The organism is Streptomyces massasporeus, from assembly GCF_014648995.1.
Taxonomy (GTDB): domain Bacteria; phylum Actinomycetota; class Actinomycetes; order Streptomycetales; family Streptomycetaceae; genus Streptomyces; species Streptomyces massasporeus.
Genome location: NZ_BMSE01000001.1, coordinates 849,467 through 964,809, shown reverse-complemented (window position 1 = coordinate 964,809; position 115,343 = coordinate 849,467). Strand labels below are relative to the sequence as shown.

Here is a 115,343-nt window from a genome sequence, read left to right as displayed (position 1 = left end):
AGCCTGAGGGTCAGCAATTTTCTGAGTAGTTTTCCTCCAACTTCCCGTGCGGCGCTGCGGGGTGTCGAGCGATTCTTCGGCTTGGGCCCAAGTCTTTGCCCCGGCCAGGCGAGCGAGTGCGAGGGAGCAGAAATACCTGCCGATTACAGGTGTGGTCCCGGGGAGGTGAACGGCCATGACGTTGCGGTAGTCATCAGCGTCTATCAGATTCGGAATGTGCCGGAACTCCAGGGCAACGGATGATCCAGTGGGAACGGCGCCAGCGATTCGGTTCTGGTGGGGAACGATCGCCGTCATCATGCGATGCAGGCCCGCCGGGTGCGGGATGCCGCGCAGCGGGTTGCGGCCACTGTGCCTGGGTTGCCGTTCTGCGGCCAACCTGCGCACCCAGGGAGCAAGATGGCGTGCGCCAGTACTCCAGTCGGAGGCGTTCAGGATGGGTTCCGTGAGTGCAAGGGCGGCGGCAGCTTCGGACGCGGTGCGCGGCATCGTGCCGGACCCACCAGGTACCGCGCGAGGGTTCAGCGCGCGCTGTGTGCGGACGGCGGCGAGTGCGTCCGCGGCGAACCCGGGAAGTTCTGCGAGTTCGTCATCGTGGACGACCAGTCGCGCAGCAGCCGTCAGGTAGCGCAGAGCATCGAACCATTCGGCGCCGGAGACAGGCTCGCCTGCCAGCCGGGCCGTACCGCCGTCGGCAATGGCGAGTGCGCGCACTTGCAGATGAACCAACGCTTGTGGGACCGAGAGGGTGGGGATGTCTGTGATGCGCTGTCGGCATACTTCCGGCTGGCTCGCTGCCACCGGGTTCGGCGAGCGGTTGCCGCATTCCTGCGGGTCCCGTGCGTAATGGGTCCCTGTAGGTAGACCTCCAGGCTTCTTTTTCCCGCTTCCGCGTCGCAATCTGACGCCGCAGGCAGGGCATATGTCGACGAGAAGACGCCGATGGACGGGACAGACGGCTGCGATGCCCAGGCGCCACCACACCGGCCACACCGCACTCCCTGAAAGGCAATGTGGGCAGGCACGGCTGGCGTAGGGCAGGAACCACTGGTGGCGAGTCAGACGAGGCAGGGTTGTTACGTCGTTTAGGTCAAGACGCGAAAAATTGAGGGCAGTTCCGTCATATCGAGAAAGTTGCATCTGCCACAGTTTTTTGGTGGTCAGCCCGGTCGTCAGCTGCAGGCCAGCCAGGCTGGCCGGTGTGAGAGTGACGCCGAAGAACAGCGGTCGCCTCATTTTTCCTGCCGAGTTAAATTCAAGTCCCAGCGCCCGGGCTGCGAAACCCGGTGGCAAATCCAATTTGATCGCAGCGCGATCCACCCAGGAGTGGAACGCTTCGCCTTCCACAGGAGAGGGCACAACGGGAAGGCGGCGGAGCCGCGTTGCGTCAGCTGACAGCTGGGGGTGGACGACGCGCCGCCGTCGGGCAGCGGTGGGCTCCGCCAAGTGCTCATTGCTCATGTTTAACTTGCCGCCACCTTCGATCCTGCTGCGGCTTTCTGGCGGCGCTGCTGTACGACTTTCCGGTACGCGGCCTGGGCGTATTCGCTAATCTCGATGCGGTCCATGAGCTTGCGTGTGATCGCTTCCTCCCCGCTCATGACGGCTTCAATTGCGGATTCACGGAACAGATCGGTAAGGGCGCAGATGCTGCCATCGGTGCGGTCGTAGAAGTAGGAACAGAGCTTCACGAGTTGGCCGGGCCTATGCCTGTACAGCACGAGAGTGTCCTCCAGCGCTTTGACGGTCTCCGCCCATTCGAGCTTTTCCTGAGCAGTTTTGCATCCGAACTTGCGGACCGGGTAGCGAGTGTTTCGTCCTGAGGTTTGGGTGGCCCGCGAGGCCGCCTGGCCTTCGAGGAACAGTCCGGATTTCTCAAGGTCGACGCCAGTGTAGACGAACGTTGCCGCGGTTTCGTTAGCGATGTACTTCAAGTGATCGTTGACCACTCGTCCCTCTTTTGCGGACATGTCCAAGAAGTGCACATCATCAATGATCACGAGCTCCGTGCCGACGTCCGAAAGGACGGAGAGCACGTGGTTGGTGATGTCGGTCTGGGTATCCCGGCCGCGTTGCACCATGCCGAGGTAGTCGGCCAACAGTACCGAGAGGTCCTTGGGCGTGGCTCTGGCCGGAATACTGAGATAGACGACGGGTGTGTAGTCGATGACCATCCCTTTGGATTCATAGCCGTCCTGAAACCTCTCCGGGTGCTTGCGGCGCAGCCGCCTTTCATAGCGGGCGGCAAACAACTTGACGAGGGTGGACTTGCCGACAGTGGGAGGACCGTCGAAGACAAGGCCCGCTCTAGCCCCCGCAGCCCGCCGGGCGTTGGCCTTCATCCTGCGCTCCATCAGGTAGTGCAGACGCTTAACCTGGGAAGTGTCGATAATCGCGAGCGCACTGTGATAGTTGTCGCGATCCTCATTGAGGTCATCCTTGTCGTCATCCGACAGCTTCAAGTACTCCTTGTACGGCGGCATGACGGGCTGCTCGGGCGCGCGACTATCGCGGTAGCGCCGCCATTCCTCCTTGTTGCGGGGTTCGGCCAAGCCGGGGTGTCGGAACGTGGTCACACAGGCTCCTAGATCGCGTCGGGGTCCCAGACCTCTGCGGCCCTGACCTTGCTCAAGTCGAGGTCGCCCCATTCGCCGGGCTCTGTTTCCTCGTCCGAAGCGTCGGGCACGGCGGTCAGCGGAGGGTGGCTGTTGACTGGTACGTGGTCGCGCTGCATGTCACGGCTCTGCGCCGCACCTCGATGTTCGTCCCGCGTGTGACGCTTGCGGTCGGCAGCGGTCCAGGTCTCCGGCGCGTCTGTGCGGTTCTGTAGGTCGGTCAGAGCCTGAGCTACCGCTTCTTGGTCCTCGGGTGCACGGCCGCGCAGGGTGATGAGCCGTTTCGCCTCCCGCAGCGTGATGTCGGTGAACGGCTGGTGCTCTCCGAGCGCATGCGTCCAGCGCAGGACGTGCCACCGACCGTCGGAGGGATCAAGAAAGTAGGCGTGCAGCAGGTTCCGCGGGTCATAGCGGATGGGCCACAGTTCGTCGGGGTAGGGAGCCTTGGCCTTGCGGTAGCGGTACAGGATGTCGGCGTTGTACGTCAGGTGGTTCAGCTCGACGCCGTAGGGGTGGATTACGCGCTTGGCAATCGGCAGCAGCTCGAAGTACACGTTGGCTTCGCGCGGGCAGTCCACATAGCCGGCCGAGCCGAGCGCCATGGCGTACGCCTCGTTCGGGGACACCCGCAGATCCGGGAATCCGTGCAGAGTAAGACCGCGATGATGTTTGCGCTGGTAGACAGCGATGACGTACTCGGCGAAGAACTCGGTGAGTTCGTCGATGGTCCACCGGGCCTGCTCTTCGGCAGTGCGGCCGCGGTGTGCGACGTTGAAGCCCTTGTAGCCGGCGACGTGTTCGACGAATTGCTCGCGGATGGTCTTGAAGAGTCTTTCCACGTGCGGCTTGTCGGTGGGTTTGAGCTTGCGCGCGTCCTGAAGGTCGATCTTCCAGCGGGTGCAGGCGCGCCAGACTACGTCGGACTTGTAGGGCTTGCCGTGGTCGTAGAGCAGCGTCTCGGGGTAGATGACCGGCCGAGCGGCGGCCTGGGCCAGGCGCTCGTCCACGGTCAGCAGCCGCTCGTATGGGACGCGGAGCATTTGGTAGCGCAGGGCGTCAGACCAGCCGGGGCGCATCATTTCCGGCGTCATGACGTCGGCCAGCAACAGGCCGATGTCGATGGCCTTGGTCCCCTCGGGCGTGAGCCGCCAAGCCAGGAGGGAACGGGTGGCCACGTCGAGGGCGACGGTGAGTTCCACGCGGATCGTGCTCGTGGTGCCAGGATCGTAGGCGAGGACGTCGAGCGGGGTGGTGTCGAGCATGACCACTTCGCCGGGGCGGGTGGCGATGACGTTGCCGAAAGGCCGGTCGGGCTGGTTCGCGGCTGAGGCCCGCTGGTAGGCGGGGGCAGAGGGGCTGATGTCCAGCAAGTGGGCGACCGCCCGTCGGAAAATGTCCCGGCTCGGCAGCGTAACGGCATCGGCGCCGTGGTCGGCATCGAGACGGTTCTGGGTACGCCGGTAGAAGCGGTTGCCGATGGTCGCGGAGCTGTCGGCGCGTTCGGCGGCTGCCTGATCACGGATGGCCTGGATCACTCGTGGATCGAGGTTTCTCAAGGGGTTTGGCACGCGGGCCTTGCGTTTGTCCACGAGCCCCCACAGACCGTTCTCCGCGCGCCGTGCCCACAGCTTCCACATCCACCGTTCCGTCACGCCCAGCTCCTGTGCCTTGGCCTGAACACGGACGACTTGGGGGAGCGCAGGATCGTATTGCGGGCGAGGCTCGTCCGCGGCCGCGCTGAGCGGGTCGCCGGAGCTGTAGCCCGTCATGGCCTCCAGTAGATGGGCCTCTAGTTTCAGCGCAGCGTCCTTCACAGCTTTGTCCAGGCTTGCCAGGACGCCGGCTGGATCGGGGTGGGCATCGGCATCCATCAGTGCCGTGGGCGGCGGTTCGACCGCCGCACGGAAGCTGCTGTCGGCGAGCAGGACCGACAGCATGATGGTCTGCGTGCGGCCGTTCTCGGAGCGCAGGCGCACGGTGGCGCCGTCGAGCCCGGCGACCTGGTGCCGTTCCTCCTCGAACTCGATCCAGTCGGTGACGGCGAGCCGGTGGCTGCTCATGCGGGACTCCGGAGGTCTGCGGCTTGCACATGGGTGTGATCTCGCAGAGGACGGGTCTGGTCGAAGGCAAGCTGGTGGTGCCACATGAGGTGGTAAATCACGGACCGCGCGAGTTCGGGGACGGGCTGGAAGCTCACCAAGTCGCCAATGGGCACGGCTCGTTGGGCGAGCATTAGCAGGCGATCGACGAGAGTCTTCCCGGCTAAGAGGGGGCGGCGGTATCCGGCGAGCCATGAAGCGTTGGCCCAGCGCAGCGCATCGGGTTCGCCCACCATGGCGTAGTCCCAGCCGATCCGCTGGCAAAGCTCGGCTGTCCGACGGGCCTGGCGTATGACGGCGGGCACCGTCATACGCCTGTCTTCCTTCACGTCCAGCAGCAGCACCGAGCCATTGCGACGACGAGCGAAAAGATCTGGGGTGTGCCGCCAGGCGCCCTCGACATCGTGGCTGTCGATGGTGAAGGGCTGGGCACTGAATGAAATCACGTCAGGGTCGAAGTCGAGCAGCTTCATCCATTTCGACTCCAGGTACGACTCGTAGTCGATCACCCGGTCCGTCGTAGCCGACCAGTAGTGGCCGGGTGTGTGGTGCTGTCCTGCGTGAGAAGGGATTTCGCGGGCGGGGAGTGCGTTCTCGAAGGTGACTGCGGCAGCCTGGGAGGCAGGGATGAGGCGTCCCGTGCCGCAGGGATCGTAGTACTGGAGAAAAGTACGGTCGCGAGCGGCGCGCACTGGTCGAAGCGTGCGTGTTCGCGGTGGGCTCATGAGATCCCTTTCCCGGAAAGGTGGACAATCCCCCAGGCATCGAGAGCAGTCGCTGCTGGCGCGGGCAGACGGGTCTGGAAGCGCCACCAGCCCGCGCGTATTGATTCCGCCGTGGCGTTGCCCCACTCCTGCCTGTAGGCGGGCGCCTCGTGCGGATCTCCACTGGTGAAGCGCTGCCAGATCCAGGCCGCAGCGTGGCGCCGTCGCTGAGGAGTGACGGACATCCCAAGAGGGCGGAAGACGGGCGCGAGTGCGCAGTCAGGGAGCTCACATAGGTCGGCAAGACCAGCTCTGCGGGCGGCATAATCGACCAGCCCGCGTTCCTGCAGACGTTCCGCCACCAGCGTCACCCTCTCCCAGAACGCGTCCGCGTCGGAGATTCGCCGGACAACCTTGGTGGCGGCACGTATGGCCTTGCCGTCGTCCATGCCCAAAACCTCGGCGGCACGCGGCCAACTGGACGCGCCCGCCAGGCGGGCCAGGGCCAGGGCGGTGAACCGCCTTCCCCACAACGGACTGGTTCCGGGCAGATGCGCGGCAACGAGCTCACTGTAGTCCGCAGCATCAGCGAGATGAGGAACGTGACAGGGGCTGATGCCCACTGGTCTGACGGCTGCGAGGGCGCCGACAACACGTGAGGAACGAGGAGCAACGGCAGCCATCATTTCGTTGATGACAGCGGGGCGGCGCATCTTGCGAAGCCGGTCTCCGACTCCGGCGGCCCGTTGCAGGTCCGCCTGGCGCCGGGCCCAAGGAGCCAGTGTTTGTGCACCGCTCTCGAAGTTTGGGGCATCGAGGACCGCGGAAGCGAGCGCCAAATAGGCCATGGCGTGAGGGGCTGTTGCCGGCATTGCTCCGAGGTGACTCGCGCTACCGCTGCGGATGGTCTGACGCCGTCGACGGTCTTCTGCCACCGCTTGGGCCATGTAGCCCGGTAAGACGGAGACATCGGTCTCATCAGAGGCGAGACGGGCCATGGCTGTCAGCACTCGTAAGGAAGCAAACCATTCGCTTGAGGAGACAGACGTACCTGCCACGGACCCTTCGGCTCCGTCTGCGATGGCGAGTACCCGCAGTTGGAGAACAGCTAAGGAGTCGTCCACGGCTACTGTCGGCATGTCCTTGTATTGCTGCGGGCACAGCCCGCCGCGGCGGCCGCCACGGGCTGACGGCCCGCCAGGCGGACGATTGCCGCATTCACCAGGACCAGGCAGCGGAGGCCGCGAGAGCAGACCACGTTGGTTGCTGTGGTTGCCGCGCCTGAGCCGGATGCCGCACGTGGGGCAGAGATCGATCAACAGGCAACGGTGGACGGGGCACACCGCCGCGATCCCAAGGCGCCACCACAGCGGCCATACCGGTCTCTCCGCAAGGCAGTACGGGCAGGCCCGACTTGACGTGGTCAACATCCATTCACGAAGAGCGACAAGCCGCATCGACGTCCGGTCGCTCGGCTCCAGGCCCGCGAAGTCGAGTGCGGTTCCGTCATACCGGGCGAGCTGCATGGCCTGAAGCGTTCGGACTGGCAACCCTGTCGCATCGCGCAGGCCGCTGAGGCTCTGAGGAGTGAGAATGACCCCGAAAAACACGGGCCGAGTGATTGCCGCGCCTTCGGAACACTCCAACCCCAGTGCGTGGGCAGCCCGGCCGGGAGGAATGCTCAGCGTGCCCGCAACACGATCTACCCAGGAGGAGAAAGCCTCGCCGCCAACCGGCTTCGGGACGACAGGAAGCCGGCGGGCACGGGGTACGACAACAGGACTTTGCGCACGTACTTGTGTGTTCGTGCGTCTCCCAAGCACGGGCGTCGCCGCCAATGCCGCACCCCCACTTGCGCGTTCGTCCCAGGCTCTGTCGGCGGCCTCTCCTGGCGAACGCGTGAACTCCGGCCCCAGTAGGTCACTTGACGTTATTCATTCCCCGATGTTCACGACGAGACACCGGCAAGCGGTGCGGCGCGTATCCCGCCTCCGTTGCGGGAGACGGCCGCGTGGCTGGTGGCTCTGAACCCCACAGCCACCGAATGGTTGGCTCACGCCGACCCCGAGAGCCTTGCCGTGCACAGCGCACTGGTGCGCCCCGAGGAGGTACGCCGTCTGACCGTGACGAGGCTGCTCGATCGACCGTCTGCCGCGTCCTCCAACCGAGTTCAACGGCGGGAGCGTCGGGCTTCTCGGATGAGGTTGATGAGAGCAGCGTCCTTCTGGCACACGCACCCGGGGGTGGGAAGCCGGTGGTCGATCATCTGGTCGGGCCGGGGGCCGAAGCGGGTGTCGTACTCGATGCGTCGTGGAGGCCCGCTGACCAGGCCCGTGCTGCGTGCGATCCAGGCGCCGACGACTAGGCAGGCGGCCTGCTGGGCCACGAACGCGGCTGAGGGACGGAACCCGTCGTCCGTTCTACCGGTCAGCTCAGCTGAGTTGATCAGCCCGCACACCGGCCGTCCGAGGAACTGCCTGACGAGCTCTCGCTGTTGATTGTCCAGGCCTTCCAGGTCCCGTTCGGTCAGTGGCTCCTGCCCGCGGGCGATTCGGGGCAGCGGGAGCCCGGTCAGTTCATGCAGTCGTTGTTCCGCGCTCGTCCCGGTGTGGTTGGTCCTGAAGTAGCAGCGCAGGCAGGGGCCGGTGGGCAGTGCCTCGTGCAAGGCGACAGTGGTGCCGACCGGGCCGCCGGTGCTGCCGTCCAGGGTGAGATCGGCCTGCAGCCGCTGCAGGTCGTGCCGGGCCTCGACGCTGTCCAGTCCGCCGAGGACGATCCGGGGCCATGGCAGGGTGCCCGCATCGACGGCCTCGATGGACGCCTGGATCGTCCCGTGGAACGGGGTCACCTCGATCCGCCGTAGGCGTGCGTCGATCAACTGCACCTTCGGCAAGCCCGCAGTCGCGTCGGCCAGGGTGCCGATGCTGTACGAGGTGACGTTCGGTTTCTCGAAGACCTCTTTGTCCACCACCGTCAATTCGCCGGAGACCTGCAGCAGGTCCAGGACCAGGGCGATGCCGGTGCCGATCGCACCACCTCCGCCCAGCAGCACCTGCTCCAGCGCGGGCAGCGGGGTGACGGCGATCCCGGGTTGCTCACCGGGGAGGACAGGGCAGAAGTCCACCACCGGGGTCATCTGGAACTTCCCCTCCGGCAGCCCGGCGACGACCTTGAACGCCTCGCCGGCCAGCATCGCCGCGGTGAGGACCGCGCCCAGCCCGGTGCCGGGCGCGTTGAGCCGGGGGAAAGGATGACCGGTGTGCCGCAGACGGACCCCGTGCCCGTCCGGCGCACCGGCCACCGCAGTACCCAGCGGTGGTGCGGTTCCCACGTGCAGATGCAGCGGCGCCCTGCTCGGGGCCTCACCGATGCGAAGCGCCCGGTCCGGATCGATGCCGGTCGCTGCTTCCACCAGCCTGCGGATGAGTTCGTCGTCGAGTCGGCCCGGTCCGCGGCCGGGGTCCAGACTCAGCTGGACCGGCCACCGGCGCAGGTCCGCCACCAATACTTCGAGAGTCTCGGCAGCCGCAGGCAGGCGCCCGTCCGCCGTCAGGTGGATCAGGATGCCCTCCATCCGCTCCCGCAGGGTGGCTTCTTCCACGCCTGCGGCCAGGCCACCCAGGAGCAGGCTGCGGCTGTAGTCAGTACTCACGGACACCCTCCTCGTCGAACACCACCGTGCGCCCCGGGGCCGGGGGCAGCGCCGGGTCGACAATCGGAGCGGTGCAGGGCACCCAGTCCTGCTCGAAACGCCACCACCCCCACGACGCCGGGTCTGCGGGCGGCGTAGCGTAGGTCGGGACGACAGCGCTGACGAATCCCGGCACTCGCAACGAGTACGCGCGATCGGTCCGCGACAGGAAAGCCTCCTCGGGGTGCGAGTGGATCATCGCCCGCACCAGGTAGGACCGTTCCTCGGCGAAGGTGAACAGCCGGTCGTACGCAACCGCGCTCACCGTGAACAGACCCGGACCTCGCACGATCCCCGCCGTCCCGGCCACCGCCACGACCAGCACGTGCATGTCCGACTGCCCGGTCAGCAACAGCGCGCCGGTCTCCTGGTCGGCCAGCCCGTGGCGTTGAATCTCTTGGATTACCGGGTCGAGCGCGCTGGCCGGCAGCACGAGCTTCCTCGTGTCGGTAGTCATCCGGCCCGCCTTCCGTCAACGCGATCGATGTCGTCCTGTACGTTCTCCACCACGTACAGGAAGGGATTGCCGGTGCTCCGCCAGGAGTGCGGCCCGCTGCTCCACTCGGGGTGGAGCCCTTGGCCTTCGGCGGTGAACGGCTTGCACACGTCGTTGGAGCTGTAGCGGTAGCCGTTCGCTCCCGGCCAGGCACTGGGCGCTCCCGCTTCGAAGGCGCCGATCGCCTCGACGAAGACGAGGGAGGGCGGCCGGTCCGGGTAGACCGTCCACTCGATCCGGGCGATGAACGCTGCGCGCTCACCGTTGTTGGGTTGCACCTCGGCCCAGAACAGGCCGTCTGGGTCTTGGTGGCGGTTGTGGAGGCGGCCGGCGGTCGAGGAGAGGAACTCCTCGACCGCCGGTACGTCGCCCGCCAGCCGCAGACGGCTCTCGAGATCCACGACTGACTCCCGGGCTCTAGCCGTTAGTGGTCTCGGTGCGCAGCTTCAGGTGCAGGGCCTTGGCGTGCCCGGCCAGCTCGCCCACCGTTGTCTCGGGCGGGACCTCGTGCCCGGCGTGGAACAGGTAGTAGCGGGTGGTGCCGTCGCTGGCGAAGCCGAAGGAGGTGAGGGTGTCGGACAGGACGCTCGCGGAGGTCGCCTGCGGGTCGTAGTCGTGCTGGTACGGGTGCTCGGCGAGGGCGGAGGTCACCGTGATCTTGATCTCGTGGGGCTGGGGCATACCGATCTCCTAAGTCGTTCGAGGGTGGTACAGGAGCACCCTGCTGATTCAGCAAAGCGTCAGTGAGTCCAGTGTGATCACCCTGGGGCGATGCAGTCAAGCTTCATCGCCGTATTGCTGCGCGCTACGCTGCCGGTATGAGCCCCGACCGGAGCCAGCTCCCCCTCCCGGACCCCGAAACGACAGGACCGGACGCTGTCGAACAGTTCGACATCGCCGAACTCGGACGCCTCCTGAAGGAACACCGCGGCCCCCTCTCTCTCCGGCAGGCCGCCGCCGAAGCGGGCGTCAGCTTCAGCACCCTCACCCGGGTCGAAGCCGGCGCCCAGCCCGACCTCGCCACCTTCACCCGCCTCTGCGCCTGGCTCGGCGTCTCCCCGAGCCGCTTCTTCACCCCGACCGCCACCCGCCAGATTTCGCCCCTCGACCAGGCCATCACCCACCTTCACGCAGACCCTCGGCTCACCGACGATGCGGCGAACAAGATCAGCTCTGTTCTGCGCGACCTCTACGACGCCCTCGCGAAGGAGGCGGTCCCCGCCGTACCCGCCCTCGCCTGCCACCTCCGGGCTGCCTCGGTGCTGCGTCCTGGCGTTCCCCAGCGGCTCGCTGCCTTGCTCACCGACATGAACACCGAACTCGAACGACTCGTCGAAGCAGGCGAACTGTGACCCTCCCCCGAGGCTTCAAGGCCAACGCCGAACGAGAAGCCCTCCGACTGCGCCGCGAACTCGATCTCAGCGACACCGATGCCCTGAACGTCGACGATCTCGCCGACCACCTCAAGGTCAAGATCGTCAGCGCCGAGAAGCTCGTCAGCCGCGCCCGGCTCGAAGAACTCGAACGGGTCCAGGCGTACGCGTTCTCCGCCGCGACCTTCCAGGTCTCCGGCCGGAACATCGTCGTCACCAACCCGCTCCGAACCGCGGGGCGCAGGGCCAGCGACGTGGCCCACGAGCTCTCCCACCTCGTCCTGAAGCATGACCTCACCGAGATCCGCGAAGTCAATGGCATGCCCTTCAGGACCTGCCGCCCCGACGAGGAAGAACAAGCCACTGCCTTCGGCGGAACACTCATGCTTCCTCGCCCCCTGCTGCTCGGCGCAGTCCGCCGCCAGTGGGGGCCGGCGCAGATCGCCGAGCACTACGGAGTGACCGAGGAGATGGCCCGGTACCGGTACAACACCACTGGAGTGGCCAAACAGGTCCGAGGCCGCTGACGGTGCTGGAGGCAGGCGCTGTCAGTGTGCCTGCCTACCGCCGGGCGTGGCGCGGGAGCGGCAAGCACTTCGGTTAGCGGGTTCTGTGGCGGCATGCCGGGCTGCCGCCAGCGACGAAGTATGCGCGCGTACGAGCGGTCTGACGGTACGTCGATGCTCATGGGCTCGTCGAGGCAGTCCAGGCACAGCGCCTTGATGTTCCAGCTGCACATCGGCTTGCTGTGCGTGCGGTTCCAGTGCTTCAGGAGCCGGACCGTACGCGCGAAGACGACCTTCTCGATGGCCTTGAGTGCCATCCGCGTGTGGGCGATAGGGTCGGCCCGGTCCCACTGGTCCGCGATCTTCATGTTCGGGATGTACAGCCCGTGGCCCGAGGGGTGCGGGATCGCGGTCATCACGTCCGCGGTGAAGTCGGCGTGTCACGGGGTGACCGGGTCGCCGAAGCGTACGAATACGGCGCGGCGGCGCCCATCGATCAGACCGGTGTTCCGCCGCGGTGAGGGTCCCAGACGGTTTGGGTGATGGATCAGCCAGGCCCGGGCGTTCAGTTGGTGTCCTCGACTGCTGGTCGCGGATGCAGCCCTTTAGGGCCCAGCCTCCATGACACCTCTTCCGTGTCCAGTGCCGCTTGCCAGGTCATGAGAACCTTTGCCGCGACCAACTGCTCCAGTAGCGAGGGGAGAGCGGTAGCAGGTACCCCGCACTCTCGAGCCACCTGCTCTGCCTCCGAGACGCCGTGATCGCTTGTGTGAGCAGTCCGGACGACGAGAGACAGGGTGGCGAGGCGTAGCAGCGGGTTGGAGGTGCGAGCAGAGCAGGCGGCGCGCAACGCCCAGTCGGCGGCGCGGAGCCGGTCGGGCCGAGCCGGATACTGGGTGAGTAGACCAACATCGAGCATTTGAACTGCCATTGCGCGATGGTCGGAGTGGCGTGTGCGCAGCAGTCCTGTTTCGTTGAGTTCGCGCCAGGCGTCCGCAGCAGATTGGAGGCGAAGGCTGCGCAGCACGCCGTAAGGCAGCCTGACTTGCGCTGAGTCGTTCATACGTAGTGCGCACTGAAGGGCGAGCATGCGGGCGCCTGCTTCTGTCTCCACGGGAAGTGCCGTGGCGAGATAGTTGAGCATCTCGCGTACCCGAGTCTGGCTATCAGGCCCTCTCGGGCATCGTCTGCGTCGATCGCGCGCCCGTCTGGACGGTGTGGCCTCTACGGCCAGGGTCGTTTCGGGGACGACGGCGGCCTGAGTAGTGGCCGCCGCACACGCTGTACAGGCGTCGGAGAGGCGCCAGCGGCGTCCGCCGCGTTCACGGACGAGGAGGAGCCGGATCGGGCCGTTGCACCCGCGGTGGCGGGGATGCTGGCGGCAGCCTCGCTCGTGGCACCGGCAGATCCGTAGATGTGCAGGGAGAGGATCTTGGCGGGCGTGAGCGGCCAGGTGGGCCAAGAGCTCAGCTCGAGCGGCGGAGCCGACGAGCGGCCACCCACCGTGCGTGCACTGTCGGCACACGAGGACCGGCCCGCCGGGCTGCGGGCGCAGCTCAACCGTCCAGGTACGCCGGACTCCCGAACGTGCGAAGCAGAGCTTCATGGCGCGCGTCTTCCTCCCGTCGTTCACTGCGCCGGCCCTCTGCCGGACTGGAGTCGGGCGCACACGCTAGTGCAGACCTCTGCCCTTCGCCCCCGTCCTTGAAGGGTAAAAATAGGGCAGAGGTCTGCACTGACAGGGCAGGTGTCTGCACCTTCCGATGGGTGGGTGACGATCTTCCCGCCCGACCCGGACTTCGAGGCTCTGCATCTGGAGCTGGCCCGGCTGCGCGCGGAGCGGGGATGGACCTACGACGAGCTTGCCGCCCGCAGTGGCCTGGCCAGAAGGACCCTCATCGAGATCGAGCAGGGCCGCACGATCGGCACCCTCAAGTCATGGCACGCGCTCGCTCACGCACTGGGCACCCCGCTCGATGAACTCTTCGGCGCCCTGTGTCACGGGCATGAACCTCCGCAACCGATGAGCGGCTAACGAGCCGTCTGGGGTCTGTCGACTGTTCAGCCGATTGGGCATCCCAATGGGAACACCTGAGCGTTAATGCGAACGTGTGTCGCCCTTGATGGGGCTGTTCGGTGGACGTCTACGGCCCGGGCGTCGCTCTACGGCGTGTGGGCTGGCACCTTCGCGCCCATGCGCCCCTCACCCGTACCGTGCCGCCGGGACAGCAGGCCGGCCCCTGCCCACCCGCGACGCTCACTGTGCGTCGATCCCGACAGCCCCACCAAACTTCTGCGTTGTGCCCAACGCGACCGCTGCCGCGAATGCGGCAATCCCGTCGAGTGGTATCAGCGAGTCCGGTACCGCCCCGTCCGCCTGCACCCGCAGGAGTTGTCCGCGGCCGCGGTGCCCGCCGACCATCGCTGGCACGTCAGCTCCGGCCTTGCGTATCCTTCCGGAGACGGCAGCGCCTGGTGCCGACTGCCCCACGCCAGCGTCTGCCCGGCCCGCAACGCCGACACGGTTGCAGCCCCCGAACTGACGAGGCTCCGTCGGGCGTTGGCCGTGAACACACGTCGCCTGGTGGACGTTGGAAGCTTCACACCAGCGGCACCCGGGGACCCAGCGTCCCGGCAGTCGGAGGCCCCCTGCCGACCCGCCAGACCCGTCGTCCAGATCCTGTTCGTCCGATACGTCGCCGCACGCCCTCTGGGTGAGATCCAGTGCGTGGCCCAGACCCGACGACGTGACCGATGCACCCTCAGGCTGCTCGCCTCCGACGGCCCGGCGGGTGTCTGGAGACTGGTTCCCGCAACGGCCACCGAGGGACAGCTGGCTCTGCCCGGCGAGGTAATGGCCGTGTACGACCTGAGCTCTGTGCCGTACGCCGAACAGGTTCGCTGGCGAACGCAGCGCTGCCCTGAGCACGCGGCCACGCCCACAACTGCGGACTTGGCCCTGACGGACTGGGAACCCTTCGACCCGCTCGTCCACCACGCGTACGTACACCGAGGCCTCCCCACCCACAGCCGGCGGCCGCATCCTGGCGGCGGTGCCCAGAAAGCGGTCCGGCGATGAGAAGACAGCACGCCGTAGACTTCATCCTGACCAGGCCGGTCACCCCGGCAGAGCTGCACAGCGCCTGCCGAAGGGTTCCGCTGGCGACGAACACGGACCGCACCCGCCTGATGGCCGTGCACCGGGCCAAGTCACCGGGACGCGCGCTGCGATCCCTGCGCCACGAACTCGATCGGCTCCTGCCCATCGATGTCTTGACGACCCATTATCCCGACACCGCGGGCCAGGTCCTGCTCAACGTCGCGTTCACCCGCGCCATGCGCTCTGTACTCGACCAGGCCGCAGCAGCTCGGGGGCAGAGGCCCGCAGATTTCCTCGCCCGAGCCGTCGTGGAAGCAGTTGAACGGGAAGCACGGACTCGCACCCGGCAACTGACCGTGCAGCTGCAAAACCTCCTCGCCGAGCACACTCCCGAAGACGTCCTCGCCTGCGCGGCACGCGTCCTGCTCGACCACCGGCGCCCACCGTCGGGTCCCTCGTGTGCCGCTGACGACCAGCGCCCAAGCGCCGCGCACACGACCCCCTGACCCTTCTACACCGCGGAGCTCTTGTTGCACACGCCCACAGACGAGCAGGCCCATGCCGTCGATACCTTTCGGGACGGCCACCACTTGGTGCTGCAGGCCGGCGCCGGCACTGGCAAGACCAGCACGCTCGCGTTGCTGGCTGCGACTAGTGGACGCCGAGGCCGCTATCTGGCCTTCAACAAGGACATTGCCGACGCCGCCGCCAGCCGGTTCCCGCGCTCCGTGCAATGCAGGACGGCTCACGCCACGGCTTTCGCAGCTGTTGGCCACCGGTTCGCTCGTCGGCTCAGCAGCCCGCGCCAGCCCGCCTGGCGGATCGGACGGGCCCTGGGCGTCAGATCCCCCGTCCGCATTGGTGATCACGAGATCAGTCACCGGACCCTGTCCCACACGGTGTTGCGCACCGTCACCCGCTTCTGCCAGTCCGCTGACAGAGCCCCGGCTCCCCACCACGTTCCGGCTCTGCGCAGATTGGGCACGCCGACAGAGCGTGCCCAACTCGCCGAGGTCGTCATGCCGTTCGTCGTTAAGGCCTGGAAGGATCTACAGAATCCCGAAGACGGCGTAGTCCGCTTCGAGCACGATCACTACCTGAAGATGTGGGCACTTGCCGAGCCGAAGATCGACGCCGACTTCCTCCTCCTCGACGAGGCCCAGGACACCAACCCGGTCCTGGAGCGGGTCTTCGCCGCCCAACGCGAGCACGCCCAACTGGTCATGGTCGGCGACTCAGCCCAAGCCATCTACGGGTGGCGAGGAGCCCGGGACGTGATGACAGGCTTCGATGCCATTCACCTCACTTTGACCCGCTCCTTCCGCTTCGGCCCGCTCCTCGCCGAACAGGCCAACCGGTGGCTCGCGTTCACCGACGCGCCGATCCGGCTGACAGGTTCCGACACCATTCCAACGAAGGTCGGCCTGGTCACGAGCCCAGACGCGGTGCTGTGCCGCACCAACATCGGCGCCGTGACCGAGGTCATGAGACTGCTGGAGGCAGGCCGTCGGGTCGCACTCACCCGGGGCGGACAGACACTCATCGCATTGGCGCTCGCCGCCCGGGACCTCAAAGACGGCCGCCGCACATCCCATCCCGAACTGGTTCTCTTCGCCTCATGGGGTGAGTTGCAGGAGTACGCGGAATACGATCCCGCAGGCCGAGATCTCCAGCCGTTCGTCGAACTTGTCGACACCCACGGACCCGAAGCCATCATCGCCGCCGTCGACGCTCTGACCGACGAAGGCAAGGCCGAGGTCACGGTCTCAACCGCGCACAAGGCAAAAGGCCGTGAGTGGCTCGGGGTCAGAATCGCCGACGACTTTCCTCCGCCGCCGGACAGCGACCAAGTGGACGACAGCGGCTGCCCGATCCCGGAACCAGTGAGCGAAACGGACGCCCGTCTCGCCTACGTCGCCGTCACTCGCGCCCGGCACCAACTGGATCTCGGAGGGCTCGCATGGATCGAGAACCAACCAGCTCCTGCTGGTGGAGCCTGACATACCGACGCACTGGCAGACCAGTAATCCTGCTTCAGGACCCACGCGGTCGGCGTTGCCACGAGCAAGCAGAAGTCCATCCGCGTACAGAACTCGGCGCATAGCCTTACCGGATCGTCTTCATGTCCGGAAATGGCTGTGCGCGAGTCCCATCACATTGCCTGGCGTGCAGCGGCCATGGATCCTGAAAGGCTTGTCACGGTGGCAGGCGTTTGGGGGATGTGATGGCCCGCCCGGCAGTACGTGATGGCAGCGATCCCAAAGCCGTCCGCGACACTCGCGTATTGATCGACTGTCTGCAGGAGCTGGTGCGGGGTGCCATCTCCAAGACCATCCGGAACTGTGCCAAGTACCCGGAAACGGTGTGGCTCACGGATGCCCCCGACGGGACTGTCCGGAGTGCTGCGGACGCCGACCCTCGCATCATGGTCGTCAAGCACCGTCCGCCTAAGGAAGCACCGCGGCTGCCGGCGATATTGCATGGCAGGGTGTCCGCCGAGGCCGCCGCCATGGCTGATCCGCAGCCTCCCGGACTGATTGACGACACGTCGAATGACCCTCTACTGGCCGACGGCCTCCAGGCCAGTGGGGAGGAAGACCAGCTGGCGCTAGAGAGCGGCACCTCCGAGGAACGCAAGGCGTACGAGACCTGGGCTGCCAAGTGGATCCGGTGGTCGCGGGAAGAGCTGGCGGCCGAGCCGCAGCGGCGACTGCACCAGCAGCTGTACCGGATGGCCAAGAAGGTCGAGCAGGACAGTGACACATTCGAAGTGGTCCTGGCCGTAGGCCTGTTGCAACTCGGGGCCGATCGTCCCTCGGCCCGGGTCCGTCGGCACATCGTGACAACACCGGTGACTCTCACCGTGGAACCGGCATCGATCAACGTGACCGTTTCTCTGGTGCCGGAGCATCCCGGCCGTCTGGAAGACACCGACTTCCTCAGTGAGTCCGACGGCTACACGTCGGAGCTGCTGGGGGTCGTACGCTCCGCTGTCGAGGACGTCCCCTTCCACCCGCTGTCGGACCGGGCGGCGCAAGCCGTGCGTTCGTGGGCGCAGCGTGCTTTCGGAGTCGACCGAGTGCTCCCGTTCGACCCAACCGGGCAGCACCCCGATCTGACCGCCGAACCCCAGGTGCGGTCACTGCATTACGCGCCCGCACTCATCCTGCGCGAACACGGCCAGCGCTCCGTTCTCGGCTTCTACGAGAGCATCGCCCGAGCGCTGAAACGTCCTGGAGCACAAGCTCCTCTGGGGCTCGCGCAGTTGTTGTATGACCTCGAACCGGAGCACAGGACAGCCTGGGGTAGCAGGAGTGGCTCCGTGCCGCCGGCACTGGGACCGGATCCGCTGTTCCCGATGGTCACCAACGCCGCCCAGCGTGATGTCCTGGACCGACTGCAGCGCGACACCAGCGTCGTGGTCCAGGGCCCGCCGGGCACTGGAAAGACACACACCATCAGCAATCTGATCGCCGCGCTCCTCGCCGACGGCAAGCGAGTGCTGGTCACCAGCGCGAAGAGCCAGGCTCTGAAGGTGCTGCGCGACCAGTTGCCAGCCGGGCTGCGCAGCATGTGCGTGATCCAGAGCGATCAGTGGCAGGGCGGGAACTCCGATCTGAGCCAGTCACTGGGAGCCTTGGCTCACCTGAACGCGACCACGAACCTCGATCGCCTCCAGCAGCGCATTGACGACCAGCAGACCCAGCGGCACCAGCTCATGGCGGAGCAGGCCAAGCTCCGGGACCGCCTGCGGCAGGTACGTGAAGTCGAGTGGTATGTGCACTCCGAGATCGCGCCCGGATACCGGGGGCGGCTCGACGACATCGTGCAGGCAGCGGAGCAGGGCGCAGCCGAGTATCAGTGGCTGCCGCCCCTGGATGCCCAGGCCGCACAGGTTCCGCCTTTGACCACGGACGAAGCTCAGCGGCTGTGGCTGCTCGTCACCCACCACGGCCCCGGCATCCTCGACGCCCACATTCAGTACTGCCCCGACCCGGCTGCTCTGCCCGATCCGGCGGAGGTTTCCCGCCGCATCACGGAACTCCAGGCAGCTGAGGAGGCTCTCGGCCCCGAGCCGGTCACACCTCTGGCACAGGCCCTGGCGGACCATGGTGACGCGGGGCTCACGGCGTTGGAAGCGCTGCTCGACCGAGCCCAGCAGGCCCTGCAGAGAGTGGGGCTGTCCGCGGACCCCGCCTCCTGGCAGGCGGACACCTGGTCCACACGCGCCCTGCAGGACGGCATCGCCCAGCGATGGCAGCAACTGTGGGACAGCATCCGAAACGCCTCACACCGTGCGCGGCAGACCCATGACGAGATAGCCGCCGCCTCCTTCCTGGAGGTGGAGATCCCCCGCCTTTCCGAAAGCGAGGAGAAGGAGCTCCTGATCGCGGGCCGCAATCTGGAGCAGCACGTCCTGCGCACCGGAAAACTGAACACGCGATGGCCGCGGCCGGCTGTCGTCAAGCAAGCCCGCTTCCTCCTCGAACAGTGCCGGGTAGAAGGCATGGCGCCAGCCGGCCGAGAGCACATCACTGCGGTCGTACGGCATCTGGAAATGCGCGCCCACGCCCGCACCCTGCGCGGCCGGTGGACCGGAGTCGGATCGGCCGTCGGACAGGACACCTCCGAACTGCTGACGTCCGAACTCCTGGACAGGGCCGTCGTCCTGCAGGCCATCGACACCTGCGTGGAGGTCATCCGCCAGGTCCACGCAACACTTCTGGCCGACGGCATCCAGACACCGGTCACCACCGCCGAGCAGTGGCGCGACATCCGCCAGGCCACGGTCCAGGCTCGCCAACTCCTGCACATCAGGACAGCAGCACAGCGCTTCGAAGAGATCCTTAAAGGCCTTCCCCAACCCCACCCGCATGGTGTCGAAGAGCTCCAGCGCGCGGCGGATGCCGCAGCGGCCCGTGATGCGCAGGCCTACGCGCTGGCGGTGGATGCACCGGCGGCGGCATACCAGCGTGAGGCAGACCGGCGCGAGACCAGGAAACTCTTCCAGAGCCTTGCCGAGGCCCACCCCGATCTCGCCAAGGACTTCGCCGGCGATCCCCTCGCCTCGCACTGGCGCTCCCGGTTCGCCGTCCTGCCCCAGGCCTGGGCGTGGCGGCAGGCCCAGGAATTCCTAGACACCCACCTGCTCCAGGGACGCGAAGAGCACCTCGAAGGCGAACTGGCCCAGCTCGAAGCCCGACTGCACGACCTCGTGGAACAACTGGTTTGCGACCGCGCAGCACATCACTGCGTCAGCCGCATGACCACCAAACACAAACAAGCCCTGGCTGCCTACGCCAGCGCCGTAGCCAACGCAGGCCAGGGAACCACCGAGTACGGCAAACGCCACCAGCGCCACGCGCGCTCAGCCATGCAGACAGCGCAAGGGGCTGTACCGGCGTGGATCATGCCGCTGAACCGTGTAGCGGAAACGATCAGCCCCGAACCGGACTCCTTCGACGTCGTCATCGTCGATGAAGCAAGCCAAGTAGGGCTGGACGGCCTGCTGTTGCTCTGGCTTGCGCCGCGCATCATCGTCGTCGGAGACGACCGGCAGTGCGCCCCGTTCTACAGCGGCAGCAAGCACGATCGAATCACCCAGATCTTTGACGAACGCATGGCCGGCCTCGAACCCTGGCAGCGCGAAGGCTTCGACCCCAAGTCCAACCTGTACGAACTGCTGCAGTCCCGCTTCACCGAAGTGATCCGTCTCACCGAGCACTTCCGGTGCATGCCGGAGATCATCAAATGGTCCTCCATGCAGTTCTATCCCGACAATCAGCTCGTCCTGCTGCGTCAGCACGGCTCCGACCGCCTCCCGCCGCTGAAGGTCGTCCATGTGCCCGAAGGCCACTGCGAAGGACGCCGGGACAAACTCATCAACCGGCCGGAGGCAGAGGCCGTCGTCAACGAACTGCACCGCCTCACCCAGGAACCCGCCTACGCCGACCGCAGTATCGGCGTGATCATCCTGCGCCACGGCGACCAGACACGACTGGTAGAGAACCTCGTCGACCAGCGCATCGACGTGTCGGCTCGCGAACGCCACAGCATCCTGGTCGGCACACCCGAGCAGTTCCAGGGAGACCAGCGTGACGTCATTCTGCTGTCGATGGTCGTCGACGGCGCCAACGCCATCGCCGCGACTGGCCGGCACCACGAACGACGCTTCAACGTGGCCGCCAGCCGGGCCCGCGACCAGATGTGGCTCTTCCACTCCCTGACTGTCGACCAGCTCAGCAGCAAGGACCTGCGACGTTCCCTGCTCACCTACATGGTGAGCCCGCCGCCGCCCTACACACACCCCCACCAGCCCACCAACGTCAGCGCAGACCGACGCTGCGCGCCCTTCGACTCACTCTTCGAGCAGCGTGTCTTCTTGCGCATCAAGGAACGCGGCTACGACGTGGTGCCCCAGTGGGAAGTCAACGGAAAACGCATCGACCTCGTCGTCACGGGAGGCCACGGACGCCTCGCAGTGGAGTGCGACGGCAGCCCCTACCACTCCACCCCGCAGCAGATCCAAGACGACGCCGAGCGCGAGCGGGAGCTTCGGCGTGCTGGCTGGTCGTTCTGGCGCGTACGCAGCAGCGCCTTCGCCCTCTCACCCGAAGAGGCCCTGGAACCTCTGTGGGAACGCCTGACCGAGCTGGGCATCCACCCGCGCACTGTCCGAGAGACATCCGTGGACGATGCGCTGACAGACCTGACCTGGACTCCAGTCGGCCTAGCCGAGGCCGAGCCCGACGAAGACGCGGACCCCTACGACGGCGAGCCGGACGAAGACAGCGAGGGACACTGACATGGACAACTTCGACGACAGCACGCTCGAAGAACTCGCCGCCCTGATCTGCGGTGACGAGCCGGGCATGAAACGCCGAGCCGGCTGGGAACTCGCTCAATTCCTCCGCCGGGCCGGCTGGGAAGACGTCCCCGACCACGACGGCAGCCCGCGCCACCGCTGGGTCCACACCATCCTGCGCGAACGGCACGAAGACCAGGCAGGAGACACCGAGCGTGTCATCCTGCGCCTGGCCGACCGGCGGGAATACCAACAACAACCCGGCGACTACGACGCCGTCGTCCAACGCCTCCAGGAAGTCCTGGCACTTGAAGGCTGCCGCGTCGACTACCGCAAGGGCCAGCCCTTCCTCATCGAGTACGATCCCGATGAACCCCCTCGCCCCCAGCGCGTAGAGCTGAAGGTGGCCATCACCGACATCGTCTCCGACCCTGACCTGGCCCGCGCCGTTCAGCTACGCCTCGACGAAGCCCGTATCTGCCAAGAACACGGCGCCTACACCTCCGCAGTCATCATGCTCGGAAGCCTCCTCGAAGGCGTCCTCGTCCACGCGGCCGACGTCAGGTCCGCAACTGTGCCGTTGCCAAGGCCCGCCCGCGATACCCGGCTGCAGGACCTCATCCAGCACGCCCACACCAATCGGTGGATCGACCAGGACGCGAAAATGGCCTCGGACCTGCTGCGGACCTACCGCAACCTGGTTCATCCTCTCGCGGAGAAACGAGCCAAACACAGTGCAGACTTCGATACAGCCGACCTTTGTTGGTCCACGGTCAACGCTGTCCTCAACGATTTGGCGGCGTGCAGCCCCCATTAGATTCTCTCTGGAGGAGCCTCCGCCTCTGCACCGTGGGGAACTATCCATTCCCTCCTCCACCTACTACCGTTGGCGCCGAGCACGAGCCGTGCAAACACCGCCGCCGCGACGTCGAGCTGACCAGGCAGATCAGGCGGATCCACACCCATTCCGGCGGGATCTACGGCTTGCCGCGCGTCCACGCTATCCTCAAGCGCGAAGGAATCCGGGTCGGACGAAAGCGGGTCGAGCGACTGATGCGCGAGGCCGAACTGGCGGGCGTCAGCTCGCGCCGGGGCGGCTTTACACGCCGCGACCCGAAGGCCACGCTCGCTCCGGACCTGGTCGACCGGGACTTCACCGCACCGGCGCTGAACCTGCTGTGAATCACCGACCTGACGATGATCGCCACCGGTGAGAGGCCGTTGTGGCTCTCCGCGATCCGCGACGCGTTCTCGCGGCGTGTGGTGGCCTGGGAGACCTCGGCCCGCGCGGACGCCGACCTGGTGCTGTCCAGTCTGGGGTACGCCCTCGCCTCCCGCGAGGTCGAGCCCGGCAAGCTCATCCATCACTCCGACCACGGCTGTCAGGGTGGCATGCTCACAACTTGCACGGTACGAGCGGGAATTGGGACAACCATGAGGTCTATCGGAGACTCGTACGATAACGCCCTCGCGGAGAATCTGTGGATTCTAATCAAGACGGAGTGCGTCCGAGGTCGTGTCTTCGTGACCAAGACCGAGGCGAACCTCGCACTCTTCGAGTACATCGACGGGTTCAATGACAGTCGTCGCATCCAGCAACGGCTCGGTTACCTCAGCCCGATCGAGTTCGAGGAGAAGCATTACGCCGAACAGGCAGCGGCCGAACGAGCGAACCTGAACCCTCGTCACCCCCTCTTGACCAGCTGATCAAGGCCCTCGCACAGTGGGGGAACCTCGCACCCGCCCGGGAAACGCGATCGGTGTGCCCGGAGCGGTCACTATCGGGCACGCCCCGCAGTACGCTGCGAGAACAGCACGGGCACCTCACGGGGGAAAGACATGAAAGACTCGTACGAGTTGTACCGCCACGCCGTCGACGACGTGTGGAAGGGCTGGTGGGTCTGCTGGCCCTTGTCCGGGCGGGTCGAGGTGGGCCAAGTCCTGGAGAACGTGGACGGCAAGGTCCGTACCGCCGGGACCCTGGGGGAGCGGGGCATCCCGTTCGTCCCGCGCCCCGGCACACCGCACAACGACTACACCTATGACACCCAGGGCTCCGTGTCCCTCCAGTTCAAGGCGGCCGGAGTCGCCATGGATGGCCTCGCGGCGCTGGCGGTCGCTGATTTCGGAGCGCGGGTCACATTCGAGAAGGGCAACAGCGCCCTCATCGTCTATCGCGGGTTGACCGAGACCGGCGTCGCCGACGTACGAGCCCTCGCCGCCGCGCTGGTGCAGCGCGGCTGGGACGACTGGGACGACACGCTGCTCGCCGTGACCGACGTGGTCGCCGCCGACTCCGGCATCGTCCTGACCGCCGCAGAGAGCGGAGCCTCCGTCGAGCTGCGCCTCCAAGCGGGCGCGGGCCAGGCCCAGCTGGGCCTGGCCGACCTCGCGGGCCGGACGAGTGTCGCCTGGCGCCGCCGACTCGGCCTGAAATGGCTCGGCACCGACACCGCCCCCTTCTTCCGGGTCGTCCGCCTGCGCAAGACCTGGTTCGGCAAGGTCGAGAAGGACTACGGACCCCGTCAGCCGGGCCGGGGCGCGGCTCCCGTACCCGTTCCGCCCGTACTGCTGGAAGAGGCCTACGACGATCCGGCCAGCGTACTCGAAACGGTGACGTCGGACGAGCAGCCTCCCCCCGTCGTCCTCTCCGACGAGCAGCTCCCAGGTGCGCCATGACCGACGGCACGCCGGAGGCCGTGGCTCCTGCCGAGGTGGCACTGCGAGTACTGGCCAACCCGGCCCCCGCGTCAGGGTATTCCGTCCAGCTCCTGATGGACGGAACCCTAACCGCCTCGGCCCCGCTGGGCGAACTGGGCTCGACCGAGGGCCTCACCAAGGTCTTCGACCGGGGCGTGGGCGACCGGGACCGTGAACAGGCGGGCGAGCGGCTGTACGCGGCACTGCTCGGAGGGGAGTTGGCCGCACACTGGGCCGAATTGCGAAGGCACGCGGCAGCCGGCCCACCGCTGCGCGTGCGCATCGAGATCGACCCGCCCGAACTACGGTCGTTGCCCTGGGAGTTGCTGCGCCACCAGGATCAGTGGCTGTGGCGGCGGTCCGAATTGCGATGGAGACGCGGCTGCCCCGACGATCCGCCGAGCGCCGAGCCGAGAGAACTCGGCCCTCTGCGAGTTCTCGTCGTCGTGTGTAGCCCGCCCCAGGACGACCGCCTCCTGGCCGAACAGGAACTAGCCGCGCTTTCGGGCGCCTTGGAGCGCTCCCCGGGCCGCACCTATCTGGAGGTGCTCGATGCGCCCAGTGATGTGACCGAACTGGGCCTCCACATCAAGGGGTTGCGGCCCCACATCGTTCACTTCATCGGCCATGGCATGCCACGCCCCGGTGCGGGCAGCCCCGTACTCGTCCTGGCGGCGGCCCGTGACGGTTCGGAGGGGGCGGAGCTGACTGCGGAGGGGGTCGCCGACCTCGCGAACATCGCCGACTGGACGCCGATGCTGGTCGTGCTCAACGCCTGCCACGCGGGAAAGGCCGACCCCGCGGACTGGATCGGCGGTATGGCGCAGGCCTTCCTGGACGCGGGAACCAGGGCAGTGGTGTCGATGCAAGGCGACATCGCCTCGGACGCGGCGGTCGCCTTCTCCACGAAGTTTTACGAGCAGCTGGGCAGTTCACACCCCCTGGACAAAGCGGTCGCCGACACCCGCTCCCACCTCGCCGGTCTGGCGAGGAACCCCGGTTCCTGGGCGCTGCCCGTTCTCCTCACCCGATACGCCCCGGGCCAAGTACTCAGCATCGACTGCGTGTTGCCACCCGACTCCTCGCTCCGCGACATCGACCACTGCAAGCAGTACGTCGAACTGGAACGCTTCGTGGGCCGCTCCGGCGAACGCCGGGAAGCCTGGTGGACCCTGGACAACCCGATCCCCGCGCCCCGCGAAAGGGAACGCCCGGTGCTGGCCATCGGCGGCTACTCGCAGACCAACAGCCCCAAGACCGGCAAGACCTGGCTCACCAACTGGTGCCTCATCACTTGGTTCTTGCGCGGACACCACGTCGTCTCGGTCAACCTCAACACCCCGCTGAGCCCGCCGCCCGGAACTCCGGCCGTCAACCCGCCCGCCCGGAACAAGGACTGGCTCTCCGTCCTGCGCCTGATCCGGCAGGAGGCGACCAGTCCCGAGCAACTGTGCCGACTGCCGGAGACCGCCTTCGGCACCTTCAACGCCGTACTCAACCACCTGACCGGCGCGGCCACCCCGCCGAGCGGTGACCTGTTGCCGGCCGAGGACGAGTGGCGCCCCTTCGACGACGAGATCGCGGACCCCTACGACAAGCGCAAGGAAGGCATCATCGAGGCGTTCCTCGACGCACTGCGCACCTCGACCGGCGGACGGCCCCTGGTCGTCGCGCTCGACCACGCCGAGAGCATCATGCCGGGAGCCTTCACCGACGTCCTGTACAAGTGGCTGGTGCGGCCGATCGCCTACAACGACGCCTCGTCCCTGCGGCTCATCGTCGTCGCCCCCGACCCGTGGCTCAACGGGGTGCTGCCGGATGCCGACTCCCACATGCTGGGCCGGGTGAGCGTCTGCGACTTCGACAGCGCCCAGTTCATGCGGCTCACCCGGGCTTACGGGCGGCGTCTGGGCGTCGTGCCCGACGACGGGATCGAGCAGTTTCTGGAGAATGTGCATGGGCTCCAGGGCCCGTACTTCGGTGTCGAGATCTTCGACTACCTCACCGGGATCGTGCCGGCCTGGCGCCGGGCCAAGGCGCAGGGGCTCCGATGACCGACCCCCTGGCGGATCTCACCCGCCGACTCGCCGCAGGCGAGAGCCTGGAGGACATCGCCCGCTCCGTCCGCCCGCCCGACTGGGCGCCCGCACTCCGCGCCTGCGCCGTGGCCCGCACCTTCGACGAGCCTCTGTACGAGAACGTCCTCGGCCCCGCCGCGGCGGAACGCGGACCCGGCGACCTGCCCACCCTCAGCGAGTTGGTCGAGGAGCGCGTGGTGCGACCGGCGGGCGGCACACCACGGACGTACACCCTCTCCGAGCCCGACCGCACCTCCTACTTCCTCGACTGGATCGGCACCCGCAGCGACGCGCTGCCCGACGAACTCCTGCGCCTGGAACGCGAGATCGCCGACCACCGACTGGCGACGGGCGACCACACCGAAGCCGTACGTCACCTGCTGCTGCCCTCCTGCGACGAGGCCCTGGCCCTGTTCCGAGAACGGTTCACCGCAGCGGACCGGCGCCGCGACTTCGCCACCTGCCAGGACCTCGTCGAAGCACTCGGCGACCCCGACCGGCTCCCTTTCCTCAGCCCGGAGGTCTCCGAACTCGGCCTGGAGAGCGCCGGATACGTGCGCGCCCGCGACCACTGGTCCGCCGACTACGCCCGCTCCGCACAGTTCCTCCAGCCCGCCGGACTCGTCGACGAAGCCGAACAACTCCTCGACGGCAAGCACCGAGTGTGGCAGTTGTACGCCCCCGGCGGCGCCGGCAAGACCATGCAACTGCGCTGGCTCGTCGCCCGTCACTGCGTGCCCGCACCGCGTGACGTGCCGTGCGCCCGCATCGACTTCGACGTCGTCAACCCCCACACGGTGGGCCGCCACCCTTGGCTGCTGCTCCTGGAGTTGGCCGAACAGTTCGGCCGCCGCCTGCCCGGCCGCCCCTTCGAGTCGCTCACCAGCGGCTACGGCGTCTACCGGATTCTCCTCGACCGCATGCCCTCCGAATCCGGCCGCGAAGTCGCTGGCACCCTCGACAGTCTCGACAGCGACGCGATCGAGGCGGACCTCCTCGCCGCCTTCGCCGACCGGCTGAACCTGGCCGTCGTCGACCGTCCCGCCGTACTCGTCGTCGACACGCTCGAAGAACTGCTCCTGCACGGCCACACCGAGGCGGAGCGTCTCCTGCGGCTTCTCGCCGACCTGCTCAAGGCCTGCCCGTCCCTGCGTCTCGTCTTGGCCGGCCGCTACGACCTGCGCACCCGCGTCCCCCAGGCGTTGAAGGCCTTCCCGAGGAAGCAGCTCAAGCACATCAGGGTCCGCCCCTTCACCAAGGCACAGGCCCGGACCTATCTGACGGACGTCCGTGGCATCGGCGGCGGAGAGTTGGTGCGCGTCGCCGTCCACAAGGCACAAGGGCTTCCCTTCACACTGGCCCTCCTCGCGGACGTCATCGAGCAGGACCCGGACATCACCGCTGCCGAACTCGCCGCGTGCGACGAGCCGCACGTCCGGTATCTCATCGACCGGGTAGTCAAGCGCATTGACGATCCTGCGGTGCGCTGGCTGCTGCGCTATGGCGTGATCCCGCGGCGGCTGCGTAAAGAGGACGTTTTCACTGTCATGCGTCCCTGGCTGGTCAAGGGCATCACCGCCAGTTCCGACGCCGACGACCCGCGCCTGGACGACCACCATCTGCGCGGCAGCGACGACGTCTTCCCCACCGCCCCGACCGAGCCCACCGACGAGGAACTGGAGCAATCCTGGCAACGGCTCCTCGACTACGCGGCCAAGTCCTCCTGGGTGTCACGGCATCCGGGGGACGACAACACCGTCGTCTTCCACGCCAACGTCCTGGCACCGATGCGGATGCTGATCTCCGGCCATCGTGTGTTCGACGGGTTGCACAACGCCTTTCTCGCTCACTTCCACGAGTTGGCCGAGGCGCGTCCGGAGCAGTGGGTGACGTACAACAAGGAGGCGACGTATCACCGGTTTCAGGGAGGCCACCTCCGGGCGGAGCGCATTCTGGCCGAGGACTTCGTCAAGGCGAGCGAGTTGGACTCACCCGAGAGCGTCAGGGAACTCGCCGAGGAGGTACTCGGCGAGGAGTACCTAGAGGAGGGACAGCCCAGACTGCGCCGGAGCGGTAAGCCGCTGATCAGCCGTACGGCGGTCATCCTGGCGCATCTCACCGTGGCAGCGGCGGTTGTGCACAGGTACCTGGGCAGGCCCACGGTGAACCCCTCGGATCCTGCCTGGAACGAGGTTGAACGCCGACTCGCGCTCGTCGACGAGCTCAGGGCGCAGTCGCCCGAGCCCATTCCGCCAAGCGGGCGGGAAACCTATCTCCGGGCACTCGTCCTGTTCGGCCGGGGCCGGCTGGCCGAGGCTGGCGAGCTGGCCCGATCCGCGTTGAGAACCGAGCAGGACCACGAGTTCCGTGAGGCTCTGCGACTGCTTCTGTCGCGCATCCAGACCCAGTTGAACGACCCGGAGGCCGAAGATACCTACCATGGGGCCATTCTGGAGGCACGTTCCAGAGGCGACGCGGAGAGCGAGGCCCGTATTTCGCTGGAACTTGCGCAGACCCTGGAGGACATGGGACGCATCGACGAGTCCCTCGAACTACGCCGACAGGTGACTTCGGCGGACGAGTTCCCGGAAGCCACCGTCAAGCCGGTCCCTTCGGTCCGTGGCGCGGCCCTGCTGACCTTGGCGCACACTCAGTTTTTGACTTTCTCCCCCAACGCGTCACTACAGGCGCTGCGTTCGATTAATCCGAGTTCGCTGTCGGCCGACGAACGCATGGACGCATACCAGCGGGAGGCAGCGGCCCAGGACCTGATGGGCCGCTCGCACCGAGCCCTGGACGCGCTGGACAGGGCGGAGGAATTCGCCCTGTCGGGCATTGACGACGCCACCCGATACCGGCACTTGGCCGAGAACGCCGTGCAGCGCGGAGTGTACGAGGGCGCGGTTCTGTCGGTGGACGCCGCGGAACGCTCGTTCGCCCGGTCGGCCGCACTCTGGAGTGACCTGGGCCATCCGGACGGTCATCCTCTGTCCCTGCTCTTGTACGCCCGCTTCCTCGCCTGGAGTGTCGGCGACCTCCACCGGGCAGCCCAGACCCTCGACCGACTGCGGACCGTGGACACCAACGGCGAACACGCTGTCCACTCGGCCCTGTTGTGGCACGATCTCGCCCTCCGGGGTTATGACGTACGCGACCCCTCCCTGTTCCACGTGCCGTGGAGGTCCTCCAAGGACCTGCTCGACGGTGGGGTGCCTGCCGTACTCGCCGACCCCGATCCCGCCCGCGCCATCGCTCTGGTAGAGGCACTGTCCAACGTACAACCGCCGGAGGTGCGCCTGTCCGCACTCACTAGACTGCACCGGTGCGCCACGCCCGAGGGCGAACCGCTGCGCCAACTCGACCTGGTCCGGCCGTTGTTCGCAGATCTAACCGATGGGGACTCCGACGACGTCGACTACCAGGTGCGCCTGATCCTGCTTGCGGAATTCGAGCGGGTGTCGGGGCGCCACGAGGAGGCCACCCGCCTTATGACGGGGGCGCACTCCGCGTTGTGTGAGTCGGCCGGTGACGACGAGCCGTTGGCCAAGTGGCGTTGGGCCCAGGCCCAGATCCGCTTCAACGGGCTCGCGTCACGCAGGCTGAGCCGCTCCCTGCGCGACCTGTCCGGCACGACGTCCCCCCTCCTCAGTGCGACGTCGCACTGGATGCTGGCCCTCACGGAAAGCGAAGCCGAGCCCAAACGCGCGCTGTTGAACGAGGCATCCGAGTACCTGAGTGAGGTGCAACGGCCGTCTCTGTGGGCCCAGTACATCGTGCGGTCGATCGGCTTCCTCAACGCCGACGAGTCGACCCTCGGGGCCGCGGACCGTATGTCGGCGGCCCTCGGCTACCGCCCGGAACCCTCGGCTCGGCCCGCCCCGGACTCGACCCTCGGCGCCTCGTCGGAGCACGAGGACGTGTACCGGGTCGACCCCGCGTTCCGGGTGACCAGCGCCCCGCTGCACACGGCCCAGGTCCTGGCCGCCAACTGGCGGGACGTCACGGTCGCGAACGCCGGTTCCCTGCGACAGCACTCCCGGGGGACGCCACCGGTCGGCACGATCCAGATCCAGGCGGACCAGCCCCTGCCGCACGCGTTCCCCTGGGAACTCGCCTTCCGCGACAGGCCCTTGGCCCTGTTCCGGACCGTGCCTGAGGCTGCGGAGGCCGTCGACGTCCGGGCCGTCCAGGCAGCGCTCAACGCACGCCTGAACACCGACCTGGTGACGGACGGCGTGTGGGGCTCGCTCTCCAAAGTGGCTTTGGGCGCCGCTGTGGGTGCGGCTGCTTCCGTCGGTCTGATGTCCGGGGCGGCGTCAGCCGTAGTGCTTCAGCTCGTACGGAAGTCACGTGAGCGGGCGAGGGCGCGGTCCGGGCCACAGGCCGTCGTGCTGGTCTGCGACCCGCCGTACGACAACAGCTCGTACGCCTCGTCCGGTTCCCCTTCCTCCCGTTCCGTGCTCGGCGCCTACAAGGCACACGGCCTGGTACCCCAGGAGATCCGTTCGCGGCAGGGTCTGCCGAAACTGCAGGCACCCCCCGCCGTCCTCCACGTGAGTGCCCCGCTGCGTCTGATCGGCGGCACGACCCCCTGCTTCGATCTGTCCGCGACGGAGCTGAGCCACGGCGAACGGCTCAGCCGTACGGCGCTGGGAGCGGACCTCGACCCGGACCATCTCGTGCGGTGGCTACGGCGGTTCGAACCGGGCACGCAGCCCTTGGTGGTGCTCGACCCACCCCGTCCCGGCTCGCCAGCCGACATCCCCCTCCAGTTGGTGCTGCGCAACCTGTTCGCGGCGACCCTCTTCGCCTCGGGGCACGTCCCCGCCGTGCTCGGTGTCGGACTACTGCGCGGCACGGGAAAGCCGCAGGTGGACCGGGTGGCGCGGACGGTCCGGGCGGACTCGCCCCTCCTGCGCCTGTACGCGGATCTGCGCCGTTCCGCCGACCGGCCCACCCACGACACCCGCTGGGGAGAGGACATCCTCGAACAGCATTGCGTCTCGCTGTTCGCCAGCCCGGCCGCCCTCCGCATCTCCGAAATCTCCGAATCCGGTTCTCCCGCAGAGAATCCGACCCGCTCATGACGGGCGGCCTCCCGCAGACCGCGGGCGCCCAAGCCCGCCGCGAGGCCGAGGTAGAACACCTCCTGAACGGGTTCGAGGAGGAACTGGCCGACTGGGCGGAGGCCGCCAGGGCTCGGGGGCCACTGGAGAAGCACCAGTCGCAGATCGAGAGCGCGGTACGGATCATAGCGGGGGCACTTGAGCAGCTCAGGAACCTGCCCGTCGCCGAACGGCACCGGAAGGCGTCCGAACTCGTCCTCGATCTGCATCACTTGTGGGACTTCTTCCGCACCAAGTTGACCGTACGTCTCATCCCCTACTACCAGCGGTTTCTGGGCGTGGCTGACGAACTGGCGTGGTCGGTCTACGACCCCGTACGCCAAGCCGCAGCGACCGTCCGGCCGGCGCTCAGGGAACCGCCGCTCACCTTCCTCAGCCGGCACCCCGTACCCTTCGCCACGGCCCGAGGCAGCGACTTCGAGGAGCTCCTGACCTCCGGAAGACAGCGCACCCTGGCCGGGCGCAGGGCGAGCCGGTATCTCCCGTTCCCGGTCATCGGGATCCCCTGGTCCGCAAGTCATCACCTTCCGGCCATGCTCGCCGTCGCCCACGAGGCCGGTCACCACATCGAGGACGACTTCGATCTGGGCCAGCCCCTTCGAACGCGCCTGCGGGAGGACGCGGGGCTCGCCGGGGAGCGAGAAAAGGTATGGGAACCCTGGCTCGGTGAGGTGTTCGCGGACGTGTGCGCAACGCTGGCCTGCGGCGAAGCGTATGTGCGAACACTGGCCGACACACTCGCCGCTCTGCCCGGCACCGGGCAGAGCGCCGGGGACTACCCACCGCCCCGGCTGCGCCTGCTGGTCTGCCGGGCTGCCCTGCTCACGGCCGGTACCGCTGCCCCGCCGGAGGTGCTGGAGAAGCCGGAGGCTTCCAACCCGTACGACGAGGAGGCATCGGCCGTGGTGAACGCGCTGATCGACGCCGGTTTCCGGGAACTCGGCGGAGCCCGTCTGACCTCACTCATCGGCCTGCGTGACGCCGCACAACTCACAGAGGCCCGCCTCAGACTCCGCGCCGGGCTGCGTACCAACCGGAACGACGTTCCGGGGGTCCTGGCAGCGGCGGCCCTCGCCTTCTTTGACGCCCCGGACGACTACGACGTACAGGCTGTGGGGACGCGCGCCCAGCACGAGGTGCTCTCCCTCATTCCCGAGGGTCCGCGCGCCGCCTCGGCCGCAGAAGGACTGCTGGCGGCACGCGACTCCGCCGCCGGTCTTGACCTGTTCAACCTCCTGGACGAGGACGAGGATGCCCCGACTTCCTGAACGCGAGTGCCCCGACTCTCTCGAGCTGCGGGCCCCTGAGCGATCAGGAAGCCATCACTGCCGTCAACCGAGCTGCCAGTTGTGGCCTTCGATGTCCGCGTATCCATCCGCCGTCAGCCCCGAGGCTGCTATGTCGTGTCAAGCGGCTTGATCGAGTTCCTCAATGCTCCCGATCTTGGTTCGGTCAGTCCGTTCAAGAATCTTGAAGATCTGACGACAGATGGTGTGCTTGAGGCATCGCTGTGCGTCGCGGGAGGTCTTCCCCCTCGGTAATTCTGCGGGCGATGTACGTCTTCGTGGCGGGGGCGAGCCGTATACGGGATCAGATCAGGGTGATGGTGTGCATGGCCCGGTTGAGGTGCCGGTCTCCACTGCGATTGAGTCGGTGTCGGTTGGTGAGCCCGGAAGACATAGGGATCGGCGAGACGCTGGCAAAAGACGCGAAGGCGGCTTCTGAGCGGAACCTGCCCTGATGGGGCCATGTGACCAGGATCTGAGCTGCAGTGATCGGCCCGACGCCGAGCAGGTCGAAGAGCTCTGGAGCGGACGCTCTGACCAGCGTGAGGATCTTCCTCTCAAGATCCTTGGCTTCGGTTTGCAGGGCTTAGATGCGTTGGGCGGTGGATCGAAGCGCCCGTGCTGTCATCCGGTGCTCAAGGTCCCAGGCCGGGCGATCCCGGAACTGAGCACAGTGGGTGACGTGGGACGGACGCTTGAGTTTCCGCAACTCGGCGCGGAGGGAGTAATTGTCAATTCCTGTGGATGTCGTCGCGTGACTTGATGACTCGGGATGGGGATGTCTGTGCCGTTCTGGCGTTGATGGCTGGTCGGTTCGGTCGGGCGTGCGAGGGTGTCGTCATGTTGATCGCGATGGCGGGGCTGCCCGGTGCGGGGAAGAGTTCGGTCGCCGAGGCGTTGGGGCGCAAGCTGACTGCTCCGGTCGTGTCCGTGGACCCGATCGAGGCGGCGATGTGGCGTGCGGGGGTGGCCCGTGACCAGCCCACGGGCCTGGCGGCGTATGTCGTGGCCGAGGCGGTGGCCGATGGTGTGCTCGGTATGGGCCAAACCGTGATCGTCGATGCGGTCAACGCCGTGGAGGCGGCGCGGGGACAGTGGCGGTCGCTGGCGCATCATCATGGTGTGCCGCTGGTGTTCATCGAGGTGGTGTGTTCGGATCCGGTGGTGCACCGCCGTCGATTGGAGAACCGGTCCCGGGGGATCGAGGGCTTTTCTGAGCCGACGTGGGAGGTGGTGGAACGGCTGCGGGAGGAGTTCGCCTCGTGGCCCGATCACCGGTTGGTGCTGGATGCGATGACTGACCTGTCGGCAAACGTTGCGACGGTCCTTGAGGTCCTCTCCGCGAGAGCCTGATCCTCAAGCAATGCCAGATCAGCAGTAAAGATCTCTGGATCGTGGGGTAGTTCAGGCTGCGTGGCCTTCGGGGCGTTCGACGAGGTGGCCGCGTTCGAAGCGGGCTCCGGCGCGAACGAGGGCGACGAGGTGAGGCGCGTTCACGGCCCGCCATCGGGCCTGGGCGGACTCGACGAGCTTGAAGACCATGGCCAGGGCGGCGGCCGCGCTGCCGGCGCCCTTGGTGACCTTCGTGCGCAGGCGGACGGTAGCGAAGGTCGACTCGATCGGATTCGTGGTCCGCAGATGGATCCAGTGCTCGGCGGGAAAGTCGTAGAACGCCAGCAGTTCGTCCACGTCGTCGGTGATCTTCTTGACGGCCTTGGGGAACTTCGTCCCGTAGGTCTTGGCGAACGCCCCGACCGCCTTCACGGCGTGCTCACGGTCCTCGGCGTTGTAGATCTCCTGCAGGGCCTTCTTCGCACCGGGCTGGGCGGACTTCGGCAGGGCGTTCGCGACATTGGCGATCTTGTGAACCCAACATCTTTGCTGGCGCGTCTCGGGGAATACTTCGGCCAGGGCCTTCCAGAATCCAAGCGCCCCATCGCCGACCGCGAGAAGGGGAGCGCGCATCCCTCGGCGAGCACAGTCGCGCAGGAGATCTGCCCAGGAGTCGGCCGATTCGCGGTAGCCGTCGCTCATCGCGATCAGCTCCTTGGTGCCGTCCGCGCGAACGCCCATCAGCACGAGCACGCATGACTTCGCCTCCCGCAGGCGTATGCGCAGGTGGATGCCGTCGGCCCACACGTAGACATAGTCGCTGGCAGACAGATCGCGCTCGCCGAACGCTTGGTGGTCGGCCTGCCATTGCTGGGTGAGCCGGGTGACCGTCGCGGGTGAGAGGCCAGCCGCCGAGCCGAGGAACTGCTCTAGCGCAGGCACGAAGTCGCCGGAGGACAGGCCATGGAGATAGAGCAGGGGCAGCACTTCGCTGATCTTCGGGGACTTGCGGCACCAGGGCGGCAGGATGGTCGAGGAGAACCGCTTGCGCTCGCCGGTGGCCTCGTCGACACGCCTGTCGTTCACCCTCGGGGCCTTCACCTCCACCGATCCGGCCGCGGTGGTGACCCTTCTCGGCTGGTGATAGCCGTTGCGGACCACCAGGCGGCGCCCGTGCTCGTCACGCTGATCAGTCAACTCGGCTATGTAGACGTTGACTTCGGCCTCCAGGGCGGCGGCCAGCATCCGCCTCGCGCCCTCGCGGACGATGTCGTCGATCAGGGAACCGGTCTCTGTCGTTCCATCGGCATTCACTACGCTCAGCACGGACGTGCCTTCCCGACCGACGGTGCAACGTCGGCCTGCTCGATGACCAGAAGTCGATCACTCGGGAAGGTACGCCCTTCGCGTCCAACCCAAGGCCGATCCACAGGTCATGAGCATTGCTCGCGCGGAGGTCGTCTGGGTCGCAGACGATCAGTCCCTTGACCTGGTTGAGCGGCTGTGGAGGCGAGAACAGCTCCGTGGCGGGTGGCGAGAAGGACACGCAGCGCCTCGCGCTCGCCGCGGAGTCGGCGCTGTATCAGGTGCTCGGTGGCCAGGGCCTCCTTCGCGGCCCGGATGGCATCGAGCATGACGGTCTTGCGTCCGCCCAGGTTGGTGGCCCGCTTAGGCCGGCAGACCTCGACGACCTGCTCGCCGGCCTGGTCAAGGAAAGAGACGAGTCCGGCGCTGTGGCTGCCGATGCCTTCCAGAGCCCAGCAGCGGCGGCCGGGGACTTGCTCCCGGGCGAAGTCCAGCAGACGCCGGTAACCGCAGGCGTTGGCTGGGGAATCGGTGCTGGCCAGGACTGCACCGATGGGATTGACAGCCGCTGCTGCGAGGGTATCTCGGTGGGTGTCGACGCCAATGACGCCGTCGCCTTGTTCTACCAGGATGGCCACGTGGTCGTTCTCATTATTGGGCGGACGGCTGTCGTCAACTTGCGATGTGGAGGCGTCACCACTCGTCCGCCGGTCTGTGCTCCCGTGCCCTGGTAGCCGGCATCCGTGAGGATCTCCAGACAGGAACGGGCCGTCGGCCATGAGCTGGGCCAGTCCCAGCTGTCTCGCCTGGTGATGTCGGCGCAACTGCCCGGCCTACGTAGGTACGGCACTGAACAGTTCAACGCGCTACTGAACTGACCACTGAACTGTTTCGTGCGCAACTGAACTCTTCAGTGCCGTTCAACACGCGGCGGCTACTTCTTCTCCCGCCCCGGCAGGAACTCCTGCACCTTCGCCTTGAAGCCCCGCTTGACCATCGCTCCCCGGTCCGCGTCGCCCTTCAGGACCGACGCGGCGGTCGCCTCCATCTGGTCCCAGGTGGCGTGCGGCGGGATCGGCGGGACGGCCGGATCGGTCAGGAACTCCACCACCGCGGGGCCGTCCGCCTCCAGCGCGGCCCGCCAGGCCGCCTCCACGTCCTCCGGCTTCTCCACCCGGATGCCGGTCAGCCCCAGGGAACGGGCGAACGCGGCGTACTGCACGTCCGGAAGCTCCTGCGACGGCAGGAACGACGGAGCACCCCCCATCGCCCGCAGCTCCCACGTGACCTGATTCAGATCGTGGTTGTTGAACACCGCGATCACCAGCCGCGGATCCTCCCACAGGTGCCGGTACTTGGCCGCCGTGATCAGCTCCGCCATCCCGTTCATCTGCATCGCACCGTCCCCGACCAGCGCGATCGCCGGCCGGTCCGGGTGCGCGAACTTCGCACCGATCACATACGGCACCCCGCAGCCCATCGTCGCCAGCGTGCCGGAGAGCGAGCCGCGCATGCCCGGCCTCATCGTCAGGTGCCGGGCGTACCAGTTGGCCGTGGAGCCCGAGTCGGACGTGACGATCGCGTCGTCCGGCAGTACCGCGTCCAGCGCACGGGTCACGTACTCCGGGTTGATCGGGTCGGCGTCCAGCCCGGCCCGGCGCTCCATGACGTCACGCCAGCGCGTCACGTTGTCGCACACCGTGTCGTACCACTCGCGCCCGCGCCCCTCCTCGATCAGCGGGAGCAGCCGATCCAGCGTGGCCTTCGCGTCGCCGACCAGGTTCACCTCGTACGGGTAGCGCATCCCGATCATGTGCGGGTCGATGTCGATCTGCACGCCCCGCGCCGTGCCGAACTCCGGCAGGAACTGGCTGTAGGGGAACGACGACCCGATGGTCAGCAGCGTGTCGCAGTCCCGCATCAGCTCGTAGGACGGACGGGTGCCCAGCAGGCCGATCGAGCCGGTGACGTACGGCAGTTCGTCGCTGAGGACGTCCTTGCCGAGCAGCGCCTTGGCGACACCCGCGCCGAGCAGTTCGGCGATCCGCTCCACCTCGGTGCGCGCCCCGGCCGCGCCCTGACCGACCAGGATCGCCACCTTGTCACCGGAGTTGAGGATCTCGGCGGCCCGCCGCACCGACTCGTCGGACGGCACGGCGGTCCACGCGCTGCGGTCCAGACTGGAGGGCACCATCTTGAACTCGTGCGTCGGCGGCGCGTAGTCGAGCTCCTGGACGTCGCCGGGGATGATGATCGCGGTCGGGCAGCGGCGCGCGTACGCCGTGCGGATAGCCCGGTCCAGCACGTTCGGCAGCTGCTCCGGCACCGTCACCGTCTCCACGAACTCGGAGGCGACGTCCTTGTACAGTGTGTGCAGATCGACTTCCTGCTGGTAGGAGCCGCCCATCGCGGTGCGGTGGGTCTGGCCGACGATCGCCAGCACCGGCACGTGGTCCAGCTTGGCGTCGTACAGGCCGTTCAGCAGATGGATCGCACCCGGTCCCGACGTCGCGGCGCACACCCCGAGCCGGCCGCTGAACTTGGCGTAGCCGACCGCCTGGAACGCGGACATCTCCTCGTGCCGCGACTGCACGAAACGCGGCTCGTTCTCCGTCCTGCCCCACGCGGCGAGCAGGCCGTTGATGCCGTCGCCGGGATAGCCGAAGACCTGCTCCACTCCCCATTCACGCAGCCTCTGCAGGACATGGTCGGCGACCTTGGTGCTCATGTACGACCTCCCGGACGTAGGGGGACAGACCCGGCAGTACGAGTCACCCTGCGCGACAGCGGAAAACCTCTCCGGGTTTGCGGGTGGGGGCCGGGGGCAGGCGCACATGAGTGCTTCGGACAGGAGGCACGTCCGTGGGAGCGGCGAGCGAGCCGCACCGGCGCGCCCCTGTCCACAGTGATCGCGCTTCCACGGTGCCCGTCCAACCCGAAGTACTTTCAAGGGAATTGCGACGTATCATGCCGACTCGATCCAGTACGAAGAAGCACCCCCACGACGACGCCCCCGACACCGCCGAGACCTTCCGCAGGATCGCCTCCATGCCCGCCGGCCCGGAGCGCGACGCGCTCCGCGACGGGATCGTCGAGGCCTGGCTGCCCATGGCGGACCGCCTCGCCGGACGCTTCCGCAACCGGGGCGAGAACGCCGAGGACCTGCGCCAGGTCGCAGCCCTCGGCCTGGTCAAGGCTGTCGACCGGTACGACCCCGAGCTGGGCAACGCCTTCGAGAGCTACGCCGTACCGACCATCACCGGCGAGATCAAGCGGCATTTCCGCGACCACATGTGGACCCTGCACGTACCCCGCCGTGTCCAGGACCTGCGCAACCGCGTGCGCTCCGCCGGCCAGGACCTGTCCCAGACCATCTCCGGACGCCGGCCCACCGTGGCCGAGATCGCCGAGCACGCGAACCTGAGCGAGGAGGACGTGCGGTCCGGCCAGGAGGCACTGGAGAGCTTCACGGCGCTGTCCCTGGACGCGGAACTGCCCGGCAGCGAGGACGGCTACTCCCTGAGCAACGCGCTGGGGTCCTACGACCCGGCGCTGGACACCGTCGTCGACCGCCAGGCCGTGAAGGCCCGGCTGGCGGCGCTGCCCGAACGGGAGCGGGCGATCCTGTACATGCGGTTCTTCGGGGACATGACGCAGAGCCGGATCGCCGAGGAACTGGGGATCTCGCAGATGCACGTGTCCCGGCTGATCAGCCGGTGCTGCGGGCGGGTGCGGGAGCAGGTCATGCGGGACGCGGCCTGACCCACGTCCTTGGGCCTGCGGGACGTGCACTGACGCACGCCCCTGGGCCTGCGGGACGCGGTCTGGCGCATCGCCCTATGCCTGCGGGACGTGCCCTGACCCACGGCCCTGGGCCTGCGGGCGCGGCCCGGCACGGGCCCCGGGACGTTCACCCGGTTGGAGGGCACCGTCCCGCTAATGGGGTCCGGTCCCGCGCGGGCCCGTCGGCGGCGGGCTGTCATGGCAGAGGGGTATGACTACCGAAGGAGTCCCCTCGATGCGCCGCAGCCTGCACGCCCTGTCCGTCGCCGTCCTGGCCGGCTCAGCCCTGGTGGGCTTCGCGCCGGCCGTGTTCGCCGAACCGGCCGCCGAGGTCAGTCCCGCCACCGTCCAGCCCGGCGGCACGCTCACCGTCTCGGTCAGCTGCGATCCGACCGGGGGACCGCCGCCCGACACCATCGACGCCACCTCTGAGGCCTTCGACGAGGGCACGGTGCCGCTGCAACGGGTCACCGGCAACGACGACGAGGTGTCCGGCCCCGCCTACCGCGGCACAGCGCGTATCGCCTCCGCGGAGAACTTCGAGGGCGACCCCGACGCCCCGGCGGAGGACTCGGCATGGAGCGTCGAGGGCACCTGCCCGGCCGCTCCCGGCGGCGAGGGCGCGATCTGGAGCGCGACGTTCACCGTGGCCCACGGCTCAGGCCCCCACACGCCGTCGCACAAGCCCACCCACGAGCCCCCGTACGACCCCACGCGCCCACCCACCCACAAGCCCTGTCCCGAGCCCTCGCACCACTGGATGCCGAAAGCCCCCGAGGCGCACCCCACCGAGTGCGGCGAGGCGCCGGTCCGGCGCGGGGTGCGGGCCGGTGACGGCGGTGCCTTCACCGACTCCGTGCCCGCCCTGGTAGCGGGCGGGGTGCTGATCGCGGGCGCGTTCGGTGCCGCCGCGCACCGGCTGCGCCACCGGGAGAGCGACCCCCACCGCTGACCCGTCGGGCCCGTTCCACCGCCCCGGAAGGGCCCGGCTTCCCCGGCCCGGCCCGCTCATGCTGTGACCGTCACAACCCGGCGGGGCGCCCATGGGGCGGCGGCACGCTGGGTACTCAGTGCCCGAGGGCACGAGCCGCACCGTACGGCGCACGCGCCCGGGGCGACATCACAAGGCGGCACCAGGCACTGGCACTGCGGAGGTACGGATGCGGCGGACGGCCCCGGAAGGTCACGGCCCCGTCCGGTTCGGGCCGCCGCTCCCCGAGGACGGGCTGCCCGTCCTGCCGGAGCTGTCCGCGGTGCTCGCCGCCGCGGCGTCCCGCGGCGCCCACGAGCCCGTCGGCGGCGGCCGGGCCCTGCGCGAAGCCGCATGCGGCCACTGGGACCGGCGCGGACTGCACTGCGACCCGGACCGTGTGGCCGCCGCCCCCGGCTCGCACGCCCTGCTGCTCGCGCTGACCGCCGCCCTCGGCGGTGACGTCCTCGTACCGAGACCCTGCGCCGCCTGGTGGGCGCCGTACGCACGCCTGCTGGGGCGCCCCGTCTTCCATGTGCCGACCCCGCCGGAGAGCGGCGGCGTTCCGGACCCGTACGCCCTGCTGGAGACCGTGCGCCGGGTCCGCGCCGAGGGCGGTGACCCGCGGCTGCTCGTGCTGTCCGTCGCCGACGACCCCACCGCGACCGTCGCCCCTCCCGAACTGCTCCACGAGACCGTCGAGGCCGCTCAGGGGGAGGGCCTGCACCTCGTCAGCGACGAGACCTGGCGCGACACGCTGCACGATCCCCACGACACGGTGCTGCTCAGCCCCGCCGAGATGGTGCCCGACCGGGTCACCGTCGTCACCGACCTGGCCGGTGCCCTGCTCCCGCCCGGCTGGCCGGCCGCCGTGGCCCGCTTCCCGGCCGGTGAGGACGGCGAGGACCTCCACGCGCGCGTGCTCGACATCCTCACCGCCCTCGACGCCCGTGTCGCCGCGCCCATCGCCGCGGCGGCCGGTTACGCCCTGGGGGAGCCGGAAGCGGTCACCGCGCGCGTGGCGGCCACCGTGCGCCTGCACGCGCTCCTGGCCGCCGAGGCGCACGCTGCCGTCGTCGCCGCGGGAGCCCTCGCCCGGCCCCCGCGCTCCGGCCGCCACCTGTACGTGGACCTGGCCCCGCTGCGCCCCGCGCTGACCGCGCACGGCGTCGGCGACGCACAGGAACTGGAGGACTTCCTCGGCGCCCGCCTCGGCATGCCGGCCCCGGGCGGGCACCGCTTCGGCGACGACCTCGAAGCCCCGCGCGTGCGGCTCTCCACCGGCGCGCTGGTGGCCGGTTCCGACACGGAACGCGCGGAATGCCTCACCTCACCCGCACCGTTGGAACTGCCGCAGGTGCACCACGCGTTGAGCCGACTGAAGTCGGTCTTCGACGATCTCCGCGACGAAGCTCGGCGATGGGAGCCTCCTCGATGACGCAGCAGTCCGAGTCGGCCACCGGCCCGACGACCCGGGAAGCCGACGAGCCCGGGATCCCCTCACCCCTCGCACCCCCGTACCCGCCCCTGGCCGAACCCCGGCCGCCGGCCGAGCGGCGGGTGTGGCCGCGCACCTTCCACGACCGGCTGACCGCGCCGCTCCCCGGCCTGAAGGCCATGGCCCGCTTCGCCCGGGAGGGCGCGGTGAGACCGGGCCCGGAGGGCCTCGCCGACATCCCCCGGCTGCCCTACGCCCCCGCCCCGCTGCCCCGCGTCGACGCCCGCACCGTCGCCGTCACATGGGCGGGGCACGCCAGTTGGGTGCTGCGCATCGGCGGACTGACCGTCCTCACCGACCCGGTGTGGTCCCGCCGCATCCTCGGCACCCCGGCCCGGATCACGCCCGTGGGCGTCCCCTGGGAGGACCTGCCGCGCGTCGACGCCGTCGTCATCAGCCACAACCACTACGACCACCTGGACGCCCCCACGCTGCGCCGCCTCCCGCGCGACACCCCGGTGTTCGTCCCGGCCGGGCTCGCACGCTGGTTCCACCGCCGCCGCTTCACGCGCGTGACGGAGCTCGACTGGTGGGAGGCGGCCGAACTGGACGGCGTCCGCTTCGACTTCGTCCCCTCCCACCACTGGTCCAAGCGCAGCCTCACCGACACCTGCCACAGCCTGTGGGGCGGCTGGGTCCTCACCGACCAAGAGGGCCAACGCGTCTACTTCGCGGGCGACACCGGCTACGGCCACTGGTTCTCCCGCATCGGCCGCCGCTACCCCGGCATCGACCTGGCCCTGCTGCCCATCGGCGCCTACGACCCGCGCTGGTGGCTCCGTGACGTCCACTGCGACCCGGAGGAGGCGGTCCGCGCGGCCCAGGACCTGGGCGCGACCAGGATGGCCCCCATGCACTGGGGCACGTTCGTCCTGTCCGCGGAGCCGGTGTTGGAGCCCCTGACGCGCGTACGCGCGGCCTGGGAGAAGACGGGCCTGCCCCGGGAGAACCTCTGGGACATGCCGGTCGGCGCGTCAAAGGTGCTGTAGGTGTCGTAGGGGCGCGGGGAACTGCGCGATCAACCACGGAGAACCCGCACCCCGAGAACAACCTCACCCGGAACGGCGCTGCCGCACCCGCCGCCACACAGCCGGCACCACGCTGAGCAACAGGGTCAGCGCGATCGCCGCCACCACGCCCTGCCACGGCTCGGCGAACAGCGACCCCCCGAGGATCCCGATCAACTGGTACGTGGCGGCCCAGGCCAGACAGGCCGGCAGGTTCCCCCGGGAGAACCTCCGCAGCGGCCACTCGGCCAGCAGACAGGCCAGCATCACCGGGATGCGCCCCGCCGGCACCAGCCGGGACAGCACCAGCACCGCCACCCCGTGGGCGGAGAGCTTCTCCTGCGCCTGCTCCAGCCGGTCCTCCGGCGCCCGCGACCGGATCGCCTCCAGCCACCGCGACCCGTTCTTCGACGTCAGCCCGCGACGCCCCAGCCAGTACAGCGCCGCATCGCCCAGGAAGGCCGCCAGCGACGCCGTCACGAACACCATCATCAGGGAGAGGGGCGCCGTCCGGTGCACGGCGACCACCGCCGCCGAACTCACCAGCGCCCCCGTCGGAATCACCGGCACCAGCGCCCCGGCCAGCACCAGCACGAAGAGCGTCGGATACCCGATCGCCTGCTGCGTGGACTCCGGAACCACTGACGCCGGTGTGACGGCCGACGCCGCGAGCAGGAACGCCGGCGCCAGGGGCGCGGACCAGCTCACCGCGCGGCCTTCACGCGCACGCTCTCCCCGTGCCCTAGCCGGTGGACCGCCACGCCGGGCGCCTCGCGGGCCGCCAGCCGGACGAACTCCTCCCCCGGCGCGTGGAACTCGTGGGGGCGCACGGCGTCCATGCCGATCGGCCAGTACGTGCCGTAGTGCACCGGCACCGCGCTGTGCGGCGCGAGCCGTGCCAGTGCCTGCGCCGCCCGGCCCGCGTCGAGGTGTCCCTCGCCCAGGTAGGGCCCCCAGCCGCCCACCGGCAGCAGCGCCACCTCGACCGGCCCGACCTCCTTCGCCATGTCGTCGAACAGCCCGGTGTCCCCGGCGAAGTACGTCCGGGCCTCGCCGGCTATGACATAGCCGAGGGCGGGGGAGCGGTGCGGTCCGAACGGCAGCCGCCGACCGTCGTGCCGTGCGGGCACGGCCCGTACGATGATGTCGCCGACCGGGGTCTCGTCCCCGGGGGCCACCTCGCTCACCCGCAGGTGCGAGAGCCGGCGCAGACCCGGCACCGCCCGGCGCGCGCCCCGGGGCACGAGCAGGCGCGTGCCCGGAGCGAGCCGCATCAGCGACGGCACGTGCAGGTGGTCGGCGTGCAGATGCGACACCAGCGCCACGTCGGCGTGCGGGGCGCCCGGGGGCGGTAGCGCTCCGCGCCGGCGCCGCAAGTGCGCGAGGCGGCGCGCGAACAGGGGATCCGTGAGCACGCGCACGTTCGAATCCTCGACGGTGCAAGTGGCGTGACCCCACCAGGTGATCTCCACCGGCACTTCTTTGCCTCCTTCGCGCGACTCCCCCGAAGCCTACGTGCAGGAGTAGGGTCGGCGGCGAAACCGGAGGTGAGGGGGACGCCATGGTGCCGGTGCGGGTCACGGCGATCGCGAGTCTGACGCCGCTCGAGGAGCTGGACGACGATCCGTTCCTGGTCGACTCCCGCAGTCAGCACGCGATGTGCGCCCGCTGGGCCGCCGAGCGGGGCTACGTGGTCAGCCGGGAGTTACTGGTCCGGGGACTGCGGCCCGACCACGGCGCCCTGTGGGACGGCGTCCGGCCCGGCCTCGACCTGTTCGTCGCGCCCAGCCGGCGGGTGCTGGAGAGCGCGCTCGCCTCCGTCGAGGAGTTCACCGCCGAGTGCGCGCGGCGTGGTGTACGCGTCGAGACGGTGGGGCATGCGGAACCTGCGTACGACGCGGCGATGAAGGCCTGCGTGCACCGGCGGCTGTCGATGCCGACGGCCGGCTACGACGGCCGCTGACGTCCTCCCTCACCGGGGTGTGACCTGGGGACGAAACCGCCCGGCCGGGCGTTGAGACACTGTGGGGGAGGACCCGCGACGGCTGCGGGCCAGGGACGTGAGGTGGCTGGGCGTGCGGGGCGTGCGGTGGCGGCGGGTCGCGAGTCAGGTGGGGCGGAGCGTCGCCGTGTGGGCGGTCTCCACCGTCACCATGCTCGTGCTCGCCGGGATCCTCCCGGACTTCCGGCTCCGCTCGGAGAACGGCGACAGCGCCACGGACATAGCCGTCACGGCGGCCTTCGGTGCCGGCGCCTTCGGTCTGCTGTCGGCAGTGGTGTGGCCGCTGCTCGTCCGGCTGCTGCTGCTCGTACCGGCGCTCGTGCTGGGGCTGTTGGTGTTCTTCCTCAACGGCGCCCTGCTGCTGCTCGCCCTGAACCTCAACCCCGCTGAGCGCGGCGCCGCCGCGCCGGAGACCGCCGTCGTGGTCGCCGCCGTGATGTCCGCCGTGGCGTCCGCGACCGGTGCCGCCCTGGCCGTGCGGGACGACGACGCCTACCGCCGCAGGCTGTACCGCCTCTCCGACCGCCGCCGCCGCTCCGGGCCCCCGGCCCCCGCCGGCCCGGGCATGGTCTTCGTGCAGCTCGACGGCGTCGGGCACGACACCCTGCTCGACGCGGTCGGCAAGGGCCTGATGCCCACCGTCGCCCGCTGGCTCGACATCGGAGACGGTGGCCGCCCCACCCACCGGCTCATCCCCTGGCGCACCGACTGGTCCAGCCAGACCGGCGCCAGCCAGCTCGGCATCCTGCACGGCAGCAACCACGACGTCCCCGCCTTCCGCTGGTACGAGAAGGACACCCGCGAGGTGGTCGTCTGCAACCGCCCGACCAGCGCGGCCGAACTCCAGCGGCGCGCCGTCGAGTACGCGGGGCATGGCGGGCTGCTCACCGTCGACGGCGCCAGCCGCGGCAACCTGTTCAGCGGCGGCGCCGAACAGCAGGCCCTCGTCCTGTCCATAGCGGCCCGCCGCCGCAGCCGCGAGAACCGCTCCCGCGCGGGCTACTTCGCCTACTTCTCCGACCCGGCCAACGCGGTGCGCACCGCACTGTCCTTCCTCGCCGAGGTGGGCCGGGAGATCGGCCAGTCCACCCGGGCGCGCCTGCGCAAGCAACGCCCGCGCGTCTCCCGAGGCGGCCTGTACCCCCTCGTCCGGGCCTTCGCGACGGTCGTCGAACGGGACGTCGTCGTCGCCGCGGTGACGGGCGACATGCTCGTCGGCCGCACGGCCGTCTTCGCCGACCTCGTGGCCTACGACGAGGTCGCCCACCACTCCGGCCCGGCGAGCCGCGACGCGCAGAAGGTCCTCGAACGCCTCGACCGCTCGCTGGCCCTGATCGAGAACGTCGCCGAGCACGCCCCGCGCCCGTACCGGATCGTCGTGCTGTCCGATCACGGTCAGAGCCCCGGCGAGACCTTCCGCTCCCGCTACGGCCTCACACTCGGCGACCTGGTGCGGGCCGGCTGCGGCATGCCCGTGTCGCGCAAGGCGGAGCGCACCCGCAGCGGGACGGAGGCCCGCGCCGCCGTGCGCGCCGCGCTGCGCTTCCCGGTCGCGGAGGGCGGCGACCAGCACCGCCCCGAGCCCGGCTCGGAGCCGATCGTGCTGGCCTCCGGCAACCTCGGCCTGGTCTCCTTCCCGGACGTCACGCACCGGATGAGCAAGGAGGAGATCGACGCTCGCCACCCCGCGCTGCTGCCGACCCTCGCCAACCACCCCGGCATCGGCTTCCTGCTGGTCCGCAGCGACCGGCACGGCGGCGTCGTCCTCGGCGCGTACGGCGCGGAGATCCCGCTGGCCGACCTCGACGACGACCCGGGTCCGCTCGCTCCGTTCGGCCCGGGCGCCGCCGACGCGATACGGCGTACGCACGCGTTCCCGCACACCGCCGACATCATGGTCAACTCCATCCACGACCCGGCCGACGGCGAAGTTCTCGCCTTCGAGGAGCAGATCGGCTCCCACGGCGGCCTCGGCGGCGCCCAGGGCAGACCCTTCCTGCTGTCCCCGCTCGGCATCTCCGCTCCGGTCGCCGAGGGCGAGGAGCTCGTCGGCGCCGAGCACGTGCACCGGGTTCTGCGGCGCTGGCTGCGCGAGGCGAACGGACCGCAGGTGCCGCTGGAGGCCACCGAGGAGGAGCAGGCCGCCTGACATCCGGCTGCGCCCACCCGGCCGCAGGCTGCCAGAGGGCAGGTCCTCCGCGTGAGTTGAGCCGTAGTGTGATCGGATGGGGGACACGGGGCCCGGAGACGGGCCCGCAGGCGAGTCCGCACGCGAAAGGAAGAACTCGTGGCTACCACGCGCTCCGCACACACGGTCTGGGAAGGCAACCTGCTCGAGGGCAACGGTGTCGTCACCTTCGACTCCTCCGGCGCCATCGGCGAGCAGCCGGTCACGTGGGCCTCGCGCGCCCAGGAGGCGAACGGCAAGACCAGCCCCGAGGAGCTGATCGCGGCCGCCCACTCCAGCTGCTTCTCCATGGCCTTCTCCAACATCCTCAACAAGGCCGGGACGCCGCCCACCAAGCTCATCACCTCGGCCGACGTCTCCTTCCAGCCCGGTGAGGGCATCACCGGCATCCACCTCACCGTCGAGGGCACCGTCCCCGGCATCGACGAGGCTGCCTTCCAGGCCGCCGCCGACGAGGCCAAGACCGGCTGCCCGGTCAGCCAGGCCCTCAAGGCCACGCCCATCACGCTGACCGCCAAGCTCGCCTGACCTGCCGCACGCCCGTCGCGCGGGCCCGCCCACCAGGGGCGGCCCGCGCGTCGTCGTCGGTTCACCACCCCCGGCCGGGGTATGAACCAGACGCCTCGAACCGCCGGGCCGGAAGGAACGCGATGCTGCCGGGAACATCCCCGAACGCGACGGTGCTCGACTCCGCCACCCGTGACCGGACCCGCGTCCTGCTGCTGTTCAGCCTCTCCGGACGGCTGCGCCCCCGGGACACCGCCCTCGGCGCCCTGGCCGACCGCTACGACTACGGCCGCTTCGCCTCCCACCTGATGACCAGCCAGGACGTGCTGCCCGTCCCGGTCCTCGACGAGCAGGTCGCACCCCGGCGGCTGCGGCTGCCGTACGGCGACCACGGCCTCGGCCTCGCGTCGTTGCGGATCCTCGTCGTCACCACGCCGCGCGGCGACGCCACCCTCGTCGTGGACTGCGCCTTCGCGGGCGAGACCACCGCCGGCGACCTCGCCGTCTGGCTGGCCACCACCTGCTTCGACCGGGAGCGGATCGAGCTCGACGACCGCCCGCTTCTGCAGACCGTGTCCGCGCAGCTCGGCGGCCGGCCGCTCGCCCTCGGCCAGAACGTGCACCAACTCGTCTTCCCCGGCGGCCGGTTACAGCGGGACCTGCTCGGCGCCGACGAGGCCCGCAAGGCGATCCTGCTGAACGAGATCGTCTACCGCGGCCGGATGCCGTGGAACCCCGCCACCCCCTACGACACGCGCCTCGCGCCGCACCTCAGGAACCACGGCCTCACCCTGTCCGCCCTCGGCCGGGGCGTCTCCGTCCAGGCCGGCTGGGCCCCGCACGTGGAGAACGGCCTGGTCCTCGTCGCCGTCGGCATGATCTCCGCCCTGTCCGTGCTCCAACGCACCCGGCTGGCGGCCTTCGCCATGATGAAGGCCAACGAGCAGGCCCTGACCGACTCGCCCACCGAGATCCGCACCCTGATCTCCCGCCTCTCCGCCGGTGTCAACGAACTCCAGCTGGACCTGGCCTTCGGTGTCGAGGCCTACGTCGACAGCCTGCTGATCCCGGAGATGGTCACCGAGGCCTTCCAGTCCTCGCTCGGCGACGCCCTGGGCATCCGCGACAGCCTGGAGAACTCGGCCCGCATGGTCGAGCGCCTGACCTCGGTGATCAGCGCCCGCTCCGCCGCCCTGGACGCCGAACTCGCCGAGCGCGACGACCGCCGCGACCGCACCGTCTCCGGCCTGGTCGCCGCGGCCACGCTGATCGCCCTGCCGCCGACGCTGCTGCTGGCCTTCTTCGGCGTGAACGGCACGAACGTCGACGACCACCGCTCCATCCTCGACCTGCGCGCCTACGGCACGGCCTACGCGCTGGCCTGGCTGCCCTTCGTCGTCCTCGTGCTGATCGGCTGGGTCCTCCTCGGACGGGTCCGCACCCGCTCCGGCTCGCTGCTGCCCGCGCCCGACGACACCTTCGCCCCCGTCCCGCCTCCCCGCTCGCCCTCCGGGAACCCACGACCATGACGCCACACCCTGCCGTCTCCGCCCACCGGGGCGGTTCCGAGCACGCCGGTCCCGCCACCTGGGAGGCCTACGAGGACGCGATCGAGTCCGGCGCCGAGTACGCCGAGTTCGACATCCGCCGTACCAGGGACGGGGTCCTCGTCGTCTACCACGACCCCAGGGTCGGCCCCGCCGGGCCGCCGCTGTCCGTGCTCACGCATGCCGAGCTGTGCGGGCGGGCCGGGTACGTCGTGCCCGTGGTGGACGAGGTCATGGCGCTGATCGCCGGGAAACTCGTGGCCCACCTGGACCTCAAGGAGACCGGCTACGAGCGGGAGGTGGTCGACCGGGCGGTCGCCCTGCTCGGCGCCGACGGGCTGGTCGTGACCACGCTGGAGGACCGTTCCGTCGCCGCCGTCACCCGGGGCTTCCCCGGGGTGCGCACCGCCCTGTCCCTCGGGCGCGACCGCAGGGAGCTGGCGCTGGCCCGGCTGCCCGGGACCCGGCTGAGCGAGTTGTTCCCGGCCCGCCGCATCCGGGCCTGCGGGGCGCACGGCGTCGCCGTGCACCAGCGGCTGGCCAGGACGAACGTGCTGCGCGAGGCGACCCGGCACGGCCTGTTCACCATGGTCTGGACGGTCAACGACGACGCCCTCATGCGGGCCTTCCTCGCCCACCCGCGCGTCGACGTGCTCGTCACCGACCGGCCCCGGCGCGCGGTGGCCCTGCGCGGGCCGATCACCCCGTCGCGGCATTGACAACAGCGCACTCAAGTTTTGTGCTGGAGAGTGGGATGAGTCGTCGCCCTGGCGGAAGGGGACAGCGATGGGACGAGCGGTCGGGATCGACCTCGGAACCACGAACTCGGTGGTCGCCGTGCTGGAAGGCGGCGAGCCCACCGTCATCGCCAACGCGGAGGGTGCCAGAACCACACCCTCGGTCGTGGCGTTCGCCAAGAACGGTGAGGTGCTGGTCGGAGAGGTGGCCAAACGGCAGGCCGTGACCAACGTGGAGCGCACCGCCCGCTCGGTCAAGCGGTACATGGGCGACGCGCACTGGCGCTTCCCCGACGAGGGCGACGTGGACGGCACCCGGTACCGGGCGCAGGAGCTGTCCGCGCGGGTGCTGCAGAAGCTGAAGCGGGACGCGGAGTCCTACCTCGGCGAGGACGTCACCGACGCGGTGATCACCGTCCCCGCCTACTTCGACGACTCCCAGCGCCAGGCGACCAAGGAGGCCGGTGAGGTCGCGGGCCTGAAGGTCCTGCGGATCATCAACGAGCCGACGGCCGCGGCCCTCGCCTACGGCCTGGACAAGGAGAACGAACAGACGGTGCTCGTCTTCGACCTCGGCGGCGGCACCTTCGACGTGTCGCTGCTGGAGATGGGCGAGGGCGTCATCGAGGTGAAGGCCACCAACGGCGACACGCACCTCGGCGGCGACGACTGGGACCAGCGGATCGTCGACTACCTGATCAAGCGCTTCAAGGGCCAGAACGGCGTCGATCTCGGCACCGACAAGATGGCGGTCCAGCGGCTGCGCGAGGGCGCCGAGCGGGCCAAGATCGAGCTGTCCAGCTCGACCGAGACGACGATCAACCTGCCCTACATCACGGCCTCCGCCGAAGGGCCCCTGCATCTCGACGAGAAGCTGACCCGGGCCCAGTTCCAGGAGCTCACCGCCGATCTGCTGGACCGCTGCAAGGCGCCCTTCCACCAGGCGGTGAAGGACGCCGGTGTGCAGCTCTCGGCGATCGACCACGTGATCCTCGTCGGCGGCTCGACGCGGATGCCCGCGGTGACGGACCTGGTCAAGGAACTCACCGGCAAGGAGCCGCACAAGGGCGTCAACCCCGATGAGGTCGTGGCCGTGGGCGCGGCGCTTCAGGCGGGCGTCATCCGCGGCGACGTGAAGGACGTGCTGCTGCTCGACGTCACCCCGCTGTCCCTGGGCATCGAGACCAAGGGCGGCATCATGACCAAGCTCATCGAGCGCAACACCACCATCCCGACCCGGCGTTCGGAGATCTTCACCACGGCGGCCGACAACCAGCCCTCCGTCGGCATCCAGGTCTACCAGGGCGAACGCGAGATCGCCGCGTACAACAAGAAGCTCGGCGTCTTCGACCTGACCGGGCTGCCGCCGGCGCCGCGCGGTGTGCCGCAGATCGAGGTGGCGTTCGACATCGACGCCAACGGCATCATGCACGTCTCCGCCAAGGACCTGGCGACCGGCCGGGAGCAGAAGATGACCGTCACCGGCGGCTCGGCCCTGCCCAAGGACGACATCGACCGCATGATGCGCGAGGCCGAGCAGTACGCCGACGAGGACCGGGGGCGCCGCGAGGCCGCCGAGACCCGCAACCAGGCCGAGCAACTCGTCTACCAGACCGAGAACTTCCTCCGCGAGAACGGCGACCGGGTCCCGGCCGACACGAAGTCCGAGGTCGAGTCGGCCGTCGCCGAGGTGAAGGAGCAGCTGGAACAGCAGGCGGACACCGCCGCCCTGCGCGCCGGCGTCGAGAAACTCGCCTCCGTCAGCCAGAAGATGGGCCAGGCGATGTACGCCCAGGCCGCCCAGCAGGCCCCCACCGAGGAGTCCCACGGCACCCCGCAGGACGAGGAGGGCGTGGTCGACGCGGAGATCGTGGACGAGGACAAGGACCAGGGCGCCGGGCAGGACGGGAAGAGCGGGCCGGGCCAGGGCTGAGCAGCCCTAGCGGAACGCGGCGACGTGGCGGTGGGCCCAGTCGGCGAAGGTGCGCGACGCGCGGCCGAGGACCCGCTCGATGTCGGGGCTGATGCGCCGCTCGGCGGGAGTGGGCTCACCCAGGATGGCCAGCGTCGTCTCCGCCACGGGTTCGGGCATGAACCGCAGCAGCTGCGCCCGGGCCTCGTCCCGGGTCTGCTCCACGAAGCGGACCGGTTCGCCGAGCGCCTCCGCCAGCGCCCCGGCGCGCTGCCGGGGCGTGCTCAGGGCGGGCCCGGTCAGCTCGTAGACCTGTCCGGCGTGCTCGTCCTCCCGCAGCGTCGCCGCGGCGACCTCGGCGATGTCGTCCGGGTCGACGGTGGGCAGCCCGACGTCACCGAACGGCGCGGCGACGGTCCGCAGGGCGCGGACGGACTCGGCCCACGCGTAGGCGTTGGAGTCGAGACCGCCGGGGCGCAGGATCACCCAGTCCAGGCCCGACCCCCGCACGGCGTCCTCGATGGCCCGTCCGACGCCTCCGTGGGAGGCCGACTCCGGCCGGGTCGCGACTCCCTGGGACGAGAGCAGCACGACACGCCGGACCCCGCCGTCCCGGGCCGCGTCGAGGATCCGACCGGGGTCCAGCAGATGGGCGTCGGCCCCGCCGTTCTGCAGGAACAGCGCGTCGGCGCCGTCCAGCACGGGTCGGAGGCTGACGGTGTCGGTCAGGTCCGCCGGGCGGGCCCGGACCCCGTCCGGCAGGTCCGAGTCCGAGACTCTCCTCGATGTCGCCGTCACCTTCTCCCCGGCCCTTGCGAGGGCCTGAACGAGCGCTCGGCCCACGTTCCCGGTCGCACCGGTCACCACGATCATGAGCAACTCCCTTGTCTTGCGGCCTTGTTGCCGATGCCGTGGACGCTAACACCGTCGGTATAGTAGGTACCTAGAGGAAAGTGACTATCCCAAAGGGGTGCGTATGGGCGTGGAGACGACCCGGGCGGCGTCCGCCGCCACCGTCCCGGAACTCGCCTGCCCGATCAGCGCGGTCGTGGACATCGTGTTCAGCCGGTGGACCACGCCGATCCTGTGGACGCTCCACACCCACGGCCGGCAGCGCTTCGTCGAGCTGGAGCGACGCATCGGCACCATCACGCCGAAGGTGCTGACCCAGCGCCTCAGGCAACTGGAGCGCGACGGCCTGGTCGTGCGCACCTACCACCCGGAGGTCCCGCCGCGGGTCGAGTACGAGATCAGCGAGCTCGGCCGCAGCCTCGCCCCGCTCTTCGCCCACCTCGCCGACTGGTCGGCCGCCCACCTGGACGAGGTCGAGCAGGCCCGCCAGGCCTACGACAGCGAGAGCTAGCGTCCCGTGGCGACCGGTGGCAGCGTCGCGCACACCGCGTCCAGGACCGTCGCGTACGGCGTGCCGAAGTCGGTGAGTTTCGACCGGAGCCGGTCCAGGCCGTCGCGGTGCTCCGTCAGCAGCTCGTCGCTGCCGGTGCGGGACGCGAACTCCAGGACCGCGGGCAGGAAGTCCGGTGGCTCCTCGCCGGTGGTCTCCAGGCCGTGCGCGCGGTACAGCTCCTCGGAGGGCGCCGGGGCGGCCTCGCGCCAGACGCTCAGGTACAGGCTGTGATCGTGCCCGGCCTCGAACACCTCGACGTAGTGCGCGGCCAGTTCCATCGGCGGGGTGACGGCCGCGTGGTCGGCGAACTCCCGCAGCTGCGGGGCCGCTTCGCGCAGCAGCGGCAGCCGGGCGCGGAAGTCGTCGTCGGGGTACATCAGGCACAGCGCCGCTGCCTGGTACAGCACCTCGAATCCGGGCATCGGACCTCCTTCGCGTGCGCTCCCTTGCCTGCCCCGTCATCCCGACGCTAGGGGCGGCCCGGGGAGCACACCTGCCGACGGCGCCCGTACGGGTCAGAACCCGCGCCATGACGTCAGGGCGCGGGGGAGCGGCTCAGTAGTGCTCGCGGTACTCCCGCAGCAGCTCCTCCGTGCGCTGCGCGGAGCCCGCCCCGGCCGTCATGTGGTCCAGCACCTCCAGATGCGCCGAGACCTCCTTGCGGGAGTCCAGGTACAGCGCGCCGGTCAGATACTCGGTGAAGACCATGTCGGGCAGTTCCGGCTCGGCGAAGCGGAACAGCGAGAAGGGGGCGTAGGTCCCCGGATGCGGGCCGTCGGCGAACTCGGCGATCTGGAGGGTGACCCGGTCGCGCGCGGCGTACTCCAGCAGCTTGTCCAGCTGGTCGCGCATCACCCGGCCGTCCACGCTCACCGGGCGGCGCAGCACCGTCTCGTCCATGATGACCCACAGGTGCGGCGGGTCCGGGCGGTCCAGGAGCCGCTGCCGCTCCATGCGCAGCGACACATGCCGGTCCACGGCCTCCGGACCGGCGTTCGCGATGGTGCCGGACTGCATCACGGCCCGCGCGTACCCCTCGGTCTGCAGCAAGCCCGGCACGAAGTGCGGCTCGTACGACCGGATGATCCGGGCGGCGCCCTCCAGGCTCACGTACAGGCTGAACCACTCCGGCAGCACGTCGTGGAACCGCTGCCACCACCCCGGCCGGTTCGCCTCCTCGGTGAGGTCGACGAACGCGGTCACCTCGTCCTCGGCCACCCCGTACGCCGTCAGCAGGATCTGCACGTACGGGATCTTCAACGCGACGTCGGCCGTCTCCATCCGCCGGACGGTCGCGGGGGCGACCCGCAGCACCTTCGCGGCCTCGTCACGGCTGAGGCCCGCGGCCTCGCGCAACTCCTGCAACCGCTTGCCCAGGACCACCTGGCCCACGGTGGGTGCGGCCCGCCGTTCACTCACGCCACGCCTCCCCAACGCGCCCACGCCTGTGATCAGTCTGTCACGTCCGGTCGGCGGCATCACAGGGCTCAACCCAAGAAGATCCCCGGAAACGGAGGAGCGGGCCGGGTATTACCCCGCGGGTAATCGACCGGACGCCGCCGGAACGGGATCGTGAACGTACCGGTTCCCGGGCCGGCGCACTCCGGCCCGGGACCCGGCCCCAGCCGCCGCACCACGACCCGACGGAGGGTGATTCCCCATGTCCGCGATCCAGCTCGCCGCACTCGCCCGGACCACCGAGCCGCAGTCGATGCTGCGCCGCTTCCTCGCCCTGGACGCCGTCGTGACCGGCGGCAACGCGCTCGCCTACCTGGCGTTCTCCGGCCCGCTGGGGCGGTTCCTGGGAGCCGACGCCACGCTGCTGCTCACCCTGGGCGCGTTCCTCGCCCTCTACGCGGCGGGCGTGGGCCTGCTGGCCGCCCGCAGGCAGCCGCCGGCGCTCGGCGTGCGGGCCGTCGTCGAGGCCAACCTCGCCTGGGCGGCGGTGAGCCTCGTGGCCCTGGGCCTGTGGCTCACGCCGAGCACGCCGGGCGCCGTGTGGACGGTGCTTCAGGCCCTGGTCGTGGCCGGGTTCGCCGTCCTCCAGCACCTGTTCCTGAAGGCCCGTCAGGACATGAGCTCCTGAAGGTACTTGACCGTCGCCGGGTCGGCCGGGAGCAGCGTCTCGATGGCCAGCTCGGCGACCGTCACGTCCATCGGGGTGTTGAACGTGGAGATCGAGGAGATGAACGACAGCGTCCGCCCCTCGTGCTCGATCCGCAGCGGCAGCGCGAAGTACGGCACCGGCTCCGACGGCTCCTGCGCCGGATCCGCGTCGGGCACCGGATACGCCGCCACCTCCTCGTACAGCGCCCGCAGCGGCTCCGAGCGGTGCAGCGCGATCTGCCGCTCCATCTGCTCCAGCAGATGCCCCCGCCAGGCGTGCAGATTGCGGATCCGGGGCGCGAGGCCCTGCGGGTGCAGGGCCAGCCGCATCGCGTTCAGCGGCGGCTCCAGCAGCGACTCGGCGACACCGTCGACCAGCGTCATGATCCCCCGGTTGGCGGCCACCACGTTGTACAGCGCGTCCACCACCAGCGCCGGATACGGCTCGTAGCCGCCGATCAGCCGCTCGATGCCCTCGCGCAGCGCACCCAGCGCCGGGTCGTCCAGCGGGGTCTCCGGATAGCGGGGGGCGTAACCGGCCGCCAGCAGCAGCGCGTTGCGCTCCCGCACGGGGACGTCCAGATGCTCGGCCAGCCGCAGCACCATCTCCTCGCTGGGCCGGGAGCGGCCGGTCTCGACGAAGCTGATGTGGCGGGCCGAGGAGTCCGCGCGCAGGGCCAGCTCCAGCTGGCTGACCCGCCGCTGCTCCCGCCAGGCCCGCAGCAGCGGGCCCACGCCCTGCTCGGCGGTGGACGGGTGAGTGGTCATGCCGGGACCGTAGTCGAGAACCGGTCGTCCCGGACAGACGCACCCCTCTGACCAGGGCTTCGGCCGCTCCTCTGTGGCAGGCTGAGAGAACACCGAGGACACCGCGGCCACGGAAAGGAGCGCAGCCCATGCCCGTCGAACCGCTGTCGCAGAAGGAGGTCGAGGACCGGCTGGCCGAGCTGCCGGGCTGGTCGCTCGACAAGGACCACCTCATCCGCTCCTACCGGCTGGGCTCGCACTTCGCGGCGACGGCGATGGTCGTGCACATCGCCCAGGTCCAGGAGGAACTGAACCACCACTCCGACCTCACGCTCGGCTACAACACCGTCTCCCTGGCCGTGCACACGCACAGCGCGGGCGGCGCCGTCACCGAGAAGGACTTCGAACTCGCCCGCAGGGTGGAGGACCTCGCCCCCGGGCACGGGGCACACTGACCGGGTGCTCGACTACGACAGGGAAGCGGAGCGGTACGACGTCTCGCGCGGCGGCGAGCCCCGGGCGGCCGCCGCCGCGGAAGCCGTGCTGCGCCTCGTACCGCCCGGCACGGGCCGTCTGCTCGACGTCGCCTGCGGCACCGGCATCGTGACCCGCAGGCTCGCTGCGGCCCGCGAGGACCTGCGGGTGACCGGCGTCGACCTCGCCCCCGCGATGGCCCGGCAGGCCTCCACCCGGCTCCCGGGCGCCGTCGTGCGCGCCGACAGCCGCCGGCTGCCGTTCCGGGACGGGCAGTTCGACGCCGTGTGCAGCGTGTGGCTGCTGCACCTGGCCGCCGGGCCCGCCGAGGTGCGCACCATCGTCGGCGAGTGCGCCCGGGTCCTGCGCCCCGGCGGGATCTACATCACGACGGTCGACAAGGCCGCCTCGCACAACGTCGGCAGTGACATCGATGTCGTCCTGTCCTCCCGGCCGCCCAGCCCGGTCCGGGACGCGGCGGCGGACGTCGAGTCCGCGGCCGCCGCCCACGGCCTGCTGCCGGCCGGGCAGGCCCGCTTCACCGGTCACGGCCAGGGCCGCAGCCCCCGCCGCACCATCGCCGACCTGCGCCGGGGCTGGTTCGTCACCCTGCCGCCCGGCGACCCCCTCGCCGACGGCTTCGCCACCCGGCTGGCCCACCTCCCTGACCAGGAACGGCCGCGTCCCGACCCGGTGTTCAGCCTGCGGTCGTTCCGGAAGACCGGGTGAACTCCATGATCCAGTTGGTCACCCAGCCGTCCGCGCCGGCGACGCGGAACGCCTGCTCCCAGCGGGCCGACGTGGCCGAGATGCCCGACCAGACGAAACGGACGCGCACCTCCTTGCCGTCGTAGGTGTCGTCGCCGTAGAACTCGCCGCGTCCGTCCTCGAACCTGCCGAAGACCGGCGGGAACAGAGTTCCGCTGATGCTGGAGGCCCAGTTCAGGGACCACTGTCCGGTCTTCGGGTCGAAGAGCCGCAGGGTCGCGCCCTGGGCCGACAGCCGGGGCATGTCGACCTCGTCGAGGTTCGCGGCGCCGCCGAACAGCGGCCGGCAGCGACTCGCCCCCGGGAACTGCGCCCAGTCGCTGTCCGGGGCGAGGAAGTCGGTGCGGCGACGGTGCAGGACGTCCCAGTCACCGTGGAAGAAGTCGAAGTCGTGCGGGCTGCTCATGCGCGGTCTCCTGTGGTTCCCTCGGGCAGGGAGTCGGTCAAGTAGACGTCCAGAGACGGAACTTCGGGCGCGAGGATGTGCCGCACCCAGGCGTCGCGCTCGTGCAGGATCGGCGGCAGCTCCCAGACGCAGCCGATCCACGGAAGCTCGGGCGTGATGAAGTGGGCCGGGTCGCGGTCCGGGCAGCCCAGCACCGGCTGGCCCGCCGCCGCGCCCTTGAAGTGCAGGACGTTGTCCCACACCCAGCTGTACGCGTTGAGGTAGGCGCCGTCGTCGCCGCCCCGGTGCAGGACGACGAAGGTCGCCGGGGGAGTGCCGTCCGGCTCCGGCAGCAGCTCCGGCAGGATCGCGTACGCCGCCTTCTCGACGTCCGGCTCGATACCGGCCGGGTCGGCGGTGACGTGGTAGCGCTTGACGTGCCGGCCGGCCACCTCGATCGGCGGAAGGACGGTCAGCAGCTTCTCGGTGAAACCCATACCGGGACGCTAGAGCCGCTTCACTGACATCCTGTGTCAGTGAAGTCCAGTCGACTCGTCGCCATCCTCCTGCTGCTCCAGACCCGCGGCCGGATGACCGCCGCGCGGCTCGCCGAGGAGCTGGAGGTCTCGGTGCGCACGGTCTACCGGGACATCGAGGCGCTGAGCGCGGCCGGCGTTCCGCTGTACGGCGACGCGGGCCACGCCGGCGGCTACCGCCTCCTCGACGGTTACCGCACCCGCCTCACCGGCCTCACCGCCGACGAGGCCGAGGCTCTCTTCCTCGCCGGCGCCCCGGGCCCCGCCGCCCAGCTCGGTCTCGGCAGCGTCCTGGCCGCCGCCCAGCTCAAGATCCGGGCCGCCCTGCCGGCCGACCTGCGCCCGCACGCCGACCGGATCAGCGGGCGCTTCCACCTCGACGCGCCCGGCTGGTACGCCGACGCCGACGAGACGCCGTACCTCCCGGACGTGGCCGACGCCGTGTGGAACTGCCGCGCCCTGCACGTCCGCTACCGCCGGTGGCGTGAACCCACCGACGTGGAGCGCCACCTGGAGCCGTACGGACTCGTCCTCAAGGCGGGCCGCTGGTACGTCGTCGCGGGACCGGGCCCCCGCACCTACCGGGTCGACCAGATCCTTCGACTCACCTCCCTCGAGCAGCGGTTCACCCGGCCGGACGACTTCGACCTGGCCGGGTACTGGGCGGCGTACCAGCGCGACTTCCACCACCGGCTCCGGCCGGCCCGGGCGGTGGTCCGGCTGGCGCCGGGAGTCTCCCTCCCCGGGCCGGGGCAGACCGACGCCCACGTGGAAGAGGACGGCTGGACCCGGACCACCGTCCCCATCGAGTCCCTCGACCACGCCCACGCCGAGTTCCTGCGCCTCGGCACGGGCATCGAGGTGCTCGAACCCCCGGAACTGCGCGACCGCATCGCCCGGACGGCGGCGGAACTGGTGGAGCGGTACGGCAGCCCGCGCACTCCCGCCGGTGACCGCCCGCTCAGGCACCCGCGCAGGTCTGCTCACCCAGCTTGAACGCGGCCGGTTTCGCGTTCGTGTCCGAGCGGCTCGCGGTGAACCCGAAGCTCACCGACGACCCCGCCGCCACGTTCGCGTTCCAGGCGACGTTCTTCGCCGTCACCGTCGAACCCGACTGTGCCGCCTCGGTGTTCCACGCCTGGCTCAGCTTCTGGCCGTCGGTGAAGGTCCAGGCGAGGGACCAGCCGGTCCAGGGGCGGGTGCCGGTGTTGGTCAGCCGGACGTCCGCCTGGAAGCCGCCCGACCACTGACTGGTGATCTTGTAGGTGACCTCGCAGGCGCCGGTCGGTGTGGGGTCGGGGCCCGGCCCCGGGTCCGTGGTGCCGCCGGAGCTGTCGCCGTAGAGGACGCCGCGGCCGTTCGTCGAGACGTAGACACGGCCGTACACCCGCGGGTCGCCGGTGATCGCGGCGCCCGTCCAGCCCCACTGGTGGGCGTCGTCGTTGACGCGGGTCCAGCTCGCGCCCTTGTCCGTGGAGCGGAAGACGCCGCGTACGCCGCCGATCTTCGCGCTGGTGTAGAGGGTCTGGTAGGAGGCGCCGGGGGCGGCCTTGCCGAAGCCGATGGTGTCGGCCTGCTCGACGTTCGAGAGCTTGGTGAAGCTCGCCCCGCCGTCCGTGGAGTGCCACAGCCCGTACGCGCCGTCCGCCGCACCGCCCGCCAGCCACACGTCGCCCTTCCCGCCGGGCAGCGCCTTGAAGCGGACGCTGTCGCCGCCGGGCAGGCCGCTCGCGGGTGACGCCTTGAACGTCGCCCCGCCGTCCGTACTGACGTAGAACTTCCCGGACTTGAAGCCGTAGAAGGTCTTCGCGTCGACCCGGTCCGACTCGACGATCGCCCCGGCGGGGATCCCGGCGGAGGCCTGCCACGACGTGCCGAAGCCCGTCGTGTGGTGGACACCGGCCCCCTCGGGACTCCACACGAACCGGGTGCCGTCGGCCGCCGACGCGACCGTGCCGCCGCCGCTCACACCCGAAGGGTCGGTCCCGGCGAACCAGTTGGCGCCGTTGTCCGTCGAGAACGCGATGTGCGGCCCCGAGTCCAGGTTGCCCGTCCGCACCACCGTGTTCGGGTTCGACTCGGCGAAGTCCAGGCTGGTGGTCGTCGTGAAGTTCGGCTGGGTGAACATCATCGACGGCACCTTCGTCAGGTCCGTGTGCCGGAAGCCGCCGATGTCACCGAGCGCGCTCAGCAGCGGGGCGCCCGACGGGGGAGAGGCGAGGTCGTTGACCGCGGTCTCCTCCAGGCCCTGCACCATCGGTCTGATGGCGAACTTGCCTCCGCCGTCCCAGTTCGTGAGGTTCTCGGTGCCGTAGACCGTCGCACCCGTCCCGTACATCATGCGGTCGGAATTGAACGGGTCGATCTCCAGGGCCTCGGTCATCCAGCCCAGCTTCGGTGTCTGCTCGGGCGGCTGCGGGTTCGCGCCCCAGGTCAGCCACGGCGAGGACGAGACGTCCATCGTGTAGCGGTTCTCGCGGTTCGGGTACGACGTGTAGTCCCACGCCTTGCTCCAGGTCGCGCCGCTGTCCGTGGAGCGGAAGATCTGCGTGTCCGGCCACCATGCGCTGTACGCGGTCGCCATGACCGTGCCCGGCTTGCGCCGGTCCACGGTGAGCCCGCTGAAGCCGTAGCTGGTGTCCGCCTCCGCCACCGGGCTGATGTCCGTCCAGGTCCCCGTGCCCGTCGCGTACCGCCACAGCCGGCCCTTGCCACCGTCGTACGGGCCGCCCTTGTCGCTGTAGGCGAGGTAGAGGTAGCCGTTCTTCGCGTCCAGGACGCCCTTGTGGGCGAGGTGGCCGGTGGGCTGCCCGGCCAGCCGCTGCCAGGTCGCGCCCGCGTCCGTCGACCGGTACACCGCGTTGTCCTTGTCGGCGACCCCGACGTAGATCGTCTTCGTGGCGCTCCCGGCCGTACCCGTGGACTCGTCGAAGGTGACCCAGACGATGCCCTGGTTGTCGGACGCGTAGCCGCTCGTGTCGCTCGGGTCCTGGGCGTAGTTGCCGACGTTGGGGAAGTTCGCCACCTGCGACCAGCCGGCCCCCGAGTCGGTCGACCGCTACAGCCCCTTGCCGCTGGGCGCCCCGAGATACAGCACGCTGTTGCGGTTCGGGTCGACGGCCAGCCGCTCGCCCATGCCCCGCCCCGGCATGTTGCCGCCGAGCTTGAACGGCAGGTTCGCCTTCTGCCAGCTCGCGCCCCGGTCGGCGGAGCGCATGACCGCGCCGTTCTTCGGATCCCAGCTGTTCGTGTACGTCCCGACCGCCGCGTACACCCGGTTCGGGTCGACGGAGTCGGACGCGATGCTGACCACGCCCGTGTGCCCCCAGTCCTCCCACCCGACCGAGTCCAGCAGCGGCGTCCAGGTCTTGGAGGACTCCTGCCAGCGGTAGGCACCCCCGATGTCCGTGCGGGCGTAGGCCAGGTTCTTCTCGGAACGGTTGAAGACGATGCCCGGTACGAACCCGCCCCCGTCGATCCGGGCGTTCTTCCAGGTGTAGGTGTCGGCGGCGAGCTTCGGCGCCGGGGGATCGGCGGCCAGGGCGGTGGGGGCACCCGACAGCAGACCGGCCGCCAGCGCCAGCACGGCCGTGAGAATACGGGTTCTTCGCACGGTGGGGGTCCTTCCGTGAGGGGGGACGTGCGAGGGCCGGGCGGCTCCCCGTGCGGAGGGGAGCCGCCCGGCCGGGTCGGCCTCGCCGTCAGGTGACGAGACCACGAACGCAGAGCTTCGGACGCACCTGCTTCTTGGGGGCGCGGGGACCTGCGCGACCAGCCACGACGGACCCGCAGTCGACCACGGCCCAACCCGCGGAGCGCCCGGCGGGGGCTATTCGAGAAGCTCCGCGTACGAGCCCATGGCCAGGGCGATGTCCGCCTGGGCCCAGAACCGGTGGTACGTGAACGACGGCACCGCGCCGCCCGAGAGATAGCTCTCGATCTTCGACCAGGCGGGATCGTCCTCGTAGAAGGACCGGATCGAGTCGAACGTCGACGACGAGTTGATCGCGTCACCGTTCGGCATCGTGCCCGTCCAGCCGCTCGGGATGTACACCGGGTCGTCGAACCTGTTGTAGTCGGCCCGGTTCTCCGGGACCGCGATCCCGAGGGCGTCCTGGTGGTTGTCCCACATGCCGTCCAGCAGCTTCTTCGCCGCCGCCGCGGCCTCCGTGTCACCGGAGCGGTCCGCGTAGTACGTCAGGGTCTTGGCGTACGCGGCCGCCACACCGACGTCGTTGGTGTAGTCGGCGACGGTGACACGCAGCCCGCTGTTGGCGCCGGGGCTGGAGGCGTTCCAGGTGTCGGGCTGACCCGACCACTGCAACGTCGACGGGATCCGGAACGTGCCGTCCGGGTTGAACGTGGTCTTGGACAGCGCCCAGTCGACCCACTTGTCGAGGACCGTCTTGGCCTTGGCGTTGCCCGTCTGCTGGTACAGCTCGGCGACGCGCTCCATGGACCACGCCTGGAAGCCGAACCACTGGTTGGACGGCGGGTCGTGGTACACGGGCTTCTCGTCGTAGTACATGCCGTAGAACGTCGACTTGCCGGCGGGCGGGGTCGCGTACCGGCCCGCCCAGCTGTTGGTCGCGCCGCCCGCGATGGCGCCCTCGCTCGACTGCAGCCAGCGGTAGAACTCCAGCTGCCGGTCCATGGACTTGGCCCAGTCCGCCGCACCCGTCGCCGACTTCGGCTTCAGCGGAGCGTAGTTGCCGAGTGCATACGCCGCCAGTGGGTTCTGGTAGCCGCCGTGGGCGTGGCTGGAGCCGATGCGCCAGGCCCAGCCGGCACTGGTGTCGGTGGCGCCGCCCCAGGCGTAGTACCAGGACATCAGGTAGAAGGAGGCGTCCTTGCCGGTGCCCGCCGGGCAGGCCGACGGCCCGACGCAGTTGCCGACCTTCTTGAAGTACTTGTCGAACATGGAGTAGCGCAGGTAATCGCCCATCTTGGCGGCCTTGCCCACCGTCGCGGAGACGGCGGAGCCCTTGCCCTGCTCCTTCGCCCACAGGTCCGCCCAGTAGGCGGCCTGCACGGCCCGCGCGTCGGCGTCCGGCGCGTTGGTGAACTTCCACTGCTTGGCGTAGGAGGCGTCACCGGTGAACAGGTCCAGATAACCGTTCTTACCGCCGTACTTGAAGGCGTCACAGGTCGGCTGCGGCACCGTCTCCCACACCGACTCCTGCGCGCCGCGCTGGAAGGTGTTGATGTAGGACGGGCCGGTGTCCGAGGGGCCCGCCTCGCACTTGCCGGGGGAGTTGCCGTAGCCGTAGACGTTGTCGACGTCCTGCAGCCAGTGCATGCCGTAGACGTCGTCCGTGCCGTACGCGCTCTTCAGCTCGCCCGCGATCGGGTCGGACCCGACCGAGACACCGGTGTCGAGCTTGGCCGGGTACTCGTTCGGCGTGTCCAGCTCGGGCGCGTAGGTGGCCGGCTTGGAGGCGTTGTAGAAGGAGTTGGTCGGCTGGTCGGCCTTGGTGGGGATCATGTACTTCTCCATGAGGTCCCACGCGCCGTTGAACTTCGACCAGTCACCCGTCACCTTGCCGTACATGGCCTGGAGCCACAGGAGGTAGCTGTACGCCTCCGACGTGGTCTCGTGGCCGTGGTCCGGCGCCTCGACGATCAGCGTCTCCACCGAGTGGTACGGGATGCCTTCGGGGGAGAAGTAGCCGTTCGCCGGGTTGGTGATCTTCCCGTAGAGCTCCAGGAAGCGGGCGTCGTACACCTTCGCCGCCGCCAGCTGGGTCACGGTGACCGAGGCCTTGGCGTGGCCCGCTGCCGTCGATTCGAACACGGCCGATCCGGTACCCGAGTTCGCGGCGGTGACGGTCACCTTCTGCGCGGTGTTCCAGTTCTGCGGCGTGAAGGTCAGCGAGGCGCCGGAGGAGACCGAGAGCCCCGAGTTGCCGCTCGCCCGGGCCGAGGCCACCGTCACGTTGGCGGTGGGCTGCTTGGACAGCTTCACCTCGTAGGTGCCCGACTTGCCCGACTGGACGCCCAGTTGGAGCGGCGAGGCGACGACGGTCGGGCCGGAGGCCACGGTGATGCCGACCGGGGTGGAGTCGGCCGAGGCGCCCGTGCTGTCGTACGCCTTCGCCACCAGGGAGTGACTGCCCACGGTCAAGTCCGAGACGGAGAGGGTGTAGGGCGCGCTCGTGTCGGTGCCCAGCAGCTTGGTGTCGTCGTAGAACTCCACTTTGCTGATCGTGGCGTTGTCCGCGGCGGCCGCGGTCGCCGCCAGCGGCACCGCCTGGCCCTGGGTGTAGACGGCGCCCGCGCTCGGGCTGGTCAGCACGGCGATCGGCGGCTGGTGCGCGCCGGTGCAGGGCGTGCCGTTGACCGAGAAGGACGTCGGCGCGGTGTTGCTGCCGCTGTAGGAGAACTGGGCACCGGTGGAGACGGCGGCGCCCGCGGCGACCCGCGCGTTGTGGGAGGCGTTCTTCACGGTGATGGTGCTGCCGGACTGCGTCCAGCTGCCGTTCCAGCCGTTGCCCAGCTTCTGGTTGCCGGCGTAGGCGTAGGTCAGCGTCCAGCCGTCGATGACGTCCGTGCCGCGGTTGGTGAGGGTCAGGTCCACCGTGAAACCGGAGCCCCAGTCGTTCGTCTTGTAGTCGACACTGCACTGGAGTGCCGCTGCCTGTGCGGGAGTCGACCCCGAGGAGAGCATCGTCAACGGAAGCGCGAGAGCTGCGAGGGCGGCGGTCCACAACCGCCGTACCGCTCCGCGTCTCCGGGGTGGGGGATGCATGGTGCTGGTTCCTCCTTGCGGCTCGGAGAAGTCAAGGCTTGAACCAGTGGGAGCGCTCCCATAGTGCGGACGCGTCAGGTACTGGTCAAGGTCCTTGAAGAGTCGAAAAGATTCGACGCCCCGCGTTGAGCAAAAGTCAGCAACTCCCCTGTTCTTTACTGTCACTTGGCGCTACCTTCCTTGACACCAGTGGGAGCGGTTCCATCAGTCGACGCGTCCGTCACGGCACGCCCGACCTGCAAGGAGTCGCTCATGCGACACCCCCCGCGTTCAGTACTTTGAGCCGCCGCCGGCGCGAGACGCCCGTGTGCGGCGACAGTTGCACGCCCCGCGTCGGCCGCGTACGGCGCCCGCATCGGCTCCGCCATGCCCGCGAAAGCCTCACCGCACCTCTCAACCCCCCACGGAACCGCGGAAATCGCAAGGAACCCAACGGAAGAGGGACCCCCACTCATGAGCCGTACGAGAACCGCGTTACTGGCCGCCATGGCCCTGGTCACCGGCGCGACCGGCACCGCGTTCGCCGTCGACCCGGGCAGTGCCGGCATCGCCGCAGTCCCCTGCACCGTCGACTACAAGATCCAGAACCAGTGGAGCACCGGCTTCACCGCCGCCGTGACCGTCACCAACAACAGCGCCGCCAAGTCCTCGTGGTCGCTGAAGTGGTCGTACGCCGGCAACCAGAAGGTCACCAGCGGCTGGAACGCCAAGCTGAGCCAGAGCGGTGCCGCCGTCACCGCCGCCAACGAGACCTACAACGCCCAGCTGGCGACCGGCGGTTCGGTGAGCTTCGGCTTCCAGGGCAGCTACAGCGGCAGCAACGCGATCCCGGCCACCTTCACCCTCGACGGCGCGACCTGCAACGTCGACGACGGCGGTCCCGGCGGCCCCACGGATCCGCCGGACCCGGGGGGACCGTCCACTCGCGTGAACAACCCCTACGAGGGCGCCAAGGTGTACGTGAACCCGGAGTGGTCCGCGAACGCCGCGGCCGAGCCGGGCGGCAGCCGGGTCTCCGGCCAGCCGACCGGTGTCTGGCTGGACCGCATCGCCGCGATCAACGGCGCCGGCGGCAAGATGGGCCTGCGCGCCCACCTCGACGAGGCGCTGCGCCAGAAGGGCTCCGGCGAACTCGTCGTCCAGTTCGTCATCTACAACCTGCCCGGCCGGGACTGCTCCGCCCTCGCCTCCAACGGCGAGCTGAAGGCTGACGAGATCGGCCGCTACAAGACGGAGTACATCGACCCGATCAAGGCGATCCTCGCCGACTCGAAGTACGCCTCGCTGCGGATCGTCACCACGGTCGAGATCGACTCGCTGCCGAACCTCGTCACCAACACCGGCAGCCGCCCGACGGCCGTCCCGCAGTGCGACGTGATGAAGGCCAACGGCAACTACGTCAAGGGCGTCGGCTACGCGCTCAACAAGCTCGGCGACGTGCCCAACGTCTACAACTACGTCGACGCCGGGCACCACGGCTGGATCGGCTGGGACGACAACTTCGGCCCCACCGCCACCATCATGAAGGAGGCGGCGACCGCCGAGGGCGCCACGGTGAACGACGTCCACGGCTTCATCACCAACACGGCGAACTACAGCGCCCTGAAGGAGAACAACTTCACCATCAACGACACCGTGGGCGGCAAGTCCGTCCGCGAGTCGAAGTGGGTCGACTGGAACCGCTACCTCGACGAGCTGTCCTACGCCCAGGCCTTCCGCAACCAACTGGTCTCGGCGGGCTTCGACTCGAACATCGGCATGCTGATCGACACCTCCCGCAACGGCTGGGGCGGCGCCGCACGGCCCACCGGACCGGGCGCGACGACCAGCGTCGACACCTACGTCGACGGCGGGCGATACGACCGTCGCTTCAACGCCGGCAACTGGTGCAACCAGTCCGGAGCGGGTCTCGGCGAGCGGCCGAAGGCCGCCCCGGCCGCCGGGATCGACGCCTACGTGTGGATGAAGCCGCCGGGTGAGTCCGACGGGTCGAGCAAGGCCATCCCGAACGATGAGGGCAAGGGCTTCGACCGCATGTGCGACCCCACCTACACGGGCAACCCGCGGAACAACAACAACATGTCCGGTGCCCTGCCGGACGCGCCGGTGTCCGGGCACTGGTTCTCCGCCCAGTTCCGGCAGCTGGTGCAGAACGCGTACCCGCCGCTGTCCTGACCGGCTGTACTGATCCGCTGATCCGCCGGGGCTCCCGCCCCGGCGGATTTTGCGGGACCGGCAACAGCACTGGCCTCCGATCGGTGCGTCGGCGCACGCTGACCGCATCCGAGCGAGAGGCTGACCACCATGGCGCACGACCACGACCACGAGCACAAGCCCGCGCATTCCCACCATCACGAGCACGAGCCCGCGCATTCCCACCATCACGAGCACACCGACCTCGACTGGGCCGAGATGGGCCCGATGCTGGAGTCCTCGGCGGAACTGTTCGCGTCCCTGTACGAACGGGCGCTGGGCTGGCTCGCGAAGGAGGTGACCGAGCCGGGCTTGATCGTCGACGTGGGCAGCGGGCCGGGTGTCGTGGCGTGCCTGTTCGCGGAGACGTTCCCCGGCGCGCGGATCGTGGCCGTGGACGGCTCCGAGCCGCTGCTGGAACGAGCGCGGGCGCGGGCCGGGCGGCAGGGAGTCGCCGACCGTTTCGGCACCTTGACCGGTGAACTACCGGATGTGCTCGGCGAGTTGGACTATCCCGCAGACCTGCTGTGGGCGAGCCGCAGCCTGCACCACCTCGGTGACCAGCGGGCCGCGCTCGCCGCGTTCGCGGCCCGGCTGGCACCTGGCGGCACGCTCGCCCTCATGGAGGGCGGTCTGCCCCTGCGGTTCCTGCCGCGCGACTTCGGCATCGGCCGGCCCGGTCTCCAGGCGCGGATCGACGCGATGGAGGCGGAGTGGTTCACCCGGATGCGCACGGACCTGCCGGGGCATGTCGCCGAGACGGAGGACTGGCCTGCCCTGCTGGCCGCCGCGGGTCTGAAGCACACGAGGACGCACAGCTTCCTGCTCGACCTTCCGGCTCCCGCCTCGGACCGGGCGCGTGCGTATGTCGTGGCGTCCCTGTCGTTCATGCGCGACAAGCTCGCCGAGGGGCTCGACGCGGAGGACCTCGCGACCGTGGACCGCCTTCTCGATCCCGACGACGAGGCCGGCCTGCACCGCCGCCCGGACGTGTTCGTCCTGGAGGCCCACACCGTGCACACGGCGGTCCGGCCCGCGTAGCTCCCCGCCCCCTGGATTCAAGGCCCTTGACTTCGAGAGCGCTTCAACTGATGGACTCCCCGGCATCGCACACCGGCCCACATCACAGGGGGAATCCATGTCCGACTCTCAGGTCGCGCTCATCACCGGCGGAGGCAGCGGGATCGGCGCCGCGGTCGCCCGGCAACTGCTGGACGCCGGGCACCGGGTGGCCGTCACCGGCCGGGGGGAGGAGCGGCTGCGCGCGTTCGCCGAGGAGCTGGGACGTCCCGACGGGCTGCTGACGCTCGTCGGCGACACCGCCGTGTACGACGACGTCCGCTCGGCGGTGGACAGCACCCTCAAGGCGTTCGGACGGCTGGACACCGTCGTGGCCAACGCCGGTTCCGCCACCCACGACACGGTCGCCGAGGGGGATCCGGACGGCTGGCGGGACATGGTGCTGACCAACGTCCTCGGGCCCGCCCTGCTGATCCGGGCGTCCATCGACGCGCTGAAGGAGACCCGCGGCCGGATCGTGCTGGTCGGCAGCGTCGCCGGGTTCGTGCACGGACCGGGCAACCTCTACGGGGCCACGAAGTGGGCCGTGACCGGGCTCGCCGAGAACACCCGGCGGCAGGTGACCGAGTGGGGCGTGGGCGTCACCCTGGTCGCGCCGGGCCGGACGGAGACCCCCTTCTGGGACTCCTACGGCAGCCTCCCGCCCGGCCATCTCCTCACGGCCGGGCAGATCGCCGACTCGGTGGTCTGGGCGATCCGCCAGCCGGCTGGTGTCGATGTCAACACCGTCGTCATACGGCCGGTGGGCCAGCCGGTCTGAGACGGCGGACACGACAGCGCCCCGGCCCGGGCCCCACGAAGGGGCTCCGGGCCGGGGCGCTGTCGGTGCTCCGGCCCTGTAAGGGATTCCGGACCCGGGCGCCGCCGGTAGGGCTCAGGCGCCGTTGAACTCCGCAGGGTCCGGGCCGATGCGGCGGTCCTCGTTCAGGGCGCTGATCGCGGCCAGGTCCTCGTCGTCGAGGCTGAAGTCGAAGACCTCGATGTTCTCCTTGATCCGCGACGGCGTCACGGACTTCGGGATCACCACGTTGCCCAGCTGGATGTGCCAGCGCAGCACGACCTGGGCCGGGGTGCGCTCGTGCTTGCGGGCGATGGCGACGATCGCCGGGACCTCCAGCAGTCCCTTGCCCTGGCCGAGCGGCGACCAGGCCTCCGTGGCGATGCCCTGCTCCGCGTGGTACGCGCGGGAGGCGCCCTGCTGCAGATGCGGGTGCAGCTCGATCTGGTTCACCGCCGGGACGACCGACGTCTCACCGATCAGCTTCTGCAGGTGCTCGGGAAGGAAGTTGGAGACGCCGATGGCCTTGATCCGGCCGTCGGCGTGCAGCTTCTCGAACGCCTTGTAGGTGTCGACGTACAGACCGCGTTCCGGCGTCGGCCAGTGGATCAGGTACAGGTCGACGAAGTCCAGGCCGAGCTTCTCCAGCGACGTGTCGAAGGCGCGCAGCGTGGAGTCGTACCCCTGGTCGGCGTTCCAGAGCTTCGTGGTGACGAAGAGCTCCTCGCGGGGGACGCCGGAGCCGGCGATGGCCTTGCCGGTGCCCTCCTCGTTGCCGTAGATCGCCGCTGTGTCGATGCTGCGGTACCCGGCCTCCAGCGCCGTCGCGACGGCCTTCTCGGCCTCGTCGTCCGGCACCTGCCAGACGCCGAAGCCCAGCTGGGGCATCTCGACGCCGTTGTTCAGGATGATCGGGGGGACCTTGCTCACGAGCTCTCGATCCTTCGGTAAGTGGTCAGGTGTACTACCCATCGTCAACGATCACGGGCGGTGATGCATTCCTGACGGGAGATTCCTGAACCACACCTGCCCCGCGAGGCGGACGTCACGCCCGGTACAGCGCTTCGACCTCGTTCTCGTACGCCTTCTCGATCGCCTTCCGCTTCAGCTTCAGGGACGGGGTCAGCAGCCCGTGCTCCTCGGTGAACGGCTGGGCGAGTATCCGGAAGGTGCGGATCGACTCGGCCTGCGAGACGAGGGTGTTGGCGGCGACCACCGCGCGGCGCACCTCCGTCTCCAGATCCGCGTCGCGCACCAGTTCCGCGGGGGACATCTGCGGCTTGGCCCGCATGGCCAGCCAGTGCTCCACGGCCTCCTGGTCGAGGGTGACCAGGGCGGCGATGTACGGGCGGTCGTTGCCGACGACGATGCACTGGTTGACCAGCGGGTGGTCCCGGACGCGTTCCTCCAGCACACCGGGCGACACACTCTTGCCGCCGGATGTGACCAGGATCTCCTTCTTGCGGCCGGTGATGGTGAGGAAGCCGTCCTCGTCCAGCGCGCCGAGGTCACCGGTGGCGAGCCAGCCGTCGTGCAGGGTCGCGTCGGTGGCCTTCTGGTTGTTCAGGTATCCCTGGAAGACGTTCTCGCCGTGCAGCCAGATCTCGCCGTCGTCCGCGATGTGCACGGTCATGCCGGGAATGGGCTGCCCGACCGTGCCGAAGCGGGTGCGCCCGGGCGGGTTGGCGGTCGCGGCGGCGGTGGTCTCCGTCAGGCCGTAGCCCTCGTAGATGTGCACGCCCGCCCCGGCGAAGAACAGCCCGAGCCGGCGGTCCATCGCCGAGCCGCCGGACATGGCGTGCTTGATGCGGCCGCCCATCGCGGAGCGGATCTTGGTGTAGACGAGCTTGTCGAACAGCTGGTGCTGCATCCGCAGGCCCGCCGACGGTCCGGGGCCGGTGCCCCAGGCCTTGGCCTCCATCGCGTCCGCGTACTTGATGGCGATGTCGACGGCCTTCTCGAAGGGGCCGGAGCGGCCCTCCTTCTCGGCCTTGCGTCGGGCCGCGTTGAACACCTTCTCGAAGATGTACGGCACGGCCAGGAAGAACGTCGGCTTGAACGCGGCCAGGTCCGGCAGCAGGGCCGCCGCGTTGAGCTGCGGCTGATGGCCGAACTTGACCTTGCCGCGGATCCCGGCGACCTGGACCATGCGCCCGAAGACGTGCGCGAGCGGCAGGAACAGCAGGGTCGCCGCCTCGTCGCCGCGCTTGGAGTGGAACACCGGCTCCCAGCGCTCGATGACGGTGTCCGCCTCGTACATGAAGTTGCCGTGCGTGATGACGCAGCCCTTGGGGCGGCCGGTGGTGCCCGAGGTGTAGATGATCGTGGCGACCGAGTCGGGTGTGACGGCCTGCCGGTGGCGGTGCACCACCTCGTCGTCGAGATGCGCGCCCGCGTCGTACAGCTCGTGCACGGCCCCGGAGTCGAGCTGCCACAGGCGGCGCAGCTGGGGCAGCCGGTCGATGACGGTGGCGATCGTCATGGCGTGGTCCTCGTGCTCCACGACCGCGGCCGTCACCTCGGCGTCGTACAGCATCCAGAAGCACTGCTCGGCCGAGGACGTCGGGTAGACCGGCACGACCTGGGCGCCGATCGTCCACAGCGCGTAGTCGAAGAGGGTCCACTCGTAGCGCGTACGGGACATGATCGCGACCCGGTCGCCGAACCGGATGCCGCTCGCCAGCAGACCCTTGGCCAGGGCGAGCACCTCGTCGCGGAACTCGGCGGCCGTGACATCCCGCCACTGCCCCTCGTCGTCCTTGCGGCCCAGCGCGATGTGCAGCGGGTCCTCCTGGGCATGCTGGAAGACCACGTCGGCCAGCCCGCCCACCGGAGGTGCCAACGCCAACGGAGGGTTGGAAAACTCGCGCAAACCCCGCTCCCCGCTCCTCAGCGCTTCAGTCGAGTGACGCCCCGCACAGCGCCGTGAAAGCTACCCCAACCGGCCAGGGGGCGGGAGGGGGTACGAAGGCGAGCGGCCCTCTCGTATGCGCTGGTCAGCCAGGGAAAAAGCGCTCACATGGGGAAGGGTCGGACACAATCCTGACGGTTGAGTAAGTTTCGGTGCCGTAATCTCCACCGAATCTGTACGAGTCCGGGCGCGTCGCGACGCGTCGTCGAGCAGGGTCTCCTCTGTCAGCGGGACGGCGGCGGATTCTGTCACTCCGCTTCGTCACAGCCCCTTGCGCTCGCTGCGGTGCAGACGGTCCCCGCCTGCCAGGATCGCCGCCGCCAGGGCGTCCGCCGCGCCCTGGGCGGAGGGCCGGCGCCGGCCGTGGACGAGAACGAAGTCGACCTGCCCCAGCTCCGGCAGCCCCGCCCGGTCCGGGACCCGGACCAGTCCCGGCGGGATGAGACCCCGGGAGTGGGCCATCACCCCGAGACCGGCCCGGGCCGCCGCGACCAGACCGTTGAGGCTGCCGCTGGTGCACACCACGCGCCAGTCCCGGCCCTGCCGCTCCAGGGCCTCCAGGGCGAGCGCGCGGGTGATGCCCGGCGGCGGGTAGACGATGAGCGGCACCGGGCGGTCCGGGTCGAGCCGGAGCCGCTCCGCGCCGATCCACACCAGCCGGTCGTGCCGGACCAGCTCGCCCCGCGGGTCCTCGGGGCGCCGCTTGGCCAGGACGAGGTCCAGCTTCCCGGCGGCCAGCTGCTCGTGCAGCGTGCCCGACAGCTCGACCGTCAGCTCCAGGTCGACCTCCGGATGCTCGTGCCGGAAGCCCTCCAGGATCTCGGGCAGCCGGGTCAGCACGAAGTCCTCCGAGGCGCCGAAGCGCAGCCGCCCGCGCAACCGGGTACCCGTGAAGAACGCCGCCGCCTGCTCGTGCACCTCCAGGATCCGGCGCGCGAAGCCGAGCATGGCCTCGCCGTCCTCCGTCAGCTCCACGGAGTGCGTGTCCCGGGTGAACAGCGTGCGCCCGGCGGCGTCCTCCAGCCGCCGCACGTGCTGGCTGACCGTTGACTGCCGCAGCCCGAGCCGCCGCGCGGCCTGCGTGAAGCTCAGCGTCTGCGCCACCGACAGGAACGTGCGCAGATGGGACGGGTCGTACATGCCTCCCACGTTATCGCGAAACGTGATGACAGTGAGAGCCGTATACGGGATTCCCGATCGCCGGAGCGGGGAGCAGGATGGAAGGGGGCCGCTGCGGCTCCGGACCGACCGAAGTACCAAGCAAGTGGAGCACCGTGAAACGCCTGCGCTGGCCGAGCTGGATGCCGATCGACCCCTACATCCTGCTGCTCCTCGGGACGGTGGGCCTCGCCGCGCTGTTCCCGGCACGCGGGTCGGCCGCGGAGGTCGCCTCCGGTGCCTCCACGGCGGCGGTCGCCCTCCTCTTCTTCCTGTACGGGGCCCGGCTGTCCACCCGTGAGGCGCTCGACGGGCTGCGCCACTGGCGGCTCCACGTCACGGTCCTGGCCTGCACCTTCCTGGTCTTCCCGCTGCTCGGGCTCGCGGCCCGCGGGCTGGTGCCGGTGATCCTGACGCATCCGCTCTACCAGGGCCTGCTCTTCCTCACGCTCGTCCCGTCGACCGTGCAGTCGTCGATCGCCTTCACCTCGATGGCCCGCGGCAACGTGCCCGCCGCGATCTGCGCGGGCTCCTTCTCCTCCCTCGTCGGCATCGTCGCCACCCCCCTGCTCGCGGCCTCGCTGCTCGGCGGCAACGGCGGCGGCTTCTCCGCCGATTCACTGCTGAAGATCGTGCTGCAACTGCTGGTGCCGTTCCTCGCCGGGCAGTTGCTGCGCCGCTGGATCGGCGGCTTCGTCACTCGCCGGAAGAAGGTCCTCGCCCTGGTGGACCGCGGCTCGATCCTGCTCGTCGTCTACACCGCGTTCAGCGCGGGCATGGTCCAGGGCATCTGGCACCAGGTCAGCCCCGCCCGGCTCGGCGGCCTGGTCGTCGTCGAGGCCGTGATCCTCGCCGTGATGCTGCTGCTGACCTGGTACGGCGGCAAGGCGCTGCGCTTCGGCCGGGCGGACCGCATCGCGATCCAGTTCGCCGGCTCGAAGAAGTCCCTGGCGGCCGGGCTGCCCATGGCGAGCGTCCTGTTCGGCGCGCAGGCGGCGCTGGCCGTGCTGCCGCTGATGCTCTTCCACCAGATGCAGCTGATCGTGTGCGCGGTGATCGCGAAGCGGCGCGCCCGGGAAGCGGCGGCGGAGGTCAACGCGCCGCAGTCAGTCGCAACGACACGAACCGTGGTCGGTACAGGGACACGTTCCGGCTGAGCTGCGCGGCGGCGCCCGTCGTCTCCAGCCAGTTGACGTCGTAGCTCAGCACGAGCCGCCCGTCGCCGCTCAGCACCGGATGCGCCTGCGGGTTGTAGGCGGCGACCTGTCCCTGGGGCAGCGGCGGGCTGAACTCCTTCGCCGGACCGTGCCACGGCCCGGCGGGCGAGCAGGCCCAGTAGGACGCGACGGTGGTCAGCCCCTTCGGGCCGGCGGCCATCGTGAACAGCACGTACGTGCCGTCCTCCCGGACGACCGAGAACGCGCTGCCCACGCCCTTGCGCCGCCCGTCCCCGAGCACCGGCCGGGGACGGGCGCCGGGCACCCACGCCGAGCCGCTCCAGTACTGCCAGGCCGACGGATCGCCGAGCGCGCCCTCCGGCACGCGGGCCGCGTACGCGTGCGAGGCGGGCCGGGAGGCGGCCCGGCCGTCGTCGCCGCCGAACACATAGGTCCAGCCGTCCTCCTCGACCAGCGTGGTACCGAACAGCACCCGCCGGGAGGGGTCGGGGACCAGCTGCTGGCCGAGCACCTCGACGATCGACTCCAGGCGCAGGCCGGGCAGCGACAGCGTGGCGACCTCGGTGGCGGTGGGCACGCCGTAGATCCAGGGGGCCTGTCCTGCCGTGCGCACCCACAGCAGCACCCGGACGACCAGTTCAGAGGAGCCGGGGGAGCGGGGTTCGACGCGGGCGGCGACCGGCCAGCGCCACCGGTTCGGTGCCGGGTCGGCGAACAGCGGGGCGGGCAGGGTGGTGTCGAGCCGGCCGTCGCGCATCAGCACCGCCGAGTTGCGCACCAGCGGCGTGCCGGCGTCCCGCCAGGCGTAGGACTCGCCGTGCGGGTTGGGCGGGCCGTACACCCGGCCCAGATAGGTGTCCGAGAACAGCCACAGCACCCGGCCGTCCGGCAGCCGCACCGAGTGGGTGCCGTCGCCGCCGGTCCAGTCGTCCGTGCGGCCCGCGTCGTCGCCGTAGCGGGCGAACTCCGCGGTGAGGCCGTCGTCCGTCTTCCAGGAGCCGACGGTGATCGCCTGACAGGCGTCGTCGTCCGAACCGTGGTCGTCGGGCAGGGCGATGAGCAGTGCGGCGCCGAGGACCAGGACCAGCAGCAGGCCGATCCCGGTTCCCGTGCGCCGTCGTGCTCGTGCTGCTCCTGAGTCGTCGGGCACGTTCCGTGACGTTAGTTGCTGCCGCTCACCTGGTCCATGGGGAGCCACAGCACCGTGCCCCGGGAGGCCGCGCCCGACGCGCCGGAGGCCAACTCCTCGTCGCTCAGGGCCCGGTTCCACACCCGGACGTCGTCGATCGCCCCCGTGAGGAACGCCCGGCTGTCCATGCGCTGGCCGATGTGCACGCCGAACGGGGAGTTGCGGCTGACCGAGCCCGGCACGTCCGCGGTGCCGATCGCCTCGCCGTCGAGGAAGAGCGTCAACCGCCCGCCGCCGCGGCGCAGGGCCACATGGTGCCAGCGGCCGTCGTTGCGGGCGCCGTCGGTCGACACCGAGGCGGACCTGACGGTCGTCGCGCCCGACCGGGTGGTGATCAGACCCCGGACCCGGTTGCTCGCCGGTTCGCCCCGCAGCCAGATCTGCGGCTGGGTGGTGCCGATGCCGCCCATCCACAGGAAGGGCTGTTCGCCGGTCGCGGCCGTGTAGCGGAAGTGCAGCGAGGCCGTGAAGTCCCCTTCGCCGAGCGGGAGCCGGGACCGGTAGGGCAGCCGTACGGCGTCGTCGGTGCCGTCGAACGACAGCGCACCGCCGCGGACACCGGCCGTGCGCCCGGCGCCGCCGAGCACCGCCGCGGGCTTGGCGCCCGCCGCCGCGTCGCGCGTGGTCGGGTCGGCGCCCCGGCGCGGCTTCAGCCAGTCCTCGGTGAAGCGGGCGAAGCGGATCTCATCGCGCGCGTCGACCGCGCCGCCCTCGTACAGCAGGCCCACCGTGGTGCCGCCCACGGCCGCCATGTCGGAGTAGCCGGACCAGTCCGTGGTGACGACCGTGCCCCGGTCCACGCTCTCCCAGGTGCGCCCGCCGTCGTAGGAGGAGCGGACCATCATCGTGCGACGGCGGTCGGGGTCGGCCGGAGCGGACAGCAGCATCCGGTCGCCGAGGCGCAGGGTCGCGCCCTGGACCTGCGGGGTGTACAGGTCGGGGAGGTCGCGGAACGGCGTCGCGAAGCTGCCGCCGCCGTCCGTGCTGACGGTCTGGGAGCGGTGGCCCAGGTCGGTGCCGTCCTGCTCCCGGCCGCTGACGAGCAGGGCGCCGTCGGCGCGTTCGGTGAGCGTCACCTCGGACGGCTTCTGCCGGAACACGCCGTCCTGCCCTATGGGCCAGGTGTCCGTGGCGCCGACCTGCCAGGAGTCGCCGCCGTCGTCGCTGACGACGAGGGCCGCGTGGTTGGCGGAGACCCGGCTGCCGTTCCACGTCTCGGTGTTGACGCCGAACACCAGCCGCCCGGCGTGCTTGCCGCGGGTCAGCTGGATGCCGTGCACGGGACCGGTCGCGTACCAGGAGTTCCAGTGCTCGGGCAGGATCTCGTCGCTCAGATCGCGCGGCTTTGACCAGGTCCGGCCGTCGTCGTCGCTGTACTGCAGGTGCGGGGTGCGGTCGCAGGGGACGGTGCAGTTGCCGGCGTCCGTACGGCCGGTGTTGTACGTCTCGGCCAGCAGGATCCGGCCCGTGCCGCGGTCCACGATCGGCGCCGGGTTGCCGTGGGTGTCGCCCGCGCCCTCGGTGACGACCTGGAGCGGCCCCCAGGTGCGGCCGCCGTCGGTGGAACGCTTGACGACGATGTCGATGTCGGCCGCGTCACCGCAGTTGAGGACGCGGCCCTCGGCGAACGCCAGCAACGTGCCGCTGGTGGTGCGCACGATCGCGGGGATCCGGAAGCAGGCGTAGCCCGGGTCCTGGGACGCCTTGAAGAGCACCTGCTGGTCGAACTCCGGTAATGCGGAGCCAGGTTGGCTGTGCGCCGGGGCCATGGGCGCGAGCAGCGCCCCGGCGGCGACGGCGGCTGTCAGGGTGGATCTCAGAGGTGCGCGAAGACTTGACGGCATGGTGCGACCTGCCCTTCATGCGTCTGTCGGCTGGACCACCGGGGCATGGGAGAAGACATGCTGTCATCCGGACATCCGGACATCCGGACATCCCACGTCCAAGGTGTGGGCCACAGACGGTACTTGGGTTCACAGACCCCCCACAAGAAGCGTGCGTCAGGGGATCAGGACGACCTTGCCCAGGTTGGACCGCCCCTCGATCTCCCCGTGCGCCTTGGCCGCGTCCTCCAGGGCGAACTCCCCGTGCACGACCGGCCTGAGCTCTCCCGCGGCGAACAACCGCCACAGTTCCTCGCGCCACTGCTCGTACAACTCCGGCTTCCCGCGGGCGATACGGGCCATCTGGAATCCGATCACCGTCTTGGCGTCCATGAGCAGGTCGTACGCCTGGATGGTGCCGCCGCCCGAGCTGTACGCCACCAGCCGCCCCTCGGGGACGAGCGCGTGCAGGGCCGGCGTGAGCAGCTCGCCGCCGACCGCGTCCAGGACGTAGTCGACCGGGGTGCCCCAGCCGGTGTCGCCGTAGGTGATGACGTGGTCGGCGCCGAGGCCCCGGACGAAGTCGGCCTTGGCCGGGTCGGAGACGGCTCCCACGACCCGTCCGGCGCCGCGCGTCCTGGCCAGTTGCAGGGCCAGGTGGCCGACGCCGCTCGCGGCCGCGGTGACCAGGGCCGCCTCGCCCGGCTCGGGGCGGGCCGCCTCCAGGGCGCCGAGGGCGACCAGTCCGCTGCGGACCAGGGCGACCGCGTCGACGGCGCTCGCGTGAGCCGGAACCGGGGAGGCCATGGCCTCGTGCAGCAGCGCGAAGTCGGCGTAGCCGTGGCCGAAGCAGAGTCCGGTCACCCGGTCGCCGGTGCCGAAGTCCGAGACGCCCTCGCCGACGGCCACGACCTCGCCGGCGATCTCCCCGCCGAGCGGGACGGGTTCGTCCGCCTCGGTGACCTTGCGGACGACCGGGAGCGTCACGCCGATCGCCTCCGCGCGCACGAGCAGCTCTCCGGGGCCGGGCCGGGGGAGCGGCGCCTCCTCCACGAACAGGGGGCCGCCTCGGGATTCGTAGCGGACGCGGCGCATCGCACCTCCGGGGTCGTTGGTGGTCCCCATGAGTTCATTGGGAAGCCCAACGGTATAGGAGGATCATAGGAAGAACCAACGATTTTGTGGTTAGGCTGCGCCCATGTCGGAAGCACCCCTCCCCGCGATCCGCTCCCTGCCCAGCTGGCTGCTCGGCCGCGCCGCCGCCCGCGGCCGGGCCCTGGTGGCCGAGGCACTGGCCGAGGAGGACATGCGGATGTGGCACCACGTGGTGCTGTCCGCCGTCCGCGACCTCGCACCCGTCGCCCAGGCCGACCTCGGCCGCGGGGTACGGCTGGACCCCAAGGACCTGGTCGGCGTGCTCAACGACCTCCAGTCGGCCGGCCTGGTGGTCCGCGAGCCCGACCCGAAGGACCGCCGCAAGAACGCGGTGTCCCTCACGGAACGGGGAGCACGGCTGCTGAAGCGGTGCGAGAAGGCGGCCCGCGCCGCCAACGACGAACTGCTCGCACCGCTGTCCGCGGCCGAGCGGGAGCAGTTCATGGCGATGCTGCTCCGGATATCCGCCACGGCCGACTAGGCGGGACGCCCCGGGCAGGCCGAGACGGGGCCCCTGCGGCGCAGGGGGCGCTCCCCGCCGGTCGGGGCCCCGCCGCCGTGTCGCGGGAAGGACCTGCTCAGCCCTGGGCGGCCGCGGCCCGCACAGCGATCCGGTCCTCACCCGCGTACACGTTCATGGAGCTGCCCCGCAGGAAGCCCACCAGTGTCAGGCCCGTCTCGGCGGCCAGGTCCACCGCCAGCGAGGACGGCGCCGACACCGCCGCCAGCACGGGGATGCCCGCCATCACGGCCTTCTGCGCCAGCTCGAAGGAGGCCCGGCCCGAGACGAGCAGGACCGTCCGGGACAGCGGCAGCTCCCCGTTCTGCAGGGCGCGGCCGACCAGCTTGTCGACCGCGTTGTGCCGGCCCACGTCCTCCCGGACGTCCAGCAGCTCGCCCTCCTCCGAGAACAGGGCCGCCGCGTGCAGGCCCCCGGTCCGGTCGAAGACCCGCTGGGCCGCGCGCAGCCGGTCGGGGAGGCTCGCGAGCAGCTCGGGGGAGATCCGGACCGGGGGAGTGTCGGCCATGGGCCACCGGGTCGTGGTGCGCACCGCGTCCAGCGAGGCCTTGCCGCACAGCCCGCAGGAGGACGTGGTGTAGACGTTGCGCTCCAGCGTGATGTCGGGGATGACCACGCCCGGGGCCGTCTTCACGTCGACCACGTTGTACGTGTTCGAGCCCTCGGCCGTCGCCCCGGCGCAGTAGACGATGTTCTGCAGATCCTGCTGCCCCGCCAGCACCCCCTCGCTCACCAGGAACCCCGCGGCCAGCGCGAAGTCGTCGCCAGGGGTGCGCATGGTGATCGCCAGGGGCTTGCCGTTGAGCCGGATCTCCATCGGCTCCTCGGCGACGAGCGTGTCCGGGCGGCTGGAGACCACCCCGTCCCGGATGCGGATCACCTTGCGTCGTTCCGTGACTCGTCCCATGTCCTGATCAGTCCCGGTTCTGTACGTGCTGGTAGCCGAAGCGGCCCTTGATGCAGAGGTTGCCGTGGGTCACCGGATTGTCGTGCGGCGAGGTGACCTTCACGATCTCATTGTCCTGCACGTGCAGCGTCAGGTTGCAGCCCACTCCGCAGTACGCGCACACCGTGGTCGTCTCCTTCTGCCGCGACTCGTCCCAGGTGCCCGCCGCGCGCATGTCGAACTCGGACTTGAAGGACAGCGCGCCCGTGGGGCACACCTCGATGCAGTTCCCGCAGTACACGCACGCCGAGTCGGTCAGCGGCGCGTCGTGCTCCACGGCGATCCGGGCGCCGAAACCGCGCCCGGCGACCGAGATCGCGAACGAGTTCTGCCACTGGTCGCCGCATGCGTCGACGCACTTGTAGCAGAGGATGCACTTGTCGTAATCCCTGACATACAGGTCGTTGTCGACCTTCGGCTCCTCGTTGAGGCGGGCCGCGTCCGGGCCGAAGCGGTCCGGCTTCGCGTCGTACTCCTTGAGCCACCCGGCGACCCTCGGCGTCGTCGACAGGTCGACCGACGACGCGAGCAACTCCAGGACGACCTTGCGGCTGTGCCGGGCGCGCTCGGTGTCCGTGCGGACCTCCATGCCCGGCTCGGCCTTGCGGGAGCAGGCCGGGATCAGCGTCCTGGCCCCCTCGACCTCGACGACGCAGACGCGGCAGGCGTTCTTGGGGCGCAGGGTGTCGCCCTCGCACAGGGTCGGGATGTCCTTCCCGGCCGCCCGGCAGGCGTCCAGGATGGTCGAGCCCTCGGGGACCCTGGCCTCCTCGCCGTCGATGGTGAACTCCAGCATGCGGCGCGGGATCCCCAGCGGTGTGACGGTCATTCGTACGCCCCCAGACGGTCGATGGCGGATTCCACGGCGTTCCACGCGGTCTGCCCCAGACCGCAGATCGAGGCGTCCCGCATGGCGCGGCCGACCTCCCGCAGCAGCGCGATGTCCCCCGCGGCGTCGGCGCCCGTGCGCTCCACGATCCGGTGCAGTGCCTCCTCCTGGCGTACCGTCCCGACCCGGCAGGGCACGCACTGCCCGCACGACTCGTCGCGGAAGAACTCCGCGATGCGCAGCAGCAGCCGGGGCAGGGGCACGCTGTCGTCGAAGGCCATGACGACCCCCGAGCCCAGCGTCGTGCCCGCCTCCCGCGTCCCTTCGAAGGTGAGCGGCACGTCCAGCTCGTCCGCCCGCACGAAACCGCCGGCCGCCCCGCCGAGCAGCACCGCCCGCAGCCCCTCGCGCACCCCGGCCAGCGTGAGCACCTCGCCCAGCGTCGCGCCGAACGGCACCTCGTAGACACCGGGCCGCTCCACACTCCCGGACACGCAGAACAGCTTCGGGCCGGTGGAGCGCCCGGTGCCGATCGCCGCGTACGCCGGGGCGCCCATGGTCAGGATCGGCAGGACGTTGACCAGCGTCTCGACGTTGTTCTCGACCGTCGGCTTGCCGAACAGGCCCTTCTCCACCGGGAACGGCGGCTTGGAGCGGGGCTCGCCCCGGTAGCCCTCGATGGAGTTGAACAGGGCCGTCTCCTCGCCGCAGATGTAGGCGCCCGCGCCGCGCCGGATCTCGATGTCGAAGGCGTAGCCCTGCCCGAGGACGTCGTCGCCGAGCAGTCCGCGCGTACGGACCTGCGTGATCGCGTGCTCCAGCAGGTGCAGGGCGCGCGGGTACTCGCCGCGCAGATACAGGTAGCCCTTGTGGGCGCCGGTCGCGTATCCCGCGATCGTCATCGCCTCGACGAGCGCGTACGGGTCGCCCTCCATGAGGGCACGGTCCTTGAAGGTGCCCGGCTCGGACTCGTCGGCGTTGCAGACGAGGTAGTGCGGACGGTCGGGCTGCGACGCCGTGGCCTGCCACTTGCGGCCGGTGGGGAAGGCGGCGCCGCCGCGCCCGACCAGGCCCGAGTCGGTGACCTCGCGGATGACACCGGCGGGACCCAGCTCGAAGGCCCGGCGCAGGGCGGTGTAGCCGCCGTGGGCGCGGTAGTCGTCGAGGGACGACGGGTCGACCACGCCGACGCGGTGCAGCAGCATCAGCCCGTCCTGCCCCGCCTGGGGCACCGCCAGCGCGGCCGGCGGCTCCTCGGGCGCGGAGCCGGGCGAGGACGCGGCGAGCACGGCCTCCTCGACGGTCGCCGGCGCCGAGACCGCCGTACGGACGGGATCCCCGGCCTTGATCGCGAGCGCGGCCGGGGCCCGTTCGCACAGGCCCAGGCACGGGCTGCGCTCGACGCTCACCCCGCTGCCGAGGCCCAGCCGCGCCTCGATCCCGGCACACAGCTCCGGCGCCCCGGCCGCCGCGCACGCCAGGTCCGTGCACACGTGGAGCACGGTCGCCGGACGCGGCTTGAGAGAGAACATGGCGTAGAAGGTGGCGACCCCGTAGGCCTCCGCCGGCGGCACCGTCAGCCGCCGGCACAGGTAGTCGAGGGCACCCTCGCTGATCCAGCCGATCCGGTCGTTGACGGCGTGCAGCCCCGGCAGCAGCAGGTCGCGGCGGTCCCGGGCCTCGCGTCCGCCACGCGCCCACCTCAGATCGGCGGCTCGCATCTCGTCGCGGGCGGCACCCTCCCAGGAGGACTCGGGAGGTCCGAGCAGGGCGTCGACGGCCGCCCGCTCCTCGTCCGTCGGTTTGCTGTCACCGAAGTGCAGGTCCACGTACGTCACCCCACGATGGTCGCGATGGGCAGCTTCTCGATCCGGATCGCCGACGCCTTGAACTCCGCCGTCCCCGCGATCGGGCAGTTCGCCTCGATCGTCAGCTGGTTGGTGTCCACCTCGTCCGGGAAGTGCATGGTCATGAAGGCGAGCCCCGGCCGCAGCGCGGTGTCCACCCACACCGGCGCGGTCACCGACCCGCGCCGCGAGGTCACCTGGACGTGCTCGCCGACCACGACGCCGTAGCGCTCGGCGTCCTCCGGGCTCAGCTCGATGAACTCGCCGCGCCTGAGCGGAGAGGCGTAACCGCCGCTCTGCACCCCGGTGTTGTACGAATCGAGCCGCCGTCCGGTGGTGAGCCGGACCGGGTACCGCTCGTCGGTGAGGTCCACGGGCGGGTCGTGCTGCACGATCCCGAACGGGGCGAGCGGGCCGCGCCGCGCCAGGTCGGACTCCCACAACCGCCCGTGCAGATACGTCGGTTCGATCCCGTCCGTGCTCGGACAGGGCCACTGGATGCCCTGGTGCTCCTCCAGGCGCTCGTACGTCATGCCGTAGTGGTCGGGCGAGACGGACCTCAGTTCGTTCCACACGGTCTCGGCGTCGGCGTACTTCCAGTCGTGCCCGAGCCGGGACGCGAGGTCGCAGATGATGTCGATGTCCTCGCGGGCCTCGCCGGGCGGGGTGACGGCCTTGCGGACGCGCTGGACGCGCCGCTCGCTGTTGGTGGTCGTGCCGTCGGTCTCCGCCCAGCCGGCGGTGGCCGGCAGGACGACGTCCGCGAGCTGGGCCGTCTTCGTGAGGAAGATGTCCTGCACGACCAGGAAGTCCAGGGCCTTCAGCCGCCGTACGGCCTGCTCGCTGTCCGCCTCGGACTGCGCCGGGTTCTCGCCGATGCAGTAGACGGCCTTGAGCGTGCCGTCCTCCATCGCCTCGAACATCTCCGTGAGGTTCAGGCCGTAGTGCGGCTGGATCAGAGTGTCCCAGGCCGACTCGAACTTCAGACGAACGCTCGCGTCCAGGATGTCCTGGAACCCGGGCAGCCGGTTGGGGATCGCGCCCATGTCACCGCCGCCCTGCACGTTGTTCTGCCCGCGCAGGGGCTGCAGGCCCGAGCCGTACCGGCCGACGTGCCCGGTGAGCAGCGACAGGTTGATCAGGGCGCGGACGTTGTCGGTGCCGTTGTGGTGCTCGGTGATGCCCAGGGTCCAGCACAGCTGGGCGCGTTCGGCGCGGGCGTAGGCGTGCGCCAGCTCGCGGATCGCCGCCGCCGGCACGCCCGTCACCTTCTCGGCGAGCGACAGCGTCCACGGCTCGACCAGGGCCTTGTACTCCTCGAAGCCGGTGGTGGCCCGTTCGATGAACGCCTCGTTCGCGAGCCCCGCGTGGATGATCTCGCGGCCGATCGCGTGCGCCATGGGGATGTCCGTGCCGACGTTGAGCCCCATCCAGCTCTCCGCCCACTCGGCGGTCGACGTCCGGCGCGGATCGACCGCGTACATCCGGGCGCCGTTCCTGATCCCCTTCAGCACGTGCTGGAAGAAGATCGGGTGCGCGAACCGGGCGTTGGAGCCCCACATCACGATGACGTCGGTGTGCTCGATCTCCTCGTACGACGACGTCCCGCCGCCCGAGCCGAACGCCGCCGACAGGCCCGCCACGCTCGGGGCGTGGCAGGTGCGGTTGCAGGAGTCGACGTTGTTGGTGCCCATGACGACCCGGGCGAACTTCTGCGCCACGTAGTTCATCTCGTTGGTGGCGCGGGCGCAGCTGAACATGCCGAAGGCGTCGCGGTTGCGCCCGAGGCCCGCGGCGGCCCGGTCCAGGGCCTCCTCCCAGGTGGCCTGCCGGAACGGCTCGTCGCGGGAGTCACGGACGAGCGGGTGGGTGAGCCGGGTGTAGGTCGTGGGGGTCCGGTCGCGTTTCCTCATGCGGCGCTCCTCAGCGCGAGCAGGTCCGAGATGGCGTGCACGGTGCGCAGGGTGGGCACCTCCACGCCGGTGATGTCCGCCAGTTCGACGACCGCCGCGAGCAGGACGTCGAGTTCGAGCGGCTTGCCACGCTCCAGGTCCTGGAGCGTGGAGGTGCGGTGGTCGCCGACCCGCTCGGCACCGGCGAGCCGGCGTTCGATGGAGACGCCGACCTCGCAGCCGAGGGCCTCGGCGACCGCCAGCGTCTCGGTCATCATGATCTCGATGACCTTGCGGGTGCCGCCGTGCAGGCACATCTGCCGCATGGTCGCGCGGGCCAGGGCGCTGATCGGATTGAAGGAGATGTTGCCGAGCAGCTTGACCCAGATGTCGCTGCGCAGGTCCGGTTCGACGGGGCACTTCAGCCCGCCCGCCTGCATGGCCTCGCTGAACGCGAGACAGCGCGCGGAGCGGCTGCGGTCCGGTTCGCCGATGGAGAATCTCGTGCCCTCCAAGTGGCGTACGACGCCCGGCCCTTCGAGTTCGGTCGCCGCGTAGACGACACAGCCGACGGCCCGTTCGGGCGCGAGCACCGCACTGACCGCGCCGTCCGGGTCGACACTCTCGACACGATGGCCGTCGTACGGGCCGCCGTGCCGGTGGAAGTACCACCAGGGGATGCCGTTCTGGGCCGCGACGACCGACGTCGTCTCGTGCAGCAAGGGCGCGATCAGCGGCCCGCACGCCGCGTACGCGTTGGCCTTCAGGCCCAGGAAGACATGGTCGACCGGGCCGACTTCGGCCGGGTCGTCGGTGGCGTGGGGGTGCGCGGTGAAGTCGCCGCGTGGGCTGCGCACCCGGACTCCGTACTGCCTCATGGCCGCCAGATGCGGTCCACGGGCGATGAGATGCACCTCGGCGCCCGCGCGGTGGAGCGCGGCGCCGACGTAGGCGCCGATGGCACCGGCGCCGAGAACTGCGACTTTCACGGGAACACTCCGTTCGGTTTGAGGGATACCGCGGAGGTGGCTGCCGTCCGGCCGCCCACGGGTCGCGTATGGCTCGCGGACGGTTTGTGTCGACGAAATATTGTCTACAGTATGGAGGTTGGGGCGGCAAGGGTCCGTGCGCCGACCGTTCGGCGCATGCCGCATACCGTTCACCGCATACGGTCGACGCCGCGTCTTCTCAACTCCCGTGCGGATCCCTACCGTCCGGGGTTCATGAGTCCCCCAGTCGCGCCCCCGGGCTGGAGCCGCTGGCTCGTGCCGCCCGCCGCTCTCTCCGTACATCTCTCCATCGGCCAGGCCTATGCCTGGAGTGTGTTCAAACCGCCCCTCGAGTCCGCGCTCGGTCTCAGTGGCACCCAGAGCGCGCTGCCCTTCCAGCTGGGCATCGTCATGCTCGGCCTGTCCGCCGCGTTCGGCGGCACCCTCGTGGAGCGCAACGGCCCGCGCTGGGCGATGACCGTCGCGCTGCTCTGCTTCTCCTCCGGCTTCCTGCTCTCCGCGCTGGGCGCGTCCCTGGAGCAGTACTGGCTGATCGTCCTCGGCTACGGCTTCGTCGGCGGCATCGGTCTCGGTATCGGCTACATCTCGCCCGTCTCCACGCTGATCAAGTGGTTCCCGGACCGGCCCGGCATGGCCACCGGAATCGCCATCATGGGCTTCGGCGGCGGCGCGCTCATCGCCTCTCCGTGGTCGGCCCAGATGCTGGAGTCCTTCGGCAGCGACAGCTCCGGCATCGCACTGGCCTTCCTGGTGCACGGGCTGTCGTACGCCGTGTTCATGCTGCTGGGTGTGCTGTTGGTCCGGGTGCCCCGCACCGAGAAGCCCGTGGTGAGCGGTCCCAGTGTCCTCGCCGGCCCGCAGGTCTCCGCGAAACAGGCGGTGCGCACACCGCAGTTCTGGCTGCTGTGGATCGTGCTCTGCATGAACGTCACCGCCGGCATCGGCATCCTGGAGAAGGCCGCGCCGATGATCACGGACTTCTTCGCGGACACCTCCACCCCGGTGTCGGTGACGGCCGCCGCCGGCTTCGTCGCGCTGCTGTCCGCGGCGAACATGGCCGGCCGCATCGGCTGGTCCTCGACGTCCGACCTCATCGGCCGCAAGAACATCTACCGCGTCTACCTGGGCGTCGGCGCCCTGATGTACGCGCTCATCGCCCTGTTCGGGGACTCCTCCAAGCCGCTGTTCGTCCTGTGCGCCCTGGTCATCCTCTCCTTCTACGGCGGTGGTTTCGCCACGGTTCCGGCCTATTTGAAGGATTTGTTCGGTGCGTACCAGGTCGGCGCCATCCACGGGCGGCTGCTCACCGCCTGGTCCACGGCCGGGGTGCTCGGACCGCTGATCGTGAACTGGATCGCCGACCGGCAGGAGGAGGCGGGCCGGCACGGCGCGTCCCTGTACGGGCTGTCGTTCGTCATCATGATCGGGCTGCTCGTCGTCGGCTTCGTCGCCAACGAACTGGTGCGGCCCGTCGCCCCCCGCCACCACGTCCCCGCCCCGAAGGAGGCCGCCCATGTCGAGCGACAGCAGTCAGAGTCCGCCTAGCCCGGACCGGCGGTGGCTGATCGCCCTCGCCTGGGTGTGGGTGGGCGTACCGCTCGCCTACGGGCTGTACGAGCTGGTCCGCAAGGCGACGCAGCTGTTCACCGGGTAGGCGCAGGAGCCCGGGCGCGGGTGGCGGCCGGGCCGCCGGGTGGGCGTTCGACAGGTGTCCGGGCGTCCGAGCTCCTGACCGAAGCTGACAACCCCGGCGCCGGTTTCCTGTCGCCTTGGCTGCCGTCGTACCCGTGAGTCACTGATCAGACTGGTGGATCCGCTACCCAAGGCAACGAGGGGGATCCACCCAATGAACGGCTCGCGCATCGCCGCCGTCGGCCACTACCAGCCCGCCAAGGTCCTCACCAACGAGGACCTGGCGGACCTGGTGGACACCAGTGACGAGTGGATCAGGAGCCGGGTGGGCATCCGCACGCGTCACATCGCCGGACCCGACGAGCCGGTCGACGAGCTGGCCGCCCACGCCGCCGCCAAGGCCCTCGCCGCCGCCGGACTGACCCCGGCGGACATCGACCTGGTGCTGGTCGCCACCTCCACGGCTGTCGACCGCTCGCCCAACATGGCGGCCAGGGTCGCGGCCCGCCTGGGCATCCCGCAGGCCGCCACCATGGACCTCAACGTCGTGTGCGCGGGCTTCACCCACGCCCTGGCCACCGCCGACCACGCCGTTCGCGCGGGGGGCGCGAGCCGGGTGCTGGTCATCGGGGCCGACAAGATGTCCGAGGTGACCGACTGGAGCGACCGCACCACATGCGTGCTCGTCGGCGACGGGGCCGGGGCCGCGGTGGTCGAGGCCGCCGACGAGCCCGCCATCGGACCGGTGCTGTGGGGCTCGGTTCCCGAGATGGGCAACGCGGTCCGTATCGAGGGCACCCCGCCGCGCTTCGCACAGGAGGGGCAGAGCGTCTACCGCTGGGCCACCACACAGCTGCCGCCCATCGCGCGCCGGGCCTGCGAGCGGGCCGGGCTGGAGCCGGCCGACCTCGCCGGGGTGGTGCTGCACCAGGCGAACCTGCGCATCATCGAACCCCTCGCGGAGAAGATCGGCGCCGTCAACGCGGTCGTCGCCCGCGATGTGACCGAGTCCGGCAACACCTCGGCCGCCAGCATCCCGCTGGCCTTCTCGAAGCTGGTCGAGCAGGGGGCGCTCACCACGGGCGATCCGGTGCTGCTGTTCGGCTTCGGCGGGAACCTGTCGTACGCGGGGCAGGTCGTGCGCTGCCCCTGAGCCCGGCCCGGTCCCTCGTGGTGTGACGCGGTCAACTCCCCGAAGCCCTGGCTCTTGTGCGCCGTAGACTGTAGACGAAAGACAATCAATACTGGTGCTGCGGCGATACCGGCTCGCGCCGCGCTGTGCACGGCCCTGCCGAGGAGGGGGACCGCGATGCTGTCGACAGGCCTGCCCCAGGGGGCGGTACCCAAGCTGGAACGCCCGGGTCCGCTGCGCGACCGTGTCTACGAGGCACTGCTCGAACTCATCACCACCCGTGCGCTGCAGCCCGGCCAGCATCTCGTCGAGAGCGAACTCGCCGGGCATCTCGGGGTCTCCCGGCAGCCGGTGCGCGAGGCGCTGCAGCGGCTCAACACCGAGGGATGGGTCGATCTGCGGCCCGCCCAGGGCGCGTTCGTGCACGAGCCGACGGAGGAGGAGGCCGACCAGCTCCTCACGGTCCGTACGCTCCTGGAGGCCGAGGCCGCCCGGCTCGCGGCGGCCAACGCCAACAGCGCGGGCATCGCCGCCCTCGAAGCACTGTGCGCCGAGGGCGAGAAGGCCGTCGAGGCCGACGACGTGGACGGGGCCGTCGCCATGAACGCCCGCTTCCACGCCAAGATCATGGAGCTCGCCGGCAACGCGGTCCTCGCCGAACTCGCCGCCCAGGTCGACCGGCGCGTGCGCTGGTACTACACGCCCGTGGCGCGTCGGCGCGGCCACCAGTCCTGGATCGAGCACCGCGAGCTGATCGCCGCGGTCTCCGACCGGGACGAACAGCGCGCCACCCAGCTCATGCGCGAACACACCGAGCACACGCGCCGCTCGTACCACGCGCGTTCCCGGTCGTAGCTGAGTGGCTCAGTAACTCAGTAGCTCGGTGGCTCCTCCGTAGATCCATAGATCCATAGATCCATAGATCCGTAGGTCCGTAGGTCCGAAGCCCCGGGGTCCCATGGCTCCGGGGCTTTGTGACGCCACCACGCCCAGCTGCGAGGCAGGGCACCCGTCAGCTTCTTTGTCCTGTGAGTGGAAAAAGTAGGGGGCAATTCCTGCGCGACTTCTTCCCACTCCCGGCAGCCGCTGCTACGTTCCCTCCGAAAGCAAGCCACCGACGTGGCGGAAAACCGGCGCGCACAGGCCGATCGAGGCGGGGAGGGGCTCGTGAGACGCATGACCGCACGACCCGGAAACGCCCACCAGGCCCGACTGCTCAGGCTGTTGCGCGACGGCGGACCCAACTCCCGTGCCCAGCTGGGCGACCAGGTCGACCTCTCGCGGTCCAAGCTGGCCGTGGAGGTGGACCGGCTGCTGGAGACGGGGCTGGTCGTGGCCGACGGACTCGCCGCCTCGCGCGGTGGCCGCCGCTCCCACAACATCCGGCTCAACCCCGAACTGCGCCTCCTCGGCGTCGACATCGGCGCGACCTCGGTCGACGTCGCCGTCACCAACGCCGAGCTGGAGACCCTCGGGCACCTCAACCAGCCCATGGACGTGCGCGAAGGCCCCGTCGCGGTCTTCGAGCAGGTCCTGGCCATGGCCGCGAAGCTGAGGGCCTCCGGGCTCGCGGAGGGGTTCGACGGCGCCGGCATCGGCGTCCCGGGCCCCGTCCGCTTCCCCGAGGGCATCCCGGTGGCACCGCCGATCATGCCGGGCTGGGACGGCTTCCCCGTGCGGGAGGCGCTCAGCCAGGAACTCGGCTGCCCCGTCATGGTCGACAACGACGTGAACCTCATGGCGATGGGGGAGCAGCACGCGGGCGTCGCCCGCACCGTCGTCGACTTCCTCTGCGTCAAGATCGGCACCGGCATCGGCTGCGGCATCGTCGTCGGCGGTGAGGTCTACCGCGGTACGACGGGCAGCGCCGGCGACATCGGGCACATCCAGGCCGTCCCCGACGGCCGCCCCTGTGCCTGCGGCAACCGAGGCTGCCTGGAGGCCCACTTCAGCGGAGCCGCCCTCGCTCGTGACGCCACGGAGGCGGCCCAGCAGGGACTTTCGCCCGAACTGGCCGCACGGCTGGAGACGAACGGCGGCCTCACCGCCGTCGACGTCTCCGCCGCGGCCGCCGCGGGCGACGCCACCGCCCTCGATCTGATCCGCGAGGGCGGCAACCACACCGGCCAGGTCATCGCCGGCCTGGTCAGCTTCTTCAACCCCGGCCTGGTGGTGATCGGCGGTGGGGTGACCGGCCTCGGTCACACCCTGCTCGCCGCGATCCGTACTCAGGTCTACCGCCAGTCGCTGCCCCTGGCGACCGGCAACCTGCCCATCGTCCTGGGCGAGCTCGGCCCCACCGCCGGAGTCATCGGCGCGGCCCGGCTCATCAGCGACCACCTGTTCTCACCCGCGTAAGCCCGCACCTCCGTACGGCCGCACCAGCACAGCTCACCGCTCTGCCCTGCCCTGCCCTGAACACGCCTGTTCGACAAGCGCCCTGACACCGGCCCGTCCGCCAAGGGGAATCCGCATGGCACCAGAACCACCGCTGCTCAGCATGTCCGGCATCACCAAGTCGTTCCCCGGAGTCCGGGCCCTCGACGGCGTCGACCTCGACGTCCAGGCCGGTGAGGTGCACTGCCTGCTCGGTCAGAACGGGGCCGGCAAGTCCACCCTCATCAAGGTCCTGGCCGGCGCCCACCAGCCCGACACGGGAACCATCCGCTGGCGCGGCGAGGAGGTGACGCTGCGCTCGCCGATCGCCGCCATGCGCCTCGGCATCGCCACCATCTACCAGGAACTCGACCTGGTGGAGCACCTGTCGGTCGCCGAGAACGTGTATCTGGGGCATGAGCCGACCGCCGCCGGATTCGTCGTACGCGGCAGGACGGCCAAGGCGTCAACAGCCGCACTGCTCAAGCGACTCGGGCACGCGGAGATCGATCCGGCCCGGCTGGTCGGCGAACTGTCGGCGGCGCAGCAGCAGATCGTGTCCATGGCGCGGGCGCTCTCCCACGACGTGCGGCTCATCGTGATGGACGAGCCGTCCGCCGCCCTCGACCCGGACGAGGTCGACAACCTCTTCCGCATCGTCGGCGACCTCACCGCCGCCGGAGTCGCCGTCGTCTACATCTCGCACCGCCTGGAGGAGATCCGCCGCATCGGCGACCGGGTGACGGTGCTGAAGGACGGGCAGGCCGTCGCGGGCGGACTCCCCGCGAAGTCGACCCCGACCCGCGAGGTCGTCGCCCTGATGACCGGCCGTAACGTCGAGTACGTCTTCCCGGACCGGCCCGTCTCCCCGCCGTCCGCGCAACCCGTGCTGAAGGTCCAAGGCCTGTCCCGGCAGGGCGAGTTCGAGTCACTCGACCTCGACGTGCGGCCCGGCGAGATCGTCGGCCTCGCCGGACTGGTCGGCTCGGGCCGCTCCGAGATCCTGGAGACCGTCTACGGCGCGCGCAAACCGACGACCGGTCAGGTGCTGGTCGACGGCAGGGCCCTGAAGCCGGGCAGCGTACGGGCCGCCGTCCGGGCCGGACTCGGGCTCGCCCCCGAGGAACGCAAGGCGCAGGCCCTGCTGATGCTGGAGTCCGTCACCCGCAACGTGTCGGTCTCCTCCATGTCCCGCTTCTCGCGCGGCGGCTGGATCGACCGGGGCGCCGAACTCGGTGCCGCCCGGGCCGCGACCCGCGAACTGTCGCTCCGGCCGGACAATCCGTCCGTACCCGTGCGCACCCTGTCCGGCGGCAACCAGCAGAAGGCGGTCCTCGCCCGCTGGCTGCTGCGCGGTTGCAAGGTGCTGCTGCTCGACGAACCCACCCGCGGCGTCGACGTCGGCGCCCGCGCCGAGCTCTACGCGGTCATCCGCCGGCTCGCCGACGAGGGCCTCGCCGTCCTGCTGGTCTCCAGCGAGGTGCCCGAGGTGCTCGGCCTCGCCGACCGTGTGCTGGTGCTGCGCGAGGGCCGTGTCGTCCACACGGCACCCGCCCGCGAACTCGACGAACACCGCGTACTCGACCTGGTCATGGAAGGAAGCCCGGCGTCATGACGCAGCCCGTCTCCCCGCCGCTGGACAGCAGCACCGACAAGGTGCCCCCGGCCCGGCCCCCCGCCTGGCGCGGCCTGCTGATCCGCGCCGACGTCCGCACGCTGTCCCTGCTCGGCGTGCTCGCCGTGCTGATCGTCATCGGCGGCATCACCAAGCCCGACGAGTTCCTCGACACCCGCAACCTGCAACTCGTCCTCACCCAGGCGTCGGTGATCGGTGTCGTCACCGTCGGCATGACCTTCGTCATCGTCTCCGGCGGCATCGACCTGTCGGTCGGCGCGATCGTCGCCCTCGCCTCCGTGTGGGCCACCACCGTCGCCACCCAGGAGTACGGCTTCGCCGGCATCCTCTTCACGGCGGTCGTCGTCGGAGTCGGCTGCGGCCTGGTCAACGGCGTCCTCATCGCCTACGGCGCGATGGTGCCGTTCATCGCCACCCTCGCCATGCTGGCCTCCGCCCGCGGCCTCTCCCTCCAGATCACCGACGGCAGGACGCAGATCGTCACCGTGCCGTCCGTCCTGGACCTGGGGGAGCGCGACGCCTACGTCCTCGGCATCCCGCCCCTGGTCATGGTGTTCGCCGTCGTCACGGTCATCGGCTGGCTGGTGCTCAACCGCACCACCTTCGGACGCCGCACGGTCGCCGTCGGCGGCAACCCGGAGGCCGCCCGGCTCGCCGGCATCGACGTCCGCCGCCAGCGGCTCTACCTCTACCTGCTGTCCGGGCTGTGCTGCGGCATCGCCGCCTTCCTGCTGATCGTCCTGGCCGGCTCCGGCCAGAACACCAACGGCAACCTCTACGAACTCGACGCCATCGCCGCCGCGATCATCGGCGGCACCCTCCTCACCGGCGGCCGGGGCACCATCACCGGCTCCGTCCTCGGTGTCCTGATCTTCACCACGATCACCAACATCTTCGCCCTGAACAACCTGCAGAGCGACGTCCAGCAGATCGCCAAGGGCGCGATCATCGTCGCCGCCGTGCTGGTCCAGCGCCGTACCGCGAGCACGACCTGAGGAAAGGTTCCCCCGCCATGACCGAGATCACGAGCCGCAGAGGGCTGCTCTTCGGGGCCGCCGCCGTCTCCGCCGGTGCCCTCCTCACGGGGTGCACGAGCAACGAGCCGTCCGACTCCAAGGACGAGCCGGCCGGCAACGACCAGCCGGCCGCCGACGACAAGCCCGGCAAGCAGGTCACCATCGGCTTCGCCGGACCGCAGGCCGACCACGGCTGGCTCAACGCCATCAACGACAACGCCAAGAGCCGCGCCGAGAAGTACTCCGACGTCACCCTGGAGATCACCGAGGGCTCCAACGACACCGCCCAGCAGATCGGCCAGATCGAGACCCTCATCAACAAGAAGGTCGATGTCCTGGTCGTGCTGCCCGCCGACGGCAAGGCCCTCACCCAGGTCGGCCTGAAGGCGATGCGCGCCGGCATCCCGGTCGTCAACCTCGACCGCATCTTCAACACCCCGCAGGCCTACCGCTGCTGGATCGGCGGCGACAACTACGGCATGGGCCTCAACGCCGGGCACTACATCGGCGAGAAGCTCAAGGGCAAGTCCGGCGCCCGCGTCATCGAACTGGCGGGCCTGGACAACCTGGAGCTCACCAAGCAGCGCACCCAGGGCTTCGACGACGCCCTGAAGTACTACCCCAACATCAAGAAGGTCGCCCGGCAGGCCGCCGAGTTCACCGTCGAGTCCGGCCAGGCCAAGATGGCCCAGCTGCTCCAGGCCCAGTCGAAGTTCGACGCGCTGTGGAACCACGACGACGACCAGGGCGTGGGCGCGCTGCGCGCCATCGAGCAGGCCGGGCGCGACGACTTCCTCATGGTCGGCGGCGCCGGCGCGCTCTCCGCCTTCCAGGCCATCAAGCAGGACGACGGCGTGCTCAAGGCGACCGTGCTGTACCCGCCGACCATGGCTGCCTCGGCCATCGACCTCGCCCGCGCCCTCGGCCAGAGCAAGGGCATCGGGGGCCTCGCCGAGTTCGAGATCCCGTCGTCGCTCACCCTCTACTCGGCCGTCGTCGACAAGACCAACATCGACCAGTACATGTCCACCGGCTTCAAGTGAGCCACCCCGCACCCCCCACGTGCGCCACCCCGACCAGGACGAGGAGGACACCCGTATGGGACAGCCGCAGGAGCAGTCGGAAGGGACCGAGGCAGGGAAGCCACCCCTGCGCGTGGGGATGGTGGGCTACGCCTTCATGGGCGCCGCCCACTCCCAGGGCTGGCGCACCGCGGGCCGCGTCTTCGACCTGCCGCTGGACCCCGTGCAGGCCGTGATCTGCGGCCGGGACGCCGCGGCCGTCCGCGCGGCGGCCGACCGGCACGGCTGGGCCTCCACCGAGACCGACTGGCGGGCCCTCGTCGAACGGGACGACATCGACCTGATCGACATCTGCACCCCCGGCGACAGCCACGCCGAGATCGCCCTGGCCGCCCTGGCGGCGGGCAAGCACGTCCTGTGCGAGAAGCCCCTCGCCAACACCGTCGAGGAGGCCACCTCGATGGCGCTGGCGGCCGAAGAGGCCCACGCGCGCGGCCAGGTGGCGATGGTCGGCTTCAACTACCGCCGCGTTCCCGCCACCGCCCAGGCCCGCCGCATGGTCGCCGAGGGGCGTCTGGGCAGGCTGCGGCACGTGCGCGTGACGTACCTCCAGGACTGGCTGGTCGACCCGCAGTTCCCGCTGACCTGGCGGCTGCGCAGGGAGCAGGCCGGCTCGGGCTCGCTCGGCGACCTGGGCGCGCACATCGTCGACCTCGCGCAGTACCTGGTGGGGGAGCCGCTGGCGGGCGTCTCCGCGCTGACGGAGACCTTCGTAAGGGAACGGCCCCTGCCCACCGGCGCCACGAGCGGGCTGTCCGCCGTCACGTCCGCCGGCGCCGGACAGGTCACCGTCGACGACGCCGCGCTGTTCACGGCCCGCTTCCCCTCCGGCGCCCTCGCCTCGTTCGAGGCCACCCGCTACGCCACCGGCCGCAAGAACGCCCTGCGCATCGAACTCAACGGGGAGCGCGGCTCGCTCGCCTTCGACCTGGAGCGGCTCAACGAGCTGTCCTTCCACGACGCCACCGAGCCCGGCGCGGAGGCCGGTTTCCGGCGGATCCTCGTGACCGAACCCGACCACCCCTACCTGGACGCCTGGTGGCCGCCGGGCCACGGCCTCGGCTACGAGCACACGTTCGTCCACCAGGCCCGCGACTTCGTCCACGCCATCGCCGAGGGCCGCCGCCCCGAACCCTCCTTCGCCGACGGGCTGCAGGTGCAGCGCGTGCTCGCGGCGGTCGAGGAGAGCGCCGAGAAGAACTCCGTCTACACGCCGATCGCGGTCTGAGGAGGCCACGAGGATGCCGCGCACCTTCACTCTGTTCACCGGCCAGTGGGCGGACCTGCCCCTGGAGGAGGTCTGCCGCCTGGCCCGCGACTTCGGCTACGACGGCCTCGAACTCGCCTGCTGGGGCGACCACTTCGAAGTCGACAAGGCGCTGGCCGATCCCGGCTATCTCGACGGCCGCCGGGCCCTGCTCGACAAGTACGGCCTGAAGTGCTGGGCGATCTCCAACCACCTGGTCGGCCAGGCCGTCTGCGACGCCATCATCGACGAGCGGCACCAGGCGATCGTCCCGGAAGCGGTCTGGGGCGACGGAGACCCGGAAGGAGTCCGGCAGCGGGCCGCGGAACGCATGAAGGACACCGCCCGGGCCGCGGCCGCCTTCGGCGTGAACACCGTCATCGGCTTCACGGGCTCCGCCATCTGGCATCTGGTCGCCATGTTCCCGCCCGCCCCCGAGGCGATGATCGAGCGGGGCTACCAGGACTTCGCCGACCGCTGGAACCCGATCCTGGACGTCTTCGACGCCGAGGGCGTGCGGTTCGCGCACGAGGTCCATCCCAGCGAGATCGCCTACGACTACTGGACGACGGCCCGCGCATTGGAAGCGGTCGGCAGGCGCCCCGCCTTCGGCCTCAACTTCGATCCCTCGCACTTCGTGTGGCAGGACCTCGACCCGGTCGGGTTCCTCTGGGACTTCCGCGACCGGATCTACCACGTCGACTGCAAGGAGGCCCGCAAGCGCCTCGACGGCCGCAACGGCCGCCTCGGCTCCCATCTGCCCTGGGGCGACCCGCGGCGCGGCTGGGACTTCGTCTCCGCCGGGCACGGCGACGTCCCCTGGGAGGACGTCTTCCGGATGCTGCGCTCCATCGACTACGAGGGTCCCGTCTCGGTCGAGTGGGAGGACGCCGGCATGGACCGTCTGCAGGGGGCGCCGGAGGCCCTGACGCGGCTGAAGGCCTTCGACTTCGAGCCGCCCAGCGCGTCCTTCGACGCCGCGTTCAACAGCTGAACCACGCTCCCGGCGCAGGTCGGGGACGGGGACCGGCAACACCGCCGGTCCCCCCTCCGACCTGCGCGGATCCTACTTTGTCCCGCACTGGGAGAAAGTCCGACCGAGTCCGTCGCAAGGGGTGTTCGCCCCGGACGGACCCGGTTACCGTCCTTGATGTGTTCAGGACACACGCACCTCCGGGGTGACGGCGCACCCCGGCGCCCGCACCGCACGCTTCGCACCCACCCGTACGGCCCACCCCGTTCCCGGAGGGACTTCGTGCACAGAACCAGACCCAGAAGCACCGCCACCCCCAGGCGTCCCGGGCTTCGCACCACCGTCGCCCTGTTCACCGGACTGCTCCTCGCCGTCGGCACCCCGGCCACCGTCGCCGGCGCCCACCCCGGCCACCCGGAGCACGACGAACCGGCAGCCGCCGAGGGCCAGTTCCAGCAGGTGCCGCTCGCCAAGGGCGAGCCCGAGATGGGCGAGCCGATGTCGCTCGCCGTGCTCCCGGACCGCAGCGTCCTGCACACCTCGCGCGACGGCACACTGCGCCTCACCGACCAGGGCGGCGTCACCAAGGTCGCCGGCAAACTCGATGTCTACAGCCACGACGAGGAGGGCCTCCAAGGCGTCGGCATCGACCCGGACTTCAAGAACAACCGGGCGATCTACCTCTACTACGCACCGCCGCTCGACACCCCCGCCGGCGACGCCCCGGAGACCGGCACGGCCGAGGACTTCAAGAAGTTCGACGGCGTCAACCGCCTCTCCCGCTTCACCCTGAACGCCAACGGCACGCTGAACACGGCCAGCGAGAAGAAGGTCATCGACGTCGCGGCCTCCCGCGGCACCTGCTGCCACGTCGGCGGGGACATCGACTTCGACGCCGACGGCAACCTCTACCTGTCGACCGGCGACGACACCAACCCCTTCGCCTCCGACGGCTACACGCCGATCGACGACCGGCCGAACCGCAACCCGGCCTTCGACGCCCGCCGCAGCGCCGGCAACACCAACGACCTGCGCGGCAAGATCCTGCGCATCAAGGTCGCCGCGGACGGCTCCTACACCGTCCCGGAGGGCAACCTCTTCGCCCCGGGCACCGAGAAGACCCGCCCCGAGATCTACGCGATGGGCTTCCGCAACCCGTTCCGGATGAGCGTCGACGACAAGACCGGCACCGTCTACGTCGGCGACTACGGCCCCGACGCCGGCGCCGCCGACCCCAAGCGCGGCCCGGGCGGGCAGGTCGAGTTCGCCAAGGTGACCAAGGCGGCCAACTTCGGCTGGCCCTTCTGCACCGGCGACAACGACCCTTACGTCGACTACGACTTCGCCACCAAGGAGTCCGGCGAGGCGTTCGACTGCAACGCCCCGAAGAACACCTCGCCGTACAACACGGGCCTCACCGACCTGCCGCCCGCGCAGGCCGCCTGGATCCCGTACGACGGCGGCTCCGTGCCCGAGTTCGGCAGCGGCTCGGAGTCCCCGATGGGCGGCCCGGTCTACCGCTACGACCCCGAGCTCGACTCCAGCGTGAAGTTCCCGGAGGCCTACGACGGCGACTTCTTCGCCGGCGAGTTCGGCCGCCGCTGGATCAAGCGGATCGAGCAGAACGACGACGGCTCGGTCGCGAAGATCAACGACTTCCCGTGGACCGGCACCCAGATCATGGACATGGAGTTCGGCCCCGACGGCGCGCTCTACGTCCTCGACTACGGCGTCTCCTGGTTCCAGGGCGACGAGCACTCCGCGCTGTACCGGATCGAGAACGCCGAGGACGGCTTCTCCCCGATCGCCGAGGTCAGCGCCGACAAGACGTCCGGCGCGGCCGGCCTGAAGGTCAAGTTCACCGCCTCCGCCAAGGACGCCGACTCTCCCGACCTCACCTACAGCTGGGACTTCGGCGACGGCACCAAGGGCGAGGGCCTCAACCCCACCCACCAGTACAAGAAGGTCGGCACCTACAGCGCCACCTTCACCGCCAAGGACCCCGAGGGCAACACCGGTAACGCCAGCGTCCGGATCGTCGTCGGCAACACCGAGCCCAAGGTGCGCATCGACGTCCCGGGCAACGGCGCCCTGGCCGAGTTCGGCAAGCCCGTCCCGTTCAAGGTGACCGTCACCGACCCCGAGGAGACGGTCGACTGCTCCAAGGTCAAGGTTTCCTACAGCCTCGGCCACGACTCCCACGCCCACGAGCTGACCAGCGAGATGGGCTGCGAGGGCACCCTGACACCGCCCCCCGGTGACGGTGGCCACGACCCCAACGCCAACATCTACGGCGTCGTCGGCGCGAGCTACACCGACGGCGGGGCGAACGGCCAGGAGGCGCTGACGGGCACCGCCCGCACCGTGCTCCAGCCGCTGCACCGCCAGGGCGAGCACTTCACCACCCAGTCCGGCGTGTCGGTCATCGACAAGACCGGCGCCAACGGCGGCAAGACCGTCGGCGACATCAACGACGGCGACTGGATCTCCTTCTCCCCCTACCGGTTCGACGGGCAGAAGAAGATGACCGTGCGGGCCTCCTCCGGCGGCGCGGGCGGCTTCATCGAACTGCGCACCGGCTCGCCCGACGGACCCCTGCACGGCTCGGCCTACATCCCGCCGACCGGTGGCTGGGAGACGTTCCAGAACGTCGACGTGCCGCTGCGGTCGCTGCCGAAGAAGACCACCGACATCTACCTGGTCTTCAGGGGCGGCGAGGGCGCGCTGTACGACGTGGACGACTTCGAGTTCTCCAAGGAGCCGTTCAAGGGCGGCAAGAAGGTCCTGGTCTTCTCCAAGACCGCAGGCTTCCGCCACGACTCCATCCCGTCGGGCATCACGGCGCTGAAGGAACTCGGCGGCCCGGCCGGCATCACGGTCGATGCGACCGAGGAGGCCAAGCAGTTCACCACGACCAACCTCGCCAAGTACGACGCCGTGGCCTTCCTGTCCACCACCGGTGACGTGCTGAACGCCGAGCAGCAGAAGGCGTTCGAGAACTACGTGGCCGGCGGCGGCGGATACATGGGCATCCACGCGGCTGCCGACACCGAATACGACTGGTCGTTCTACGGCGGCCTCGTCGGCGCCTACTTCGACTCGCACCCGGCCATCCAGAAGGCCACCGTCCGCGTCGAGGACCACGACCACCCGTCCACCGGGCACCTGGACGACGCCTGGGAGCGCACCGACGAGTGGTACAACTACCGCACCAACCCCCGTGAGCAGGCCAAGGTCCTCGCCACCCTCGACGAGACCACCTACCAGGGCGGCACCATGAAGGGCGACCACCCGATCGCCTGGTGCCAGAGCTACGGCGGCGGCCGCTCCTTCTACACCGGCGGCGGCCACACCAAGGAGTCCTACGCCGACGAGGCCTTCCGCGCCCATCTGCTCGGCGGCCTCCAGTACGCCACCGGCCAGGTGAAGGCGGACTGCAAGCCGAGCAAGGACTACCGGAAGATCTTCAACGGCCAGACCCTGGACGGCTGGAAGCAGGCCGGCCCCGGCACGTTCAACGTCAAGGACGGCACCCTGGAGTCCGAGGGCGGCATGGGTCTGCTCTGGTACCAGGCCAAGGAGCTGAAGTCGTACTCGCTCAAGCTCGACTGGAAGATGCGGGGCGACGACAACTCCGGGATCTTCGTGGGCTTCCCGGCCTCCGACGACCCCTGGTCCGCGGTGAACAAGGGCTACGAGATCCAGATCGACGCCACGGACGCGGCCGACCGCACCACAGGCTCCGTCTACTCGTTCAAGTCGGCCAACATCAAGGCCCGTGACCAGGTTCTGCGGCCGCCCGGCCAGTGGAACTCCTACGAGATCAAGGTCCAGGGCGAACGCCTCCAGGTGTTCCTCAACGGAGTCAAGATCAACGACTTCACCAACAAGGACCCCCAGCGGAGCCTGACCGACGGCCACATCGGCCTCCAGAACCATGGCGCCGGTGACCAGGTCTCCTTCCGCAACATCCAGTTGAAGGAACTGCCCGTACAGGGCGACTGAACGGCGGCGGGCGGGGGACGCCGGACCCCCGCCCGCCGTCTCCTCACCTCCCCCCGGGGCTCGCGCACGATCAGGAGGCTGCCCATGTCCGCGTCCCTCTCCCGACCGCGTGTGGGGGTGTGGCTGATCGGAGCCCGAGGCTCCGTCGCCACCACCGTCGTCACCGGCTGCGCCGCCGTCGCCGCGGGACTGCACCCGCCCACCGGCATGGTGACCGAAACACCGGTCTTCACCCGCAGCGATCTGCCCGCGCTGTCCGACCTCGTCTTCGGCGGGCACGACACCCTCGACTGTCCCCTGCCCAAACGCGCCGAGACCCTGACCGCCGGCGGCGTCCTCCCACCCGGCGTCGCCACCGCGGTCACCGCCGAACTCACCGCAGCCGACCGGGAGATCAGGCCCGGCGGCCCCACCCCCGGGGACACCAGGAGCCAGGCCGAGCTGATCACGGCCTTCGCCGCCGACATACGCGACTTCGTCCACCGCCACGACCTGGAGCGGGCCGTGGTCGTGAACGTCGCCTCCACCGAACCCGCCTCCCAGGGGCCCGACGCCCCCCTGCCGGCCAGCACCCTCTACGCCCTGGCCGCCCTGCGCGCGGGCTGCCCCTACGTCAACTTCACCCCCTCCGAAGGCATGCACCACCCCGTCGCCGCCGCCGAGGCCGCAGGCAGCGGCCTGCCGCACGCCGGCCGCGACGGCAAGACCGGACAGACGCTGCTGCGGGCCGTGCTGGGCCCGATGTTCGCGCAACGGGCACTGCGGGTCAGGGCCTGGTCCGGCACGAACCTGCTGGGCGGCGGCGACGGCGCCGCCCTCGCCGACCCGGCCGCCGCCGCGGCGAAGAACGCGGGCAAGGAACGCGTCCTCGCCGACACCCTCGGTACCGTCCCCGAGGGCGAGGTCCACATCGACGACGTCCCCGCCCTCGGTGACTGGAAGACCGCCTGGGACCACATCGCCTTCGACGGCTTCCTCGGCACCCGCATGATCCTCCAGACCATCTGGCAGGGCTGCGACTCGGCCCTGGCCGCACCCCTCGTCCTCGACCTGGCCCGCCTGACCGCCCGGGCCCACGAGACAGGGCTGTCCGGACCCCTCGGCGCGCTCGGCTTCTACTTCAAGGACCCGGTGGGGGAGGGGCCCTCGGGGTTGTCCGAGCAGTACGAGGAACTGATCCGGTTCGGGCGGAGCCTGGGGCAGGGAGAAGGAGAAGGCCAGGGAGAAGGCGAGGGCGTGGGCCGTGACGCGGGGTCGGTGAGCGGCCCCGAGGCGACGGGAGAAGCACGGTGACGCTGCGCGAAAGCCCTTGCGGATGCCCCGACGAGACGCCCAACGCCGCTCCTCGGGCCACTGCTGGTGACACGCCCCCCTGCGCATGCCCCGGCCGCTCGCACCGAGGCCGCGCATGGGCCGAACTCCTGCGCTTGCCCGCCCTCTTCAGCGTCCCCGGAGACGCCCTGGCCGGCACGGCCGCAACCGGCGCGTGCCCCAACACCCGCACCCTGCTCGCCATCGCCTCCTCCCTCTGCCTGTACGAAGCCGGCATGGCCCTCAACGACTGGGCCGACCGCGACGTGGACGCCGTCGAACGCCCGCACCGGCCCCTGCCCTCCGGCCGCATCCGGCCCGCCGCCGCCCTCACCGCGGCCTGCGCCCTCACCGGAGCCGGACTGGCCCTGGCCGCCGGGGCGGGCCGCCCGGCCCTGACCGTCGCCGCACCCCTCGCGGCGACCGTCTGGGCGTACGACCTCGGCCTGAAGCACACACCCGCCGGGCCCGTGGCCATGGGCACGGCACGCGGCCTCGACCTGCTCCTGGGAGCCGCGGCCACGAGCGGCAGCACCCGCCCGGCCCTGCCCTCCGCCGCCCTCCTCGGCACCCACACCCTCGCCGTCACCACGGTCTCCCGCCAGGAGGCTCAGGGCGGCTCACCCGTGCCGCCTCTGGCGGCCCTCGCGACGACGGCCCTGCTGACCCGACTGGTGACGCGCCGCAGCTCCGGCGGGCCGCCGAGAGGCCGCCGGCCGGCAACCGGGCACAGGCCGGCAACGGGGCACAGGCAGGCAGGTCTCCGGGCCGACCGGTTCCCGGGGCAGGACTCCGGAGCGCTGCTCACCACCGCCCTCACGGCCGCGTACGCCGCGACGACCGCCCGCCCCTACTTCCACGCCACCCTGAACCCCTCACCTCCCCTCACCCAGCGCGCCGTCGGCGCCGGCATCCGCGCCACCATCCCCCTCCAGGCCGCCCTCACCGCCCGCTCCCGGGGCACGGCCACGGCACTTCTCATCGCCGCGCTCGCCCCCCTCGGAGCCCGGTTCGCGAAGAAGGTGAGCGTCACATGAGCGCCGATGCCCATGCCCCGAAGAGCCGTGCCACGACCTCACCGACCATCGACGCCCAGCCGGCCACGTCGCCTAGCACCGCCTCCGCCCGGCCCGGCGCCTCGCCCAGTACCGCCCCGGCCCGGCCCGAAGCCTCGCCCAGCGCTTTCCTCGCACGGCCCGGCGCCCTTCCTTCCCTCCGCTTCGGCTACGGCACCAACGGTCTCGCCGACCTCCGTCTCGACGACGCCCTCGGCCTCCTCGCCGACCTCGGTTACGACGGCGTCGGACTGACCCTCGACCACATGCACCTCGACCCGCTCGCCCCCGACCTGGCCGCCCGCACCCGCCGGGTCGGGCAACGGCTGGACGCGCTCGGGCTGGGCGTCACCGTCGAGACGGGCGCCCGCTACGTCCTCGACCCCCGCCGCAAGCACGGCCCGTCCCTGCTGGACCCGGACCCGGACGACCGGGCCCGCCGCGCCGACCTCCTCGTCCGGGCCGTCCGCGTCGCCGCCGACCTCGGCGCCCACGCGGTGCACTGCTTCGGCGGTGTGGTCCCGGAGGACACCGACACGGACACCGCATGGAAACGCCTCGCCGAGACCCTGACCCCCGTCCTGGACGTCGCCGCCTCCGCGGGCATCCCGCTCGCCGTCGAACCCGAGCCCGGTCACCTCCTCGCCACCCTGGCCGACTTCCACCGGCTCCGCAGCGCCCTCGGCGACCCCGAAGCCCTCGGCCTCACCCTGGACATCGGCCACTGCCAGTGCCTCGAACCCCTTTCTCCCGCCGACTGCGTGCGCGCCGCCGCCCCCTGGGTGCGGCACGTCCAGATCGAGGACATGCGGCGCGGCGTCCACGAGCACCTCCCCTTCGGGGACGGGGAGATCGACTTCCCGCCGGTCCTGGCGGCGCTCGCGGCCACCGGCTACCAGGGCCTGACCGTCGTCGAGCTGCCCCGACACTCCCACGCCGGCCCACACTTCGCCGCGCACTCCCTCCCGTTCCTCCGCCACGCCGAGCGGACCGCGGCCACCCTGCCGCCTGCCACCGCTCCGGCCCTCCAGCAGGCCGCGCCACCCCACGGCGCTCCCTCCGCCACCCCTGAGGGGAGCAGCACCAGATGACCCGTCCCCGCGCCACACCAGCGGCGAGAACCGAGAACACCCAGAGCACCCAGGCAGCGCCAGGCCTCAAGGACACCGACCGGAGCACCGACGGCGCCCATGGCCTCAACGACACCGACCCGGGCACCGCCGGCCAGGGGACAGCCGACCCGGGCACCGCCGGCCAGGGGACAGCCGACCCGGGCACCGCCGACCGCAGCCCCGAGGCCGCCCCGGGCGACGCCCGCACCCGCACCCCACACTCCACCCCGCACACCGCCCCCACTCCCTCGCTCGCCGACCTCCGCCACCACATCACCACCCACCTCGACCCGGCCGCCCGCACCTGGCTCGACCAGGCCCTCGACGAGGCCGCCGCCCACCCCGGCATCCACGGGCCCATCTCCGTATGGGAGCTGCGTCTCGCCGAAGCCGGCCGGCGCTGCGGTGCCGCGCACGCCGACGCCGCACGTGTCCTCATCCTGGACGCGGCCCGCGCCGGCATCGACGCCCTGACCCGGGTGTACTTCCAGGGCACCGCCGACGAGCGCCGGGCCGTGCTGCACGCCCTGCCCCACCTCGTCCCCGGACCGGACGCGCTCCCACTGATCGAGGACGCCCTGCGCACCAACGACACCCGGCTCCTCAGCGCCGCCGTCGGCCCCTACACCGCCCGGCACCTGACCGCCCACGCCTGGCGCCACGCCGTGCTGAAGTGCCTGTTCACCGGTGTGTCGGTCGACCATGTGGCGGACCTGCCCCGGCGCGCCGCCGGCGACGGCGAACTCGCCCGGATGCTGGGCGACTACGCCGCCGAACGCACCGCCGCCGGCCGCACCGTCCCCGAGGACCTGCACCGCGTCCTGGACCTGACCGAGTCCGTCACCCCGGCCCCTGTCACGGACCACCCCCACGGCAAGGAGTCCTGATGCGCATCTTCGACCCCCACATCCACATGACCTCCCGGACCACCGACGACTACGAGGCCATGTACGCCGCCGGTGTCCGCGCCGTCGTCGAGCCGTCCTTCTGGCTCGGACAGCCGCGCACCTCGCCCGCCTCCTTCCGTGACTACTTCGACGCCCTCCTCGGCTGGGAGCCCTTCCGCGCCGCCCAGTACGGCATCGCCCACCACTGCACGATCGCCCTCAACCCCAAAGAGGCGAACGACCCCCGCTGCCTGCCCGTCCTCGACGAACTGCCCCGGTATCTCGTCAAGGACAACGTCGTCGCGGTCGGGGAGATCGGCTACGACTCCATGACCCCCGCCGAGGACACCGCCCTCGCCGCGCAGCTCCAGCTCGCCGCCGACCACGGCCTGCCCGCCCTCGTGCACACCCCGCACCGCGACAAGCTCGCCGGACTGCGCCGCACCCTCGACGTCGTCCGGGAGTCCGCACTGGCCCCGGACCGCGTCCTGGTCGACCACCTCAACGAGACCACCGTCAAAGAGGCCAGGGACAGCGGCTGCTGGCTGGGTTTCTCCGTCTACCCCGACACCAAGATGGACGAGGAACGCATGGTCGCGCTGCTGCACGCCCATGGCACCGAGCAGGTGCTGGTGAACTCCGCCGCCGACTGGGGAAAGAGCGACCCCCTCAAGACCCGCAAGGTCGGCGACCTGATGCTGGCCGAGGGCTTCGACGAGGACGACGTCGACCAGGTGCTGTGGCGCAACCCCGTCGCCTTCTACGGGCTCAGCGGCCGCCTGAACCTCGACGTCACCGGCACTGAGGCCACCCACGAGGGCAACTCCGTCCTCCGCGGCGCCCCGAAGGGTCCGCACGAGCCGGACACCGGCCCGGGCACGCCGGCCCCCGTCCCCGCCGCGGAGGCGTGAACCATGCGCTTCCGCCACCCCGACGGCTCCACCGTCCACCTCGCCTACTGCACCAACGTCCACCCCGCGGAGACGCTCGACGGTGTCCTCGCCCAGCTCCGCGACCACTGCGAACCCGTCCGCCGCCGCCTCGGCCGCGACCGGCTCGGCATCGGACTGTGGCTCGCCAAGGACGCCGCCCACGCCCTCGTCACCGACCCCGCCGCGCTGCGCGGCCTGCGCACCGAACTCGACCGGCGGGGCCTCGAGGTCGTCACCCTCAACGGCTTCCCCTATGAGGGCTTCGGCGCCGAAGAGGTCAAGTACCGCGTCTACAAGCCGGACTGGGCCGACCCGGAACGCCTCGACCACACCACCGCCCTGGCCCGCGTCCTCGCCGGGCTCCTCCCCGACGACGTCACCGACGGGACCATCTCCACCCTGCCTCTCGCCTGGCGCACCGCGTACGACGACGAGCGCGCGCAAAGTGCCCGCACCGCGTTGCGCGCCCTCGCCGAACGCCTCGACGCCCTTGAGGAGCTGACCGGCCGCTCCATCCGCGTCGGCCTGGAACCGGAACCCGGCTGCGTCGTCGAGACGACCCACGACGCCATCGCCCCGCTCACCGCGATCGGCCACGACCGCATCGGCGTCTGCGTCGACACCTGCCACCTCGCCACCTCCTTCGAAGATCCGCACACCGCCCTGGACGCCCTCACCGAGGCCGGCGTCCCCGTCGTCAAATCCCAGCTCTCCGCCGCCCTGCACGCCGAACACCCCCATCTCCCCGAGGTACGCGAGGCCCTCGCCGCCTTCGCCGAACCCCGCTTCCTGCACCAGACCCGCACGGCCACCGCCGCCGGCCTGCGCGCCACCGACGACCTCGACGAGGCCCTCGCCGGACACGCCCTGCCCGACGCATCACCCTGGCGCTCCCACTTCCACGTCCCCCTGCACGCGGCCCCTGCCGCGCCCCTCACCTCCACCCTCCCGGTCCTGAAATCCGCGCTGACCCGGCTCGTCGGCGGCCCGGCCCCGCTCACCCGCCACCTGGAGGTCGAGACCTACACCTGGCAGGCCCTTCCGCCCGAGCTGCGCCCCAAAGGCCGCACGCAGCTCGCCGAGGGCATCGCCGCCGAACTCACCCTCGCCCGCGACCTGCTGACCGACCTCGGCCTGAAGGAGCTGCCATGAGCACCGGCCCCCATGAGCAGTCCGACCCGGGCACCGCGACCCGCCCCACCCCGCTCCTCGTCCTCGACGTCGTCGGCCTCACCCCCCGACTCCTCGACCACATGCCCCACCTCAAAGCGCTCGGCCAGTCCGGTTCCCGTGCCCCGCTCGGCACCGTCCTGCCCGCCGTCACCTGCGCCGCCCAGTCCACGTTCCTCACCGGCACCATGCCCTCGGAGCACGGCATCGTCGGCAACGGCTGGTACTTCCGCGAACTCGGCGACGTCCTGCTGTGGCGCCAGCACAACGGGCTCGTGGCCGGCGACAAGCTCTGGGACGCCGCCCGTCGCGCCCACCCCGGCTACACCGTCGCGAACATCTGCTGGTGGTACGCCATGGGCGCCGACACCGACATCACCGTCACCCCCCGTCCGGTCTACTACGCCGACGGCCGCAAGGAACCCGACTGCTACACCCGGCCGGCCGCACTGCACGACGAACTCACCGAAAAATTCGGCACGTTCCCCCTGTTCCACTTCTGGGGTCCCGGAGCCGACCTCGTCTCCAGCCGGTGGATCATCGACGCGACCCGCCACATCATCCGCACCCTGCACCCGGACCTGACGCTCTGCTACCTCCCTCATCTCGACTACGACCTGCAGCGCTTCGGCCCCGACGACCCGCGCTCCCTGAAGGCGGCCGCCGATCTCGACGCCGCCATGGCCCCGCTGCTGAAGGACGCCCGTGCCGAGGGCCGTACCGTCGTCGCCCTGTCCGAGTACGGCATCACCCGCGTGGACCGGCACGTCGACATCAACCGCGCCCTGCGCCGCGCCGGGCTGCTGGAGGTGCACACGCAGGACGGCATGGAGTACCTCGACCCGATGGCGTCCCGCGCCTTCGCGGTCGCCGACCACCAGATCGCCCATGTCTACGTGCGTCGCCCCGAGGACCTCAACGCCACACGAGCGGCCCTCGACGGCCTGCCCGGCATCGACCGACTCCTGGACGACGAGGGCAAGAAGACCCACCACCTCGACCATCCGCGCGCGGGCGAACTCGTCGCCGTGGCGGAACCCGACGCCTGGTTCACGTACTACTACTGGCTCGACGACAACCGCGCGCCCGACTTCGCGCAGCTGGTCGAGATCCACCGCAAACCCGGCTACGACCCGGTCGAACTCTTCATGGATCCCCTCGACCCCTACGTCAAGGTCAAGGCGGCCACCGCACTGGCGCGCAAGAAGCTCGGCATGCGCTACCGCATGGCGGTCGTGCCCCTGGACCCCTCACCTATTCGCGGCAGCCACGGCCGCCTTCCGCAGAGCGACGACGACGGTCCGCTCCTCATCTGCTCCACCCCCCGTGCCGTCGGAGACCGCGTCGCGGCCACCGATGTGAAGTCACTGCTGCTCCGACTCGCCGGTCTCACCTGAGGTCACAGCCCTCGGTACCGACTGGTCACAAGTGAAGCACTCACCACTGACAACGCCCCGCGATCACGAGGAGTTCCACGCATGAGCCGCTTCTCCCAGCCCGACCCCGAGCTCGGCCACCGCCTCAGCAGACGAGGCATGCTCGGCGTGGCCGCCGGCACCGCCGCCGCCGCACTGCTCGGCGCCGCCGCCCCGGCGAACGCCGCCACCCGCAACGCCGCCACCAACGGCAGCGCCACGCCCGCCACCGCGTCCGGCGCCAAGGGCCGCGGCCGCCCCGTCCTGCCGCCCGGCCGCCTCGGCATCCAGCTCTACAGCCTGCGCGACAAGGTCTCCACCCTCGGCTTCGGCCCCGTCTTCGCCGAACTGGAGCGGTACGGCTACGACGAGGTCGAGTTCGCCGGATACACCCAGGGCTCCGCCGGCCCCATCACGCTCGCCCAGCTCAAGCGGCTGGCCCGCAACCACGGCCTGAACCCGATCGGCAGCCATGTCGGCTACTACTCCGACGACCCGAACGCCTACACCTTCGCCCAGAACCTCACCAAGGTCCTCGACGACGCCCAGGCCCTCGGCCTCAAGCACATCGGCACGGCCTCCGGCCCGTTCCGCTACGGCTCGACCGTCGACGCCTGGAAGCGCGCCGCCGAGGACTTCAACACCTACGGCGCGGCGGCGAGGGCCCGCGGCATGAAGTTCTACCAGCACAACCACTCCGAGGAGTTCTCCTTCGCCACCGACAACCCCAAGGTCCGTCTCTACGACGTCCTGCTCAAGGAGACCGACCCGGACCTCGTCCACCTGGAGATGGACATCTACTGGGCGTACGTCGGCCAGTTCCGCTTCTCCAAGCGGCCCGACGGCACACCCGCGCCGTTCGAGCCGCTGAACTACGTCCTGCGGCAGCCCGACCGCTACCCGCTCTTCCACGTGAAGGACGGCGAGAGCGACCCGTCGAACCCGTACGGCTACAACATGACCGACGTCGGCGACGGCGACATCGACTACCAGCGGTTCATCTCCGCCGTGACCCGGCTGCGCGGCCACCGCCTGGCCCACCACTGGCAGGCCGAGCACGACAACCCGGCCGAGTCCTTCACGTTCGCGCGCCGCTCCAGCGCACACCTGCACTCTCTGAGGGAGAAGTGCTGACGGGGGAGGTGCCGGCCGGCGTACGGACCTGAGGGGGCCCCTCCCCGAACGGGGAGGGGCCCCCTCAGGTATGCGGCTGCGGCCGTCAGCCGACGGTCCGCGGCCGTGCCGGTGCGCGCCCCGGCTGGCGCAGCAGCAGGGCGACCACCGCGGCGAGCATCGACACGCCGCCGGCGAGCGCGTACGCGCCGTTGTAGCCCCAGGCGGCGACCACCATCGAGCCCAGTCCACCGCCGAACAGGCCGCTGATCAGCTTGCCGCTGTAGACCAGCCCGTAGTTGGTGGCGTTGTAGTTCTCCCCGAAGTAGTCCGGGGTGAGTGCCGCGAACAGCGGGTAGAACGCGCCGCCGCCGAAGCCGGACAGGAACGCGAAGAACAGGAACAGCCACTCGCTCTTCAGGTCGCCCGCCCAGATCACGCCGAACTGGGCGAGGCCCAGCACGACGATGACGAACACCAGGGTGGACTTGCGGCCCCACCGGTCGGACAGCCAGCCCACCACGCCGCGGCCGACGCCGTTGACGACGGCCATCACGCCCATCGAGGACGCCGCCACCAGCGGGCCGAAGCCCACGTCCTTGGCGAAGTCGACCTGGAACGAGATGCCGAAGATCGACACACCGGCGGTCATCACGACCGAGATCCACATCAGCGGCAGCATGCCCGTGCGGATGGCCTCCTTCGGAGTGAACTGCCGAACCGCCGGCGGGTTCCTGGCGAGACTGGCGGCGTTCTTCCGGTCATCGGAGAAGGTCAGCGGGTCGATGTCCGCCGGCCACCAGTTCTTCGGCGGGTCCTTGAAGAAGAACGCGCAGGCCACGACCACGACCATGACGTAAGCGCCGATGAGGTCCAGGACCCGGTGGTAGTTCGCCGTGTCGAAGCCGTAGTTGAAGATGAAGATGAACGGCAGCGACCCGTACGCGAACCCTCCGTTGACGAACCCCGTGCGGGCGCCGCGCCGCTCCGGGAACCACTTGCCGACCATGTTGATGCAGGTGGCGTAGACGAGCCCGGCGCCGATCCCGCCGACCACGCCGAAGCCGAGGATCGCCAGCAGCACGTTGCCCAGGTGCGACAGGGCCAGGAACCCCAGCAGGCACAGGCCCGACCCGATGTACATGGCCGAACGGGCCGACAGGTGGCCCTTCTCCCGCAGCCAGCCCGCCGGGAAGGCGATACCGGCCTGGAAGAACACCCAGACGCTGAGGATCCAGAAGGTGTTGTTCTGCGTCCAGCCGTGCGCGTGGGACAGGGTGTCCTCCGCGGAGCCGTACGCGTACTCGAAGACGCTGATGGCCATCATGGCGATCCACGGCAGATACACCATGATCGTGCGAGAGTGGCCGAGGATGTCCCGGTCGGTCTCGCCGAGGCGGTAGACGCGGCCGTGGGGATCGGTCACCTCCCGGTAGGGACGGTGCGCGGCGTCGGAGGGTAAGGGGGACGTCCTTGCTTCGTACGGATCTGCCGTCATGTCAGGCTGTGTCCTCGCCGAGCGGTTGCGGGTTGGGGGAGATACGGCCCGTCTTCCTGTCGCGTCCCGGCGGGGTGAGGAACAGTGCCACGCAGCCGGCGAAGAGGGAGATGGAGCCGGCCAGGATGAAGGCACCGGAGTGCCCCCAGGCGCCGACGACCACCGCGCCCATGCCGGCGCCCAGACCGGAGACGAGCTTGGCGCTGTAGACCATGCCGTAGTTGGACGCGTTGTTGTTCTCACCGAAGTAGTCGGCGGTCAGGGCTGCGAACATCGGGAAGATGGCGCCCCCGCCGAAGCCGGAGATCGCGGAGAAGATCAGGAACAGCGTGAGGTTCTTGCTCTCGGCCGACCAGAGGATGCCGTACTGGGCGAGGCCCAGGATGAGGCAGACGGCGAGCAGGCACCGCTTGCGGCCGTAGAGGTCCGAGAGCCAGCCGATGACGCCGCGGCCGGTGCCGTTGACGACCGCCTTCAGGGACATGGCCGTGGCCACGATCCCGCCGGCGAATCCGGCCTCCTCGCCGATGTCCACCTGGAAGGCGATACCGAAGATGTTCACGCCGGACGTACACGCCAGGCAGAACCACATCAGGGCCACCCGGCCGGTCTTCCACGCCTCCTTGGGGGAGTACTGGCGCACCGCCGGCGGGTTCATCCGCAACGAGCGGGCCGCGCGCGGGTCGTCCGGCGGGTTCAGCGGGTCGATCGAGGAGGGCCACCAGTTCTTCGGCGGGTCCTTGAAGAAGTAGCCGGAGCACGCGACCATCCCGGCCAGCAGCACCCCCACCGAGACCAGCACCCAGCGGAAGTTGGTCAGGTCCATATAGCCGTTGAAGAGGAAGACGAAGGGCACCGAGCCGTAGGCGAAACCACCGTTGACGAAACCGGTCTTGCCGCCCTTGCGCTCCGGATACCACTTGCCGACCATGTTGACGCAGGTGGCGTACACCATGCCCGCGCCCATACCGCTGAACATACTGAAGCCGATGTAGGCGAAGACGACGTGCGGCGCGAAGGCGAGGGACAGGTAGCCCAGCAGCGTGCCGGTGGCGCCGAGCATCATGGCCCAGCGGGCCGGCAGCTTTCCGCTCTCACGCAGTTTGCCCGCGGGGAAGGCCACCGCGGCCTGGAAGAAGACCCAGACGGTCATCATCCAGAAGATGTGCATGCTGTTCCAGCTGTGCGCCGTGTGCAGGGTCTCCTCGGCCGACGCGAACGCGTACTCGGCGGAGGAGATGCCCATCATGCCGATCCAGGGAAGGATCACCATCCACTTGCGCTTGCGGCCCATGATGTCGATGTCGGTCTCACCGAGGCGGTAGACGCGACCGTTCGCGTCGGTGACCTCCCGGTAGGGAACCGTTGTGGGCAGATCGGTCGTTGTCATGTCGTGTCGCACCCCTTGCGTCGAAAGATCTGGCCAGCGCCCCCTGTCCCATGCCTTTCGTGCGCGTGCGGGTCCCGGGGCCTGCCGACGCGCACCGTCGGAAGGCCCCCCGCTCACTCACCTCATGTACCGCCCCCCAGCCGCCCCGCCTCCCGCGCCCAGCGGTACTTCGCGCCGAGCACGGCCACCGGCTTCTCGGTCGTGTACGGGTACGCCACGACCCCGCGCTCGAAGAGGTACTGGCAGGCCTCCTCGACCTCCACGTCACCCGCGAGCGACGCCACCACGGGCTTGACGATCCCGCGCTCCCGGAACTCGGCCACCACGCGCGCGGTGAGCTCCGCGAAGACCATGGGAGGAGTGACGATGGTGTGCCAGTAGCCGAGGACCAGCGCGTGGATGCGCGGGTCCTCCAGACCCAGCCGGATCGTCGCCTCGTACGTCGACGGCGGCTCGCCCCCGGTGATGTCCACCGGGTTGCCCGCGGCCCCGAAGGGCGGGATGAACTTCCGGAACGCCTCGTCCAGGTCCGGCGGGATCTCCATCAGGGACAGGCCGTTGTCCGTCACCGCGTCGGAGAGCAGCACACCACTGCCGCCGGCGCCCGTGATGATCACGACGTTGTCGCCCTGGGGAGCGGGCAGCACCGGCAACGCGCGCGCGTACTCCAGCATGTCGTTCAGGCCCGGCGCCCGGATCACCCCGGCCTGCCGCAGGATGTCGTCGTACACGGCGTCGTCACCCGCGAGGGCGCCGGTGTGCGAACCGGCCGCCTTGGCACCCGCCGCCGTCCGCCCGGCCTTCAGCACGACCACCGGCTTCTTCGGCACGGTCGCCCGGGCGGCCTCCACGAAGGCGCGGCCGTCCTTCAGGTCCTCCAGGTGCATCGCGATGCAGTCGGTGCGCGGGTCCTCGCCGAACCAGGTCAGCAGGTCGTCCTCGTCCAGGTCCGACTTGTTGCCGAGCCCGACGATCGCCGACACACCCGTCTTGGTGGTGCGGGCGAAGCCCAGGATGGCCATCCCGATGCCGCCCGACTGCGAGGTCAGCGCCACCCCGCCCTTGACGTCGTACGGCGTGCAGAACGTGGCGCACAGGTCCTGCCAGGTCGAGTAGTAGCCGTAGATGTTCGGTCCCAGCAGCCGTACGCCGTGCCGCTCGGCGATCTCCACGATCTCCGCCTGGAGTTCGTGCTCGCCGGTCTCCGCGAACCCGGAGGGGATCAGCACGGCGTTCGGGATCTTCTTGCGTCCCACTTCCTCCAGGGCCGAGGCCACGAACTTGGCGGGGATCGCGAAGACCGCCACATCCACCTCACCGGGAACGTCCGTGACACTCTTGTACGCCTTGCGGCCCAGAATGTCATCGGCCTTGGGATTCACCGGATGGATGTCCCCGGCGAAACCTCCGTCGATGAGGTTGCGCATCACCGAATTGCCGATCTTGCCCTGCTCGTTGGAGGCGCCGATCACGGCGACCGAGTTCGGCTGCATCAGCCGGCGCATCGACGCGAGGATCTCGTCGCGTGAGTACTTCCGGCGCGGCGCGGGCTGCGACTCGGCGAGGATCACCCGGATGTCGGCCGCGACGGCCCCCTCGGCCGTGGCGATCACCGGGTTGAGGTCCACCTCGGCGATCTCGGGGAAGTCCGCGACGAGTTGTGACACCCTGCGGATCTGCTCGGCGACGGCCCACCGGTCCACGCCCGCCCGGCCGCGCACCCCGCGCAGGATCTCCGCCGACCGGATCGAGTCCAGCATCGACAGTGCCTCGTCGGCGTCCACCGGTGCGAGCCGGAAGGTGACGTCCTTCAGGACCTCGACGAGGACCCCGCCGAGCCCGAAGGCGACCACTTTCCCGAACGTCGGGTCCGTGACCGCCCCGACGATGACCTCCTGCCCCTGCGGCAGCAGCTCCTGCACCTGCACGCCGGCGATGCGGGCGTCGGCGTTGTAGGCGCGTGCATTGTCGATGATCCTGTGGAACGCGGCCCGTACGTCGGTCGCGCCCTCGACCCCGACGATCACTCCGCCGGCGTCGGTCTTGTGCAGGATGTCCGGCGAGACGATCTTCATCACGACGGGCCCGCCGAAGCGTGCCGCGAACGCCACGGCCTCGTCGACGTCCGTCGCCAGCTCCTCGCCCGGTACGGCGATCCCGTACGCGTCGGCGATCACCTTGCCCTCGGGCGCGGTCAGCGCGGTCCGTCCCTCGGCGCGCACGGACTCCAGGAGGGAGCGCACCCGCAGGACCCGGTCTTCCGCCATCACGTCAGATCACTCCGTTCGACTTGAGCAGGCGCACTTCCTCGTCGCCGAGGCCGAGTTCGCCGACGTAGACCTCTTCGTTGTGCTCGCCGAGCAGGGGCGAACTGGTCACGTCGACGGGGGAGTCGGACAGCTTGAGCGGGCTGCCGACGGTCACGAAGTCGCCGCGCTCGGGGTGCGGGACGGTGACGACCATCTCGTTGGCGACCAGCGAACGGTCCTCGATGATCTCCCGGGTGGACAGGATCGGCCCGCACGGGATGTTGTGTGCGTTGAGCCGCTCCAGCACCTCCCACTTGGGCAGCGTCGAGGACCACTCCTCGATCAGCTGGAACATCTTGCCGAGCTTCGGCAGCCGCGCCTCGGGCGTCGCCCACTCGGGGTCGGCGGCCAGCTCGGGCCGGCCGATCAGCTCGCTGAGCGGCTGCCAGCCGACGGGCTGCACGATGACGTACACGTAGTCGTTCGGGCCGCCCGGCGCGCACTTGACGGCCCAGCCGGGCTGGCCGCCGCCGGACGCGTTTCCGGACCTGGGAACCTCGTCGCCGAAGTCCTCGTTGGGATATTCAGCGAGCGGCCCGTGTGCCAGACGCTGCTGATCCCGCAGCTTCACCCGGCACAGGTTGAGTACGGCGTGCTGCATGGCCACGTTGACCCGCTGCCCGCGCCCGGTGCGCTCCCGTTGGTAGAGCGCGGCGAGGATGCCCGCCACGGCGTGCACACCCGTCCCCGAGTCCCCGATCTGGGCCCCCGTCGCCAGCGGTGGTCCGTCCTCGAAGCCGGTGGTCGACATCGACCCGCCCATGGCCTGTGCGACGACCTCGTACGCCTTGAAGTTGGTGTACGGGCCCTCGCCGAACCCCTTGATGGAGGCATAGACGATCCGTGGATTGATCTCCTGGATGCGGTCCCAGGTGAAGCCCATCCGGTCCACCGCGCCCGGGCCGAAGTTCTCGACCATGACGTCGGAGCGCCGGATCAGCTCGGTGAGGATCTCCTTGCCGCGCTCGGTCTTGGTGTTGAGGGTGATGCTCCGCTTGTTGCAGTTGA

Annotated in this window: 92 protein-coding genes and 2 pseudogenes (2 of these 94 running past the window's edge); 53 read left to right on the top strand and 41 right to left on the bottom strand. The window is 70.1% G+C overall.

The window, feature by feature from the left end:
* From IE153_RS04340 to IE153_RS04300, 10 genes and pseudogenes are all read right to left on the bottom strand, one after another.
* Positions 1-1,461, bottom strand: partial view of a TniQ family protein gene (locus IE153_RS04340; protein WP_189588408.1) — the 5' portion only. It extends 429 nt beyond the left edge of the window; only the first 1,461 of its 1,890 coding nucleotides appear in the window; the start codon lies at positions 1,459-1,461; its stop codon lies beyond the left edge, outside the window.
* 2 nt (positions 1,462-1,463) lie between these two features.
* A complete protein-coding gene (locus IE153_RS04335) occupies positions 1,464-2,576 on the bottom strand; it encodes a TniB family NTP-binding protein (protein ID WP_229828732.1) in 1,113 nt (370 codons plus the stop codon).
* Between the two features lie 8 nt (positions 2,577-2,584).
* Complete coding sequence (locus tag IE153_RS04330; protein ID WP_189588406.1) at positions 2,585-4,675, bottom strand: Mu transposase C-terminal domain-containing protein; 2,091 nt, start codon at positions 4,673-4,675, stop codon at positions 2,585-2,587.
* The gene (locus tag IE153_RS04325; protein ID WP_189588405.1) at positions 4,672-5,439 is read right to left on the bottom strand and encodes a TnsA-like heteromeric transposase endonuclease subunit; all 768 of its coding nucleotides are present in this window, start codon (positions 5,437-5,439) and stop codon (positions 4,672-4,674) included. The genes IE153_RS04330 and IE153_RS04325 overlap by 4 nt, the downstream gene beginning before the upstream one ends.
* A complete protein-coding gene (locus IE153_RS41455) occupies positions 5,436-5,867 on the bottom strand; it encodes a hypothetical protein (RefSeq protein ID WP_229828729.1) in 432 nt (143 codons plus the stop codon). The genes IE153_RS04325 and IE153_RS41455 overlap by 4 nt, the downstream gene beginning before the upstream one ends.
* Before the next feature lie 879 nt (positions 5,868-6,746).
* Positions 6,747-7,241, bottom strand: a pseudogene (locus IE153_RS42695) (TniQ family protein); the annotation flags it as partial.
* A 347-nt stretch (positions 7,242-7,588) separates the two neighbouring features.
* Positions 7,589-9,070, bottom strand: a complete 1,482-nt coding sequence (locus tag IE153_RS04315; RefSeq protein WP_189588403.1) for a ThiF family adenylyltransferase — start codon at positions 9,068-9,070, stop codon at positions 7,589-7,591.
* The gene (locus IE153_RS04310; RefSeq protein ID WP_189588402.1) at positions 9,060-9,566 is read right to left on the bottom strand and encodes a hypothetical protein; all 507 of its coding nucleotides are present in this window, start codon (positions 9,564-9,566) and stop codon (positions 9,060-9,062) included. The genes IE153_RS04315 and IE153_RS04310 overlap by 11 nt, the downstream gene beginning before the upstream one ends.
* A complete protein-coding gene (locus IE153_RS04305) occupies positions 9,563-10,006 on the bottom strand; it encodes a hypothetical protein (protein WP_189588401.1) in 444 nt (147 codons plus the stop codon). Before IE153_RS04305 ends, IE153_RS04310 begins: the two co-directional genes overlap by 4 nt.
* A 16-nt stretch (positions 10,007-10,022) precedes the next feature.
* Entirely contained in the window at positions 10,023-10,286 is a 264-nt protein-coding gene (locus IE153_RS04300) for a hypothetical protein (protein ID WP_189588400.1), read from the bottom strand.
* A gap of 137 nt (positions 10,287-10,423) precedes the next feature.
* Here IE153_RS04300 and IE153_RS04295 point away from each other — a divergent pair, with 137 nt between their 5' ends.
* Both IE153_RS04295 and IE153_RS04290 read left to right on the top strand, forming a co-directional pair.
* On the top strand, positions 10,424-10,957 hold the full coding sequence (locus IE153_RS04295; RefSeq protein ID WP_189588399.1) for a helix-turn-helix domain-containing protein: 534 nt from the start codon (positions 10,424-10,426) through the stop codon (positions 10,955-10,957).
* Positions 10,954-11,505: an ImmA/IrrE family metallo-endopeptidase gene (locus IE153_RS04290; RefSeq protein ID WP_189588398.1), complete on the top strand. Its 552-nt coding sequence runs from the start codon at positions 10,954-10,956 to the stop codon at positions 11,503-11,505. The genes IE153_RS04295 and IE153_RS04290 overlap by 4 nt, the downstream gene beginning before the upstream one ends.
* Before the next feature lie 544 nt (positions 11,506-12,049).
* On the opposite strand, the gene IE153_RS41450 is transcribed toward IE153_RS04290, so the two are convergent.
* Positions 12,050-12,628 (bottom strand): hypothetical protein, encoded by a 579-nt coding sequence (locus IE153_RS41450; RefSeq protein ID WP_229828727.1) that lies wholly within the window; start codon positions 12,626-12,628, stop codon positions 12,050-12,052.
* Positions 12,629-13,255: 627 nt separating this feature from the next.
* Here IE153_RS41450 and IE153_RS04280 point away from each other — a divergent pair.
* Both IE153_RS04280 and IE153_RS41445 read left to right on the top strand, forming a co-directional pair.
* Positions 13,256-13,519 (top strand): helix-turn-helix transcriptional regulator, encoded by a 264-nt coding sequence (locus tag IE153_RS04280; protein WP_189588396.1) that lies wholly within the window; start codon positions 13,256-13,258, stop codon positions 13,517-13,519.
* 66 nt (positions 13,520-13,585) lie between these two features.
* Positions 13,586-14,563, top strand: a complete 978-nt coding sequence (locus IE153_RS41445; RefSeq protein WP_308432124.1) for a DUF6083 domain-containing protein — start codon at positions 13,586-13,588, stop codon at positions 14,561-14,563.
* Between the two features lie 131 nt (positions 14,564-14,694).
* Here the strand turns inward: IE153_RS41445 and IE153_RS04275 are convergent, their stop codons facing one another.
* Complete coding sequence (locus IE153_RS04275; RefSeq protein ID WP_189588395.1) at positions 14,695-15,018, bottom strand: hypothetical protein; 324 nt, start codon at positions 15,016-15,018, stop codon at positions 14,695-14,697.
* Between the two features lie 96 nt (positions 15,019-15,114).
* On the opposite strand from IE153_RS04275, the gene IE153_RS04270 reads away from it, so the two are divergent.
* The 9 genes from IE153_RS04270 to IE153_RS04230 all read left to right on the top strand — a co-directional run bounded on the left by IE153_RS04270 (position 15,115) and on the right by IE153_RS04230 (position 32,561).
* Positions 15,115-16,584 (top strand): UvrD-helicase domain-containing protein, encoded by a 1,470-nt coding sequence (locus IE153_RS04270; protein ID WP_189588394.1) that lies wholly within the window; start codon positions 15,115-15,117, stop codon positions 16,582-16,584.
* 284 nt (positions 16,585-16,868) lie between these two features.
* Entirely contained in the window at positions 16,869-21,389 is a 4,521-nt protein-coding gene (locus IE153_RS04265) for a PDDEXK-like endonuclease domain-containing protein (RefSeq protein ID WP_229828718.1), read from the top strand.
* A gap of 1 nt (position 21,390) precedes the next feature.
* Positions 21,391-22,206: a hypothetical protein gene (locus IE153_RS04260; RefSeq protein ID WP_189588392.1), complete on the top strand. Its 816-nt coding sequence runs from the start codon at positions 21,391-21,393 to the stop codon at positions 22,204-22,206.
* Complete coding sequence (locus IE153_RS42290; RefSeq protein ID WP_308432123.1) at positions 22,191-22,571, top strand: IS3 family transposase; 381 nt, start codon at positions 22,191-22,193, stop codon at positions 22,569-22,571. Before IE153_RS04260 ends, IE153_RS42290 begins: the two co-directional genes overlap by 16 nt.
* Before the next feature lie 15 nt (positions 22,572-22,586).
* Entirely contained in the window at positions 22,587-23,096 is a 510-nt protein-coding gene (locus IE153_RS04250; protein ID WP_189588390.1) for an IS3 family transposase, read from the top strand.
* A 132-nt stretch (positions 23,097-23,228) separates the two neighbouring features.
* Positions 23,229-24,068 (top strand): hypothetical protein, encoded by an 840-nt coding sequence (locus IE153_RS04245; RefSeq protein WP_189588389.1) that lies wholly within the window; start codon positions 23,229-23,231, stop codon positions 24,066-24,068.
* Entirely contained in the window at positions 24,065-26,143 is a 2,079-nt protein-coding gene (locus IE153_RS04240) for a CHAT domain-containing protein (RefSeq protein WP_189588388.1), read from the top strand. Before IE153_RS04245 ends, IE153_RS04240 begins: the two co-directional genes overlap by 4 nt.
* Positions 26,140-31,254 (top strand): hypothetical protein, encoded by a 5,115-nt coding sequence (locus IE153_RS04235; protein WP_189588387.1) that lies wholly within the window; start codon positions 26,140-26,142, stop codon positions 31,252-31,254. The genes IE153_RS04240 and IE153_RS04235 overlap by 4 nt, the downstream gene beginning before the upstream one ends.
* Positions 31,251-32,561 carry a hypothetical protein gene (locus IE153_RS04230; protein WP_189588386.1) on the top strand — a complete coding sequence of 437 codons (1,311 nt, stop codon included), beginning with the start codon at positions 31,251-31,253 and terminating at the stop codon, positions 32,559-32,561. Before IE153_RS04235 ends, IE153_RS04230 begins: the two co-directional genes overlap by 4 nt.
* A 322-nt stretch (positions 32,562-32,883) precedes the next feature.
* Here IE153_RS04230 and IE153_RS41440 read toward each other — a convergent pair whose 3' ends face one another.
* Positions 32,884-33,051, bottom strand: coding sequence for a transposase (locus IE153_RS41440; protein ID WP_229828799.1), 168 nt, complete (start codon positions 33,049-33,051; stop codon positions 32,884-32,886).
* A gap of 368 nt (positions 33,052-33,419) precedes the next feature.
* Between IE153_RS41440 and IE153_RS04220 the strand changes: the two genes are divergently transcribed.
* Complete coding sequence (locus IE153_RS04220; RefSeq protein WP_189588385.1) at positions 33,420-33,932, top strand: P-loop nucleotide/nucleoside kinase family protein; 513 nt, start codon at positions 33,420-33,422, stop codon at positions 33,930-33,932.
* Positions 33,933-33,983: 51 nt separating this feature from the next.
* On the opposite strand, the gene IE153_RS04215 is transcribed toward IE153_RS04220, so the two are convergent.
* The 3 genes from IE153_RS04215 to IE153_RS04205 all read right to left on the bottom strand — a co-directional run bounded on the left by IE153_RS04215 (position 33,984) and on the right by IE153_RS04205 (position 37,944).
* A complete protein-coding gene (locus tag IE153_RS04215) occupies positions 33,984-35,237 on the bottom strand; it encodes an IS256 family transposase (protein ID WP_189588384.1) in 1,254 nt (417 codons plus the stop codon).
* A 107-nt stretch (positions 35,238-35,344) separates the two neighbouring features.
* The gene (locus IE153_RS42550; RefSeq protein ID WP_308432122.1) at positions 35,345-35,995 is read right to left on the bottom strand and encodes an IS110 family transposase; all 651 of its coding nucleotides are present in this window, start codon (positions 35,993-35,995) and stop codon (positions 35,345-35,347) included.
* 155 nt (positions 35,996-36,150) lie between these two features.
* Positions 36,151-37,944: a thiamine pyrophosphate-requiring protein gene (locus IE153_RS04205; protein WP_189588382.1), complete on the bottom strand. Its 1,794-nt coding sequence runs from the start codon at positions 37,942-37,944 to the stop codon at positions 36,151-36,153.
* 239 nt (positions 37,945-38,183) lie between these two features.
* Here IE153_RS04205 and IE153_RS04200 point away from each other — a divergent pair, with 239 nt between their 5' ends.
* The 4 genes from IE153_RS04200 to IE153_RS04185 all read left to right on the top strand — a co-directional run bounded on the left by IE153_RS04200 (position 38,184) and on the right by IE153_RS04185 (position 42,456).
* Positions 38,184-38,978, top strand: coding sequence for an RNA polymerase sigma factor SigF (locus IE153_RS04200; protein ID WP_189588381.1), 795 nt, complete (start codon positions 38,184-38,186; stop codon positions 38,976-38,978).
* Positions 38,979-39,234: 256 nt separating this feature from the next.
* Positions 39,235-39,951: a hypothetical protein gene (locus IE153_RS04195; protein WP_189588380.1), complete on the top strand. Its 717-nt coding sequence runs from the start codon at positions 39,235-39,237 to the stop codon at positions 39,949-39,951.
* A 208-nt stretch (positions 39,952-40,159) separates the two neighbouring features.
* Positions 40,160-41,407 carry an aminotransferase class I/II-fold pyridoxal phosphate-dependent enzyme gene (locus IE153_RS04190; protein WP_189588379.1) on the top strand — a complete coding sequence of 416 codons (1,248 nt, stop codon included), beginning with the start codon at positions 40,160-40,162 and terminating at the stop codon, positions 41,405-41,407.
* Positions 41,404-42,456 carry an MBL fold metallo-hydrolase gene (locus tag IE153_RS04185; RefSeq protein ID WP_189588378.1) on the top strand — a complete coding sequence of 351 codons (1,053 nt, stop codon included), beginning with the start codon at positions 41,404-41,406 and terminating at the stop codon, positions 42,454-42,456. Before IE153_RS04190 ends, IE153_RS04185 begins: the two co-directional genes overlap by 4 nt.
* A gap of 63 nt (positions 42,457-42,519) precedes the next feature.
* Here the strand turns inward: IE153_RS04185 and IE153_RS04180 are convergent, their stop codons facing one another.
* Together IE153_RS04180 and IE153_RS04175 are read right to left on the bottom strand one after the other, a co-directional pair.
* A complete protein-coding gene (locus IE153_RS04180; RefSeq protein WP_189588377.1) occupies positions 42,520-43,182 on the bottom strand; it encodes a DedA family protein in 663 nt (220 codons plus the stop codon).
* Positions 43,179-43,952, bottom strand: a complete 774-nt coding sequence (locus tag IE153_RS04175; protein ID WP_189588376.1) for an MBL fold metallo-hydrolase — start codon at positions 43,950-43,952, stop codon at positions 43,179-43,181. The genes IE153_RS04180 and IE153_RS04175 overlap by 4 nt, the downstream gene beginning before the upstream one ends.
* An 83-nt stretch (positions 43,953-44,035) precedes the next feature.
* Here IE153_RS04175 and IE153_RS04170 point away from each other — a divergent pair, with 83 nt between their 5' ends.
* From IE153_RS04170 to dnaK, 6 genes are all read left to right on the top strand, one after another.
* Positions 44,036-44,437 (top strand): hypothetical protein, encoded by a 402-nt coding sequence (locus IE153_RS04170; protein ID WP_030843767.1) that lies wholly within the window; start codon positions 44,036-44,038, stop codon positions 44,435-44,437.
* 112 nt (positions 44,438-44,549) lie between these two features.
* The gene (locus IE153_RS04165) at positions 44,550-46,625 is read left to right on the top strand and encodes a phage holin family protein (protein WP_189588375.1); all 2,076 of its coding nucleotides are present in this window, start codon (positions 44,550-44,552) and stop codon (positions 46,623-46,625) included.
* 138 nt (positions 46,626-46,763) lie between these two features.
* A complete protein-coding gene (locus IE153_RS04160) occupies positions 46,764-47,192 on the top strand; it encodes an OsmC family peroxiredoxin (protein ID WP_030843761.1) in 429 nt (142 codons plus the stop codon).
* 122 nt (positions 47,193-47,314) lie between these two features.
* Complete coding sequence (locus tag IE153_RS04155; RefSeq protein WP_189588374.1) at positions 47,315-48,700, top strand: hypothetical protein; 1,386 nt, start codon at positions 47,315-47,317, stop codon at positions 48,698-48,700.
* Entirely contained in the window at positions 48,697-49,437 is a 741-nt protein-coding gene (locus tag IE153_RS04150; RefSeq protein WP_189588373.1) for a glycerophosphodiester phosphodiesterase family protein, read from the top strand. The genes IE153_RS04155 and IE153_RS04150 overlap by 4 nt, the downstream gene beginning before the upstream one ends.
* A 67-nt stretch (positions 49,438-49,504) precedes the next feature.
* Positions 49,505-51,388 carry a molecular chaperone DnaK gene (gene dnaK / locus IE153_RS04145; protein WP_189588372.1) on the top strand — a complete coding sequence of 628 codons (1,884 nt, stop codon included), beginning with the start codon at positions 49,505-49,507 and terminating at the stop codon, positions 51,386-51,388.
* A 6-nt stretch (positions 51,389-51,394) separates the two neighbouring features.
* Here the strand turns inward: dnaK and IE153_RS04140 are convergent, their stop codons facing one another.
* Positions 51,395-52,240, bottom strand: coding sequence for an NAD(P)H-binding protein (locus tag IE153_RS04140; protein WP_189588371.1), 846 nt, complete (start codon positions 52,238-52,240; stop codon positions 51,395-51,397).
* A gap of 103 nt (positions 52,241-52,343) precedes the next feature.
* Between IE153_RS04140 and IE153_RS04135 the strand changes: the two genes are divergently transcribed.
* Positions 52,344-52,730, top strand: a complete 387-nt coding sequence (locus IE153_RS04135; protein WP_189588370.1) for a winged helix-turn-helix transcriptional regulator — start codon at positions 52,344-52,346, stop codon at positions 52,728-52,730.
* Here IE153_RS04135 and IE153_RS04130 read toward each other — a convergent pair.
* Together IE153_RS04130 and IE153_RS04125 are read right to left on the bottom strand one after the other, a co-directional pair.
* A complete protein-coding gene (locus IE153_RS04130) occupies positions 52,727-53,194 on the bottom strand; it encodes a nitrate reductase molybdenum cofactor assembly chaperone (RefSeq protein ID WP_189588369.1) in 468 nt (155 codons plus the stop codon). The two genes, IE153_RS04135 and IE153_RS04130, sit on opposite strands and share 4 nt — an antisense overlap.
* A gap of 133 nt (positions 53,195-53,327) precedes the next feature.
* Positions 53,328-54,191 (bottom strand): Sco1979 family transcriptional regulator, encoded by an 864-nt coding sequence (locus tag IE153_RS04125; protein ID WP_097221859.1) that lies wholly within the window; start codon positions 54,189-54,191, stop codon positions 53,328-53,330.
* Between the two features lie 241 nt (positions 54,192-54,432).
* Between IE153_RS04125 and IE153_RS04120 the strand changes: the two genes are divergently transcribed.
* A complete protein-coding gene (locus IE153_RS04120; protein ID WP_189588368.1) occupies positions 54,433-54,858 on the top strand; it encodes a hypothetical protein in 426 nt (141 codons plus the stop codon).
* Here IE153_RS04120 and IE153_RS04115 read toward each other — a convergent pair.
* On the bottom strand, positions 54,840-55,646 hold the full coding sequence (locus IE153_RS04115) for a helix-turn-helix domain-containing protein (RefSeq protein WP_189588367.1): 807 nt from the start codon (positions 55,644-55,646) through the stop codon (positions 54,840-54,842). The two genes, IE153_RS04120 and IE153_RS04115, sit on opposite strands and share 19 nt — an antisense overlap.
* A gap of 128 nt (positions 55,647-55,774) precedes the next feature.
* Between IE153_RS04115 and IE153_RS04110 the strand changes: the two genes are divergently transcribed.
* Both IE153_RS04110 and IE153_RS04105 read left to right on the top strand, forming a co-directional pair.
* Complete coding sequence (locus IE153_RS04110) at positions 55,775-56,080, top strand: 4a-hydroxytetrahydrobiopterin dehydratase (protein WP_031106506.1); 306 nt, start codon at positions 55,775-55,777, stop codon at positions 56,078-56,080.
* 4 nt (positions 56,081-56,084) lie between these two features.
* Positions 56,085-56,828: a class I SAM-dependent methyltransferase gene (locus IE153_RS04105; RefSeq protein ID WP_189588366.1), complete on the top strand. Its 744-nt coding sequence runs from the start codon at positions 56,085-56,087 to the stop codon at positions 56,826-56,828.
* Here IE153_RS04105 and IE153_RS04100 read toward each other — a convergent pair.
* Both IE153_RS04100 and IE153_RS04095 read right to left on the bottom strand, forming a co-directional pair.
* Positions 56,797-57,273, bottom strand: coding sequence for a hypothetical protein (locus tag IE153_RS04100; protein ID WP_189588365.1), 477 nt, complete (start codon positions 57,271-57,273; stop codon positions 56,797-56,799). The two genes, IE153_RS04105 and IE153_RS04100, sit on opposite strands and share 32 nt — an antisense overlap.
* Complete coding sequence (locus tag IE153_RS04095; protein WP_189588364.1) at positions 57,270-57,749, bottom strand: hypothetical protein; 480 nt, start codon at positions 57,747-57,749, stop codon at positions 57,270-57,272. Before IE153_RS04095 ends, IE153_RS04100 begins: the two co-directional genes overlap by 4 nt.
* A 39-nt stretch (positions 57,750-57,788) precedes the next feature.
* On the opposite strand from IE153_RS04095, the gene IE153_RS04090 reads away from it, so the two are divergent.
* Entirely contained in the window at positions 57,789-58,784 is a 996-nt protein-coding gene (locus IE153_RS04090; protein ID WP_189588363.1) for a helix-turn-helix transcriptional regulator, read from the top strand.
* Here the strand turns inward: IE153_RS04090 and IE153_RS04085 are convergent.
* Together IE153_RS04085 and IE153_RS04080 are read right to left on the bottom strand one after the other, a co-directional pair.
* Positions 58,750-61,401: pseudogene (locus IE153_RS04085) on the bottom strand (cellulose binding domain-containing protein). The gene IE153_RS04090 and the pseudogene IE153_RS04085 sit on opposite strands and share 35 nt — an antisense overlap.
* 216 nt (positions 61,402-61,617) lie before the next feature.
* Positions 61,618-64,536, bottom strand: coding sequence for a glycoside hydrolase family 48 protein (locus tag IE153_RS04080; RefSeq protein ID WP_189588362.1), 2,919 nt, complete (start codon positions 64,534-64,536; stop codon positions 61,618-61,620).
* Between the two features lie 453 nt (positions 64,537-64,989).
* On the opposite strand from IE153_RS04080, the gene IE153_RS04075 reads away from it, so the two are divergent.
* From IE153_RS04075 to IE153_RS04065, 3 genes are all read left to right on the top strand, one after another.
* Positions 64,990-66,711 (top strand): glycoside hydrolase family 6 protein, encoded by a 1,722-nt coding sequence (locus tag IE153_RS04075; protein WP_189588361.1) that lies wholly within the window; start codon positions 64,990-64,992, stop codon positions 66,709-66,711.
* Between the two features lie 129 nt (positions 66,712-66,840).
* Complete coding sequence (locus IE153_RS04070) at positions 66,841-67,770, top strand: class I SAM-dependent methyltransferase (protein ID WP_189588360.1); 930 nt, start codon at positions 66,841-66,843, stop codon at positions 67,768-67,770.
* 97 nt (positions 67,771-67,867) lie between these two features.
* Positions 67,868-68,569: an SDR family oxidoreductase gene (locus tag IE153_RS04065; RefSeq protein ID WP_189588359.1), complete on the top strand. Its 702-nt coding sequence runs from the start codon at positions 67,868-67,870 to the stop codon at positions 68,567-68,569.
* 114 nt (positions 68,570-68,683) lie between these two features.
* Here the strand turns inward: IE153_RS04065 and IE153_RS04060 are convergent, their stop codons facing one another.
* From IE153_RS04060 to IE153_RS04050, 3 genes are all read right to left on the bottom strand, one after another.
* On the bottom strand, positions 68,684-69,559 hold the full coding sequence (locus IE153_RS04060; RefSeq protein ID WP_189588358.1) for an aldo/keto reductase: 876 nt from the start codon (positions 69,557-69,559) through the stop codon (positions 68,684-68,686).
* Positions 69,560-69,632: 73 nt separating this feature from the next.
* The gene (locus IE153_RS04055; protein ID WP_189588357.1) at positions 69,633-71,459 is read right to left on the bottom strand and encodes an AMP-dependent synthetase/ligase; all 1,827 of its coding nucleotides are present in this window, start codon (positions 71,457-71,459) and stop codon (positions 69,633-69,635) included.
* A gap of 300 nt (positions 71,460-71,759) precedes the next feature.
* Positions 71,760-72,638 (bottom strand): LysR substrate-binding domain-containing protein, encoded by an 879-nt coding sequence (locus tag IE153_RS04050; protein ID WP_097221871.1) that lies wholly within the window; start codon positions 72,636-72,638, stop codon positions 71,760-71,762.
* 161 nt (positions 72,639-72,799) lie between these two features.
* Here IE153_RS04050 and IE153_RS04045 point away from each other — a divergent pair, with 161 nt between their 5' ends.
* Positions 72,800-73,813: a bile acid:sodium symporter family protein gene (locus IE153_RS04045; protein WP_189588557.1), complete on the top strand. Its 1,014-nt coding sequence runs from the start codon at positions 72,800-72,802 to the stop codon at positions 73,811-73,813.
* Here IE153_RS04045 and IE153_RS04040 read toward each other — a convergent pair.
* From IE153_RS04040 to IE153_RS04030, 3 genes are all read right to left on the bottom strand, one after another.
* Positions 73,749-74,984: a DUF5005 domain-containing protein gene (locus IE153_RS04040; protein WP_189588356.1), complete on the bottom strand. Its 1,236-nt coding sequence runs from the start codon at positions 74,982-74,984 to the stop codon at positions 73,749-73,751. The genes IE153_RS04045 and IE153_RS04040 overlap by 65 nt on opposite strands.
* 11 nt (positions 74,985-74,995) lie before the next feature.
* Positions 74,996-76,867, bottom strand: coding sequence for a sialidase family protein (locus IE153_RS04035; protein WP_189588355.1), 1,872 nt, complete (start codon positions 76,865-76,867; stop codon positions 74,996-74,998).
* A gap of 156 nt (positions 76,868-77,023) precedes the next feature.
* Positions 77,024-77,941 carry a quinone oxidoreductase family protein gene (locus tag IE153_RS04030; protein ID WP_189588556.1) on the bottom strand — a complete coding sequence of 306 codons (918 nt, stop codon included), beginning with the start codon at positions 77,939-77,941 and terminating at the stop codon, positions 77,024-77,026.
* Positions 77,942-78,044: 103 nt separating this feature from the next.
* Here IE153_RS04030 and IE153_RS04025 point away from each other — a divergent pair, with 103 nt between their 5' ends.
* The gene (locus IE153_RS04025; protein ID WP_189588354.1) at positions 78,045-78,482 is read left to right on the top strand and encodes a MarR family winged helix-turn-helix transcriptional regulator; all 438 of its coding nucleotides are present in this window, start codon (positions 78,045-78,047) and stop codon (positions 78,480-78,482) included.
* Between the two features lie 97 nt (positions 78,483-78,579).
* Here IE153_RS04025 and fdhD read toward each other — a convergent pair whose 3' ends face one another.
* Genes fdhD through IE153_RS04000 form a run of 5 tightly spaced genes read right to left on the bottom strand, consistent with a single transcriptional unit; the run spans position 78,580 to position 85,024 of the window.
* Positions 78,580-79,428, bottom strand: a complete 849-nt coding sequence (fdhD, locus tag IE153_RS04020; RefSeq protein WP_189588353.1) for a formate dehydrogenase accessory sulfurtransferase FdhD — start codon at positions 79,426-79,428, stop codon at positions 78,580-78,582.
* A gap of 7 nt (positions 79,429-79,435) precedes the next feature.
* Positions 79,436-80,296, bottom strand: a complete 861-nt coding sequence (locus IE153_RS04015; RefSeq protein WP_189588352.1) for a 2Fe-2S iron-sulfur cluster-binding protein — start codon at positions 80,294-80,296, stop codon at positions 79,436-79,438.
* Positions 80,293-82,125, bottom strand: coding sequence for an NAD(P)H-dependent oxidoreductase subunit E (locus IE153_RS04010; protein ID WP_189588555.1), 1,833 nt, complete (start codon positions 82,123-82,125; stop codon positions 80,293-80,295). Before IE153_RS04010 ends, IE153_RS04015 begins: the two co-directional genes overlap by 4 nt.
* Before the next feature lie 5 nt (positions 82,126-82,130).
* Positions 82,131-84,056 carry a molybdopterin oxidoreductase family protein gene (locus IE153_RS04005; protein WP_189588351.1) on the bottom strand — a complete coding sequence of 642 codons (1,926 nt, stop codon included), beginning with the start codon at positions 84,054-84,056 and terminating at the stop codon, positions 82,131-82,133.
* Positions 84,053-85,024, bottom strand: coding sequence for a 2-dehydropantoate 2-reductase (locus tag IE153_RS04000; protein ID WP_189588350.1), 972 nt, complete (start codon positions 85,022-85,024; stop codon positions 84,053-84,055). Before IE153_RS04000 ends, IE153_RS04005 begins: the two co-directional genes overlap by 4 nt.
* 234 nt (positions 85,025-85,258) lie before the next feature.
* Between IE153_RS04000 and IE153_RS03995 the strand changes: the two genes are divergently transcribed.
* From IE153_RS03995 to IE153_RS03905, 19 genes are all read left to right on the top strand, one after another.
* Positions 85,259-86,590, top strand: a complete 1,332-nt coding sequence (locus tag IE153_RS03995) for an OFA family MFS transporter (protein ID WP_189588349.1) — start codon at positions 85,259-85,261, stop codon at positions 86,588-86,590.
* A complete protein-coding gene (locus tag IE153_RS03990) occupies positions 86,559-86,699 on the top strand; it encodes an MFS transporter small subunit (RefSeq protein ID WP_167526639.1) in 141 nt (46 codons plus the stop codon). Before IE153_RS03995 ends, IE153_RS03990 begins: the two co-directional genes overlap by 32 nt.
* 192 nt (positions 86,700-86,891) lie before the next feature.
* Positions 86,892-87,830: a beta-ketoacyl-ACP synthase III gene (locus tag IE153_RS03985; RefSeq protein ID WP_189588348.1), complete on the top strand. Its 939-nt coding sequence runs from the start codon at positions 86,892-86,894 to the stop codon at positions 87,828-87,830.
* Positions 87,831-87,986: 156 nt separating this feature from the next.
* Positions 87,987-88,664 carry a GntR family transcriptional regulator gene (locus IE153_RS03980; protein ID WP_189588347.1) on the top strand — a complete coding sequence of 226 codons (678 nt, stop codon included), beginning with the start codon at positions 87,987-87,989 and terminating at the stop codon, positions 88,662-88,664.
* Between the two features lie 321 nt (positions 88,665-88,985).
* A complete protein-coding gene (locus IE153_RS03975; protein WP_189588346.1) occupies positions 88,986-90,167 on the top strand; it encodes an ROK family transcriptional regulator in 1,182 nt (393 codons plus the stop codon).
* Between the two features lie 115 nt (positions 90,168-90,282).
* Positions 90,283-91,800 carry a sugar ABC transporter ATP-binding protein gene (locus tag IE153_RS03970; protein WP_189588345.1) on the top strand — a complete coding sequence of 506 codons (1,518 nt, stop codon included), beginning with the start codon at positions 90,283-90,285 and terminating at the stop codon, positions 91,798-91,800.
* On the top strand, positions 91,797-92,816 hold the full coding sequence (locus tag IE153_RS03965; protein ID WP_031105328.1) for an ABC transporter permease: 1,020 nt from the start codon (positions 91,797-91,799) through the stop codon (positions 92,814-92,816). The genes IE153_RS03970 and IE153_RS03965 overlap by 4 nt, the downstream gene beginning before the upstream one ends.
* Positions 92,817-92,833: 17 nt before the next feature.
* Positions 92,834-93,880 carry a substrate-binding domain-containing protein gene (locus IE153_RS03960; RefSeq protein WP_189588344.1) on the top strand — a complete coding sequence of 349 codons (1,047 nt, stop codon included), beginning with the start codon at positions 92,834-92,836 and terminating at the stop codon, positions 93,878-93,880.
* Positions 93,881-93,935: 55 nt separating this feature from the next.
* Entirely contained in the window at positions 93,936-95,147 is a 1,212-nt protein-coding gene (locus tag IE153_RS03955) for a Gfo/Idh/MocA family protein (protein ID WP_189588343.1), read from the top strand.
* A 13-nt stretch (positions 95,148-95,160) separates the two neighbouring features.
* Positions 95,161-96,159: a sugar phosphate isomerase/epimerase family protein gene (locus tag IE153_RS03950; RefSeq protein WP_185006564.1), complete on the top strand. Its 999-nt coding sequence runs from the start codon at positions 95,161-95,163 to the stop codon at positions 96,157-96,159.
* A 261-nt stretch (positions 96,160-96,420) separates the two neighbouring features.
* Positions 96,421-100,143, top strand: coding sequence for a ThuA domain-containing protein (locus tag IE153_RS03945; RefSeq protein ID WP_189588342.1), 3,723 nt, complete (start codon positions 96,421-96,423; stop codon positions 100,141-100,143).
* An 84-nt stretch (positions 100,144-100,227) separates the two neighbouring features.
* The gene (locus IE153_RS03940; RefSeq protein ID WP_189588341.1) at positions 100,228-101,436 is read left to right on the top strand and encodes an inositol-3-phosphate synthase; all 1,209 of its coding nucleotides are present in this window, start codon (positions 100,228-100,230) and stop codon (positions 101,434-101,436) included.
* A complete protein-coding gene (locus tag IE153_RS03935; RefSeq protein WP_438817896.1) occupies positions 101,433-102,491 on the top strand; it encodes an SCO3242 family prenyltransferase in 1,059 nt (352 codons plus the stop codon). The genes IE153_RS03940 and IE153_RS03935 overlap by 4 nt, the downstream gene beginning before the upstream one ends.
* A complete protein-coding gene (locus IE153_RS03930) occupies positions 102,488-103,600 on the top strand; it encodes a sugar phosphate isomerase/epimerase family protein (protein WP_229828714.1) in 1,113 nt (370 codons plus the stop codon). The genes IE153_RS03935 and IE153_RS03930 overlap by 4 nt, the downstream gene beginning before the upstream one ends.
* Entirely contained in the window at positions 103,597-104,508 is a 912-nt protein-coding gene (locus tag IE153_RS03925) for an EboA domain-containing protein (protein WP_229828711.1), read from the top strand. Before IE153_RS03930 ends, IE153_RS03925 begins: the two co-directional genes overlap by 4 nt.
* Complete coding sequence (locus IE153_RS03920) at positions 104,508-105,419, top strand: TatD family hydrolase (RefSeq protein WP_189588340.1); 912 nt, start codon at positions 104,508-104,510, stop codon at positions 105,417-105,419. The genes IE153_RS03925 and IE153_RS03920 overlap by 1 nt, the downstream gene beginning before the upstream one ends.
* 3 nt (positions 105,420-105,422) lie before the next feature.
* Entirely contained in the window at positions 105,423-106,592 is a 1,170-nt protein-coding gene (eboE, locus tag IE153_RS03915; protein ID WP_189588339.1) for a metabolite traffic protein EboE, read from the top strand.
* Positions 106,589-108,007, top strand: coding sequence for an alkaline phosphatase family protein (locus tag IE153_RS03910; protein WP_189588338.1), 1,419 nt, complete (start codon positions 106,589-106,591; stop codon positions 108,005-108,007). Before eboE ends, IE153_RS03910 begins: the two co-directional genes overlap by 4 nt.
* Positions 108,008-108,088: 81 nt before the next feature.
* Positions 108,089-109,159: a sugar phosphate isomerase/epimerase family protein gene (locus IE153_RS03905; protein WP_189588337.1), complete on the top strand. Its 1,071-nt coding sequence runs from the start codon at positions 108,089-108,091 to the stop codon at positions 109,157-109,159.
* Between the two features lie 85 nt (positions 109,160-109,244).
* Here IE153_RS03905 and IE153_RS03900 read toward each other — a convergent pair whose 3' ends face one another.
* The 4 genes from IE153_RS03900 to frc all read right to left on the bottom strand — a co-directional run.
* Positions 109,245-110,636 (bottom strand): OFA family MFS transporter, encoded by a 1,392-nt coding sequence (locus IE153_RS03900; protein ID WP_189588336.1) that lies wholly within the window; start codon positions 110,634-110,636, stop codon positions 109,245-109,247.
* 1 nt (position 110,637) lies between these two features.
* The gene (locus tag IE153_RS03895) at positions 110,638-112,026 is read right to left on the bottom strand and encodes an OFA family MFS transporter (protein ID WP_189588335.1); all 1,389 of its coding nucleotides are present in this window, start codon (positions 112,024-112,026) and stop codon (positions 110,638-110,640) included.
* 122 nt (positions 112,027-112,148) lie between these two features.
* Positions 112,149-114,293, bottom strand: coding sequence for an acetate--CoA ligase family protein (locus IE153_RS03890; protein ID WP_189588334.1), 2,145 nt, complete (start codon positions 114,291-114,293; stop codon positions 112,149-112,151).
* A gap of 4 nt (positions 114,294-114,297) precedes the next feature.
* A protein-coding gene (frc, locus tag IE153_RS03885) for a formyl-CoA transferase (RefSeq protein WP_189588333.1) crosses the window boundary here: on the bottom strand, positions 114,298-115,343 show its 3' portion. It continues 190 nt past the right edge of the window; the window shows 1,046 of its 1,236 coding nt (coding positions 191-1,236); its start codon lies beyond the right edge, outside the window — the gene reads right to left on this strand; it ends in the stop codon at positions 114,298-114,300.

Bases quoted from the DNA above. Each gene is read 5' to 3' on its own strand.
- IE153_RS04325 (WP_189588405.1), bottom strand. From the start codon at position 5,439: ATGAGCCCACCGCGAACACGCACGCTTCGACCAGTGCGCGCCGCTCGC.
- IE153_RS03920 (WP_189588340.1), top strand. From the start codon at position 104,508: ATGCGCATCTTCGACCCCCACATCCACATGACCTCCCGGACCACCGAC.
- IE153_RS04005 (WP_189588351.1), bottom strand. From the start codon at position 84,056: ATGAGGAAACGCGACCGGACCCCCACGACCTACACCCGGCTCACCCAC.
- IE153_RS04260 (WP_189588392.1), top strand. From the start codon at position 21,391: ATGGACAACTTCGACGACAGCACGCTCGAAGAACTCGCCGCCCTGATC.
- fdhD (WP_189588353.1), bottom strand. From the start codon at position 79,428: ATGGGACGAGTCACGGAACGACGCAAGGTGATCCGCATCCGGGACGGG.
- IE153_RS04035 (WP_189588355.1), bottom strand. From the start codon at position 76,867: ATGCCGTCAAGTCTTCGCGCACCTCTGAGATCCACCCTGACAGCCGCC.
- IE153_RS04045 (WP_189588557.1), top strand. From the start codon at position 72,800: ATGCCGATCGACCCCTACATCCTGCTGCTCCTCGGGACGGTGGGCCTC.
- IE153_RS41455 (WP_229828729.1), bottom strand. From the start codon at position 5,867: ATGGACGACGGCAAGGCCATACGTGCCGCCACCAAGGTTGTCCGGCGA.
- IE153_RS41450 (WP_229828727.1), bottom strand. From the start codon at position 12,628: ATGCTCAACTATCTCGCCACGGCACTTCCCGTGGAGACAGAAGCAGGC.
- IE153_RS03925 (WP_229828711.1), top strand. From the start codon at position 103,597: ATGACCCGTCCCCGCGCCACACCAGCGGCGAGAACCGAGAACACCCAG.
- IE153_RS04140 (WP_189588371.1), bottom strand. From the start codon at position 52,240: ATGATCGTGGTGACCGGTGCGACCGGGAACGTGGGCCGAGCGCTCGTT.
- IE153_RS04095 (WP_189588364.1), bottom strand. From the start codon at position 57,749: ATGGGTTTCACCGAGAAGCTGCTGACCGTCCTTCCGCCGATCGAGGTG.
- IE153_RS04200 (WP_189588381.1), top strand. From the start codon at position 38,184: ATGCCGACTCGATCCAGTACGAAGAAGCACCCCCACGACGACGCCCCC.
- IE153_RS03975 (WP_189588346.1), top strand. From the start codon at position 88,986: ATGACCGCACGACCCGGAAACGCCCACCAGGCCCGACTGCTCAGGCTG.
- IE153_RS04310 (WP_189588402.1), bottom strand. From the start codon at position 9,566: ATGACTACCGACACGAGGAAGCTCGTGCTGCCGGCCAGCGCGCTCGAC.
- IE153_RS03910 (WP_189588338.1), top strand. From the start codon at position 106,589: ATGAGCACCGGCCCCCATGAGCAGTCCGACCCGGGCACCGCGACCCGC.
- dnaK (WP_189588372.1), top strand. From the start codon at position 49,505: ATGGGACGAGCGGTCGGGATCGACCTCGGAACCACGAACTCGGTGGTC.
- IE153_RS04190 (WP_189588379.1), top strand. From the start codon at position 40,160: ATGCGGCGGACGGCCCCGGAAGGTCACGGCCCCGTCCGGTTCGGGCCG.
- IE153_RS04130 (WP_189588369.1), bottom strand. From the start codon at position 53,194: ATGCCCGGATTCGAGGTGCTGTACCAGGCAGCGGCGCTGTGCCTGATG.
- eboE (WP_189588339.1), top strand. From the start codon at position 105,423: ATGCGCTTCCGCCACCCCGACGGCTCCACCGTCCACCTCGCCTACTGC.
- IE153_RS04070 (WP_189588360.1), top strand. From the start codon at position 66,841: ATGGCGCACGACCACGACCACGAGCACAAGCCCGCGCATTCCCACCAT.
- IE153_RS03895 (WP_189588335.1), bottom strand. From the start codon at position 112,026: ATGACAACGACCGATCTGCCCACAACGGTTCCCTACCGGGAGGTCACC.
- IE153_RS04110 (WP_031106506.1), top strand. From the start codon at position 55,775: ATGCCCGTCGAACCGCTGTCGCAGAAGGAGGTCGAGGACCGGCTGGCC.
- IE153_RS03970 (WP_189588345.1), top strand. From the start codon at position 90,283: ATGGCACCAGAACCACCGCTGCTCAGCATGTCCGGCATCACCAAGTCG.
- IE153_RS03990 (WP_167526639.1), top strand. From the start codon at position 86,559: ATGTCGAGCGACAGCAGTCAGAGTCCGCCTAGCCCGGACCGGCGGTGG.
- IE153_RS04300 (WP_189588400.1), bottom strand. From the start codon at position 10,286: ATGCCCCAGCCCCACGAGATCAAGATCACGGTGACCTCCGCCCTCGCC.
- IE153_RS04120 (WP_189588368.1), top strand. From the start codon at position 54,433: ATGTCCGCGATCCAGCTCGCCGCACTCGCCCGGACCACCGAGCCGCAG.
- IE153_RS04015 (WP_189588352.1), bottom strand. From the start codon at position 80,296: ATGACCGTCACACCGCTGGGGATCCCGCGCCGCATGCTGGAGTTCACC.
- IE153_RS03960 (WP_189588344.1), top strand. From the start codon at position 92,834: ATGACCGAGATCACGAGCCGCAGAGGGCTGCTCTTCGGGGCCGCCGCC.
- IE153_RS04080 (WP_189588362.1), bottom strand. From the start codon at position 64,536: ATGCATCCCCCACCCCGGAGACGCGGAGCGGTACGGCGGTTGTGGACC.
- IE153_RS03955 (WP_189588343.1), top strand. From the start codon at position 93,936: ATGGGACAGCCGCAGGAGCAGTCGGAAGGGACCGAGGCAGGGAAGCCA.
- IE153_RS04115 (WP_189588367.1), bottom strand. From the start codon at position 55,646: ATGACCACTCACCCGTCCACCGCCGAGCAGGGCGTGGGCCCGCTGCTG.
- IE153_RS03890 (WP_189588334.1), bottom strand. From the start codon at position 114,293: ATGGCGGAAGACCGGGTCCTGCGGGTGCGCTCCCTCCTGGAGTCCGTG.
- IE153_RS04185 (WP_189588378.1), top strand. From the start codon at position 41,404: ATGACGCAGCAGTCCGAGTCGGCCACCGGCCCGACGACCCGGGAAGCC.
- IE153_RS03940 (WP_189588341.1), top strand. From the start codon at position 100,228: ATGTCCGCGTCCCTCTCCCGACCGCGTGTGGGGGTGTGGCTGATCGGA.
- IE153_RS03905 (WP_189588337.1), top strand. From the start codon at position 108,089: ATGAGCCGCTTCTCCCAGCCCGACCCCGAGCTCGGCCACCGCCTCAGC.
- IE153_RS04245 (WP_189588389.1), top strand. From the start codon at position 23,229: ATGAAAGACTCGTACGAGTTGTACCGCCACGCCGTCGACGACGTGTGG.
- IE153_RS03950 (WP_185006564.1), top strand. From the start codon at position 95,161: ATGCCGCGCACCTTCACTCTGTTCACCGGCCAGTGGGCGGACCTGCCC.
- IE153_RS04330 (WP_189588406.1), bottom strand. From the start codon at position 4,675: ATGAGCAGCCACCGGCTCGCCGTCACCGACTGGATCGAGTTCGAGGAG.
- IE153_RS04220 (WP_189588385.1), top strand. From the start codon at position 33,420: ATGTTGATCGCGATGGCGGGGCTGCCCGGTGCGGGGAAGAGTTCGGTC.
- IE153_RS04075 (WP_189588361.1), top strand. From the start codon at position 64,990: ATGAGCCGTACGAGAACCGCGTTACTGGCCGCCATGGCCCTGGTCACC.
- IE153_RS42550 (WP_308432122.1), bottom strand. From the start codon at position 35,995: ATGGCCGACGGCCCGTTCCTGTCTGGAGATCCTCACGGATGCCGGCTA.
- IE153_RS04230 (WP_189588386.1), top strand. From the start codon at position 31,251: ATGACGGGCGGCCTCCCGCAGACCGCGGGCGCCCAAGCCCGCCGCGAG.
- IE153_RS03985 (WP_189588348.1), top strand. From the start codon at position 86,892: ATGAACGGCTCGCGCATCGCCGCCGTCGGCCACTACCAGCCCGCCAAG.
- IE153_RS04240 (WP_189588388.1), top strand. From the start codon at position 24,065: ATGACCGACGGCACGCCGGAGGCCGTGGCTCCTGCCGAGGTGGCACTG.
- IE153_RS04150 (WP_189588373.1), top strand. From the start codon at position 48,697: ATGACGCCACACCCTGCCGTCTCCGCCCACCGGGGCGGTTCCGAGCAC.
- IE153_RS04030 (WP_189588556.1), bottom strand. From the start codon at position 77,941: ATGCGCCGCGTCCGCTACGAATCCCGAGGCGGCCCCCTGTTCGTGGAG.
- IE153_RS04135 (WP_189588370.1), top strand. From the start codon at position 52,344: ATGGGCGTGGAGACGACCCGGGCGGCGTCCGCCGCCACCGTCCCGGAA.
- IE153_RS41445 (WP_308432124.1), top strand. From the start codon at position 13,586: ATGCGAACGTGTGTCGCCCTTGATGGGGCTGTTCGGTGGACGTCTACG.
- IE153_RS04295 (WP_189588399.1), top strand. From the start codon at position 10,424: ATGAGCCCCGACCGGAGCCAGCTCCCCCTCCCGGACCCCGAAACGACA.
- IE153_RS04060 (WP_189588358.1), bottom strand. From the start codon at position 69,559: ATGGGTAGTACACCTGACCACTTACCGAAGGATCGAGAGCTCGTGAGC.
- IE153_RS04025 (WP_189588354.1), top strand. From the start codon at position 78,045: ATGTCGGAAGCACCCCTCCCCGCGATCCGCTCCCTGCCCAGCTGGCTG.
- IE153_RS04100 (WP_189588365.1), bottom strand. From the start codon at position 57,273: ATGAGCAGCCCGCACGACTTCGACTTCTTCCACGGTGACTGGGACGTC.
- IE153_RS03930 (WP_229828714.1), top strand. From the start codon at position 102,488: ATGAGCGCCGATGCCCATGCCCCGAAGAGCCGTGCCACGACCTCACCG.
- IE153_RS04155 (WP_189588374.1), top strand. From the start codon at position 47,315: ATGCTGCCGGGAACATCCCCGAACGCGACGGTGCTCGACTCCGCCACC.
- IE153_RS04250 (WP_189588390.1), top strand. From the start codon at position 22,587: ATGATCGCCACCGGTGAGAGGCCGTTGTGGCTCTCCGCGATCCGCGAC.
- IE153_RS04195 (WP_189588380.1), top strand. From the start codon at position 39,235: ATGCGCCGCAGCCTGCACGCCCTGTCCGTCGCCGTCCTGGCCGGCTCA.
- IE153_RS04205 (WP_189588382.1), bottom strand. From the start codon at position 37,944: ATGAGCACCAAGGTCGCCGACCATGTCCTGCAGAGGCTGCGTGAATGG.
- IE153_RS04170 (WP_030843767.1), top strand. From the start codon at position 44,036: ATGGTGCCGGTGCGGGTCACGGCGATCGCGAGTCTGACGCCGCTCGAG.
- IE153_RS03995 (WP_189588349.1), top strand. From the start codon at position 85,259: ATGAGTCCCCCAGTCGCGCCCCCGGGCTGGAGCCGCTGGCTCGTGCCG.
- IE153_RS04050 (WP_097221871.1), bottom strand. From the start codon at position 72,638: ATGTACGACCCGTCCCATCTGCGCACGTTCCTGTCGGTGGCGCAGACG.
- IE153_RS04065 (WP_189588359.1), top strand. From the start codon at position 67,868: ATGTCCGACTCTCAGGTCGCGCTCATCACCGGCGGAGGCAGCGGGATC.
- IE153_RS04235 (WP_189588387.1), top strand. From the start codon at position 26,140: ATGACCGACCCCCTGGCGGATCTCACCCGCCGACTCGCCGCAGGCGAG.
- IE153_RS03900 (WP_189588336.1), bottom strand. From the start codon at position 110,636: ATGACGGCAGATCCGTACGAAGCAAGGACGTCCCCCTTACCCTCCGAC.
- IE153_RS03965 (WP_031105328.1), top strand. From the start codon at position 91,797: ATGACGCAGCCCGTCTCCCCGCCGCTGGACAGCAGCACCGACAAGGTG.
- IE153_RS03980 (WP_189588347.1), top strand. From the start codon at position 87,987: ATGCTGTCGACAGGCCTGCCCCAGGGGGCGGTACCCAAGCTGGAACGC.